This is a genomic window from Halocynthiibacter styelae (assembly GCF_016123485.1).
GTDB classification, from domain to species: Bacteria; Pseudomonadota; Alphaproteobacteria; order Rhodobacterales; family Rhodobacteraceae; genus Halocynthiibacter; species Halocynthiibacter styelae.
The window spans coordinates 225,474-339,665 of sequence record NZ_JADCKQ010000002.1 but is presented as its reverse complement, the minus strand read 5'-3'; the positions used below and the strand labels follow the sequence as shown (position 1 = coordinate 339,665).

The following is a 114,192-nucleotide window of genomic DNA, read 5'->3' as shown; positions in this document are numbered from 1 at the left end:
TTGGCATTGATGGTGAAATCCTCAAAGGCTGCGCCGATGATAACTGTCCGGCGGAAAATATTGTTGAACTGGCCAATGGCTGTATCTGCTGCACCGTTGCGGATGACTTCATTCCAACCATCGAAGGTCTGATGGCGCTGGAAACACCCCCGGATCACATTCTGATCGAAACCTCTGGTCTGGCCCTGCCAAAGCCACTTTTGCTGGCGTTCAACTGGCCTGCAATCAAATCCAAAATCACCGTGGATGGTGTGATTGCCGTGGCAGATGCCGAAGCTGTTGCCGACGGCCGCTTTGCCCCGGATGTGGCAGCCGTCGATGCACAGCGTGAAGCTGATGAGGGCCTCGATCACGAAACGCCACTGTCTGAAGTCTTTGAAGATCAGATCGCCTGTGCTGACCTGGTTCTGCTGTCAAAGGCCGATCTGGCCACAGCCGAGCAGATGGAAAAAGCGAAAGAGATCATTGCGGCAGAAACCCCGCGCAAGATCCCGATGCTGCCTGTGACAGATGGAAAGATCGATCCGAAAGTGATCCTGGGTCTTGAAGCCGGTGCCGAAGATGATCTGGAAGCACGTCCGTCCCATCACGATGGTCACCATGATCACGAACATGATGATTTTGAATCTATCATCATCGATATCCCGGAAATTGAATCCCCGGAAGCCATCACAGCCCAGATCGAAACCCTGGCACGTGAACAGAATATCCTGCGGGTCAAAGGCTATGCTGCAGTCAAAGGCAAGCCAATGCGTCTGCTGGTGCAGGCCGTATCCGCCCGTGTTCGCACGCAATTTGACCAGCCCTGGGGTGTGAATCCACGCGAAGGGCAGATGGTTGTGATTGCTGAGCATGATGACATCAATGAGGCCGCGATCCGCGCGGTATTTGGCGCGTAAAACCCGCCGGAGGGTCTGCATATGCACGTCGTATTTCGCGACAGCCAGGGTTTAGAAGATGACACACCGCAGGATCTGAAACAGGATCCTGCGGAACTTGTTGTGCTGTCTTTTTCTGACAGTGACCTTGGTGCATTCAAAGCGGGCTGGCAGCAGGCAAAAGCACAGGGCGCGGAACTGCCTTCGCTGCGACTTGCCAACCTTGTTGCGCTGAAGCATCCGCTGTCGGTTGATACCTATGTGGAACAGACCCTGAGCGGTGCAAAAGCGGTGCTCGTGCGTCTGATCGGCGGGCAGCAATACTGGGCTTACGGCATGGCGCAGCTGCAGGATCTGGCGCGCCGTCAGGGGATTGCCCTGGCCGTGCTTCCCGCGGATGGGCGTGAAGATACACAGCTTGATGCGCTGTCCACCCTGCCTGTCGCAACCCTGCGCCGGCTTGGGCGTCTTTGCGATGAAGGTGGTGCAGTTGCCGCACGCGCAGCACTTGCACAACTGGCCCTTTCTGCGGGGTTGTATGCCGCTCCGGTTCCGGGACGTAAAACCATGCCGCGTTTCGGGGTCTATGATCCTGATCAGGGTGTGATAGAGGCCCCTGAAGCGTCTGAAAAACCACTGGTCTGGGTCAGCTTTTATCGCAGCTACCTGACCTCAGCAGACACGGCCCCCGTGGATGATCTGATCCGATTCTTCCAGGATAAAGGCTTTGCGGCTTACGGGGTGTTCGCACCATCTCTGAAACATCCGGCAGCGACTGAAAACCTGCCTACACTCCTGCAAAGTCACCCGCCTGCGCTGATCGTCAATGCAACGGCCTTCTCGGCCCGTCAACAGGATGGCAGTGCCTCGGTTCTGGATGCACCAGGCGTGCCTGTGTTCCAGGTGTCTCTTTCTACGGCCCGCCGTCGCGACTGGCTTGAGGCCGAACGCGGGTTGTCCCCGGCTGACCTTGCCATGCATGTGGTTCTGCCCGAAGTGGATGGGCGGCTGCTTGCGGGCGTGATCAGCTTTAAAGCACCTGAAGGGCGTGATCCCGATTTGCAATACAGTCGCTTTGTACATACGACGGATGCCGATCTGCTAGAAGCAGCCGTTGCAAAAATCCTCGGGCATTATCGTCTGAAAACCGCTGCGAATACGGATAAGAACCTGGCGATTATCCTGTCGACTTATCCAGGAAAGTCCTGGCAGATGGCCCATGCGGTTGGGCTGGATGCGCTGGCCTCGACAAAGGGCATTTTGCAGGCCTTAGCGGATGAAGGATACGGTGTTGAGACCGATTTCGCGTCTGATGATCTGCTGGAAGGCGCTTTGTCTTTCACGCTCAGCGATTATCAGACCGCCTTGCAATCGCTGCCCCTGATCCTTCAGGAGAAACTGCAGGAAGCCTGGGGGGATCCCGCAGATGATCCTGCTGTGCGTGAGGGCGCATTCCATTTCCAGGCGTTGCAGCTTGGCCAGGCAACCGTAGCCCTGCAACCAGAACGGGGTGAACGCGCGGCGCGGGAAGATGATTACCACGATTTGTCCCGTGTGCCGCGCCATGGCTATGTGGCGTTTTACCTTTGGCTTCAGACCCGTCAGACCGATGCAATCGTGCATATGGGCGCCCACGGCACACTGGAATGGCTGCCTGGAAAATCCGTGGCCCTGTCTGGCGAATGCTGGCCGGATGCACTGGCCGGGAATACCCCGGTTTTCTATCCCTTCATCGTCAATGACCCCGGCGAAGCTGCCCAGGCCAAACGCCGTATTGGCGGCGTGACTCTTGGCCATATGCCCCCGCCCATGGCGCAATCGGAAACGCCGCAAAGCCTGATCCGCCTGGAACAGCTTCTGGATGAATATTCCACCGCCGAAGGGCTGGACCCCGCCCGGCGGACTCGTCTGATTGGTACCATCGTGGATGAAGCGCATACCTCTGGCGTGGCGTCTGATCTTGGCCTTGCTGCCGATGCTTCTGCCGCCGAGGCAATGACACGGATTGACCGTTTTGTCTGTGATATCAAAGAAAGCCAATATGGCGATGGGCTGCATATTTACGGGGCCGGGGATCATGGCGCTGATGAAATAGCCGGCCTGATCAAAGGGCTTGCTGGCCAGCGTATTGATGCGGGCCCCTCTGGTTCGCCTTATCGTGGCCGCCAGGACATTCGTCCGACCGGGCGTAACCTGTTTACCACTGATCCGCGTTCTGTGCCCACCCGTGCGGGCCATGCGCAGGGCGTGAAAATGGCGGAAGAGTTGGTACGTCGTCACTTGCAGGAAGAGGGCGATTATCCCCGTGGACTGGTCGTGGATCTCTGGGGGTCCGCTACCATGCGTACCGCCGGGGAAGAGTTTGCCATGGCGCTGCATCTTGCCGGGATCTCGCCGGAATGGGATGACGGATCTGAACGTGTATCGGGTTTCGTCGTTGAACCACTTGCCATGCTGGGCCGTCCGCGCATTGATGTGACACTGCGGGTTTCTGGCCTGTTTCGCGATATTTTCCCGGGGCTTGCCGGAATGTTCGAACAAGCGGTGAAAGCCCTTGCTGCGCGTGATGAAGCAGCAGATTTCAACCCCTACCTGGCGCTTGAGGGGGAAACTGCGCCCCGGGTTTTTGGTCCGAAGCCCGGATCCTATGGCCTGGAGTTGGAGCAGTATCTGGATGATTACACGGATGAAGCGCGTCAGATGGCGGGTGAGGCCTGGCTGAAAGCGTCGGAATGGGCGATCGGTCAGGATGGATCGGTGACCCAGAACCGCGCTGCGCTTGAAGCGCAGCTGAACAATGTGGATGCTTTCGTGCATGTGCAGGATCTGGCGGAAACCGATGTTCTTCTGGCCCCTGATTACGTCGGCCATGAAGCCGGTGTTTATGCAGCGCTGAAATCCTTGGGAAAAGACGCCCCGGCGCTTTATCATCTGGACAGCACGCGGGTGGACGATCCACGCGCCCGCACCCTCACCGAAGAAATCGCCCGCGTTGTCCGTGCCCGCGCTGCCAATCCCGCCTGGGCGGATGGCATGATGCGGCATGGTTTCCGGGGCGGGGCGGAAATTGCCGCAACACTGGATCAGATGGCGGCGTTTCAGCATTTGTCAGACACGGTGCCGGGCCATCTGTTTGACCAGTATTTTGAGGCGACTCTGGGTCGGGAAGAGGTTCTGAACTTCCTTGAGGCAGAAAATCCCGAAGCCCTGCAGGCGATGAAGGACCGTTTCAATGCGCTGCTTGAGGTGGGCCTGTGGAAATCGCGCCGCAATTCCATTTATGCAGATCTGGAGGCCCTGTCATGAGTGCCCCTGATCCCATCATTCAGGGCTGGTGCCCCGGGGCTTTGCGCCCGATGATGTCCGGTGACGGGCTGGTGGTGCGTGTGCGGGCGGTCTGCGGGCAGCTTGATGACGCGCAGATGGCCGCGATTGCCGATCTGTCGGATCGCTTTGGCAATGGTATTCTGGATGTGACACAACGCGCGAACCTGCAGATCCGGGGAGTGACCGCAGAAGATCACCCCGCCCTGATTGATGGGCTGCGCGGCCTTGGCGTGATTGACGCGGATGTATCGGTTGAAACCAAACGCAACATCGCGATCACACCTTTTGGCGGCGATGCTCCCCGTGATCTGGCGCGTGATCTGACTGCGGCGCTGTCGGATTTTCCGGATCTGCCCGGCAAGTTTGGCTTTGCGATTGATACCGGTCCGGAGGCGGTTCTAGGCGATGTGTCAGCCGATATTCGTGTTGAACTGAACGAAGCTGGCCAGATGATCCTGCGGGCGGATCACTGTTTCACAGGAGCTATTACCTCCTGTGAAACAGTGATCAAAGATATGATCGTGCTCGCGGAATGGTTTGCAGCGCATGGCGTGGAAAATGGCCGGGGCCGGATGCATAAGCTGCTGGCGCGTCAGCCGGACATTTTACCGAAGCCATTCAGAGGCAATGAAATGCCGCGCCCACAGCAGGTGATACCCGCTGCTGGCACAATTGAGGGCGGCACTTTGATCGCTTGTGCTTACGGTCAGATTACATCCGGTGATCTGCGTGTGCTATCCGCGCTGGTACCTGGTGTGATTATGACGCCCTGGCGTGCTTTCTTTGCGCCCGGCCAAGCGGTGACATTGCCAGCCGCAAGTGACGGGCTGATTACCGACCCGAATGATGCCCGTCTGCGCATTGCGGCCTGTCCGGGTGCTCCGAAATGTCCGCAGGCGCTGGGTAAAACCCGTCTGCTGGCGGATCAGATTGCGCCTGCATTGCCGGGGAATAAATCCCTGCATATCACGGGTTGTGCCAAAGGGTGCGCGGCTTCGGGGCGTTATGACGTTACACTGACAGCCACCACTGCAGGTTTTGATCTGCACCATGACATCAACACCAGCCCGCTTGCGCAGCTGACATCTGCACAGATTGCGGCTGACCCGAAGTTTATCTTTCAAGGACCCTCAAAATGACCGAGTTCCATACATATGAAACCAATGGCCAGGCAATCTATGACGAAAGCTTTGCCACCATCCGCCGAGAAGCCAATCTTGGCCGTTTTACCAAAGATGAAGAAGTGGTCGCGGTCCGCATGATCCACGCCGCTGGCATGGTTGGTCTTGAGGAACATGTTGTTTTCTCAGACGGGATGGCGAAAGCTGCCCGTGCGGCACTTGCGGCTGGCGCGCCGATCCTTTGTGACGCATATATGGTGTCAGAGGGCATCACCCGCCCGCGTCTGGCCGCGAATAATGAAGTGATCTGCACCCTGCGTGATGAACGTGTGCCAGGCATGGCGAAAGAGATGGGGAATACCCGTTCGGCTGCCGCGCTGGAACTATGGCGTGATAAGCTGGAAGGTTCCGTGGTGGCGATCGGCAATGCGCCGACAGCGTTGTTTCACCTGCTGAACATGCTGAAAGACCCATCTTGCCCACGCCCCGCGGCGATCATTGGCTGCCCGGTTGGCTTTGTCGGGGCGATGGAAAGCAAAGACGCGTTGATGGAAGATCTGCCGGTGCCATCCATGATCGTGAAGGGCCGCCTGGGTGGCTCTGCTATCACGGTTGCTGCTGTGAATGCGCTTGCAAGCTGGAAAGAATAATCATGGGTAAACTGATTTGTGCGGGCCTTGGCCCAGGTGATCCCGACCTGATGAGTGTGAAAGCCCATCGTGCTGTCACCTCGTCAAAGCACATCGCTTTCTTCCGCAAGAAAAACCGTCACGGTATGGCGCGCCGGATTGTCGACGGGCTGCTGCGTGAAGACGCGGTGGAATATGCGATGGAATATCCTGTGACGACGGAAATCCCCTTGTCTGATCCTGGTTACAACGCCAGCCTTGCCCCGTTTTATGATGACTGGGCCGCGCGTCTTCTGAAGCTGTCTCAGGATGAACCGGGTGAGGATATTGTCGTTCTCTGCGAGGGCGATCCGTTCTTCTATGGGTCCTTCATGCACCTCTACACGCGCTTGCGGGATAAGATGGAAATTGATGTGATTCCGGCCATCACCGGCATGTCCGGCTGCTGGACCCAGACGGGTGAGCCGATCACCTGGGGCGATGATGTGATGACGGTTCTGATGGGGACGCTGTCAGAAGATGATCTTGCTCAGCGTATCTCAGATTCTGATGCGATCGTCGTGATGAAGACCGGTCAGAACATTCCGAAAATCCGCAAGGCCCTGCAACGTGCGGGTAAATATGAAGACGCCTGGATTGTGAAACGCGGCACCATGCCGGATCAGGAAATGTCGAAACTCAGCGAATTGGATTGTGACGAAAACCCATATTTCGCAATCATCCTCGTACACGGGCAGGGGCGCAGACCATGACTGGCACATTGACCATCGTCGGGCTTGGTCCGGGGAATGAGGCTTTCATCACCCCCGAAGCCCAGGGTGCAATTGACCGGGCCACGGATATCGTCGGCTACATCCCCTATGTGAAACGCATCGCTCCGCGTGATGGGCTGACCCTGCATGCCTCAGACAACCGGGTGGAAATTGATCGTTCCATTCATGCGCTTGAAATGGCGACGGAAGGCAAGCAGGTGGTCGTGGTGTCTTCCGGCGATCCGGGTGTCTTTGCCATGGCATCAGCCGTATTTGAAGCGCTGGAAGACGGCATTCGGGATCACCCGGAATGGGCCGCGCTGGATATTCAGGTGGTGCCTGGGATTACGGCTATGCTGGCAGCTTCTGCGGCTTGCGGTGCACCGCTTGGTCATGATTTTTGCGCGATCAACCTCTCTGACAATCTGAAACCGTTTGCCCTTGTAGAACACCGCCTGCGTCATGCAGCGCGGGGCGATTTTGCCATGGGGTTCTATAACCCCCGTTCAAAATCCCGCCCGACACAATTTGGGCAGGTGTTGGATATTCTGCGCGAAGAACTGACACCGGATCACATGATTATCTTTGCCCGTGCGGTGTCCACGGATGAACAGGCGATCAACATCCAGCGACTGGGGGATGCGACGCCGGACATGGCGGATATGCGTACGGTGGTTCTGGTTGGAAACTCAGGCACGCATGTGATTGAAGGCACGGTTATTGTGAATACTCCGCGGTCTCAGATGGATTGGGTGCCGTCCTGATGCAGCCAATCCATAACCTCTTGCTGCGATTGCAGAATGCGACGTCCGGGCAGGGCGGGACGGTCCATAATGATGACCGGCACGCCCAGTTCCCGTGCCGCGTCCAGTTTTGCACGCGCGCCAATGCCACCGGCATTTTTGGTGACGATCACGTCGATGGCGTGGTGTTGCAAAAGTGCGCGATCCCTGGCCAGGTCAAAGGGACCGGCAGCGATTTCAAGCGCGTGGTCGGGCAGGGGAATGGCGGCTTCGGGTTGATCCACAAGGCGCAGCAGATAGTGATGCTGGGACGCGCTGGCAAAGAGGTCAATATTCTGTTTGCCAATCGCCAGAAAGACGCGGCGGGGCGCATCGCCAAGCGCACCCAGAACACCGGAATAATCCACGACATGTTGCCATGTATCGCCCGTGTCCGCCTGCCAGGGCGCGCGTTCAAAACTGACCAGCGGCGTGCTGGTTCGCGCGGCAGCTGCCAGAGCATTGCGCGACATCTGCGCGGCGAATGGGTGGGTGGTATCAATGATATGTGTGATGTTTTCCGCGCGAATGTAATCGACCAGACCATCAACACCGCCAAAGCCGCCAACACGGGTTGGCAGGGGTTGGCGGCGCGGGCTATTGGTGCGCCCGGCATAGGAAAATATGGCATTTGCGCCGCAATCGGCCAGATGACGCGCAAGGTGCGAGGCCTCGGTTGTGCCGCCCAGAAGAAGGATTTTCTGCATGTCTGACACTGGAAAAACCACTCCCTGGCTGACGATTATCGGTTGCGGCGAAGATGGCCCCGCCGGGCTGACAGATGCAAGCCGAAAAGCGATTGCTGAGGCAAAACATATTGTCGGTGCCCCCCGGCACCTGGAGGTTCTTGGCCTGACGGGTGAAACCTTCCCCGTGCCGTTTTCACTGATGCCTGTGCTGGAAAAACGCGGCGAGGCGACGGTCATGCTGACCTCTGGTGATCCTTTCTGGTTTGGTGCAGGTGGCTCTATCGCAGCGCAATTGTCGCCTGAGGAATATACATGTCATTCCGCCCCTTCGGTCTTTTCCATGATTGCAGCACGCATGGGCTGGCGGCTTGAGGAAACTCTGTGCATGGGGCTGCATGCGCGTTCACTGTCACGCCTGCTGCCGGTGTCTTCCGATGGTGTACAGATCATTGTGACTTTGCGCGATGGTGCTGCGATCCCGGCGCTTGGGGAATATCTGACAGTGAATGGATTTGCTGACAGCCATGTCACCTGTTTTCAGGCGCTGGGTGGTGAAGTAGAACGTCGCGAAGACGCCCTGGCCCGCGACCTGGACACGGTTGATATGACCCATCCGGTCGCTGTTGCTATTGCCTGTAAAGGGCGCGGGATCAGCCGGGCTTCAGGCCTTGCGGATGAGTTGTTTGCAACGGACGGTCAGATCACCAAACGCCCTGTGCGCGCGCTGACGCTTTCTGCCCTGGCCCCATGTCCGAATGAAGTGTTCTGGGATATTGGTGCCGGGTCTGGATCCATTTCCGTTGAAATGCTGCTGGCCGCCCCTGGCAGCCGGGCATATTCGCTTGAAACCCGAGCCGACCGGATCGCCAATATTCGCAAGAACGCGGATCATTTTGGCATCGGTCACCGGATTGAGGTTGTGAACGCTCATGCGCCGGAAGGGCTGGATGGCCTGCCCACACCGGATGTGATATTCATCGGTGGTGGGCTGAATGCGGATCTGTTTGATGCGCTTTGGGCGAAACTGCCCGAAGGGGGGCGTCTGGTGGCAAATACGGTGACGCTGGAAAGCGAAGCGCTGATCACGCAGCTTGCTGGCAAACTGGGGGGTGATTTGATGCGCTTTGATTTCGCACAGGCGGCGCCTCTGGGCCGGATGCGGGGCTGGCAGGCTGCGCGCCCTGTTGTGCAGTGGAGGGTCGTGAAATGAGCGATCAGACCGTGATCCTTGGCATGGGGTTTAAGTCCGATGCCCCTTTGTTCGCGCTTGAAAATGCCGCACGGGCCGCGTGTGACACGACGGGGCTGGTGCCGGATGTGATCGCGACATTAACTTCAAAGGTCGGGCATCCGCCGTTCATTGCGCTGGCGGAAAAGCTGAACGCCCGGATCATTGCCCTTGCCCCCGATGACATCCGGGGTGTTCCAACGCCAACGGCGTCACAGCGCATCCAGGCGCTGTTTGGCACGGGATCTGTTGCGGAAGCTGTCGCAATTGCTGCAATTCCCGGCGCAACTCTTCAGGAAAGCCGCAAGGTTTCAACCGATAACACCACGACGGCCACAGCAACCGCTGCCCTGGCCCTGGCCCCACGAAAGACAGACAAATGACCGTTCACTTTATTGGCGCAGGCCCCGGTGCCGCTGACCTTCTGACTCTGAGGGGGCGTGATCTCCTGGCGTCCTGCCAGACCTGCCTTTATGCGGGTTCCCTGATCCCGGAAGAAATCCTCAGCCATTGTCCGGAAGGTGTGGAGCTGATCAACACGGCACCGATTGATCTGGATAAGATCATGGATCACATCAAAGAAGCCCATGCCAAAGGCCATGATATTGCCCGCCTGCATTCTGGTGATCTGTCTGTCTGGTCCGCGATGGGCGAACAGCTGCGTCGTCTGAAAGCCGAAGGCATCCCGTTTTCTGTGACGCCAGGCGTGCCGTCTTTCACCGCCGCCGCCGCCGCGCTGGGGGCTGAGTTGACTTTGCCGGAGCTGGTGCAATCCGTGGTTCTGACGCGCACATCAGGCCGCGCAACATCCATGCCGGAAACAGAAACACTTGAAAACTTCGGTCGCACGGGGGCCACGCTTTGTATCCACCTGTCGATCCATGTGCTGGATCAGGTCGTGCGTGAACTGACACCGCATTACGGCGCAGATTGTCCGGTCGCAGTGGTCTGGCGTGCAAGCTGGCCGGATCAGAAGATCATTCAGGGCACCCTGGGCACGATTGAAGCCATGATGCCTGAAGAAATCACGCGCACCGCCCTGATTATGGTCGGGCGTTCTCTTGGCGCAGATGACTTCACTGAAAGCCGGCTTTATGCTGATGACTATGATCGTCGCTTCCGTCCCCGTGGGGCGGAGCCGCGTTTCCCTGAGACAAAGGACTGAACCATGCTGCCTAAAGGCCTTCTGATCTCTGCCCCTGCGTCGGGCACTGGTAAAACCACTCTGACCTTGGGTCTGCTTTATGCGTTGCGCCAGCAGGGTGTGAAAGTGCAACCCTATAAATGCGGCCCTGATTATATCGACCCGGCGTTTCATACCGCCGCAACCGGCCTGCCCAGCTTCAACCTTGACAGCTGGTCGATGCCGGATGCGATGCTGAATCATCATGTGACGCGTGGTGAAGGTGCCGATCTGATGATCGCCGAGGGGTCTATGGGGCTTTACGATGGTGTGGCCACGGATGGGGCCGCAGGCAACGGGGCCAGCGCAGATATTGCTGCACGCAATGGCTGGCCTGTTGTGCTGGTGATCAATGTTTCCGGCCAGGCGCAATCTGCGGCAGCTACGGCGATGGGCTTCCGCGCCATGCGTCCGGATATGCCCTTTGCCGGAGTGATCCTGAACCAGGTTGCAAGCCCGCGCCATGAACGCCTGATCCGGGTTGGTATGGATGCTGTTGGCATCAAAGTGTTCGGCGCGCTGCCGCGCAAAGGCGCTGTGGAGCTGCCCGAACGCCACCTTGGTCTTGTCCAGGCGGAAGAGCAGGAAACACTGCATAAGATACTTGAAGACCTGGCTGTCTTTATCCGTGAACATATTGATCTTGAGGCCCTGCAGGCCGCTGCCGGGGAAACAACCCTGCCTGCAGGTGGTACCCATGTGATTAAGCCCCCGGCGCAACACATCGCGCTTGCTCGGGATGAGGCGTTTTCCTTCGTCTACCCCCACCTTCTGGATGGCTGGCGTCAGCAGGGCGCGCAGGTTTCTCTGTTCTCACCCCTGAAAGACGAAGGCCCTGCGATGGATGCTGATATTGCCTGGCTGCCTGGCGGGTATCCTGAATTACACGCCGGAAAACTGGCGGCGGCTTCGAATTTCAAAGCGCAGATGCGGACCTTTGCAGAGAAGAAACCCGTACACGGCGAATGTGGGGGCTATATGGCGATGGGTGCGCAGCTTGTGGATAAAGAAGGTACAGCCCATGAAATGCTGGGGCTGCTTGGCCTTGTGACCTCTTACGAGAAACGTAAGATGCACCTCGGCTATCGCCGCGCGACGCTTAATCTGCCAACCGGTGCGTTTGATGCCGGACGTGAACTGGCTGGGCATGAATTCCACTATTCCACCATTCTGGATCAGCCTGATGCACCACTGGCGCGGGTTGTGGACGCCACGGGGGCTGAGGTGCCGGAAACCGGATCAAAACGTGGGCTGGCCACCGGCACATTCTTCCACCTGATTTCGGAGGCTATGTAATGGGATTTGTAAGTTTTGTGTCCTCTGGTCCCGGTGACCCTGAGCTGCTGACACTGAAAGCGGTGAAGCGTCTTCAGGATGCGGATGTTGTTCTGTATGATGATCTGTCTTCCGGCCCGATCCTTGAACATGTGAACCCGGATGCAGACCTGATTTCGGTCGGGAAACGTGCGGGCCGGGCCTCGCCGCGTCAGGATCATATCAGCCGCCTTCTGGTGGATTACGTAAAATCCGGCCAGAAAGTTGTACGCCTGAAATCAGGTGACAGCGGCATGTTTGGTCGTCTGGAAGAAGAGATCGTCGCCCTGACTGCCGAAGGGTTTGATTATGAAGTTGTGCCGGGTGTGACGTCTGCCATGGCCGCTGCGGCAGCAGCGAAAATCCCGATGACCCGGCGTGAGAAATCCCGTCGCGTTCAATTCGTGACGGGGCATGCCCTGACGGGTGAGTTGCCGGAAGACATCAACCTGCCAGCGCTTGCGGATCCGGATGCGACCACGGCGATCTTCATGGGCAAACGCACCTTCCCGGGCCTTGCAGCCAAGTTGATGACGGCAGGAATGCCGGGTGATACACCAGCGATGCTGGCGGAAAATGTATCGCATCCGAACCAGAACATTATTCGCTCCACCGTTGCAGAACTCGCCAAAAGCCTGGCCGAGGCAAAGGTCGACGGCCCTGCGATGATCCTTGTTGGTCCGCTTTACGGAGCAGATCTGTGATTACGCTGCAACTGATCGGCATAGGCACGGGCAACCCGGATCACCTGACGCTGCAGGCTGTTAAAGCACTGAATGCAGCTGATCTGATCCTGATCCCACATAAGGGCGACGAAAAGGCCGATCTGGCGCAACTGCGTCAGGATATCTGTGCCGATGTCCTGACCCGTGATGTTGAAATCGCCGAATTTACCCTGCCTGTCCGTGACCCAGTGATCACTGACTACATTGACCGCGTGAACCACTGGCATGATGCGATCGCGGATTGCTGGATGACTGAAATCAATGCCCGCCCCGGGGTGCAGAATGTGGCGCTTTTGGTCTGGGGGGATCCGTCGCTTTATGACAGCACCCTGCGCATTGCAGAACGTGTGTCAAAACGGGTCGATCTGCAACTGAACGTCGTGCCGGGGATCACCTCGATGCAGGGGCTGACAGCCGCGCATCAGATCCCGCTGAACGCGCTGGGCGGGGCGTTTCAGGTGACAACCGGACGGCAACTGCGCGATCACGGCTGGCCTGCGGATGCGGACCGCCTGGTGATCATGCTGGACGGGCATTGCGCCTTTCAGACGCTGGAACCTGAAGGCATTCACATCTGGTGGGGCGGCTTTGTTGGCATGCCCAATGAAATCACGATTTCCGGTCCACTGACCGAAGTTGCACAGAAGATCACCGAAACACGGCAACGCGCCAAAGACGACCACGGCTGGATCATGGATATTTATATCCTTGAGCGTGGATGAGGGAGAGAAACATGCTGGAAGTATCTGCAGAATTCGCGGCTGAAATTCAGACTGCAATTGATATGAAAACCAAACCGCCCGGCTCACTTGGCCGGATCGAAGAACTGGCGGCACAGATCGCGGGCCTGAAAGGCAGCGTAAAACCGCAGCTTGAGACATGCCATCACGTGATTTTCGCAGCCGACCACGGCATCGCGAGTGAAGGTGTGTCTGCCTTCCCGCAGGCCGTGACACAACAGATGGTCCTGAACTTCCTGAACAATGGCGCGGCTGCAAATGTCTTTGCCAACCGTCTGGATGTGCCGGTGACTGTGGTGGATGCGGGCGTTGCCGGTGATCCGATTGTAGCACCAGGCCTTGTTTCAAAACGTATGGGCGCAGGCACCGACAGTTATCTGTCAGGTCCGGCCATGTCTGCTGAAACGCTTGCAGCGACGCTTGCAGCCGGGGCAGAGATCGCGGCTGCTTCTGATGCTGACGCCATGAGCTTTGGTGAAATGGGCATCGGCAATACCGCCACCGCCACCATGCTGATCCACAAGCTGACTGGCGTTGATCTGGCGACCCTGACGGGGCGTGGGACCGGGCTTGATGATGAAGGCGTTGCGCGTAAACTGGCGATCCTTGAAAAGGCCGCTGCGCGCACATCTGACCTGTCTGTGGATGAAATCCTTGCCGAATACGGTGGGTTCGAAATTCTGATGATGGCGGGCGCGATGATCAAAGCCGCCGAAATGCGCAAGGTGGTTCTGGTGGATGGGTTCATTGCAACCTCTGCCGCACTGGTTGCCCTGACCAAAGCGCCACATATCCGCCCGGCGATGATCTTTGCGCATCTTTCTGAAGAAGCTGGCCATATCGCGACTCTGAACCATCTGGATGCAAAACCCGTATTAAACCTTGGCCTGCGCCTGGGGGAAGGCACTGGGGCGCTTCTTGTCTGGCCTCTGGTGCGCGCGGCTGCGGATATGCTGAACAATATGGCGACCTTCGCAGATGCGGGTATCAGCGGAAAAGACGACTGATATGACCCCGCGGGACGAGATCGAAACCCTGCGCCTTGCGGTGCAGTTTATGACGCGCCTGCCTGTGCCCGCAGGTGCGCCCTATGATCCCTCCCGCATGGCCGGTTCCATTCGCTACTACCCGTTGACCGGCCTGCTGGTGGGCGGGATGGCAGCGCTGGTTCTTCTGATCGCTTCTTGTCTGTGGGCCATGCCAGTTGCTATTGTGCTTGGGATGCTTACCGCGACCCTGATGACCGGCGCGCTGCATGAAGATGGTTTCGCCGATATGGTTGATGGATTCTGGGGCGGCCACACGGTGGAACGCCGCCTTGAGATCATGCGCGACAGCCGGCTTGGCAGCTACGGGGCGCTGGGATTGATCCTGCTTGTGGTGCTGAACATAGCTGCGCTGATGTCTTTCACATCCGGGCAGGCCGCTGTGGCCCTGCTGACAGCGCATATGTTGTCGCGACTGGGCGTTGTTGTTGTGATGGATCGCGGCACCTATGTGCGCCGTACAGGGGCAGGGCAGGACGTGCAGAAAGGCCCGGGCGGCGAAGGTTGGCTGGTGATCGCCTGCACGCTTGTTCCAGGCCTGATCGCTGCGCTTATGTGTTTTGGTCTTTTGCTGACGGCCCTGTCGATGACCCTTGCCGTGGTGATCAGCCTTGCCTTTCTGAAATTCTCGGAACGTAAAATCGGCGGTTACACCGGCGACGTTCTGGGCGCGGTGCAGCAACTGACCTGTCTGATTGTGATCCTGACACTGTCCTTGTAACGCATCTGTCAGCGCAGAGGTCTTGCAATGCGTGGGGCAGGGCTTAGAACTAAGATCCAGACATTATTCAGGGACCTGCCATGCTCGCCGTTCTTTCCCCCGCCAAAAGCCTCGATTTCAATCCCGCACCTGAGGGCACGGCATACAGCATGCCGGACTTTCAGACCGACGCAAACCGCCTTGTGCAGATCGCAAAAAGGCTGACAGTAGAAGATCTGCGTAAGCTGATGAAGATCAGCGAAGATCTGGCACAGCTGAATGTGAACCGTTTCAAAACCTTCGCGAAAGCTTCAACAGCAGAGAATGCCAAACAGGCAGCTCTGGCCTTTACAGGGGATACCTATCAGGGCTTTCAGGCCTGGGATCTGGATGCGGATCAGCTGGCTTACGCCCAGGATCACGTGCGCATTATGTCTGGCCTGTATGGTGTGCTGCGCCCGCTTGATCTGATGCAGCCTTACCGCCTGGAAATGGGCAGCCGGCTTGAGAATAAGGAAGGCAAGAACCTGTACGCCTACTGGGGCACCCGCCTTGGCAAAGCTCTGGATCAGGCGTCTGGTGGGGATGCGGTGATCAACCTGGCGTCCAATGAATATTTCAAAGCAGCCAGTGCCAAAACCATGAAGTCCCGTGTCATCACGCCGGAATTCAAGGAAGAAAAAGGCAATGAACTGAAGATGGTCGGCTTCTATGCCAAACGTGCCCGCGGGGCGATGGCACGTTATATGGTCGAAAACCGGGTGGATCATGTCGAAGGTCTGAAGGATTTCAACACCGACGGCTATGGCTTCCGTGCGGACCTGTCTTCAGATGACAAATGGGTCTTTTCCCGCGTGCAGGCGGCCTGAACGGAAAGGGCCGGAGAATTTCCCGGCCCTTTGCTTTATGCAGTTTCTTTTGTGTCTGGCGTGCCGCCATTCACTTCTGAAATGATATCATCCAGCATCTCCGGGCTCAGGCCCAGATCGATCATCAGAAGCCCGATGAATTTCTGTTCATCCGCGCCGAATTTGCCATCAGACATTGCGACGAGATAAATCGCTTTCAGATGCGGGTTTGCTCAACAAAGTGAAGCTTATCCTGACTTCCTTAAAGGATCAGACCACGGGCCTCTGCGTTGGTTGTGGAGAAGAGCTGCAGCACTGCAGTAAGGGAAATTGCGAGAATAAGACGCATATCGATCACCTGTAACTGTGTAACAAAACCGGGTGTGCCCCGGACAGGTCTTCGTTGGCGTAGAAATGAAATCGGGGGAAGGTCAGGAATTCCTTCCCCCGAAGTGTTTTATGCGTGGATTGCACCATCGCCACAGGCCAGGGCCGCTTCGCGTACGGCTTCTGAACAAGTTGGATGCGCGTGGCAGGTCAGGGCGATGTCTTCGGCAGATGCACCGAATTCCATCGCAACGCAGATCTCGTGGATCATCTCGCCAGCTTGTGGACCAAGGATATGACCGCCAAGGATGCGGTCTGTTTCCGCATCCACCAGCAGTTTCACGAAACCGTCGCCCGCGAACATGGCTTTGGCACGACCATTGCCCATGAAGGAAAACTTGCCAATTTTATAGGCGCGGCCTTCTTCTTTCAGCTGTTCTTCGGTCTTACCAACGGTTGCAACCTCAGGTGCGGTGTAAACCACACCGGGGATAACCCCGTAATTTACGTGGCCTTTTTTGCCTGCGATGACTTCGGCGACTGCCATGCCTTCGTCTTCTGCTTTGTGGGCCAGCATCGGACCCTCAATCGCGTCACCAATGGCGTAGATGCCCGGCACATTGGTCGCCCAGTGATCATTTGTTGCGACCTGACCGCGTGGGGTCAGAGCAACACCAAGCGCATCCAGACCCAGACCATCAGTGAAAGGTTTACGGCCGGTGGCGACCAGAACGACGTCGGCTTCCAGCATGTCTTCCTTGTCGTTTTTCTTCAGCTTGTAGTGCACTTTTGCTTTGGTTTTGTTGGTCTCAACGGATTGAACCGCAGCGCCCATTACAAACTTAAGCCCTTGTTTTTTCAGGGTGCGTGCGAAGGTCTTGGAGACGTCCAGATCCATGCCGGGGCAGACGTTGTCCATGAATTCAACTACGGTCACCTCAGCGCCCAGGCGGGCGTAAACGGAACCCATTTCCAGGCCGATAACGCCTGCGCCGATGACAACCATTTTCTTCGGGATCTTGCCAAGCTCCAGCGCACCGGTAGAGGTCACGACGATCTTTTCGTCAATCTCAATCCCCGGCAGGGATGCGGCTTCAGAGCCCGTCGCAATGACGATATTCTTTGCGTCATGGACTTCATCGCCGACTTTGACTTTGCCGGCTTCAGGGATAGAACCCCAGCCTTTCAACCAGTCTACCTTGTTCTTTTTGAACAGAAATTCGATGCCTTTGGTGTTCTGACCGATGACGTCATCCTTATAGGACAGCATCTGTTTCCAGTCGATGGACGGGGATTTGCCCATCAGGCCCATCTTGGTGAAGTTATGGGTGGCTTCGTGGTAGGAATGGGAGGCATGCAGCAGCGCCTTGGACGGGATGCAGCCCACGTTCAGGCAGGTGCCGCCAAGGGTTTCGCGGCCTTCAACACAAGCGGTCTTCAGACCAAGCTGTGCGCAGCGGATTGCGGAAACATAGCCGCCAGGGCCGCCGCCGATAATGATTACGTCATATGATGCCATTGGTACTCTCCTGAGGGCGGAAATGGGGATGCACATAGTATGCACAAGTTATGCATATACTATGCATATGGTGGGTGTATTGGGGGAAGGGGGCGCTGCCCCCGTCGCCTGCGGCGACTCCCCCGGGATATTTATGCTGAAAAGAAATCATAAGAGAGCTGCGATCAGCATGATGAGGGTTGCCAGGAATCCGACACCCCAGATGATAGAGCGGGCGGGTGTCAGGCCCAGGACATAAGCGGGCACATAGAGGATGCGCGCGCCGAGGTACAGGCCAGCGCAGGCCTGGGTGACCGGGTTTGAGGCGAAGCTAAGATGTACGACCAGGGCGGCGATGGTGAAGAAGATCAGCCCTTCGAAGTGGTTGTTGAGCGCGCGTTTGTGGCGGCCCAGAAGTTGGCTTGGTCTGGCTTCCTCGTCGCGGTTGCCCATGGTGTAGGATTTGCCAAGCTCTTTGTTGGCAGTCCATGCGTAAGCGCCGAACTGGCACATCTGCAAGATGGCGGCGAGGGTAAGGGCGGTGAGTTCAGTGGTCATTGGATGTATCCAGAACTTTGATTTCTTCGAAACGGGCCAGGGCCAATATTGGGAGAAGGATAAAGAAGAAGCAGATGATCAGGAAACCTGCGAAGTTGGGTTCACTGTTTGCCCGCCCGGCAATTGTATGGCTAAGCCCGTTTACATTTGACAGGAGGGCAGAGCCCAAAAAAGCTCCTCCGAAAAATACGGGGACGTGTTGTGTGAAAAAGCGTCGATTTCGGCCTTTCCCAGTCAGATAGAGTAAGCCGCCACAGCCATTGCACTGATGCGCGTCATATTTGTTCCAGCCCCTGTGAGGGTTCGTTTTTGACATACGGCCCATGGGTTGTTGCGCGTCGCATTCAGGGCAGCGCAAATTTGCGACCTTTGAGAATGGCGTCAGAGAAATATCTATTCTCAAACGGCTTATGACAGGTGGGTTCTGGAGTTTAGTTCTCATCAGGCGATACGTTCAGTTGTCATTTGGGTTGCGCTTTTCGAAATGCTCTGATTGCGGCGATGGCCAGTAACGATGGAAACAAAACTGACAGCAGGGGACTAAGATATGACAAATGCGAGACTGCAAACTCGATAAAACCTTTGAACAGGCGTTCTTTTGCTGTGAGGAGTGAGAGAGCTAAATCGGCAAGATACAGAGCCATTGCACATCTGAAAATCCATTGCAGCCAGGAGGTTTTGGAGTTTTTCGCAGATGATGCAAATTCCTTCAGAAGTACCGCCCCGACAATCAGTGGAGTGATGTAAAAGAAGACTGCGGGAAATCCGGTTAAAAACCAGGCTGAACAAACCGCGACAACACTGCAAAAAAGCGCGATCCAAACGGCGGTCATTGGCGCAATTGAGTTGGTACTCATAGTGATCTCCAGCCTGGTGGTACACCGGGCAGCGCCTGACCCTCCCCACGGGAGGGAGCTTTCGCACCCACCCAGGGTCAGGCGCTGCCCTATGTTGTTTACAGATCCATCAGCAGGCGACGTGGGTCTTCGAGCGCTTCTTTCACGCGCACGAGGAAGGTCACAGCGCCTTTGCCGTCAACGATACGGTGGTCATATGACAGGGCCAGATACATCATCGGGCGGATCACCACTTGGCCGTTGATGGCCATTGGACGGTCCTGGATTTTATGCATGCCCAGGATGCCGGATTGTGGTGGGTTCAGGATCGGGGAGGACATCAGGGAACCATACACACCGCCGTTTGAGATGGTGAAGCTGCCGCCCTGCATTTCGTCCATGGACAATTTGCCGTCACGTGCGCGCGCGCCTTTTTCAGCGATCGCTTTTTCAATGCCCGCGAAAGACATGGTGTCGGCGTCCCGGATCACTGGCACAACAAGGCCGGTTGGCGTGCCCGCCGCGATGCCCATGTGGACGTAGTTTTTGTAAACCACATCGGTGCCGTCGATTTCGGCGTTCACTTCGGGCACTTCTTTCAGCGCGTGCACACAGGCTTTGGTGAAGAAGGACATAAAGCCCAGCTTCACGCCGTGTTTCTTCAGGAACAGGTCTTTGTATTCATTGCGCAGGGCCATCACCTCGGTCATGTCGACCTCATTATAGGTGGTGAGCATAGCAGCGGTGTTCTGGCTGTCCTTCAGGCGGCGCGCGATGGTCTGGCGCAGACGGGTCATTTTTACGCGTTCTTCGCGTGGGGCGTCATCGGCGGCGGATGCCGGGCGGGCGGTGGCGACTGGGGCGGGGGCGGCTGCCGGGGCAGTTGCGCCTGCGGAGATCGCGTTTTGCACGTCGGATTTCATCACGCGGCCATCTTTGCCGGTGCCTGCAACGGAACCCGGTGCAAGACCTGCTTCTGCCATGGCTTTGTTGGCGGAAGGGGCGTTTTCAACGTCTTTGCCTGTGGATGCAACCGGGGCCGCAGCCGCAGGTGCTGCCGTCGGAGCAGAAGCGCCTGCGCCGGAGGTCATGACCGCAAGCTTGCCGCCTGCTTCCACGGTTGCGCCTTCAGCGGCCAGGATTTCGGTGATCACGCCAGCGGCGGGTGCGGGCACTTCGACGGACACTTTGTCTGTTTCCAGCTCACACAGCATTTCGTCCTGTGCAACGGTGTCGCCCACAGCTTTGAACCAGCTGGCAACGGTTGCCTCAGACACGCTTTCGCCCAGGGTTGGGACCATCACGTCAACGGACCCACCAGTTGCAGCCGGGGCCGCAGCGGGTGCGGCTGCCGGGGCAGGGGCTGCGCCTTCGCCAGCGGCGATGGTGGCCAGAAGGGCGTCTACGCCAACGGTGTCGCCTTCTTGCGCGATGATTTCACCCATTACGCCAGCGGCGGGGGCGGGGACCTCAACCGTGACTTTGTCTGTTTCCAGTTCACACAGCATTTCATCCTGTGCCACCGCGTCGCCTGGCTTTTTGAACCAGGTTGCGATGGTGGCTTCGGATACACTTTCGCCCAGGGTTGGGACACGTACTTCGGTTGTCATAATGATTATCCTTTGATCGTCAGCGCATCATCAACGAGTGCGGCTTGTTCTGCTTTATGTTTTGAAGCGAGGCCTGTTGCCGGAGAGGCAGAGGCCGCGCGGCCAGCGTATGTGGCGCGGGCGGATGTGTGATCTTTGATGCGGGACAGCACCCATTCGATGTTTGGTTCCATAAAGGACCAGCCACCCTGGTTTTTCGGTTCTTCCTGACACCAGACCATTTCCGCGTTTTTAAAGCGGGACAGTTCCTGGACCATGGATTGCGCCGGGAACGGGTAGAACTGTTCCACACGCATCAGGTAAACGTCATCAAGGCCACGGGCGTCGCGTTCTTCCAGCAGGTCAAAGTAGACCTTACCTGAACACATCACCACGCGTTTGATTTTGTCATCGGCTTTCAGGTTTGTGTCGGAATTGCCTTTTTGCGCGTCATCCCACAGCACCCGGTGGAAGGAACTGTCGCCTGTGAAATCCTCAATCCCAGACACGGCCAGCTTGTGGCGCAGCAGGGATTTTGGTGTCATCAGGATCAGCGGCTTGCGGTAATCGCGGTGCATCTGACGACGCAGAATGTGGAAGTAGTTTGCAGGCGTCGTACAGTTGGCAACGATCCAGTTGTCACCGCCACACATTTGCAAGAAACGTTCCAGGCGGGCAGAGGAATGTTCCGGGCCCTGGCCTTCAAAGCCATGCGGCAGAAGAACAACCAGACCAGACATGCGCAGCCATTTGCTTTCACCGGAACTGATGAACTGGTCGAACATGATCTGCGCGCCGTTGGCGAAATCGCCGAACTGGGCTTCCCACATCACCAGGGCATTTGGTTCGGCAAGGGAATAGCCATATTCAAAGCCCAAGACCGCATATTCAGACAGCATAGAGTCGATGACTTCATACTGTGCTTGGCCTTCGCGGATGTTGTTCAGCGGATAGTAACGTTCTTCCGTGTCCTGGTTCACGATGCCGGAATGACGGTGCGAGAATGTCCCGCGTGTCGCATCCTGACCGGCCAGACGCACAGGGTAACCTTCGGTGAGAAGAGACCCAAACGCCAGGGCTTCGCCGGTGGCCCAGTCAATGCCTTTGCCAGCCTCAAGCGCTTTGCCTTTGGTTTCCAGCATCCGCGTGACGGTTTTATGGGTTGGGTAGCCTTCAGGCACGGTGGACAATGCGCCGCCGACTTCCTTAAAGGTGTCGTCCTTAATCGCTGTTGTGCCACGCTGGTAGTTGTCATCTTTGGTATCAAGATGGGACCAGCGGCCATCCAGCCAGTCGGCTTTGTTTGGCTTATAAACTTTACCGGCTTCGAATTCCTCATTCAGGTGTGCCTGGAAAGAGGCTTTCATATCCTCGATCTCACCCTCTGGGATCAGGCCGTCTTTGACCAGACGTTCTGTGTACAGCTGAAGCGTGGTCTTATGGCCTTTGATGTTCTTATACATCAGAGGGTTGGTGAACATCGGTTCATCCCCCTCGTTGTGGCCAAAACGACGGTAGCAGAAGATATCCAGCACAACGTCTTTGTGGAATTTCTGACGGAATTCAGTTGCGACGCGGGCGGCATGCACCACTGCCTCAGGATCATCGCCGTTGACGTGGAAGATCGGTGCTTCGACCATCATCGCGATGTCGGTTGGGTAGGGGCTGGACCGGCTGAAATGCGGCGCTGTGGTGAACCCGATTTGGTTGTTCACAACGATATGCATGGTGCCGCCGGTTTTATGACCCACAAGACCGGACAGGCCGAAACATTCAGCGATCACGCCCTGGCCCGCAAAGGCCGCATCGCCATGCAGCAGGATTGGCATGACTTTGGTGCGATCGGTGTCGTTCAGTTGGTCCTGCTTTGCGCGAACTTTGCCGATGACAACGGGGTTTACGGCTTCGAGGTGGGACGGGTTCGCTGTCAGGGACAGGTGCACGGAATTGCCATTGAAATCACGGTCAGATGACGCGCCAAGGTGATATTTCACATCGCCAGAACCATCCACATCCTCGGGCTTAAAGCTGCCGCCCTGGAATTCGTTAAAGATCGCTTTGTACGGCTTTTGCATCACGTTCGCGAGAACAGACAGACGCCCGCGGTGCGGCATACCGATGATGATATCCTGAACACCCAAAGCACCACCGCGTTTGATGATTTGTTCCATCGCCGGGATCAGGCTTTCGCCGCCATCAAGGCCAAAACGTTTGGTGCCCATGTATTTCACATGCAGGAATTTTTCAAAACCTTCGGCCTCAACCATTTTGTTCAGGATCGCCTTGCGGCCTTCCTTGGTGAACTGGATCTCTTTGCCATAGCCTTCGATACGTTCTTTCAGCCAGGACGCCTCTTCCGGGTTGGAAATGTGCATGTATTGCAGGGCGAACGTCCCGCAATAGGTGCGTTTCACGATGTCCACGATCTGACGCATGGATGCGATTTGCAGGCCCAGCACGTTATCAAGGAAAATCGGGCGATCCATATCCTGGGCGGTGAAACCATAAGTCGCCGGATCAAGTTCCGGGCGGATGGTTTCGTCGCGCATTTTCAGGGGGTCAAGGTTCGCGGCCAGATGGCCACGGATCCGGTAAGCGCGGATCAGCATCAGGGCGCGGATTGAATCCAGCACCGCGCGTTTGATGGCCTCATCAGACACCTCAACGCCTTTTTCCTGCGCCTTGGCTTTGATCTTGTCACCCGCGCCTTTGGCTTCGGGTTCCGCGGGCCATTCACCCGTCAGGGCGGCGGTGACATCATCCGCTGGCACAGGCGGCCAGTCCATACGGCCCCAGGACGGGCCTGCTGCCTCTTGTGTGACTTCATGTGCACCATCACCAAGCGACTGGAAAAATTCAGCCCATGATGCATCAACGGCCGATGGGTCGTTGGCGTAGCGGGCATACATTTGCTCCAGATACTCGGCATTATGCCCCTGCATAAAGCTGGTGGCATGAAACTGGTCATTGGGGGACTGGTCGTTCATTGGATGACCTCACTGGGGTTGGGACCGTATTTATTTGTTGTGGGTTCGGATGGCGTTGCAAGCCAATGGATGTTCAAAATGAGCACGATGATGAAAGCCACGATCATTGCCCCGGCAAGATAACCGGAAACCGGTACCTGGACGTGACCCTGTTGGGCATACTCAGAGAAGAAACCTGATACGCCGGTATGGGCGAGCAGGATCAGAAACATGATGAGCCACCAGCCAAGAAGCGGCAGATAAGGCAGATACCCGGGTTTGCCCATATCGTGCATTCTGCGCCAGCCGGCGGTGATCCAGGGCAGGGCACAGATTAAAAGGAAGATAGTGCCAAAGATGCCGCCAGAGTATTGCTTTCTGATGGCGATAGGGTCGCCAATTGGATTACCAAGGCTGTCGACATTGTAGGAGACAGTGATCGTCGGACCGAAAATGGCCGAGTTCAGGATGATCAGCGCAATGCTTCCGAGCAGAATGAACAGAATGAACTTCCAGAATTCACTGCGGGTAGCGCGACCCGAAAACGTGAATCCTTTGCGGAAACAGATTTTTGCAGCCTCAAGCATAGTCATAGGGTTTCTCCCCGTGGATGCGCGCCCCATTGGTTTTCACCGGGTTCAGATCTGCGTAGCAGGGTGGGGGTGATCAGGGCAAATGACAAGCCCGCGATCATAACGAGCGGCAGGATCGCCACATAGAAAATCAGCGCGCCCAGGATGTTGTGGGCGGCAGTGCCCAGGGCGACACCTGGGCTGAGATAGGCGTAAAGCGCGTTTTCGCGGGGGCCAGCCCCATCCATAGCCATATCAGCGTGGACAGCGGCCAAGTGGACATCAACACGCAGAGAAGGCAGGGACAGCCAGGCGGCAAGACCCAGGCACAGGAAGCAGAGCAGAAACAGTATCGCGCCGGATTTTGCGGATTTCCCCGCATCATGGAAACGACGGATTGCGGCGGTGAACGTCAGAGGCAGGGTGATCATGGAAATGATCAGCCCAAGGGTGAAGGCCCGCAGGCCTGTCAGCGGGCTTTCTGCGAGGGCCAGCATCCCTAAGCCAAAAGCAGGCGCGCCCATATGCACAGCCCATAAAGACCAGAACTCCCCCCGTGTGGCACGGGAAGAGAGTGACAGGCCATTGGTCAGGCAGCGTGATATGGAAGCAGTGATGCTCATGGCAGAACCTCCGCCCGGCGGTGGCGCCGGGCAGCGTCCGACCCTCCCCACGGGAGGGCGCTTACGCACCCACCCTGGGCCGGGCGCTGGGAACAATCCAGCCCTGACCATATGTGGAGAGAGGTTGTCATTGTTTTAACCGATCGCTTTCAGCACAGCTTCGCCAAGGGTGGCGGGGCTGTCTGCGACAACGATACCAGCGGATTTCATCGCTTCGATCTTGTCTTCAGCGCCACCTTTACCACCAGCAACAATCGCGCCAGCGTGGCCCATGCGACGGCCGGGAGGGGCTGTGCGGCCAGCGATAAAGCCAGCGGTTGGTTTCCAACGGCCTTTTTTCTTCTGCTCGGCGAGGAATTCAGCGGCTTCTTCTTCTGCGGAACCACCGATTTCACCGATCATGATGATGGATTGGGTTTCATCATCATCGAGGAACATATCAAGCACGTCGATGTGTTCGGTGCCCTTAATAGGGTCGCCGCCAATGCCAACAGCTGTAGACTGGCCAAGACCAATGTCAGATGTCTGCTTAACCGCTTCATATGTCAGGGTGCCGGAACGGGACACAACACCAACAGAACCACGCTTGTGGATGTGGCCTGGCATAATGCCGATTTTGCAGGCGTCAGGGGTGATCACGCCCGGGCAGTTTGGCCCGATCAGGCGGGAGGCAGAGCCTTCCAGCGCGCGCTGAACACGCATCATGTCAAGCACGGGAATGCCTTCGGTGATGCAAACGATCAGTTCCATTTGCGCGTCAATCGCTTCCAGGATGGAATCCGCTGCGAAGGGCGGAGGCACGTAGATCACAGAAGCATTGGCTTCGGTCGCGTGTTTCGCTTCGTGCACGGAGTCGAAAACCGGCAGGCCAAGGTGGGACATGCCGCCTTTGCCCGGGGTTACGCCGCCGACCATTTTTGTGCCATATGCAATGGCTTGTTCAGAGTGGAATGTGCCCTGAGAGCCGGTAAGGCCCTGACAGATCACTTTGGTGTTTTCGTCGATGAGGACTGCCATTTGGAGTCTCCTGTTTGCTGGAATACGCTAGCAGCAGGCTGCTTCGTAGTGTTTCGTTGAGCTGGTGAAATCAGTAGGAAAATAAGGCTGGATACGGATTCAATGATTGCGATTAGGCTGAAGAAGCCAGTAGCAAAGATTAGATTCCGCATGTTCGCGTCGAATGCGGTTAAACCTCGACGGCCAATATTCTCGGGGCCTTCGGTGTTCAATATTTGCATTTCATTCAAGAGGTACAGAATGAATGCGGCTATACACAGTCGTAATATAGACCACAGAATGAATCCCAGTTTCTTTCGGCCATACTTCGCGAATGCTCTCATGGCGACGATGTCCCCAGTTGCCAACATAAATATGACCAAAAGAAATACCATTAACCCTTAACCGCTTTCACGATCTTCTCGGCGCCGTCGGACAGGTCGTCAGCTGCGATCACATCAACGTCGGAGTTGTTGATGATGTCTTTGCCGGCTTCCACATTGGTACCTTCAAGGCGCACTACCAGCGGAACCTGCAGACCAACTTCTTTCACCGCGGCAACAACGCCCTCAGCGATCACATCACAGCGCATGATGCCACCGAAGATGTTCACGAGGATGCCTTTGACGTTTGGATCAGAGGTGATGATTTTGAACGCTTCGGTCACTTTCTCTTTGGTGGCGCCGCCGCCAACATCAAGGAAGTTCGCAGGTTCAGCACCGTACAGCTTGATGATGTCCATGGTCGCCATCGCCAGACCCGCACCGTTCACCATGCAGCCGATTTCACCGTCAAGGGTGATGTAGTTCAGGTCGTATTTAGAAGCCTCGAGTTCCTTCGGGTCTTCTTCGGTCATGTCGCGCAGTTCAGCCACGTCAGGGTGACGATAGATGGCGTTGCCGTCGAAGCTGACTTTCGCGTCAAGCACTTTCAGATCACCGGAATCGGACACGATCAGCGGGTTGATTTCCAGCATTTCCATGTCTTTTTCGATAAATGCTGTGTACAATTGGCCCATCAGCTTAACGCATTGCTTGACCTGCGCGCCCTTGAGGCCCAGGGAAAACGCGATGCGACGGCCGTGGAACGCCTGGTAACCGGTTGCCGGATCAACAGAGAAAGACAGGATCTTTTCAGGTGTTTCTGCTGCAACTTCTTCGATGTCCATGCCGCCTTCGGTGGAACACACGAAAGACACGCGGGATGTCTGACGGTCCACGAGAAGTGCCAGGTACAGTTCGGTTTCAATGCCAGAACCTGCTTCGATATAGATGCGGTTCACTTGCTTGCCAGCAGGTCCAGTTTGGTGCGTGACCAAAGTGCGGCCCAGCATTTTCTTAGCTTCTTCAGCGGCTTCTTCGACGGATTTGCAAAGACGTACGCCGCCTTTTTCGCCTGCGTCAGCTTCTTTGAATGTGCCTTTGCCGCGTCCACCTGCGTGGATCTGCGCCTTAACAACCCAAAGCGGGCCATCAAGTTCGCCAGCGGCGTTTTTTGCGTCTTCAGCTTTGGTGACCGGGCGGCCCTCAGAAACGGGTGCGCCGTAAGAACGCAAAAGCGCCTTGGCCTGGTATTCATGAATGTTCATGTCATCTTCCGGTTTGTTGCTGCGGTTTCTGGCAGTCAATACGACCTGATCCTGTAAATAAATCGTTTTTATTCCACAAATGCGTGATCGGCGGATATTTGTTGCATTTGTGATCACAGGTTTTGTGGCTGTGATCACAAAATTGCAGGATCGTAACTCTGATGGGATTCGTATGGCAGACGTCTGGCGGAAAGATCCGAAAGCGACCCTTCGTGTTTTCCGGGAGACCCGCGCGGTGACTTCTGCCACCGCGCGTAATTTATCAGTTCAGCATAAAGACGAACAGCCCGCTTTGTCGTTGTACCATGCGTTCAAAGCGGATCCAGTTGTCGCCGGTCATGACTTCGCCCTGACGGGCGTAAGGCAGTGTGGCCGTGCCCTGGGCCCAGCCGATAACATTCAGGGGGGCGGGGTTTTGAACCCAGGCGTTAATATCAATGCCGTGGCCAGGGGCGTACCGCCAGAAGGGGACCAGAAGTTCGCCCTTCAGCATTTTTTCCATATCCGTCAGGACGGCCAGCCAGGCTTCATCAATATTCTGGGGCATCTCGATCCCCAGGGCGGCCTGTTGCGATCCATTGGGGATCCATTCGCGATCATTGTCGGTTTCTGCAATTACCAGCCGCCAGAAATTGCGGTTGTGGTCAACCATATCCAGAAGGTGTTGCTGCGCTTTCGCAACCCGGGCTTGATCCGGCTGGTGGCGCAAGGTTTCAATGACAACCGCTGCCATGTCGACGAAATGGGCGCTTTCTGACATCCAGTTCCGCTCGCCCACAAGGATCTCGCCCAGGGCATTTCTATCGTCAACACTGAGTTGCTCGTAGAGCTTCTGGTATTCTGCGATCTCTTCTTCTGTAGGGATCTCAATGGACAAGGAAAATTCGACAATCTTCTGCAAACCAGGGAATTGCGCGGCCATAGCGAGGCGCTGATCGTAAATTGCCCGGCGCAGATCCAGCGCCTTCTGAATTTCAGGCTGCGGGTCGAAGGCCAGGATCAATTCGCTGACGCCAGAAATCACATTGGTATAGGCGCGTAGCCAGTGCGCGTCTGCTTCATCAAATCGAATGGTGGCCTGAAGGGGATTGGGCAGCTCTGGGTTGTCTTCAAACTGGCGTTCAAATTCCCGGATCTGCCAGCGGGACAGAACGTTCTGCAGGGCAGTTTTGCCAAAGTCTTCTTCTGCGTCTCGAGTGCCGTTCATATTGATATCAAACCAGATATCCGGCAGGGAGAGTTCGAACGCCGCATTGGATCCTTCGGGGATTTCAGCCAAAAGCGCATCGGTTTTCGCCATATCCGCAAGGAAGACCTCGAACAAGGCGTTCAGCGTGTCACCCTCGATCATTTCCGGTTCCGGGTTCACGGGCAGCTCATTGGAAAACAGCGGCAGGGGCAGGTCATCCGTCACATAACCCACCTGCCAGCGGGTCTGATAGGCTTTCTCAATCGCCCGCAGGAAAGTGATGCCGCTGAGTGCCAGACGATCATCGGGCGTCAGTTCTGGCTGGCTTTCCAGGCTTTCGATCGCGCCAGCAAGGCCGACATCACGGATCAGATCAGAAGGTGCAGCCTGTGCGGACATTGCAAAACAACAGGCAGCGGCGGACATAAGAAGGGTTCGCATGGAACATCCTCATCATAAAGTAAAAGCGCGCCATAAAGATGTAGCGCGTTTTCATGATTTTACCAGGGCAGGAATTCCTGACCTTGAACAGAGTAAAACATCTGTAAAAGGCGCACTGACTTTTAGCCAAACAGGCGGAAAAGCAGAAAGCGGATGCGGGCAGATGCGGATTGCAGCAGATAGCCACGCGATTTTTTTCTGGCAATCTCGTCTTTTTTAACGGTGGCGGAATCATCACCAATGTGACGCACATCACCGTCTTTGAGGTGGGCCAGGCGAAAGCCGGACAGTTTGTGTTGAAGGCAGATTTCCCGTTCCGGGCCGATATTGGCAAAAGGTGCGCAGGCCAGATAGTCGCTGGTTCGGCGCAATCCGGGGTTGAACGAAAAACTGCCGTAGCGACGATGCGCTTTGGGATCGAATTCCCAGTATTCGATACCGCTCTCGACTTTGTCCCAAAGTTTGTAATGTGACAGTGGGGTTTCTTCCGGCGCGCGGACCATAACAGCATGAATATTTGAATGTTTATCAAGGATCACGCGAGACCGCGCAATGAAAAGAGTGCTGGGGAAAACCCAATCGTCTTCGCAGTGATAGATATAGTCGGTGTCGACTTCAGCGTAGGCCCGGTCAACTGAATAGATCTGCCCCATATTCTGTTCATTTTGTAAGAACAGATAGGGCACATCGCGAAGGCACCGCGAAACGATGCCTTCGATCTCTTGATTTTCTGAGTCCTCGACCACGATTATGCGTTTTACATTCCCGAGATCGCAGGAAGCGATTGAGGTCAGCGTTTTCTCCAGATCATCGGGGCGATTACAACTGGTCAGGACCAGTGTGACATCTTTTACTTGATTTTCCAGCACGCAGCCTCTCCTTGCTTCAGATCAGCCCAGAGAGCTGTCGATTGCCTTACAGGCGTCAACCAGACCCTTAACCGCAGCAACGGAGGTGTCGAACATTTCCTGCTCTTCTGCGTTCAGTTTGATGTTGACGATTTTCTCAACACCACCGGCGCCGATCACGGTTGGAACACCAACATACATGTCAGATACGCCCAGATCGCCGTCACAGTATGCCGCACATGGCAGAACGCGTTTCTGATCTTTCAGGTAAGCTTCGGCCATTTCGATCGCGGAAGTTGCAGGCGCGTAGAATGCAGAGCCGGTTTTCAGCAGGCCAACGATTTCAGCACCACCGTCACGGGTGCGCTGAACGATGCTGTCCATTTTTTCCTGTGTGGTCCAGCCCATTTCGATCAGGTCCGGCAGAGGGATACCTGCAACGGTGGAATAACGTACGGAAGGCACCATTGTGTCGCCGTGGCCGCCCAGAACGAAGGCAGTTACGTCACGCATGGATACTTTGAATTCTTCCGCGAGGAAGTGACGGAAACGTGCAGAGTCAAGAACACCCGCCATGCCGCAGACTTTGTTGTGTGGCAGGCCAGAGAATTCGCGCAGGGCCCAAACCATGGCATCCAGCGGGTTGGTGATGCAGATCACGAATGCGTCTGGTGCGTGTTTCGCGATGCCTTCGCCAACGGATTTCATCACTTTCAGGTTGATGCCCAGCAGGTCATCACGGCTCATGCCTGGTTTACGTGCAACACCTGCGGTCACGATGCAGACATCTGCGCCTGCGATATCAGCGTAATCGCTGGAACCGGACATAGCTGCGTCAAAACCTTCGGACGGGCCGGATTCAGCAATATCCAGCGCCTTACCCTGTGGCAGACCATCGGCAATATCAAACAGAACTACGTCGCCGAGTTCTTTAACAGCTGCGAGGTGGGCAAGGGTGCCACCGATGTTACCGGCACCGATAAGGGCAATTTTAGGACGAGCCATGGGGAGTCTCCATACATTGGACATCTGTGAAATTCTGTCGTCATGCCTAATCCGATTGTCGCATTCGTGCAAGGCGCTGCAACGCGGCAAATCGTGCAACTTGTGGTGATCAACGGGATGCGTTAGCGCTGACAGGGTCGAAACCTGCTGGAAACACGCGCCTGATGCCTGACGTATTTGACGGAACTTTTTTCGCTTTTGCCATTGCTGCGGTGTTGTTTGCGGGGGTTTCCAAGGGTGGTTTTGGGTCTGGTGCGGCTTTTGCGGCGACGCCATTGCTGGCGCTGATTCTGGAACCCGGGGCTGCGATTGGCCTGATGTTGCCGCTGTTGATGCTGATGGACATCACCGCGCTGCGCCCCTATTGGCGACGCTGGGATACGGCATCTGCCTTCGCTTTGATCATTGGCGCGCTGCCTGGCGTGTTGCTGGCCGCACTTCTTTATAAAATCGCCAACCCGGATTTCTTTCGCCTGTTGATTGGTCTGATTGCGTTGGGCTTTGTGGGGTTTCAGCTGGCCCGCGCCCGGGGCCTGATCCCGCCTGCAAAACAGCCGATGGGGCAGGGGGCAGGTGGTTTCTGGGGGCTGATTGCCGGGTTCACCAGTTTCATTTCGCACGCCGGCGGTCCGCCCGCCGCAGTTTTTCTGCTGTCCCGTGATCTGGATAAGCTGCGTTTTCAGGCGACCACAGTTCTGGTGTTCTGGGCGATCAACCTGATGAAATTCATCCCCTATGCAGGCCTTGGTATCTTCACCAAACAAAGCCTGCTGGCGGATCTTTATCTTGCGCCTTTTGCCGTCATTGGCATCTGGCTGGGGGTAAAACTGCACCGGATTGTGCCGGAACAGCTATTCTTTGCGCTCACCTATGTTTTCCTGGTGATCACTGGGGGAAAACTGGTGCTGGATGCGTTGATTTAAATCTGTTCCCCGGGCGCAACGGCTGCAACTTCTTCGTCGATCGCTTCCCAGGCCTGACCAGAGGCCACAACACATGTCATGCCGTTTGGCATCGTGACGGTGATCGTCCAGGTGCCGGTTTCGGTTGAAGCGAAAGTTTCCACCACCGCATTATTCGCCCCCAGCGCCACGGATTGCCGGCTTTCGCCAAACCCTTCGGCCAGACGATCCACAACCATTTCGCGCGGGGCGCAACGGCTGCCCTGGGCATGTGCATTCTGAACCGCAATCAGTGTTGCCCCAACGGCCAGAGACAGGGCCAAAAGCGGGGCCAGTATATTCTTCTGCATCGGTTTTCCTTTCAGAGCGGGTGCATTTTGCCACCCGTTTCGATCTGATCAGAGGCTTGCCTGCGCGGCCCTGTCTGCCGTCATCTCTTACGTCGCGCCGAAGTTCGTTGCCCCGGAATGCCTGTGCGCCCTTTTGGACGCCTGATCCTGTGATGCGTTAACTTTGCCGGATAAGGCACAAAGAAGTGGTTAAGCCGTCGTTCGATGCAATTTCTGCATTGCAGCAAATTTATACTTGCTAAATCATGCGAATGGGGTGATTTTTGCGCAACTTTATTACAAGGCGGAATCAAATGACCCTCTCACGTCCCCTGCGCTCTGTGCTTTACATCCCGGCCTCTAAAGAACGTGCGCTTGAAAAAGCCCGTGGTCTGCCCTGCGACGCGATTATCTTTGATCTGGAAGATGCGGTTGCGGTGGACGAGAAAGAAAATGCCCGTGTTTTGTTGGGTGAAACCCTGAAAACCGGCGTTTACGGCAAGCGTATGAAGATCGTGCGCATCAATGGTTTTGATAGTGCCTGGGGCAAAGAGGATGCCGCCGCTGTTGCCTCCATGGATGCCGACGCGGTGCTTTTGCCAAAGGTCGAAAGCGTTGCGCAGCTGGATGCACTGGCGGCGATCACCGGTGACATGCCGATCTGGGCGATGATGGAAACCCCGCGTGGGATGATGAATGCAGCGGACATCGCCGCACATCCAAAGATGCAGGGTTTTGTTATGGGCACCAATGACCTTGCGAAAGAACTGAACACACGTTTCCGCGCGGATCGCTTGCCGATGATGGCAGGGCTTGGCCTGTGTTTGCTGGCGGCACGTGCTGAAGGGATTGCCGCGATTGACGGCGTGTATAACGCGTTTAAGGACGAAGACGGTCTGCGCGCAGAATGCGAACAGGGGCGTGACATGGGCTTTGATGGCAAAACCCTGATCCACCCGGCGCAATTGGATGTGGCGAATGAATGTTTCGCACCGTCTGAGGCCGAAGCAGATCTGGCCCGCCGTCAGATCGAAGCTTTCAACGCAGCCGAAGCCGCCGGTGAGGGTGTGGCTGTGGTCGATGGCAAGATCGTCGAAAATCTCCATATTGTGACTGCGAAACGTATCCTTGCCCAGGTCGAAGCCATTGCCGAAATGGCGTGATGCTGTAGGTGTAGCGCAAACTTACATCTCGGAGACTTCGCCATGATCCTTCTTCTCGCCGGTCTTGCCCTTTGGTCGGGCGCCCATCTTTTGAAACGCCTTGCGCCTGATGCGCACACCAATTTGGGGGCCAGAAGCAAGAGTATCATCGCGATCGCGATCTTTTGGTCCGTGGTTTTGATGGTCATCGGCTATCGCACCTGGGACAGTTTTGACCTGTTCATCGTGCCCACAGGGCTGCGCCACCTGAACAACCTCATGGTGCTGATCGCGATCTATCTGATGAGCCCGGCTGCCAAACGTGGTGTGCTGCTGAATGGTGTGCGTCATCCAATGTTGATTGGTTTCAAGCTTTGGGCGCTTGCGCATCTGATGGTGAACCCGGATCCGGCATCTATTGTGCTGTTCGGGGGCCTGCTGGCCTGGGCTGTAGTGGAAGTGATCGTGATCAATCGCGCAGATCGCGGCTGGTCCCCACGTCCCCGTGGCAAACTGGCGATGGATGCAATGTTCTTTGTGGCTTCCGTCATCCTGATGGGCGTGATTGGCACGATCCACAGCTATCTCGGCCCAACACCATTCGGAGGGTAACCTGATGAAACTATACCGTTTATTGACTGAAGAAGACACAGCCGCCTTCTGCCACAAAGTATCCGAAGCCATATCCAAAGGCTGGGAACTTTACGGCGATCCGACCTATGCGTTTGATGCGGCCAATGGCGTCATGCGCTGTGGGCAGGCCGTCACGAAAGAGGTCGACGCAGACTATCACCCCGACATGAAACTGGGAGCACAGTAATGAAAACCAACACGGGCCGATTTTTTGAGGATTACAAACTGGGCGAAGTCATTCCCCACGCTGTGCCGCGCACCCTGTCTGGCGGCGAACGTGCCGCTTATACGTCGCTGTATCCGACACGGTTTGCGCTGACGTCTTCCGATGAATTTGCCCGTGTGTCTGGCCTGCCTGCCGCACCTCTGGATGAACTGATTGCCTTCCACACTGTGTTTGGCAAAACCGTGCCGGATATTTCCCTGAATGCGGTGGCAAACCTTGGCTATGCCGAAGGGCGCTGGCATCTGCCGGTCTATCCAGAGGACACGCTGCGTTCTGAAAGTGAAGTCATTGGCCTGAAGCAGAACTCCAATGGTAAAAGCGGCGTGGTCTGGGTGCGCACCCGTGGTCTGAACCAGCGCGATGAGCTGGTGATGGATTACGTGCGCTGGGTCATGGTGCGTAAGGGCAACCTGGATGCAGATGCGCCCGAGACCGTGATCCCGGAACTGGCCAAAACCGTATCCGCCGATGATCTGGTGGTCCCGGCTGGCCTTGATTTCACCAATTACGATTTCACTCTTGCAGGTGAGGCCCACCGCTGGGGTGAATATGAAGTCGGTGAGGTGATTGATCACGTCGATGGTGTCACCGTGGAAGAGGCCGAACACATGATGGCGACGCGACTGTGGCAGAACACCGCCAAAGTGCATTTCGACGCCACCAACCGTGCCGACGGCAAGCGCCTGATCTATGGTGGTCACGTGATCTCTATGGCCCGTGCCCTGTCTTTCAACGGCCTAGCCAACGCACAAATGATCGTTGCCCTGAACGGTGGCGCACATGCGAACCCCTGTTTCTCAGGTGACACAATCCGCGCCTGGACCGAGGTTCTGGACAAAGCCGAAACATCAGCCCCCGGCGTCGGCGCCATCCGCCTGCGCCTGGTTGCCACCAAAGGGCAGGCGGGTGATCTGCGCGGTGAAGACGGGAAATACCTGCCAGAGGTTCTTCTGGATCTTGACTACTGGGCGCTGATGCCTCTGTGATGCTGAAAAAATGTTTTTAGAGAGCAGGCAATCGTGTTCACATATGCAGATCGTGTTCGTCAGCGGCTAAACCGCGCCAAAGCTGAACGCCTGTTTGAACAGGCTCTGAAAGATCAAAACGCGGGGACTTTGAGGCGGGGAGAGATGTATTTTCTGCCTGCCAAAGTGCTATCAATTCTAATTTTGTCTGTTCCTTTGGTGTGTTTCTGTGCCGGGCTGGCTTCTCTTATCGCTGCATATTATGAGTGGGGCATGTTGTTTCCGGCAGCGTTTTTTCTGATGGCTGCCCGAGTGATGGCTCCAAGACGACCATCTTTTGCCAATGACGCTCAACCCATTTCGAACTTTCCACTCCTTGCATCAAGACTGAAGGAAATCGCAGATGCTGTTGGATGTGAGGCTCCCGACCTTATCGTTTTCGATGGTGAGATTAATGCATCAATGCTGACTATTGGAAGGCGGGGACAGCTTACGATTGGTTTCATTCTCTGGGATGGATGCACTGCGAAAGAGAGAACCGCATTGCTGGCGCATGAATTGGCACATCTTGCCAACAACAACCCAGCACGTGGGCGTTTGTTCGGTGCTGCGCTTGATTCCCTGGCGGCGTGGCATATGCTGCTGACTCCGGATGTAGGCTATAATTTTGATGGATCTCGGGCTTATGGTGGTCTGGGGATGCAGTTGTCGGAATTGATCCTCTGGATGTTGAGATTGCCGGTGTCAGCTGTATACCGACTGCTGTTGGGGCTTTTGTATGTGCAGTCACAGAGGGCTGAGTATTTTGCCGATGCAATTTCAGTCCGTGTTGCGGGCGTGTCAGCGGCACGTAGTCTGTTGAGCAAAATTGTTTTGGCCCCTCTCAGTTTGCAGGAACGCAATTTTCTGTTCAGGGCGAAGGCCGTCCGATTGGCAGAAGCTTTGCCTGCCCCCCTGATTAGTCCTGATCCTGTGAAGGCTGCGGCACTGATGGCAGAAATGCAGGAAGAAGAGTCATCGGTCGATACTACGCATCCCCCAACGGTTTTCAGATTAAGGTTTATTTCAGCGTTGTACGCTTATGCTGGTGAATTGCCTTCTGTCAGCTATGAGAAAATTGATGATGAGCTTTCACAGGTACGTTTGCGCAGCTATCAAAAATTGGCTTCTCAAATAGAAAGTGAGCAGGAAATGGGTGTGCGCTACGGTTAGCGGTATCAGTTGCTCATATTTGTGATCACGAAAAATAATCATGTGATCACAAAATGGTAAAAATACCGCGATCAGGGGCAATACCGCTGCGAAAGTTGCAAAAAACAACATCGAAAGGTGTGACATTCGGGAAATATTGAGTATTGATGGGTGAAATCCGGCGCAGGCGGCATTTTCCCGTCTGATTCCGACATGTCCTGCCGGCAGGCCTGCAGGGCCAACATAAGGCAGACCAACCGCAAGGGGGCACCCACATGGCTGACGTAAACCGGGGTAACCGGCCGCTATCGCCGCATCTGACGATTTACCGTCCACAGTTCACTTCTGTGACTTCTATTTTAACCCGTATCACTGGCAATGCTTTGATCGTTGGCACGCTGCTGACCGTCTGGTGGCTGATTGCCCTGGCATCTGGTCCGGAATACTTTGAATGCGCGAATGCGGTCATGACCTCCTGGTTTGGCAAGCTTGTGATGCTGGGATCTCTCTGGGCGCTTTCCTATCACTATATGGCGGGTCTGCGTCACCTCTGGTGGGATTCAGGTCGCGGGTTTGAGCTGGACAAAGCCAAGACCCTGGCCATCGTTGTTGTTGCAGGGTCGTTCGTTCTGACGATCCTTGCCCTGCTGATTATATAAGGGAGCGCAAAGCATGTCTTTTCTGACTGACCGTAAACGCGCCAACGGCCTTGGGTCTTCCAAATCCGGCACGGCACACCACTGGCAGATGATGATTGGATCCACCGCGCTGATCCTGCTGGTTCCGCTGTTTGTCTATGTCTTTGGGTCCGCAATTGGCCTTGGTTATGACGATGCGATTGCGCATTTTGCCAAACCGTTCAACGCTATCATCACTGGCCTGACCATCACCGTTGGCATGATCCACTTTCGCCACGGCGTTCAGATCATGCTGGAAGACTATGTGCATGGTCACACCCGGACCTATCTGATCGCGGGCGCCGCCTGCCTGAGCTATGGCCTCATTGCCGTTGCTCTCTTCGCTCTCGCACGTATCGCCCTCTGATTGATGGCTGTAAGGAATTAGAACAATGGCAGCATATGAATATGAAACCCACGAATTCGACGTCGTGGTTGTCGGTGCCGGTGGCGCAGGTCTGCGCGCAACCCTTGGCATGGCAGAACAGGGTCTGAAGACCGCCTGTATTTCCAAAGTTTTCCCAACCCGTTCCCATACGGTTGCGGCGCAGGGCGGCATTGCCGCGTCTTTGTCCAACATGGGCCCGGACCACTGGCAGTGGCACATGTTTGACACTGTAAAAGGGTCTGACTGGCTGGGTGACACAGATGCGATGGAATATCTCGCCCGTGAAGCGCCGAAAGCGGTGTATGAACTGGAACATTACGGTGTGCCGTTCTCACGTACCGAAGAAGGCAAGATCTATCAGCGTCCGTTTGGTGGCCACACCACTGAATTCGGTGACGGCCCGCCCGTACAACGGACCTGTGCCGCAGCCGACCGGACTGGTCACGCGATCCTGCACACGCTTTATGGTCAGTCCCTGAAACATAACGCTGAATTCTACATCGAATATTTCGCCATTGATCTGATCATGTCGGAAGACGGTCAGTGTCAGGGTGTTGTCTGCTGGAAACTCGATGACGGCACGATCCACGTGTTTAACGCCAAGATGGTTGTTCTGGCGACCGGCGGCTATGGCCGTGCTTATTTCTCTGCAACCTCTGCCCATACCTGTACGGGTGACGGTGGCGGCATGGTGGCCCGTGCGGGTCTGCCTTTGCAGGATATGGAATTCGTGCAGTTCCACCCAACCGGCATCTATGGGTCTGGCTGTCTGATCACAGAAGGTGCGCGCGGTGAAGGTGGCTATCTGACCAACTCTGAGGGTGAACGTTTCATGGAACGTTACGCACCCCAGTATAAAGACCTGGCCCCACGCGATTATGTGTCCCGTTGTATGACCATGGAAATCCGCGAAGGCCGTGGTGTTGGTAAAGAAGGCGATCACATCCATCTGCACCTGAACCACCTGCCACCAGAAACCCTGGCCGAACGTCTGCCGGGTATTTCTGAAAGCGCACGGATCTTTGCCGGTGTTGACCTGACCAAAGAACCGATCCCGGTTCTGCCGACAGTGCACTACAACATGGGCGGTATTCCGACTAACTATTATGGCGAAGCCCTGAACCCGACTGCAGAAGATCCAAATGCTGTTGTGCCTGGCCTGATGGCCGTGGGCGAAGCGGGCTGTGCTTCTGTGCATGGTGCGAACCGTCTTGGCTCTAACTCGCTGATTGACCTCGTGGTCTTTGGTCGTGCGGCTGCGATCCGTGCTGGTAAAGTTGTGGATGCGGATGCGCCAAACCCGGTTCTGAACCAGGCGTCTGTCGACAAAGCCCTGGATCGTTTCGACGGTCTGCGTCACGCCAAAGGCGGCACACCAACTGCGGAACTGCGCCTTGAGATGCAGAAAACCATGCAGGCGGATGCGGCTGTCTTCCGTGAAGCCAGCACCCTGTCTGAAGGCGTTGAGAAGATGACTGGCGTTGCAGCCAAGCTGGACGATCTGGCTGTCTCTGACCGCACCATGATCTGGAACACAGATCTGATGGAAACGCTGGAACTGACCAACCTGATGCCAAATGCTCTGGCGACGATTGTTGGTGCTGAGGCCCGTAAAGAAAGCCGTGGCGCACACGCCCATGAAGATCACCCGACACGGGATGATGAAAACTGGCGCGTGCACACCATCAGCCGTGTGGAAGGCAACAAAGTTGAACTGTCCCATCGTCCGGTTGTAACTGATCCGCTGACCACAGAAGCAGAAGGCGGCATCGAGCTGAAGAAAATCGCACCAAAGGCGCGGACTTTCTGATGCGCTGTATGGCTTCATATATTGCACTGGCTGCGGTGGCATTTGCCGCTGCGGGTTGCACCTTGCAGGAACAGGTCGACAACACCACACGCGCAGCAGCCCTGCGCACCGTGGTGTCCGTGTCCGAGGATAAATTCCCCGGCGTGAACGTCGAACCTGTTGCCGCCTGCATTATCAACCAGGCCAGCAGCAATGAAATATTCACACTTGCCGGTGCAGCTGTCACGGGCATTAATGATTCAACCGTTGAGACCGTGGTTAACATCGCCGCGCGCCCGGATGCTGTGAAATGCATCGCCCGGGAAAGTCTCAGCGGCATTCAGCTATAGGAGAAGACTGATGGCAGAATTCAGACTCCCCAAGAACTCCCGCATGGTGACAGGCAAAACCTGGCCCAAGCCGGAAGGCGCAACCAACGTCCGTAAATTCCAGATCTATCGCTGGAATGAAGAAGACGGCAAGAACCCGCAGGTCGACACCTATTTTGTGGATCTCGACACTTGTGGGCCGATGGTTCTTGATGCGCTGATCAAGATCAAAACCGATATCGACCCGACACTGGCCTTCCGCCGGTCCTGCCGCGAAGGCATCTGTGGATCCTGTGCGATGAACATCGACGGCATCAATACGCTGGCCTGTATCTATGGCATGGATGAAATCAAGGGTGACGTAAAAATCTACCCGCTGCCGCATATGCCGGTGGTGCGCGACCTGATCCCGGATCTGACGCATTTCTATGCGCAGCACGCCTCCATCATGCCATGGCTTGAAACCAAGACGAACCGCCCTGCGAAAGAGTGGAAGCAGTCTATTGCAGACCGTAAGAAACTTGATGGTCTGTATGAATGTGTGATGTGTGCGTCTTGTTCCACCTCCTGCCCAAGCTATTGGTGGAATGGCGACAAATACCTCGGCCCAGCAGCACTGCTGCATGCGTATCGCTGGATCATTGATTCACGTGATGAAGCAACCGGCGAGCGTCTGGACGAGCTGGACGATCCGTTCAAACTGTATCGCTGCCACACCATCATGAACTGCGCCAAGACCTGCCCGAAAGGCCTGAACCCGGCCAAGGCAATCGCTGAGATCAAGCAACTGCTTGTTGAACGCGCAGCCTGAGCCAGCAGAACACTGAAAATCAGAACGCCCGCCTTTGCCGCGGGCGTTTTTTGTTGCTCTGTTGTCTGAAATAACCAGGATAGAGGCGTGTAATGAGTGAGGGGCAGAATGCCTGTTTTAGTTTTATTGGTTCTGCTTCTGGCAGGGTATTTCATCTTCCGCAGATCACAGGCCGGTGTGTCTGGAAAGCCCTGTCGCTGGCACGAAGACCGTTTCCGTCCGCGTGGCAGATCACAATGCTGGAAATGTGCGGAATGTCATGTGGAAGCTTTCACCTATGACGGTCAGCCGCCGAAAGAATGCAAACGATCGCTGCGCAGTGGTGGCCTCTGATCCCCTCAGACCGATCCGCCCTGCCATTTCAGAAAGGCCGTGAAAAGCTGCTGCTGGGTGCTGACCCCCAGTTTGCTGTAGGCATTCCTGCGGTGGGATTTCACTGTGGGCAGAGCAATGCCCAAAGCCATGCTGACCGACAGGCTGGAATGGCCTTTCAGGATCATATGGATGATCTCAGATTCTCTCGTGGTCAGGACGTCTTGCGCAAATTCATCCAGGGCCGGGGCAGGTTTGGGTGTCGGGGTTGCGTCCTGCCCGGACCAGATCCGTCGGAACGCAACAGCGATCAGGGGCAGGAAGGGGCGCAGCATATCCAATATGCATGGGGTAAACCCACCATCTGCCGCAGGACGGGCGAAACTGATTTCCCCCATATCGCCTTGCCCCAGGTCCACAAGCAGGGAAAGCTCCTGAAGGCCACGGGGCCAGCCTTCTGTACGATAGCCAATCTCTTCATCTTGTGCTGGCAAGACGTGATCTGAAGCAAGCTCAGCGGCCCAGTTATCCGGCGCAAGATCCGCCATAGGATACAACCCTTCGGGCAACCCGTTCAGGATGGCATTGTAAACTGGATTGAGAAGATAAGTGCTGCGTACATATAGCTGCACGGCTTTGCGGGCTGCGCCATCTGGGTAATTGTCCGCCAGGTACACTGGTGCGCCTGAAGGCCGGTTTACCACACAAAATGCAGCAGAGAAGGGAAGAACATGTTCTGTCGCCGCGATCAGATTATCCGCAGTCCCGCCGTCTTCGATGACATCCGCAAGCCTGGCCGCAAAAGCCGACACATCCGTTTCGTAATTTTGCATCTCTTCCGGGCTCTTCAGACAGTTTCGGCATGGCATCATCCTTTGGGATGATATGGTTTTGCCCGGCTTTCGTACAGGATCGCTGCAAAGAAGGAAAATCAGATATGAACACGCCCCCGCTGGTCCTGGATGCAGAAGCCGTTGAAAAGATCCTGCCGCAGATTGATATTTTAACCGAAATGCGTTCTCTGTTCATCGCTTTGGGCGAAGGCAAAGCCGTGCAACCGCCACAAACCCTGACGCTTCTGCCTGGTGAGAAGGGCGATTTCATCACCTATCTTGGCGCAGAAATTGCCAGTGGCGTCTTTGGCGCGAAATTGTCCCCTTATCTGGTCAAACCGGGCAAACCTGTGATCACCGCCTGGACCACGCTTATGTCATCCGAAACCGGGAAGCCCCTTCTGTTGTGTGATTCAGGTCGCCTGACAACGGAACGCACGGCGGCGACAACGGCGCTGGCGGTGGATTTCCTCGCGCAGCCGTCATCCCGCAAGCTGGCGATCATCGGTACAGGCGCGGTTGCGCTGGCGCATTGGCAGTATGTCCAGGATCTGCGGAACTGGGATGAGGTTTGCATCTTTTCCCCCGGCCTGGCGGAAAATGAGACCCGGCAACAGGCTTGGCAAAACGCATGCCTTGGGGTGCAGCTTTCCGCTACGGCAGAAGATGCGGCAAAAGATGCGGATGTGATTATGCTTTGCACATCTTCCGGCACGCCGGTCCTGGACATGTCTGCTGTAGGCGAGGACACCCTCGTTACGTCGATCAGCACCAATGTTGCAAAGGCCCATGAAATTGCGCCCGCGTTCCTGAACACAGCCCAGGTTTACTGCGACTATCGCGCAACAACCCCGGGCGCGGCCGGTGAAATGCAACTGGCGGCACGGGATCATGGCTGGCAGGCTGAGGCGGTGAAAGGCGATCTGGCGGAACTTGCCACCGGCACATGCGCCACACCGGAAAAGGGAAGCCCTGTGTTCTTCCGTTCCATCGGCCTTGGACTTGAAGACATCGCCGTCGCCCATGCTGTTTACCGCGCCGCGACGGCCTGAAGAAAGGAAACCCTATGCATATTGAACCTTTTGGCGTCGAAATCTGGATGAACGAATGGGAAACCAGATGCGAATGGAACCTGGCTGAAACCTGTGTTGAAAGCCTGACAATCGCGGAACTTCTGCAACTGGCCGGGCGCAATGACGACAGCCTGTCTGATCTTCTGCCGATGAAAATGACCTACGGCGCGATTGAAGGGTCGGATCGTCTGCGGCAGGCAATCTCTGCATTGTATCAGAACCAAAAACCGGAGAATACAATTGTCACCCATGGCACGATTGGCGCGAATATGCTGGTGCATAAAACGCTTGTCTCGCGTGGTGACCGGGTGGTGGCTGTGGTCCCGACCTATCAGCAGCACTATTCCATTCCGGCCAGCATTGATGCCGATGTGCATCCGCTGCAACTGCGTGAAGAAGATGGATTTCTGCCGGATCTGGAACAGCTGCGCGCACTGGTCACGCCAGACACCCGCTTGATTGCGATCAACAATCCGAACAACCCCACCGGCGCGTTGATGGGGCGTGAGATGCTGGAAGAGATTGCAGAAATCGCACGCTCCGCCGGGGCCTGGGTTCTGTGTGACGAGGTCTATCGGGGCACGGACCAGACCGGAAATGGCATGACAGATTCCATCGCGGATATCTATGAGAAAGGCATCAGCACCGCGGGCATGTCTAAGGCGTATTCTCTTGCTGGTCTGCGTCTGGGATGGATTGCCGGGCCTGTGGGTCTGATCGAAGAGGTCACCATTCACCGCGATTATGACACGATTTCCGTTGGGATGATTGATGATCATTTTGCGGCCCTTGCGCTTGAAAACAAAGATCAGGTTCTGGCCCGCAGTCAGGCGATCACCCGGGGCAATCTGGCCATTCTTGACGCCTGGATCGCGAGCGAGCCAAAGATCAGCTGGGTGAAACCTGCTTCCGGCACAACGGCGCTTCTGAAATATGATCTGCCCCTGAATTCACGCGATTTCTGTGTTGCACTTTTGCAGGAAACCGGGGTGATGTTCACGCCGGGTTCGGCCCTGGGCATGGAAGGCTATGTGCGGATTGGATACGCCAATAGCCCTGAGATCCTGGGAAAAGGTCTGGCGCTTGTATCGGATTTCCTGGCGCGCCATTAACCTTGTATTTATCAGCCGCCCCGGGATGGATTGATCCGGGGCGGTAAAATATCATATAGTTTCCCCGCTGGCCGGAGTCCTTGCCCTTCTGTCCGCCAGCCTCTGGACGTTCTACGTCACACCGAACGGGTCTTCGTAAACAGAGGACCTGTGTGATGACACCAAACCCAGACCGTGAAATTCTGATTCAAAACGCCCGCTGCATCCTGACAATGGATGATGAGCGGCGTGAATTGCAGCACGCCGATATCCTGATCCGTGGAAACCGGGTTGCTGCTGTCGGGCAGGGGCTGACAGCCGCTGCCGGGGCAGAGGTGATTAACGCTGAAAACTGCCTTGTGACCCCAGGCCTTGTGAACACCCACCACCATCTGTATCAAAGCCTGACCCGTGCAGTGCCCGGCGCGCAGGATGCGTTGCTTTTTGGCTGGCTGCAAAGGCTTTACCCGATCTGGTCCGGCTTCGGTCCGGAAGAAATGCGGGTATCCGCGCTGACGGGCCTGGCCGAACTGGCCTTATCCGGCTGCACCATGACATCGGATCATCTCTACCTGTATCCCAACGGATCAAGGCTTGAGGATACGATAGAGGCCGCCCAGGAAATTGGCCTGCGCTTCCATCCCACACGCGGGGCGATGTCGATTGGCGAAAGCGATGGTGGTCTGCCACCCGATGCGCTGGTGGAACGGGAAGAAGATATTCTCAACGATATGATCCGCCTGGTGGATCGCTGGCATGACCCGGCTGAAGGATCCATGCTGCGTATCGGTCTGGCCCCCTGTTCGCCCTTTTCCGTCAGCCGGGAGTTGATGCGCGATACGGCCTTACTTGCACGGGATAAGGGCGTGATGCTGCACACACATCTGGCTGAGAATGACGAAGACGTGGCCTACAGCCTTGAAAAATTCGGCTGCCGGCCTGGCCAATATGCAGAAGATCTGGGCTGGACAGGGGATGATGTCTGGCACGCACATTGTGTGAAACTTGATGGGCAGGAAATTGACCTGTTCGCACGCACCGGCACCGGTGTGGCCCATTGCCCCTGTTCGAACTGTCGTCTTGGGTCGGGTATCGCGCCCATCCGGGGGATGCGGGATACGGGCGTAAAGGTTGGTCTTGGCGTCGATGGTTCGGCCTCAAATGATATGGCGAATATGGCGGCCGAGGCCCGTCAGGCGATGCTGTTGCAGCGGGTGAATCTTGGTGCAGACGCCATGAGCGCCCGGGAAGCGTTGGAAATTGCCACGCGGGGTGGGGCGGATGTGCTGGGGCGTCCGGATTGCGGGCGTATTGCGGTGAATGCCTGCGCTGATATCGCGATCTGGGATCTCGGTCAGGTTGAATCTGCCGGAAGCCACGACCCCGCAGGGTTGCTCTTGACAGGGCCCACAAAAGTGAGGGATCTTCTGGTGAACGGGCGAAAAATTGTGACATCCGGCCACATTGTGACCATAGATCTCTACCAGACTATCTCCCATCAAAATACATTGGCACGGGCTCTGGTGATCTGATTCTTCCAGGGGCTCTGCCTTGAGGGAGAATACGATGTTTCGTTCTTTGGTTGTGTTGGTCATGGTGCTGTTGTTGCCGGCTTGTGTGGTTGAACATCGTGCGTCCTATACACATGTGGTGCCTGCGGATCAGGCGATTACCCGGGCCGCCGGACAGATCCGGCGTCAGAACGCGCCCTCCGGCAGTATTGCTGATAAAGTAGGTCTGCGCCTGAACGCGGAACGTCGTGCCCGGGGGCTTGCACCGGTCAGCTATAATCGCAGTCTCAGCCGGGTGGCACAGGGGCATGCCAATTGGCTCGCGCAGCCCGGTATTGCCTTGTCACACACCAACGGGCAGGGCAAAAACGCCATCACCCGTGTACGCGACAGTGGCTATGGGGCCTGTCGTGTCGCTGAAAACCTGGGGCAGGGGCAGGAAACCGTTGACGTGATTATGCGTGATTGGCTTGGCTCATCAGGGCATCGCGACAATATCTTTTTGCCAAACCTGCAGGAATTTGGCCTTGCCCTGCATCCGGAACGCAATCACTGGGTCTTGCTCCTGGCCGCGCCAGGTTGTTAAATCAGGCTATATTTGCCCGGAGATTACCATGAGACTTACAAAATCTATTGTCGCGCTGGCCCTTGGGTCAGCAATATTGGCGGGATGCAACAATACAGGCAGCGCGCCAGGCCCTGAAGAGGTCAGAGCCTCTGTCAGCGTTGCCCCGCGTGCAGAACTGGTGGCGGCCGCAATTGTGAATGCACAACGCAAACGCATGGGACTGGCGGAACTTGAATACGCCCCGCAGGTGTCCGGGATTGCCCGCCTGTTTGCATCCGAAGTCAGCAATCAGACCAGCCTGTCCCATCAAAGCGCAAGTGGCGCTGGCCCAGGTGATCGTCTTGCGGCAGGCGGTGTGCAGGCCTGCACCTTTGCTGAAAACATTGCCCGCGGGCAGACCAGCCCGGAAGATGTCGTGCAATCCTGGATGGCTTCCCCGCCACATCGTGCGAATATCCTGAACTCCCGCGCAACTCAATACGGTCTTGGTTATGATCCCGAAGGTCAGGCCTGGGTTCTTCTGCTGGTCAAACCTTGTTGATTTCCTCTTCCCGTAGGAAACCGCTCCTGCGGGAAGAATCTTTTCTCCGGATTTTAACAGCCTGATTTGGCTTTGCACCGCTATGGCAAGGCTGCATTTTGGGTGATGGTCCGCTATTCAGTCTCTGAAGTGATCCGTCTGGCGAGGATGCAGAGCAGGGACACGGATATGATCAGAAACACGGCGCCCAACATCCAGGCCGTAGGGGTGGAATAGATTTCGGCGACTGCACCCGCCAGTATCAGGCCCAAAGCTGCCCCGAGTTGCTGCATCAGAGACTTCAAAGACAACATTGTGGATCTCTGGCTATCTTCAACGCATCTGTGCAGAATATTACTGGCTGGCGTTTCAGAAATGCCAAGGAACACAGAATAGAGAATGAAGACCGTCACAAAGCCGATCACACTGCCCTGCAAAGCCAGCGTGATCTGAATCGTGGCCAGACATGCAAAAGACACTGCAAGTGTCGTTGCATGCCTCCGTCTGAAAATGTGGCTGATGAACGGGGACAGTGATGCGCCGACTGCGATTGAGAAGAAATAGGCAGCGGTCAGAACACCAATGATCGTGTTGGCATAGCCTTCATCCAGCATTGGTTTTGCATGGGTTGGCCAGATCACCTCAATGGGGTTGGTGGCCATCAGGGAAAACACCAGAGCTGCCAGAAGCAACGACAACGCCGGATGTCTCAGGGCAAGAAGTCCTGCCTCTCTGATCACCAGGGGCACCGATGTAAACCCCTGTTTCAGAGCATGAGGATTTAGCGGGCGTGGTTCTTCTGCGATGGCAAATAAGGTGTAGATGAACACGCCAGACATCACCGCAAAGCTTGCCGCATAAGAAACGTCATAGGCACCGAAGCCCTGTCTTTCTGCCATCGGGCCCAAAAGATCAGGCAGAAGCCCTCCTGAAACAGCGCCCATCGCCAGGCCCATGGCATTGGCCCATTGCGCTTTTGCAAGTGCGGGCTGAATATCCACATTCGGGGCATAGGTTCTGAATGTTTCAACGAACCAGGCATCAAGTGTGCCCGACCGGAGTGCACGCCCAAAGCCGATGAAAGCGAATGAAAGCGCGAGGACACAAAAATCGCGTGTCGACAGGAAAAGCGCAAGAGAGATCATGCTGGCAATGACAGCGGCCAGAAAGACCGGTTTGCGCCCAATGTTGTCGGCCAACCCACCAAACGGAAGTTCCATCGTCATTGTTGTAAATGAGTAAATCCCGAAAAGCAGAGAGATCTGGAAAAGATCCATGCCCCGGTTGGTCAGCGCCAGCGCAACCACGGCAACCGTCAGCCCCATCGCAAAACGATCAAGAAACTGGTGCAGCTGAAACACCCGGATGTGCCGTCTTGCCGGGACACTCAGCGCCGCGGTGAAAAATGCATTTTCGGTTGTCATGCCTGCACCTTCGTCTTTGCAGGCAAGTTGTGCAAGGCTCAGGCAGAACTGATGTCAGTCCGGTGTACCCCTAGAGCTGGATGACCAGACTTTACCGCTCGCCGTTAATCCAGCAATCTACCACAGCCCGGTCATCCCCCATCATGATCGTTGGGAAGAGGGCCTCCCAGATATCATTGGCCCTTACATGGCGCTGGGCAATCGCCGGGGTTGAAGCCAGGTCAAGCACGGTCAGGTCCGCCTCCATCCCTTCCACAATATTGCCAATCTTACCTTCCATCTGCAGCGCGCGCGCGGATCCCTGTGTCGCCAGCCACAACAGTTGCGCCGGATGCAGCGGCGTGCCGCGCAGTTGCCCCACTTCATAAGCTGCCGCCATGGTGCGCAGCATGGAAAAGCTCGATCCGCCGCCGGTATCTGTCGCCAGCCCCACGCGTTGCCCTTCCGCCATCAACCCGGCCATATCAAACAGGCCGGAACCAATGAACGTATTCGACGTTGGGCAATGCACAAGGCTTGCATCCATTTCTTTCAGGCGTGCGCGTTCGCGGTCTGTCAGATGGATCGCGTGGCCAAACAGTGCCCCGGGGCGCAACAGCCCGTGTTCTTCATAAGTGTCCAGATAATCGCGGGAATTCGGGTAAAGTTCCTTCACCCATTCAATCTCATCCAGCTGTTCTGACAGATGGGTCTGCATCAGAACTTCAGGATATTCCGCCCACAAAGCCCCCATCGCCGCCAGCTGTTCCGGCGTCGAGGTCGGTGAAAACCGCGGTGTGATCGCATAGCTCGCCCGCCCGCGACCGTGCCATTTTTCCAGCAGGGTTTTGCTGTCGTCATAAGCGCTTTGTGCCGTGTCGCGCAGCCTATCGGGTGCGTTGCGATCCATACAGGTTTTGCCAGCCACAATGCGTTGTCCGCGTGCCTCTGCTGCATCAAACAGCGCATCAACACTTTCCGGGTGGATCGTACAAAAACTGGTTACAGTGGTCGTGCCATTGACCCGGGTCAGATCCAGATAACGATCCGCTGTTTCCCGGGCAAAACCCGCATCCGTAAAACGCATTTCTTCCGGGAACGTATAGGTGTTCAGCCAGTCTATCAGCCGCTTACCCCAGCTCGCGATAATCGCGGTCTGCGGATAATGCACATGGGCATCAACAAACCCCGCGCAGATCAGGTGATCGCCATAGCGCGTCACCACAGCTCGCGGATAATCCGCCAGCAGATCTGCCGCACGCCCGACCTTCGCAATACGCCCGCCTTCCACCAGAACCGCGCCATCTGTGATCACACGCGCGCTTTCTTCCGCCGGGCCCTCAAACGGATTGGCAAGAAACTGCAGCACCTGGCCTGTCAGAATTTTCTGCATTATCAAAGCGTCCTTCATACATTCCCCGGACATCTAACATAGCCTGTCGTATTTTGCGGGTAAATCGCCCGGTTATCCCTGTTTTCCCGAAAGACTTTTGGTTATGTTCGCATAAAGGCGGGCCAATCGCCGCATCGGTTATTTCCAGGTATGAGGGCAAAACATGGCAGATACACTCTTTGACCAGGACGACCAGGAAGAAGATTTTGCCCTGGACCGGTCGCTGGTTGATGAGGTCCGCCTGGCCCTGGCAACCGCCGACAAAGCCCGCCTGGAAGAAATCTTTGAACCACTACACGCCGCCGACCTTGCGGATATGCTGGAACAGGTGGATCAACGCGAACGCCGGGAAATCCTTCTGCTGGCCCGCGATGTGTTTGATGGGGAAATCCTGTCAGAACTTGATGAAAGCCTGCGCGAAGAGGCGATTGAATTCCTGCCGGATGACGTGGTGTCTGAGGCGGTTCGAGAACTTGAAACCGATGACGTTGTCGATCTGGTTGAGGATCTGGACGAACCCCAACAGGAAGCCATTCTTGACGCTCTGGAAGATGCAGACCGGGTTGCGGTGGAACAGGCGCTGGCCTGGCCCGAAGAGTCCGCCGGTCGCCTTATGCAGCGTGAAATCGTTGCCGCGCCCGAACACTGGAATGTCGGCCAGACAATCGATTTTTTGCGCAACCAGGATGAATTGCCGGAACAGTTTTATCATGTGATCATGGTTGATCCGCGCCTGAAACCCACGGGCTATGTGACTCTGGGCAAATTGCTGGGCGCGGCGCGTGAAATCCCCCTGACAGAGCTGTGCGAAGACACCTTCCGTCCGATCCGCGTGACCCAGCCGGAAGAAGATGTTGCTTATGCATTCAACCAGTACCACCTGATTTCCGCCCCCGTTGTGGATGAAGATGACCGTCTGGTTGGCGTCATTACCATTGATGATGCGATGGTGGTTCTGGATGAAGAACACGAAGAAGACATCCTGCGACTTGCGGGTGTGGGCGAAGCCACCAGCCTGTCTGACCGTGTGATTGAAACCACCAAAACCCGTTTCCCCTGGCTGTTTGTGAACCTGATCACCGCGATCCTGGCCTCATTAGTGATCGCCCAGTTTGAAGCCACGATCGCGCAATTTGTCGCCCTGGCGGTTCTGATGCCCATTGTGGCGTCTATGGGCGGGAACGCCGGCACTCAGGCGCTCACAGTAGCTGTGCGGGCGCTGGCGACAAAAGACCTTACCAGTTCCAACCTCTGGCGGGTGATCAAACGCGAAACCCTTGTGGGGCTGGCGAATGGCCTGGCCTTTGCGTTGATCATGGGCGTGGTCGGCTGGATCTGGTTCGGGCAACCTATGCTGGGCGCGGTGCTGGCGATTGCCATGGTGGTGAACCTGGTGATCGCAGGGCTTGCGGGCATTCTTGTGCCGGTCTCGCTGGAAAAACTGGGGGTCGATCCGGCGCTGGCGTCGGGGGCCTTTGTGACAACTGTGACCGATGTGGTGGGCTTCTTCGCCTTCCTGGGTCTTGCGGGATGGATGCTATTATGACCGATCTGACGGCTCTGAAATCTGCGGCACGCGAAGCCGCCTTTGAACGGCGGGGTGCAACGCACCGCGCCGATGATGCGCCTCTTCGCAATGCTTCGGCGAATGAAAAACTGATGGAAGTTTTGGCCGCGCATAAGGGCAAAGTAATCGGGGCCTATATGCCCATGCGCAGCGAGATTGATCCGCTGCCTGCCATGACAGAACTTGCCGCCTCATCGCAAATCGCCGTCCCGGTGATTGAGGCCAACGGTCAGCCCCTGAAATTCGCGCTCTGGACCCCGGACACCACCATGACCATGGGCACCTTCGGTGCGCGCATCCCGGCGGATTGCCAATGGGTGGAACCCGAAGTGCTGATCGCCCCGCTTGTGGCCTTTGATCGCGCGGGCGGGCGTTTGGGCTATGGTGGCGGGTTCTATGACCGCACGCTTGAAGGCCTGCGTGCGAAACGTCCGACCCTTGCCCTGGGTTTCGCCTGGGCCGCGCAGGAAGCTACGGATCTGCCATTGGAAGACACCGATCAGCCACTTGATTACATCGTGACAGAGCGCGAAGTGATCACCTTCTGATCCTTAACCAGGTCTGAAAGCGCCGTGCGCCTGATATGCATAAGTTGTGCATAGACTGTGCATGGTTTGTGTATGCGATATTTACCCGTTTTGGCGGGGTAAAGCGGCCCTTTGCAGGGCCGCTCTTTTTATTCTGCTGCGGTTGGCCGCGCCCCCTGGAACCAGCCCAGGCGCCGGAAAATCAGCCAGTCCAATACCAGGGCAAAGATCAGGGAAAGTCCCATCAGTGGCAGCAGGATCATTAGCGCAATCACGGTGACAATCATGCCTGCACTGAGGTTTGCCTCTGGTGCGGCGGGCACCCCGAGAGAGCCTGCGGGACGGCGTTTCCACCAGACAATAAAGCCGGATACAGACAGGAACACACCCAGCAAAGCCGCGATGGTGTTCAGCGCCAGATTAAGCGGGCCAAACAGTTCCCCCTGGTGCAGAGAAATGCCCAGAGACACAGTTTTTGCGACCACCGGGTTTTCCGCGAAATCAACCCGTGCCAGTTGTTCCCCACTATAGCGATCCACAACGATTTCCGTCTGATCATAACGGTTTACACTGGCGGATCGCAACCAGAATGCATCGTTCTCACGACGTGGCGGGCGCATCTCATACGGCGTAACAATGCCCTGATCGCGTGCGATTTCGATCACCTGTGCATAAGCAATGGTATCGCCTTCTGAGGCAGATGATTTCGGCGCAGCCCCGCCAAATCGCAGGGACAAGGATTTCTGCCCGGTCTGTGTCTGCACATAAGACAGACCACCACCCCAGACATCCGTCCAGGGCAGGCCGGTGATCAGAATTGGCATGATCAGCACAAAGGCAAACATGCCCGAGAACAGATGTGCCTCGCGCCACCATTTACGACCGGTGCCCTGCGGCAGACGGGTCGCATCGCGCAGGTTTCGCTTGCCACGCGGCCACCAGAGAATGATCCCCGTGACCATCATAACAATCGCCCAATGTGCTGAAAGTTCAACAAATTTCGTGCCGAAACTGCCCAGTAATAGCTCGCCGTGAAACTTCTTCAACATCCGCATCAACGTGGCATCACGCGGCGTGCTGGCAAGCACTTCCGCCGTATACGGATTGATCCAGGCATGGCTGCGGACACGATCCGTATCGTTGAATTCCACGCGCGTTGTGCGGGCCGGATCATCATAGACCATGATCCCGCGCAAACGCGTCACACCGGAATACTCTTCAAGGGCTGCTATCTGATCTTCAAGCGGCAGGGCCTCGCCCGTGACCGCAACAGTCAGACGATCCGCATAGAGCCAGGATTCGATCTGAGGTTTGTAAAGGTAAATCCCGCCGGTGACAGAAAGGATCAGCATAAAAGGCAGTACATAAAGTGAGGCCAGAAAATGCCATTTCCAGACGAGACGATAAAAGGCACCGCCGCGCACGGAGGTGTCTGCGGCCGTGGCCGCATTTACTGTGTTCATTGTATTTTCCTGAGTTTGTTTAAGTTTGGGTGTTAAACAAACAAAGCAGGTGGTCCCCGGCCCGGTGGGCGCAGAAGGATCAGCTGATCGGCATCAGTGAACTGCGCAAATAGGGCTGTGTCGCGGGTGAAACGCAGATGCAGGCGTTGCCAGAACACCTCTGGCGCTTCAGACATCACGGCCCCATCACCCATCAGACAAACAGATTCAGCAAGCAATTCTTCAGAGACCGGCGCACCCGAAGGATCCAAAATGATCGTACGCATTTCCGTGCCGGTACAGATCACAATCATCCGGAAACTATCGGGGAAAAATGCCACAATAGCCGCATTCACCCGTGGTGCCATCACGGCAACACAGAGCAAAACACAAGCAATGGTCTGCAGAATTCCCCTCATTTCTTTCCGCTATCAGCAGAAAACGCCACGTTCCAGTGTTTTCTGAGCTTGCGCGACACCATGGCCGTGATAATGCAGAGGCATGCGTATTCTATTTCTTGGCGATGTCGTTGGCCGCGCCGGCCGCAATGCAATCTCAGAACGCCTTCCCGGCCTGCGGGAGGACTGGAAGCTCGATTTTATCGTGGTGAACGGTGAAAATGCGACCTCTGGTATGGGGCTGAATGCCAGTCATGCAAAAGCGATCCTTGCGGCAGGGGCCGATGTGATCACCCTGGGTGATCACGCGTTTGATCAACGGGATATGTATGGCTATATCGCCCAGGAACCCCGCATCATCCGCCCGCTGAACTTTGCCAAAGATGCGCCCGGACGTGGTGCCGGTATCTTTGAGGCCACCCGCGGACGTAAGGTTCTGGTGACACAGGCGCTGGGCCAGGTTTTCATGAAACGCCCTTTCTCTGATCCGTTTTCCGCGATTGAGGCCGAGCTGAAGAAGGCCCCGCTGATGGGACGCGTTCAGGCAAGCCTTGTGGACATTCACTGCGAAGCCACCAGCGAGAAAATGGGCATGGGACATTGGTGTGACGGACGCGCAAGCGTTGTTGTCGGCACCCACACCCATATCCCGACCGGTGACGCGCAGATCCTGCCAAAAGGCACAGCATTTCAGGCAGATGCGGGCATGTGTGGCGACTATAATTCCGTCATTGGCATGGAAAAAGAAGAACCCATGCGCCGCTTTATTACCGGCATGGGCAAGGGGCGGTTTACGCCCGCGCTTGAGGAAGCAACGCTTTCGGGCCTCTTTGTTGAAACCGATGACATGACCGGCAAGGCAAAGCGCGTGGCGATGATCCGCAATGGCGGGCGCCTGCAACCTTCCAGCCCCGACAGCGCCTGGCCACCCGCGTGATTGCGCGGGTAAAACAGGGCAATGGGCCCTTGTTTTTCGTGCTTCTGGGCTGTGGCCTGGTTTGGGGGCTGTCGTTCCCGCTGAACAAAATCGCTGTGTCCGAAGGCTATCGCGATTTCGGGATCATCTTTTGGAACCAGTTCATCTGCGCCGCTCTTCTGTCCCTGATCTGCTGGCAACGCGGTGTCTGGCCCGGGTTCAAACGTGACCAGATCCGGCTGTATCTGGCGGTGATGCTATGCGGAACATTGCTGCCGAACTGGGCGTCTTATACGGCGTCGGTTTACCTGCCTGCGGGCGTCGTGGCGCTGCTGATTTCACTGGTGCCGATGTTCGCCTTTCCCATCGCGCTGGCGCTTGGGTCTGAGAAATTCAACTGGCGTCGTTTCGCCGGGCTGTTGACCGGCATGCTGGCGGTGATCCTGATTGCAGGGCCAGAGGCCAGCCTGCCAGACCGCGCCATGGTGGTCTTTATTCCACTGGCGTTGATCGCGCCGTTTCTATACGGGCTGGAAAGCAACCTTGTGGCGAAATGGGGTGACACGGGCGAAGGTCCGGTGCGTGTTCTTCTGGGCGCAAGCATTCTGGGCAGTGTCGCAAGTCTGCCTATCGCCCTGATGACCGGCACGTTTATCACTCCGCCCACCACCTGGGCCGCCCCCGATTTCGCCATTGTCATGGCTTCCCTGATCAACGTGATCGCCTATACAGGCTACGTCTGGCTGGTGGGCCGTGCTGGTGCGGTGTTCTCAGCCCAGGTCGCCTATATCGTCACCGCGTCCGGCCTGCTCTGGTCCATGCTTCTGTTGTCCGAGAGCTATTCCAGCTATATCTGGATTGCCCTTGTTCTGATGATGGCAGGGCTGTTTCTGGTGCAGCCGAGGGGGAAAGAAAGTCAAACATGACCTATAAGCTGAAACTCATGTTTGAATGGGGTGGAGGGTGTCTCTGGTGTGATGACGATAACGCCAGGAATGAATTTGATGTTGGTCCCATCGAAGATAAGCTTCCGATCTCTCAAAGCACCAAAGAAAAACTATCAGACCTGAACATCTGACATGACCAGGCTCTTGATTGGAATGATCCCGATAGTCCTGGCCCGTGGTCCAACGCCGACTATTCACAACTTGAAGACCAGGCACTAATCCTTTTGATCTCTTTACAAAGTGAGTTAGGGCAAGCCTTTGCAATACGCTATGTTCCCCTGGGTTCTTTCAAAGAATGAACACCGCACTTGCGCCCATCCCCATAAACCGCGACACTCAGTGCGGTTTAACGAATATGGGCTCAGATGATTTTAGCTGAAATTCTATCCCCTACGGGACAGGCCATCGTCGCACTTTGCGTCGTGGCTGCGATGTTTGTGCTGTTTCTGCGCGAAAGTTATCCAACCGAAGTTGTGGCAATTGCCGGCGTGGCCCTGATGCTGGCCACGGGCATCCTGCCCTATGAAAAAGCACTGCCGGTGCTGGCAAACCCGGCACCCTGGACGATTGCGGCGATGTTCATCATCATGGGGGCGCTGGTGCGCACGGGATCGCTTGACTGGTTCACGCAATTTGCCGACCGCAAGGCCAAGACCCAGCCGGTTCTCGCTGTGGCAATGTTGATGGGGTTTGTCATTCTCAGCTCTGCGATTGTGTCGAACACCCCGGTCGTTGTTGTGATGATCCCGGTGTTTGTACAACTGGCCCGTACCCTTGATCTGCCGGCTTCGAAAATGCTGATCCCCCTGTCTTATGCTGCGATCCTTGGTGGTACGCTGACTCTGATCGGCACATCCACCAACCTGCTTGTTGATGGTGTTGCGCGCGCAAATGGGATGGAAGCTTTTTCGATCTTTGAAGTCACGCCTCTGGGCATTATCCTTGTAATCTGGGGCATGATTTATCTGCGCTTTATCGGGCCGAAATTGCTGCCGGATCGTGGGTCTATGGCGGATATGCTGGGCAAGATTTCGAAGAAGAAATTCTTCACCGAGGCCGCGATCCCCCCGGAAAGCAACCTGATCGGCCGTGAGGTTAAAACCGTTCAGCTGTTTAAGCGCGAAGGCGTGCGCCTGGTGGATGTGTTGCGCGGCGATCAGTCCCTGCGCCGGAACCTTGATGTGGTGACATTGCAGGTCGGCGACCGGGTGGTTCTGCGTACCGAAATGACCGAACTTTTGTCCCTGCAACGGAACAAAAGTCTGAAACGCGTGGATCAGTTGTCTGCTGTGGAAACCACCACGGTTGAAGTGCTGATTTCACCTGACACAAAGATGGTTGGCCGGTCGCTTGGGTCCCTGCGTCTGCGCCGCCGTTATGGTGTTTACCCGCTGGCGGTGCACCGGAAAAACCAGAACATCGGGCGTCAGCTGGACGATCTGATTGTGCGGGTTGGGGATACGCTTTTGCTGGAAGGCGCGCCGGAAGATATCGCACGCCTGGCCCAGGATATGGGGCTTGTCGATGTGTCAAAACCCTCTGGCCGGGCCTACCGCCGCAGCCATGCGCCAGTGGCGATCGCAGCCCTTCTGGGGGTCGTGATCCTGGCGGCGTTTAACGTTGCACCGATCTTCCTGCTGTCGATAATTTCTGTCGCGCTGATCTTTCTGTCGCGCTGTATTGACGCCGAAGAAGCGTTTTCCTTCATTGATGGTCGCCTGCTTGCGCTGATCTTCTCGATGCTTGCGATCGGGGCGGCGCTGGAAGCTTCAGGGGCCGTCAAACTGATCGTGGACGCCATCGCGCCGGGCCTTGGCCTGTTGCCGCCTTTCCTGATCGTCTGGGCGATTTATCTGTTGACCTCGGTGCTGACAGAGCTTGTGTCCAACAATGCGGTTGCGGTGGTTGTGACACCGATTGCGATTGGCCTGGCCGATGCGCTTGGCGTTGATGCCCGCCCGCTGGTCGTGGCTGTGATGGTGGCCGCAAGCGCAAGTTTCGCCACACCAATTGGGTATCAGACCAACATGCTGGTCTATGGCCCCGGCGGATATAAATTCACCGACTTCATGAAAATCGGGATCCCGCTGAACCTGACAATCGGTCTGCTGGCTTCCGTCCTGATCCCGGTCTTCTGGCCGTTGTGATGATCCCGGAACTGTTCGCACAGGGCTGTCATGTGGCTGCATTGTCTGCGGCCAACACCGATAACGCCGGGGAGAGTGTCGCATGGGCGCTTTCAATGCTGGAAGCAGGGTGCGATGAAATGGATGTCATCATTCTGGCCGGTGAGATGCCACCCCACCATTGGACTGAACTGCAGCCTCTGGTGCGTGCGGCTGCGCAATCCGTAGGCATTCAGTTTCCTGAGACGGGCCAGGAAATAGAAAGATACGCCGCACTGCCGCTTGTTCTGAACCTGGCCGGGAGTTCGCAGGAAATTTCTGCAATGACATTGTTTCAGCTTGAACAATTGTGCATCGCGTTTGGGTCGTTTGGGTCGTTTGGGTCGTTTGGGGAAACCAGTGGTTTTCGTATGCTTTGGGATAAGTATTATTGCCTGCTTGAACAGGAAGATCTGTACTATCGGGACAAGCAGGCGCTGAGGGCTGCGCATCAGACCGTGCGTCAGGAAGCCATATCGTGGATTTCTGAACACTTCCCACAGCATCATTGCGCGTTATTGCACGGTTGACCGATCAGGCATGTCAGGGGCATCCTCTTGTCAGGAGGAACCCCAATGACATCCGGCACATCATTTGATCGCGACAAGCTTGCGAAAATTCATGACCATCTGCATTCCCACCTGCCACCGGAACCTGCCCTTCGGGTGAAGGCGCTGGAAAGCCTGCTTGTGGAACGGGGCCTGGTGGCCACAGAAACGCTCGATGCCTGGGTGGAAGCCTATTCAGAAGACATCGGCCCCAAACGCGGTGCGCAGGTTGTGGCACGCGCCTGGCTGGATGCGGATTTTAAAGCGCGTCTGATGGAAGATGCGGCGCAGGCGATCACCGAATTTGGATTTGAAGGCAAAGCAACCGGCGATCTGAAAGCGGTGGAAAACACCGATGACCAGCACAATGTCGTCGTCTGCACCCTGTGTTCCTGTTATCCGTTTTCCCTGCTGGGCCTGTCGCCTGCCTGGTACAAAGCATCAGCCTATCGCGCGCGTGTGGTGCGCGAGCCACGTAAAGTGTTGGAAGAATTTGGCGTCTCGCTTGGCGATGACGTTGCCGTGCGCGTCTGGGACAGTACTGCGGAATTGCGTTACCTGGTGGTGCCGCAACGCCCGGCCGGAACCGAAGGCTGGAGCCAGGAACAACTGGCTGCCCTCGTGACACGCAATTCCATGATTGGCACTGATCGCGATCTGGAGGTGAAGTGATGGATACGATCCATGATCTGGGCGGTAAGCAGGGGTTTGGGCCGGTTGATGTGAATGAACCTGAGGCCCCCTGGCACTATGACTGGGAAGGGCGCATGTGGGCGATGGCGCAGTCTTCACGCAACACCAGCGTCACCATCGACTGGTGGCGTCACGTGGTCGAACAACTGCCCCCACACGCCTATATGACCATTCCATATTTTGAGAAATGGTGCATGACGGATCTGGCTCTGGGCGTGGATTGCGGGACCTTCACCATGGAAGACGCCCTGAATATCGTGGGGAAGAATGCTTTGCGTGCGGAAGGTGCATCCAGGCCCGAAGTTCTGAATAAGGAACAGATCCTTGAAAAGAACCGCACCTCTGTCAAAACATTTGAGGAAGAGGTCGATTTCGCGCCTGCCTTTGCGGTTGGGGATCCGGTGAAAACCCTGTCACATTCGGTCCCTACACACACCCGGCTGCCCGCCTATGCCCGTGGCCGGTCTGGAAAAATCCTTGCGCAGCGCGGCGCACATCCGCTGCCAGATAAATCCGCACAGGGACAGGAGGTGCCCGAACATCTTTACACGGTGGTTTTCACCGCACAGGAACTTTGGGGCAAGGATGCCGATCCGCGTGATACCGTGACCCTCGATCTGTGGGAGAGCTACCTTGAGCAATTGTAATATCCCCCGCGAATTTGGCCCTGAAGACGCACTTGCCCCGGATGCACCGAAATTTGGCGAGGCCTGGCATGCGCAGGTTCTGGCGATTGCGGATACGCTGGTCACATCCGGCCAGATCAGCGCCACCGCCTGGGCTGAAACGCTTGGCGCAGAACGCGACGCAGATGAAAGCGCCGGGCGGGCGGATACCGAAGAAACGTATTATGAGGCTGCTTTGCGGGCGCTTGAAAGGCTGCTTGACGGTGCTGAAATTGTCGCGTCCGGTGATCTTAAAACCCGGCGTGACACCTGGGAACGCGCCTATCTGGCGACGCCACATGGCGCACCGGTGGAACTGACCGCGGGAGAAAAATGAAACGTATCTTTCTGTTCCTGGCGCTGGCAGGCTGCACCATGCAGGATGCCCCGCCTGTGGTCACCCCTGCTGCCGCTGTGCTTTACCGCGACACGGTCACGGTGCAGACATCTGATGGTGCGCTCTGTACCGGCCCGCGCAACAGATCTGGCAACACATGGTCCGGCACATTGGGCGGCTGCCCCCATGCCTGGCCCTATCAGGTGATCCGGAATACGACCCGCCCGCGCCTGCCTCTGGCAGCGGGCAGTAATGGTACGTCCGGTGTAACCCTTGAGACGCCAATGGGCCCGCAGGAATTCTCTGGCTGACCTTTTCATCTTGCCAGAAATACTCCAGGGGGTACGGGGGACTGGTCCCCCGTTTACAGAGGCCAGAACACCAGAATTGACGGGATAGAAACCGCCACGATCAAAATCTCAAGCGGCAGGCCCATCCGCCAGTAATCGCCAAAACCATAGCCGCCCGGACCCAGGATCAACGTGTTGTTTTTATGACCAATTGGCGTGAGGAAGGCACAGCTTGCGGCCACGGCGACGGCCATCAGGAAGGGATCCGGGTTGACGCCCATGCTTTGGGCCATCTGGATGCCCACGGGGGCGGCAACAATGGTGGTGGCGGTGTTATTCAGCACATCTGACAGGGTCATGGTCACGATCATCAGAACCGTCAGCACGGCCCAGGCCGGCAGACCTGCCGTCAGGCTGGTCAGGCTGTTTGCAATCAGTTCCGTGCCGCCGGAGCTTTCCAGGGCCGCCCCCAGCGGGATCATCGATCCCAGCAACACCACCACGGGCCACTCAATATGATCGTAAAGTTCCTGCACGGACAGAATATTGGTCAGCACATAAGCGACCACCACCACACCAAGGGCAACTGGCAGGTAGATCAGACCAAGGCTTGCCGCAAGAACCGCGCCGCCGAAAATGCCAATTGCCATCCAGGTCTTGGTGTTTTCTGTCACCTGCAATCCACGATCTGCAAGCGGCAGACAACCCAACCATTCCGTCACGTCAGACGCATGACCATCAGGGGTGAGTAACAGAAGAATATCGCCTGGGCGGATTTCGGTTTTGCGCAATTGATGGGTGATCTTTTTACCTTCGCGGGAAATCCCCAGAAGGACCGTGCGCTGTCGCCAGCCAAGACCAATGGAAAGTGCGGTTTTGCCATCTATCCGGGCGCCTGCAGGGACGACGACTTCAATCGTGGTCAGGCCGGCCCCATCAGCGCGCAGCGCCTCCTGGCGCCTGGTTTCGGCGAAATCAAGCTTCAACGCAGCCCGAAATTCGTCCAGGGCATCTGGCGCGGCTTCCAGCACCAGGGCGTCCCCAGCCGCCAGTTTTGTGTTGCGCTGGGTGCCATAGCGTCGTTCGCCCTTTCGTACGAGGCCAAGGATTGCGACATCGGTTTTGTCGGCTTCCGCATATAGATCAGACAAGCGTTGTCCGATCAGCTTTGATCCTTCGGGCACGGTCAGTTCCGCAATATATTGTGCAAGACCATCCATGGGGTCGCCCGCCGCGCCTTTGTCTTCCCCCTGTGGGATCATCCGCCAGCCAATCAGGGCCACAAACGCCAGCCCCGCAATGGCCGCGATGCCACCCACGGGAGCAAAATCGAACATTTTAAACGGTTCGCCCAGGCTTTCGCCGCGAATGGATGCGATAATAATGTTCGGCGGCGTGCCGATCATTGTGACCATACCGCCCAGGATTGTTGCGAAGGACAGGGGCATCAGTGACAAACCCGGCCCACGTCCGGCCTTGCGTGCGGTTTGGATATCAACCGGCATCAACAGGGCAAGGGCGGCCACATTATTCATGAAAGCCGAGAGAACCCCACCAATGGCCCCCATCAAGGTGATATGCGCACCAAGGCTGCGCGTGCTGTCGACAAGGGTGCGGGTGATCAGGAAGACTGCGCCAGAACGTACAAGTCCGGCGGACACCACCAGAACCAGCGCCACAACAATTGTTGCAGGGTGCCCGAAACCATCAAATGCATGTTTTGTGTCAACGACGCCAAGGACGACGCCAGCCATAAGGGCAGCAAAGGCGACAAGGTCATAGCGGAACCGTCCCCAGAGCAGACCGGCAAAAACAAGGGCAAACAGGGAAAACAGAATAATCTGGTCAGTGGTCATGGAAACATCCGTTTTCTTTTAAAAGACCGGATCACGGGCATGATTGCAATCACTTGAGGCTTTCGCCCCCATGTTTTATAGAAGGCCAAAGCGAAATTCCGCCAAAGGGAGTTACCATGGCCGGCCATTCAAAATGGGCAAACATCCAACACCGTAAAGGTCGTCAGGATAAGCTGCGTTCAAAGATGTTCTCTAAGTTCTCAAAAGAGATCACCGTTGCTGCGAAAATGGGCGACCCGGATCCAGAGAAAAACCCGCGCCTTCGTCTGGCTGTGAAAGAAGCCAAGTCGAATTCTATGCCAAAGGACAACATCGATCGCGCGATTAAAAAGGCGATTGGTGGTGACGCCGAAATCTATGACGAGATCCGTTATGAAGGCTACGGGCCCAATGGTGTAGCGATCATCGTTGAAACCATGACCGACAACAAAAACCGCACTGCATCTACCGTGCGCTCCACGTTTTCTAAGAACGGTGGCAATCTGGGCGAAACCGGATCTGTTGGGTTCATGTTCGACCGTAAAGGCGAAATCACTTACGGTGCAGAAGCTGGTGATGCGGACACTGTGATGATGGCCGCGATCGAAGCGGGTGCTGAGGATTGTGAAAGCTCTGAAGATGGTCACACCATCATTTGTGGCGACACCGATCTGAACGAAGTGTCCACCGCACTTGAAGCTGAGCTGGGCGAATCCAATTCCACCAAGCTGATCTGGAAGCCGAACATGTCCACTGAGCTGGACCTTGAAGGTATGCAGAAGCTGATGAAGCTGATTGATGCGCTGGAAGATGATGATGATATTCAGCGAGTGACCGCGAATTTTGACGCCTCTGACGAGGTTCTGTCGCAGCTCTGATCTTTCTGATCTGATTGAATGAAAAACGGTCTCAGCAGTGGGGCCGTTTTTTTGTTTGTGAACGCTGAAAGGGTGAATACCGGTTTTCTAGTTTTCTAGTTTTCTAGTTTTCTAGTTTTCTAGTTTTCTAGTTTTCTAGTTTTCCGGTATTCTGGTTTTGCACCAGGCTTTCGCGCGCCAGTTTCACTACCGCCCGGGTCAGGGGGCGCAAAGGCCCGGCAACAATGCGGCTGACCTGCCAGTAAAGCGGTGTGTCATATTCCGGACGCCATCCAAGGGCCACAAGCGATCCGTCTTTGATTTTGTCGCGCACCAGGTTTTCCGGGTTCATGCCCCAGCCAAGCCCGGCTTCTGCAGCGCTGACAAACCCCTTTGTCGAAGGCAGCATGTGCTGACGTCGCAGCACCAAAGGCCGCCCGCATTCGCGTTGTACCCACAGATTTTGCAATCTGTCCTGACGATCAAACACAAGGGCAGGGGCGTTCTGCAGGCTTTCCGCAGTCACACCTTCCGGAAACCAGTGCTGTGCAAATTCAGGGCTGCAGGTTGCGACATATCGCAAGGCCCCCAAATGCGTGACATCACACCCTGCAACCGGTTGGTTTTCTGCTGTAATTGCGGCTTGAACCTTACCTGCACGCAGGCGGGACAACGTGTGATCCTGATCAACCGACGTCACATCAAACAGCAGATCGCTGTCCTCCTGTGCCCGTGCCATCGCCGGAATGAACCATGTGTCGAGACTGTCTGCATTTACGGCAATCCGGGCGCGCCGTGGACGATCCGTTCCGGTATCCGGGCGGAAGTGCTGGCTCAGATCCTGTTCCAGAAGGGCGATGGTTTCAGCATGTTGATACAATATCTGCCCGGCCTCTGTGGCTTCCACCGGTTGTGAACGGATCAGCAGGGTTCCACCTGCAACTTCTTCCAGGGCACGGATGCGCTGTGACACAGCCGAGGGCGTGATGTTCAGCCGTGCGGCAGCCGCATCAAAACTACCCTCGTTCAGAACCGCTGCAAGGGCGCGCAGATGTGCCTGATCAAACATTAGCATTCCTTAAGTTTGGTTAGAGTATTTAATTTGAATGATCTCGGTGCAAGTATTATTCCCGTCTGAACCACCTTTATGCGGAGAATAAAGATGCAGACAGCGCTTGCCGGATTTGCCCTTGGACTGACCCTGATCGTTGCAATCGGTGCCCAGAATGCATTTGTGCTTCGCCAGGGTTTACGACAGCAATATGTTTTTGCCATCTGCCTGACCTGTGCTCTGTCGGATGCCATCCTGATCATTGCAGGGGTTGCCGGATTTGGCTGGATGGTGGAACAGGCGCCCTGGATCAAACCCGCTTTCACCTGGGGTGGCGCGGCGTTTCTGATCTTTTACGGGCTGATGAACGCGCGGGCGGCCTGGAAAGGCGGCGAGAGCCTGGAGGCTGCTGAAAACACCCGCCAAAGCCTGGGTAAGACCCTTGCGATTTGTATGGCGCTGACCTGGCTGAACCCGCATGTCTACCTTGATACTGTGGTGTTGCTGGGGTCCGTGTCCACGGATTATGACAACCGCATTGCTTTTGCCGCCGGGGCGGTCACGGCGTCTTTTAGCTTTTTCTTCGCGCTGGGTTATGGTGCGCGTCTGCTGGCCCCACTATTTGCGCGCCCCATGGCCTGGCGTGTGCTTGATGGGCTGGTGGCACTAACCATGTGGGCGATTGCCGTAAAACTACTGTTCGCAGGCGAATGAGCTTGCAACCCGGGTCTGATCCGGGTCATCTGACCCAATGGATCAGAACGCGCAACAAGCTGACAGGCCCCTCGCCGGGGTCTTCTGGATGATCGTGACGGGCCTGTGCTTTGTCGCCGTCACCGCCACCGTGAAATATATGGATGGGTCTTTGCCCGCCGCGCAATTTGCCTTCCTGCGCTATTTCCTGGGGCTGGTGTTCGTCATCCCGATGATCCGCCCAATGCTGAATGCACCGATGACGCGCCAGATGCTAACGCTGTTTTCGATCCGTGGGGCATTGCAGACGGGGGGGGTGATCTGCTGGTTTTACGCTATGTCCCAGATCACCATCGCGGAAGTCACGGCGATGAATTATCTCTCACCGGTTTATATCACCATCGGCGCGGCGCTGTTTCTGGGCGAGAAATTCGCCGCGCGTCGTCTGATCGCGGTACTTGCAGCACTTGTCGGTGCCTTGATCATTCTGCGTCCCGGCGTGCGAGAGTTGTCATCCGGTCATTTCGCGATGATCTTCACAGCGATTTTCTTTGCGGCAGGCTATCTGATTGCCAAGCGTTTGTCCGGGCAGGTTTCCGCCGCTGTTGTGATCGGGATGCTGTCGATCACAGTGACGATCGGTCTTGCGCCTTTTGCCTGGATGGTCTGGCAGCCGGTGTCTTTTGAACAGGCAGCCTGGATGTTGCTGGTGGCAGCTTTTGCGACGGGCGGGCATTACGCGATGACGCTGGCGTTTCAGGCGGCACCTGTATCTGTGACCCAGCCGGTGACGTTCCTGCAACTGGTCTGGGCAACCCTTCTTGGGGCTGTGTTCTTTGCCGAACCCGTCGATCAATGGGTGGTGCTCGGCGGTTCCCTGATCATTGCGGCGATCAGCTATATTTCCTGGCGCGAGGCGCGGCTCAAGCGCCAGAAAAGTAATCCTGTAAAAACGAAGTCCTCGTAACAAAACAAACGGGTATGGGGGGCACGGCCCCCCACTGCTGCTCAGCTGCGAGGATCAAGAAGTTTGCTGAGCACCCGATCCTTTGTGATTTGGCCGATAATTGTGTCGCCGTCTTTCACGCCAACTGCATCTGTGCTGTCGCCGATCAGCTCCATCACCGCGCGGATGTCCATATCCGGGGCAACCGTGTGGTCTGGTGTTCCGGTAACAGGCACCATCACATCGCGCGCACAGAGAACGCCAAGCGGGTTCATATGGGCCACGAAATCCGCGACATATTCGTTGGCGGGGTTTGAGAAAATTTCCTGGGGTGTGCCGCATTGCACAATGCGCCCGCCTTCCATGATCGCGATGCGGTCACCTAGTTTAAAGGCTTCATCCAGATCGTGGCTGACGAAGATGATGGTGCGTTTCAGATCGCGTTGCAGATCCAGAAGTTCATCCTGCAACTTTGTTCGGATCAGCGGATCAAGCGCCGAGAAAGGTTCATCCATCAACAGGATAGGGGCTTCGGTCGCGAAAGCACGGGCCAGACCCACACGTTGTTGCATGCCGCCAGACAGTTCACCCACCTTACGATCTGCCCAGTCAGACAGACCGACAAGCGCCAGCTGTTGATCAACTTTCGCGTTGCGTTTCGCTTTATCCATGCCGGCAAGCTCAAGACCCAGTCCGGCGTTTTCACGCACGGAACGCCAGGGAAGAAGGCCGAATTGCTGAAACACCATGGACACGTGATGTTGGCGCACGTCGCGCAGTGTTGCGGCAGAGCAGGATGTCACATCAACCATTTCCTGGCCGTTGTTCACCCGCACAGCGCCACGCACAACCGGGTTCAGCCCGTTGACTGCCCGTAAGAGCGTGGATTTCCCGGACCCGGACAGGCCCATCAGAACAAGGATTTCCCCTTCGCCCACATCGATCGAACAGTCATGCACGCCCAGCACCTGGCCGGTTTCTTTCTGCACGTCAGATCGGGTTTTCATATCGTCCATCAGGGGCAGGGCGGTTTCCGGCTTGTCGCCAAAAACGATGGATACATTGTCGAATTCTACAGCATTGGTCATTATTTCGTCTCCACCCGCAGCATCCGGTCAAGGGCGATGGCCACCGCCACAATGACAAAGCCGCTTTCAAAACCTTTGGCGGCGTTCACAGTGTTCAGCGCACGGATCACCGGGATGCCAAGGCCGTCAGCGCCAACAAGGCCAGCGATCACAACCATGGACAGGGACAGCATAATTGTCTGGTTCAGGCCTGCCATGATTTGTGGAAAGGCATAGGGCAGTTCAACCTTGAACAGGGTTTCGCGTGGTGTCGCACCAAAGGCGCGCGCGGCTTCTTTCAGGGCAATCGGCACCTGGGAAACGCCGAGCTGTGTCAGGCGGATTGGGGCGGCGACCACAAAAATGAATGTCGCCACAAGACCCGGCACCATGCCAATGCCAAACAGCACGATCATTGGGATCAGATAAACAAAGGTCGGGATGGTCTGCATCATGTCCAGCACCGGTTCCACCGCTTTATATGCGCGGGGATTATGGGCGAAATAGATGCCAAGCGGCACGCCAAACGCCATGCAGAAAAAGCCGGCGTAAAGGATCAGGGTCAGGCTTTCGGCGGTTTCTTCCCAATAGCCCTGGTTGATCACATAGAGGAAGCAGAGCGTGACAATCACAACTCGTTTCCAGTCTTTCTGGATCAGCCAGGTGATACCGGCAAAAAGGGCGACCATCAGCAGGGCAGGCGGGTATTGCAGCAGGTCAACCGTTCCGTCGATAACCCAGGACAGCAGCGTTTCAAGGCCGTCAAAAAACCAGGAAAGATTGTCTTTCAGCCATTCGAACACGGCCTTCATCCATTTCCCGACAGGTATCTTTTCCTCTGTCAGCCATTCCATTGAACGCACCCTCCCCGGTGGTGATCTTTACGTCATGTGAAAGGCCCCGACCTGTGCCGGGGCCTTTCGTGTTCATCAAAGTTTAATTACATGCCAAAGGCGTGCTTCAGGGTGGCGTATGCGTCTTCGCCATCCTTGGATGTCACGCCAGCCAGCCATGGTTCAACCGCTTCGATGTTAGCGGTGATCCAGGTGCGCGCTGCATCGTCAGCTTCTTCGCCGCCGTCCAGGATCGCGCCCATGATTTCGTTTTCCATGCCAAGGCTGAATTCGAGGTTTTCCAGCATCTTGCCAACGTTCGGGCATTCAGCAACGTAACCTGCGCGGGTGTTTGTATAAACGTCACCTTCCGCGCCGAACCATTCTTCGCCACCAGTCAGATAGGTGACTTCGAAGTTGGAGTTCATCGGGTGCGGAGCCCAGCCAAGGAACACAACAGGTTCGCCCTTGCTGTCAGCGCGTTCAACCTGCGCCAGCATACCCTGTTCAGAGCTTTCAACAACTTCCAGCGCGGACATGCCGAATGTGTCAGCTTCGATCAGGTCCATAACGATGCGGTTGCCGTCGTTGCCTGGCTCGATGCCGTAAATGGTGCCGTCCAGCGCGTCAGCATGTGTCGCGAGATCTTTGAAATCTGCGATGCCAAGGGCTGCGCCAGCTGCGTTGGTTGCCAGTGTATAGGCGGTGCCATTCAGGTTTGCGCGGACAGTGTCAACGGTGCCAGCTTCGCGGTAAGCAGCGATATCGCCTTCCATTGTTGGCATCCAGTTGCCAAGGAATACGTCGATGTCGCCTTCGGCCAGAGACACGTAAGTCACTGGTACGGAGAGAACTTTGATGTCGGTTTCATAACCGATGGCTTCGAGAATTGTGGTGGTCACTGCAGTGGTTGCGGTGATGTCGGTCCAGCCCACATCGGAGAATGTGACAGTGCCACAGTCAGCAAGTGCCGGGCCTGCGAATGCGATCAGCGCGAGGGCGGATGCGGTCGTCTTGAGTTTCATTTGAGGCTCCCTGGTTTTTTCTTGATTGACGAGTCAATTAAAATCATTGAAAGCTATATGGCAAGCCTTTTGGAGAAAAAACATGCCTAAGCTCGGGATGGAGCCTATCAGGCGCGATGCCCTGGTAAAAGCGACGATTACGGAAATTGGCCGTGCCGGTTCCCTTGACGTTACGGTGTCGCAGATCGCGAAACGTGCCGGCATGTCGTCAGCCCTTGCGCATCACTACTTTGGCGGAAAAGAACAGATTTTTCTGGCCGCTATGCGTCATACGCTGTCTTTATACGGGGCATCTGTGCGCGGTGCTTTGTCCACGGTTAAAACCCCGCGTGAACGGGTGGAAGCTGTGATCGTTGCCAGCTTTGAACCCGGTAACTTCCGTCCCGAAGTTGTGGCGGCTTGGCTGAATTTCTATGTGCTTGCACAGACCTCTGATGAAGCACGCCGTCTGCTGCGAATCTATCAGAAACGGCTGAATTCGAATCTTCTTACCGGCCTGCGACCCCTGATGGGCGATGCCGCACAACACGCGGCGGCAGGCATTGGTGCGATGATTGATGGTCACTATATTCGTCGTGCCCTGCATGAAGTCGAAGAAGACGCCGAAGGCGCCGCTGACATCGTTCTGGAATATCTTCATGCCCTGCTGGAAGGGCGTAGATCCGTCCCGCAATAACACCCGGACCGCTGGTTCGTCTCTCTCTTACCCACTCTCTTTACGGAGGTTGCCACATGACACATCCCGCCCAACCCAAAGCCAGCCATTATATCAATGGCGAGTATGTAGAAGATACATCCGGTGCAGAAATCCCGGTGATTTACCCTGCCACCGGCGAAGTGATCGCAACCCTGCATGCCGCGACCCCGGCGATTGTCGATCAGGCGCTGGATGCTGCGAAGAACGCACAGAAAGAATGGGCTGCGATGTCTGGTACCGAACGCGGTCGTGTGCTGCGTCGTGCGGCCGATATTATGCGCGAACGCAACCACGATCTGTCCGTGCTGGAAACCTATGACACCGGTAAGCCGTATCAGGAAACATCGGAAGTTGACGCGACATCCGGCGCAGATGCACTGGAATATTTCGGTGGTCTTGCGGGTTCCCTGACCGGGGAACATATCCCGCTGGCCGGTGGCGATTTTGCCTATACCATCCGCGAGGCGCTGGGTGTTTGCGTGGGTATTGGTGCCTGGAACTATCCAACCCAGATCGCGTGCTGGAAGGGTGCGCCTGCGCTGGCATGCGGCAACACGATGGTGTTCAAACCGTCTGAATCCACCCCGCTTTGCGCACTGAAAGTCGCAGAAATCATGGTGGAAGCCGGTGCGCCAAAAGGTGTTTACAATGTTGTGCAAGGCTACGGCGAAGTAGGTGCAAAGCTTGTCACTGATCCGCGTGTTGCGAAAGTTTCCCTTACGGGTTCTGTGCCGACCGGTAAGAAAGTTTATGCGGCTGCCGCTGCGGAAATGAAGCACGTCACCATGGAACTTGGCGGCAAATCCCCGCTGATCATCTTTGATGATGCGGATCTGGAAAATGCAGTGTCCGGTGCGATCCTGGCGAACTTCTATTCCACCGGTCAGGTCTGTTCCAACGGCACGCGCGTCTTTGTGCAGAAGGGTATCAAAGAAGCCTTTCTTGCGCGTCTGAAAGAGCGTCTGGATGCGGGCATCAAGATGGGCGATCCAATGGATCCCGAGGTGAACTTCGGCCCGATGGTGAATGAAAATCAGCTGAACATCGTGAAGAAATACGTGGCGCTGGGTCAGGAAGAGGGCGCGCGTCTTGTGACGGGCGGCGGCTATCCTGAGAAGGACGGCTTTTGGGTTGAACCCGTGGTTTTCGCGGATGTTCAGGATGATATGACCATCGCCCGCGAAGAAATCTTCGGCCCGGTGATGTCTGTGCTGGATTTCGATACAGAAGAAGAAGTGCTGGCGCGTGCCAATGCCACTGAATTTGGTCTGGCCGCTGGCGTGTTTACGGCAGACCTGACCCGTGGTCACCGTATCGCGGCCGGATTTGAGGCAGGCACCTGCTACATCAACACCTATAATCTGGCCCCGGTTGAGGCACCTTTCGGTGGTTCCAAGGCTTCTGGTGTTGGTCGTGAAAACTCCAAGCTGGCGATCAACCATTATTCAGAAATGAAGATGGTCTACGTGAGCATGAATGACGTTGAGGCGCCTTTTTAAGGCGCACTCCCCTCCCTTGCGGGCGGGGCTCGCAAGGGCCCGCCCATAGACTGAGTGAAGAACATGGAAGCAGATTTTGTAATTGTCGGCGCAGGCTCTGCGGGTTGTGCGATGGCGTACCGTTTGTCCGAGGCGGGCGCATCCGTCATCGTGGTAGAATTTGGTGGCACGGACGCAGGGCCGTTCATCCAGATGCCGGCGGCCTTGTCTTATCCGATGAATATGCCGCTGTATGACTGGGGATTTCAGTCAGAACCGGAACCGAAGCTGGACAACCGCAAACTGGCGACGCCGCGCGGTAAGGTGATTGGCGGATCAAGTTCGATCAACGGAATGGTCTATGTGCGTGGGCATGCTCATGACTACGACACATGGGCTGATCTGGGGGCATCTGGCTGGGGCTATGCCGATGTGTTGCCCTATTTTAAGCGTATGGAAACCTGGCATGAAAGTGGCCAGGGTGGTGATGCCGAATGGCGCGGGAAAGATGGGCCTTTGCATGTGTCCCGTGGTCCCCGTGATAACCCGCTGCATGCGGCTTTCGTGAAGGCAGGCGCGCAGGCGGGTTATGAAACCACCGATGATTACAACGGTCAGAAACAGGAAGGCTTCGGCCCGATGGAACAGACCGTCTGGAATGGACGGCGCTGGTCTGCAGCGAATGCCTATCTGCGTCCGGCCCAGGCAACCGGGAAGGTCGAGATTGTCAAAGGTCTGGCTGAGAAAGTTGTCATTGAGGACGGTCGCGCAACCGGCGTGCAGCTGTCCCGTGGCGGCAAATCCGAGGTGATCCGGGCAAAGCGCGAAGTGATCCTTGCGGCAAGTTCTATCAATTCACCGAAACTTCTGATGCTCTCCGGCATTGGTCCGGCGGATCATCTGAAAGAACACGGGATTGAGGTGATCGCAGATCGCCCCGGCGTGGGTAAAAACCTGCAGGACCATCTGGAAGTGTACTTCCAGTTTGCTGCAAAGAAGAAGATCACGCTTTATCGGTATTGGAACCTGTTCTGGAAAGGTCTGATCGGCGCGAAATGGCTGTTCTTCAAGAAGGGCCTTGGGGCGTCAAACCAGTTTGAATCTGCGGCTTTCATCCGGTCCCGCAAGGGTCTGACCTACCCGGACATTCAGTACCACTTCCTGCCGATTGCTGTTCGCTATGATGGCCAGGCAGCGGCAGAAGGTCACGGTTTTCAGGCCCATGTCGGCCCGATGCGCAGCCCCTCACGCGGGGAAATCACGCTGAAATCTGCGGACCCGAAAGAAGCGCCGCGCATCTTCTTTAACTATATGTCCACCGATCAGGACTGGGTTGATTTCCGCCAGTGTCTGCGTCTGACCCGTGAAGTGTTCGAACAGGACGCGATGCAGGAACATGTGAAACATGAAATCCAGCCGGGCGCTGATATGGTTACGGATGAACAGCTGGATGATTTCATCCGGGAACATGCAGAAAGCGCTTATCACCCCTGCGGCACCTGTAAGATGGGCGCGGCAGATGATCCTATGGCGGTCGTTGATCCGGAATGCCGGGTGATTGGCGTGGAAGGTTTGCGTGTTGCGGACAGTTCCATCTTCCCGCAAATCACCAATGGCAACCTGAACGGGCCATCCATCATGGTGGGCGAAAAAGCGTCGGATCATATTCTCGGCAAGGCGATGTTGCCGCCGTCCAATGATGAACCCTGGGTGCATCCGGACTGGCAAAACAGCCAGCGCTAACAGCAAAAACTGCGACGGATCAGCGGGCCTTCGGGCCTGCTTTTCTTTTGTGGGGAAGGGGTGCGACAATCGTGTTTGATCCTGGTCAAAGCTGTCGTCGGATGTGTGGCCTAGTCTCAGAATCAACTGAGGATGAGAGGAGAGCGAACATGTCTCATACACCACACGAGCTGGCAGAAGAGTTTCCGGATTATGCGGAAAAGATGAGTGAGTTGAAGCAGTCCGACGCACATTTTGCGAAGCTTGCGGATGAATACCACGAAATCAACCGCGCGATTCACCGTGCTGAAACAGATGTTGAACCAACTGATGATCTGAACATGGCGACAATGCGCAAGCAGCGTATGGCCCTGAAAGATCAGATCTGGGGGCTGATCAGCGCCTGACACGAAATACGCGGGCCTTTCACCTGCCCGCGTACAATGGAAGGTCGTTGCGGAAGTCTCCCCGGATGTGTGCAATGACCTGCCTCCCTACACCGGTGCCTGGCGAGGCGCCGGTGTTTAAGTTTTTGAACCGATATTTGCCGAATTGACAGACCTCAGACGGAGAGCGTTGTTCTCAATCCTCTGTCGCAGACGTGACCGCGCCAGAAAGAAACTGTTCCAGACCCGCAACGGGGTTCGTTTGCCAGGTGTTGTCATGTCCGCCCCCCGGAACTTCGATGAATTGTTTGTTCGGGCTTGCTGCCGCCTGAAACACGGCCCGCCCCATGCGGAAGGGAATAACCCGGTCGTCCGTTCCGTGCAGGACCAGAAGTGGGGTGGTGATATTGCGGATCCGATCTTCGGTCGGAAAACGGTTTTTGAGGGCAAACAGAAGATGTCGAAACTGGGGGAATTCCTGCCGGATCATATCGGGGATTGATGTGAAGGGGGCTTCAAGGATCAGACCGGCGAGTCTTGGGTTGTCCTGAAGTCCCACAGCAAGACCCGTGCCAACGGCTCCTCCGATGCTTTCCCCATAGATCACGACAGGGCTGTCGTGGCTGCCGGTAAGCTGGCTGATCTGATCCCAGACTTCGCGGGCATCTGACAGGATTTTACGTTCAACAGCCGTGCCTGCGCTGCCAGATGATCCCCGATAGGACATGGCGACCAGGCCATAGCCGTGATCAATGAACCACTGATAGCGCCAGGCCCTGTTGGCGAAATTTCCGCCATTGCCATGAAAGTAAAGGATTGTCGCCTTACCCGCAGCGGGCGGTGCAGTCCAGGTGATGACCTCTGTCCGGTCACGCATGACCATCCGGTGTTCCTGCGCGGTGACGCCGGCGTGTTCCGGGCTGACGTAGTTGGGATCAAGGGGCCAGATCATACCGCGTTCAAACCGGCCGAGGCCGAAGAAAGCGATGAAGCCAATTGCTGCAATGTTCAGAAGGCTTTTCATTTAGCGCACCACTTTATACGGCAGAACGCCCCGCCGGTCCGGATCAACGGAAAGCTGGCGTTCAAGCGGGGGAACGGACCGCTGGTGGCAGCGTTCGCGTTCACAGATCCGGCAGGAAATGCCGATAGGTTCAAACGGTCCCTGACCCAGATCCATATCATCAGCGTAGACCAGGGCATCAGCGTGTTTCACTTCGCAGCCAAGGCCAATCGCATAGCGGCGCACCGGGGCTGCAAAGCTGCCACCGCTTTTGGACACATCCCGCGCGAGACACAGATAACGCACCCCATCCGGGGTTTCGGCAAGCTGGCGCAAAAAACGACCGGGCGTTTCAAACGCCTGATGCACATTCCACAGCGGACAGGCCCCGCCGTAACGCGCGAACTGCAGTAAGGTTGCGGAATGGCGTTTGGTAATAGTGCCGGCCTGATCTACGCGCACGAAGAAAAACGGCACGCCCTTGTCGCCCTTGCGTTGAAGTGTCGAAAGGCGATGTGCCACCTGCTCAATCGAGGCGTTGAAAAGATCTGCAAGGCGTTCCAGATCGTGCCGGGTTTCCAGCGTGGCCTGACGGAAGGCCCGGTAGGGCATCAGGGCTGCCCCGGCAAAATAGTTTGCCAGACCCATTTTCGCGATGGATCGCGAGGCCTCGGACTGAAAACGGGCGAAATCAAGCGTGGCTTCCAGCAGTTCATCCTGTGTCAGCAGGGCGATTTGCAAAAGGGCCTGAAACCGCCGGGTTTCAGGCGCGGCGCGGCGTGAAAGTGTCAGGCGGGAGTTTTCTGTGTCGAAGTGTCGAAGTGGCGCGTCATCAGAAAGAACCAGCTCAATGCCCAACGTCGAAAGTGTTCTGGCGATCAGGGCATCTGCATTCAGTTCACGCCCGCCGGGCATCGAAAAATGCTCTGCGGCGCGGTCAATTGCGTCGACGTAATTGTCACAATAGTGGAAGAAGTCCCGCACTTCTTCCCAGGGGCTGGTGGTGGCTGCCGTGCCATGGCCGCCCAGGGCTTCGTTCATCGCGGCCAGACGTTCCTGACTCTGGCGGTACGCGCCATGCAGGTTCAGAAACGCCCGGGCAAGCGCTGGCGCGTTCGATGCCGCAAGGCGCAGGTCTGCCAGCGGTACACCGGCGTCAACCAGCGATTCATTGCCGTCGGTGAAAACGGGATCTGCAAGGGCTTCGCGCATATCGCTGACCATACGTTCGCCGTCCCCTGTGGACAGTTCTGTGACGTCATAGCCAAACTCGCGCGCAAGCGCGAGAACCACGCCGGTTGATACGGGCCGGTTGTTGTTTTCCATCTGGTTGAGATAGGGCAGGGAGACTGACAGTTTTTCGGCAAACATCTTTTGCGTCAGGCCCAGGCCCGACCGGATTTCGCGCAGTTTTGCCCCAGCGTAGAGTTTCTGGACAGCCATTGACGGGTCTCGCTTTGCAGATTTGCTAATCGTCAGTATGGCATTTGCAAAATCTGCGCGGCAAGTCTTATTCGGCTTCCAGCCTTGCTTCGCGCACAGAAACAAGCCAGATCACCCCGCCCGCGGCGGCTGTGACCAGGAACATCATCCACAGCAAAGGTGTGGCACCTGTCTCATGGTTCAGAAGAGTGCCCGCCAAAGCAGACAGAGCCGCCCCACCAGCAAGCATGATGGCGCCAGACAGTCCGGATGCAGAACCGGCCAGATGGGGCCGTACTGACAAGGCACCTGCGGTTGCATTTGGGATAACCATGCCATTGCCCAGGCCGACAAAAATCATAAAGCCGAAGAACGTGTATTCACTGCCATAACCTGTAAGAAATATCAGCAGGGAAAGCCCCGTTCCGAAAGCCCCGAAGATTGTGCCTGTGGCGATCATGCGATTGATGCCCATGCGCACGGAATAGCGGCCTGAAATAAAGTTACCAATCATATAGCCAATTGCAGGCGCGCCAAAAAAGAAGCCCAGTTTCACTTTGCCCATGCCGAAGATTTCCTCTCCGACAAAAGTCGCGCCACCAAGATAAGAGAAAAACGCACCCGCCGTCAGCGCCGAGCTGATCGCATACCCCCAGAAACGCGGAGACATGAGAAGTTCGGGCATGTCCCGTATCTGACGTTGAAATCCGCCTTCACGACGTACCGCAGTTTCGCCCTGATCCTTCCAGCAGATCCCGAACAACAGAATGCCGGTCAGGAACATCACCCAGAAACTTGCCTGCCAGCCCCAGATGCTGTCCAGAACCCCGCCGATCCCCGGTGCAATCATCGGGATAACTGCCATCCCCATGGTGACATAGCCCATCATGGAGGCCGCTTCCTCTGCCGGGACCATATCGCGGATGATGGCGCGGGACAGAACCATTGCGGTCACGATCACGGCCTGGGCCATGCGAAACATCAGGAAAACTGCGGCGTTGGGGGCAAAGATGCAGCCGAGTGTCATCAGTATGAACAAGATGATTGCCACCAGGACCACCGGGCGGCGTCCGAAACGATCCGAGATCGGGCCGACGATCAGCTGCATGACTGCATTCATCCCAAGATAAAGCGCAACAGACAGCTGCATGACCCGGTATTCGACATCAAAATATTCGGCCATCCCCTGCAAGGACGGCAGGAAAATATTCATCGACAGTGTCGATACCCCGACCATCAGGATGAGGGTGGAAATATGTGGCGGTGTTGTGTTGTCGAAGTAACGGGATTTTGGCTTTATTGACATTGTCAATTAATGCAGTGCTTTGAATACGGAAGTCCAGAGAATTATCCGTTTATCCTCCACAATTGCACTGCCTTATTTGCTCTTCATGTGTTCGCTTTCGGTGTCGAAACAGTTGTCGAAAACTTCGCAGGAATAAGGGCGGCATTTGTCTGGCAGCAACTTGCTATTCTCTAAAGCTTTGCCTGAATTTCAGCCAATACGTTTACGTCAACTGGGTTTGTCTCTGGCTGGCGGTCAATCAATGCCTGGCCATACAGCGCAGCAATCCGGTATGCACCGTCCTTAGCTGCTTTATCTCGCACAAATTTCAGCAGTTTCAAGGAGTGAACCAAACGGATGTGGTGTGCAAACCACTGTTCTGTTTCACTAATGTTAACTTTAGTAGCCAAAGTCCGGACCAGTTTGTGATCTGCATGTTTCTGAATCGAATGAATAGCAGAAAGAAATTCTTTCTCACCGATTTGCGGTTGCTCCTCTTCCGTGAGACGCTCCAGGTAAGGTTGGGCATAGTCTGCACCGAACAGAGTTTCGTTCTGTGTCAGTTCCAGAAAATACTGTCGATAGGGTTCAATGGCCTCCATCCCTGCTCTGAAAATACGGCCAGACGGCAAATATTCGCTGCGATCCGTTGGAAATATATTGGCGTAGTTTCGCACGTTTAATGAAACTTCATCCCCATAGCTCAAAGTATTGCCGGGCCGGGAATGCAGGAACCTGTTCAGCTTTTGACGCAAAGCGATCGCCTTGCCGTAATCCTTCTTGTTGGCGACACCACCTGAAATATCATCTGTTTCCGGCAAGCCAACGATATGACGGAAATCATGGACAAGAGATCCGCCGACAAGTTTATCATCGAGACATCGACAAATCAGGTTTTCGGGACCGAACACATCAGTCAGCATTTCGATTTTCTCTTTTGCAGCAGCCAGAGGTCTGAAGCTGTTCGAGATCAGGAAACTATCATCAGCTGAGTTATACCGCAAAGATGCCTGATGAACACGGCTCAGCCACCAGGCGATCGGATTACGCAGATAAAGCACCACTTTGGGCGACAGAGACAGGCGTTTTGCATATTCAAAAGCATTCACAGCTGCAATCCGGCTGACAGGTGGTTCGTGATCCGAAAGCCCGTCCCGGAACAACCCTTCTGAAGAAATAACAATATTGCAACCTTGTGCGACAGCGTCTGTTATCTCTTTATGATAGGCCGCCCGTTGCGTGTCATACTGCGCCTGGTTCAGGGCAATTTCTTTGTTTGCATAAAACCGCTGTGGCCAACGGATATTTTTATGGTGCTCAAAGTCAAGAAACAGTGCAGATGCGACACCCTGATGCTTATTCCGAAAGTCTGTCGGATAGTAGACGCCCAGTTCCTGATGTTCTTGACGCCCTTCTGTCATATGCGACTGAATTGCCGTCGATCCGGTTTTCGGGGGGCCGATATGAAAGAATATTTTCTGATCTTGCGGCATATGACGGATCCGGAAATTGGTTAACTTAACAGACTATCGCGGCCGCATTCACCAGGTTCAACCCCGAATTTCCGATGTCGAAGCCAGGATTGGCATGGATCGCGCCCATGAGTGCCAGGCCAGAGTCCGGAAGTATGGCGGGTGGTTAACCGTGGAAAAAGCTGGAGCCCACCACTTTGTATGAATACTTGAGCAACTGGTAGCTTTTCATCAAAGGGTGCCAACATGACACTACATCATTGACTGAATTGATCGGCGAATATTCCGCATTCGAAAGTGTTAAGTCTATGGCACCAGCGCGCCGGTCTTGGTGCGAAGAATTTCTTCACGACCATCACAAGAAGGCTGCATTCTTAAGTTTACCCAACCGGCTATTTCAGGAGGCGCAAGATGCCATGAAGGCCTATGAGACAGGGTCTTGCCATCAGAAGAGGGCTGCCATAGCGCTTGGTCTTGCGGCCTGTGCTTCGGCGATTTGGACATCCCTGCCTCTGCGTATCTCGACGCTTTTGAACTTGAGTTACGGTGGTCCCGAAGCGGATGTGCAAATACACGGCGCTAGGCGTGGACTGCTTCTTACGACCCCGCCGGACATCGTAAAAAATGGGTACAGCCATCGCTACATTACCCTAACCCCAAAGCAGGGAGGGGATCCTCGCAAGATCGTAGAGTGGTTTGTGCAAACGGTCCGGCCTCATCTGCTCGAGAGGCATATAACTCCTCATCAACGCCGTGATGACCTGTTGTTTGGAGGGGTTTCCTATGCACGTCTGAGCAGTATCTGGCGTCAAGTAACGCTTGAAGCTGGCGTTCCAATGACACCGCATCAAGTCCGTCACGCTCTGGCAACCTTAATGGCCAACCAGAAGGAGGTAGATTATTCGATTATCGCAGCATTGCTGGGAGATACTGAAGCAACGGTGCGCAAAAATTACGTATTCGTCGATCAAGCGAGATTGCACACGGAGGGCCAAAAAATGTTGGCCCAAATCCAAGGTCACCTTCTGATGAAAGGCGCGGCTTGATGCAAGAACGCAAGTCGCTGCCTCTTGATCAGTTTCCACGCGAAATTCAGCGTGCCATCATGCGTTTCAAAACCCCTCGACGTGGGCGCAAAGGTTACTCTGAAGCCGCTATCCAGAACACGGTGTATGGCATTGGCCATTACCTCGCAGTGGTCCAAAATGTGGGGCTGCCCCTGGAAATTTCTCACGAAGGGCTAAGTGTCTTTATCGATAGCCTTGACAGCCGTGCGCTGCGTAGCAGCACACGTTTGACGTACCTTTCGGCGGTTCAGACAGTCGCGAAGGAGGTGAACTATCCTGCGGAAAAACGCCGTCTTATCCTTGAAGATTGCGAGATCTACCGGAGCGCAATGAAGAAAGAGGTTCCTACGAAGGTGAGAAAACTGGCGGCCAAGCCGATCACACTTCGTGATATCGCGAAGGCAGCGGTGGAATGGCGGAAGAAGGCTCAGCAAACCACCAATAACAGGCGCCAGACGTACTTTCAGCGGTCGGCATTTCTGGCTCTACTGAGCCTGACGCCGCTCCGCCTTCGGGATGTCAATGCACTCGAGGTCGGCGTACACGTCATTCGCCAGAATGAAGCGTGGGTGCTGCGGGTTGAATCCAGCAAGACCAATTTCCGGCACAGCGGCCCTCTGCATTACAGTTTGACGCCCTATCTTGATGATCTCTTGCTCTATGGCGAAAAAGGCCTTTGCCTCACGCGTTATGCGGAGCGTGTGGGAACTCGCCTATTCGCAAACCATATTGATGAACCGTTGTCCCTGAGGACGCTCGCAGCAGGTTTTAAAGTTGCCACGGGCCATTCTCCGCATATCGTCAGAACCCTGGTTCACGATGCAATGGCCGTGCATGGGGCGCATGGAAGCGATATTGCTCGAGTTTTGTGTGGTCAGACAAGCGTTCAGATCGCAAAAGTTTATGAGATTCATGCCGAAAGGTTCCGAGCAGAGAAAGCGCAGGAAGTATTGGCTGAAATCCAGCGACGAATGCCAATTTAGGAGGGGAGGTAAACCGAATGTTTATGCAAAGGCGGCATCGTACAATGTGGACACAAACGGGCTTGCCTCACCGTTCGGTGCCCCAGTTCCACTATTGACATAGTCGGGCCCGACGTTATTATCTGTAGCTACATTATGACCGGTGCTCCCTGACTTGGCCTCAGTCGCCTTGTTACAGCCCGGTCTTCTAACTTCTGGACATTGCCGCATCAACATTGAAGTATCTCAAGCAGTACAAATCGATCGATGCATGCATCGATATTATGTTGATAAGAGGTATGGCGATCCCTGATAGGAATCATGCCGCACGCTCCCTGCATCGCATCGGATACTATCGCCTCAGTGCGTTTGGGTATCCGTACCGTGACTTCTGCCCAATTCCGACTCCAGGGGGCGAGGCTGATGGGAGGGTTCGATGTGATAAATTCAAAGAAGGCACGACGTTTGATTATGTGATCGACTTCTACCTCTTCGACAAGGCCCTCCGCATGGAGTTACTGGACGCGATTGAGCGCATCGAAGTCGCTGTCAGAACCGCGATGATAGAAGTGCTTGGGGAACTCGGGCCACATGCACATCGTGATAGACGCTCGTACAAAGACCGTTTCAGCGAAAAAGATGCCAATGGCGATACGCCTCTCGGCCTCTTCATCGAGGGCTTGGATCAGCACTTCAAGCGCTCAAAAGAAGACTTTGCGAAGCATTTCAAGCTGAAATACTTCGGTCCTCCGCCGATCTGGATAGAAGCTGGGACATGGACCTGGGGCAACTTGACCCATATCATCGCCCACCTGTCCGACAAAAATAAAATGGCAATTGCGGAGCGCATCCACCCCGATCTTCCCATGAAGACATTCGCTTCATGGATCACAGCGCTTAACGATGTCCGCAACAGCTGCGCGCATCATGCGCGGACGTGGAATAAGCCCCTAGTTAACAGTCCTGGCGTTCCATCGAAAACGACATTTGGACAGCTCGACCACCTCCGCAAGTCTAGGATGGGGGATGATGCGCCCACGAAAAAGATCTATAGTGCGATCGTCGTCATGATCTTCATGCTGCGGCAGTTCTATCCAGGCACGGAATGGCACGTCCGGCTGCGCGAGATGATATTGACCCAGTACTTCCCTCGCGAGATCCACCCCCAGACCGCTGGGTTCCCGGAGGGCTGGGAACATGAGGCCATTTGGAGTTAAACTGGTCTACTCTGCAATGTTTGGACAGGATTTGGTGTAATTTTAGCTACTCTTTTCTTTTGCCGATCGGCTTCTATTTCTTCTCTCTTCAACCAGTAAAGCGCGGTGCAGGAAAGATTTAGTCGCTGGTGTCGAACGATACCTACGGCCGTCATCAATTATCATTCGCCTGAACGATCGCTGTGATGTCTCTAAACCAGCCGACAACATCGCCGTCTACATCTCTCTCGGCAAGCAATGCTGCTGTCATCCCTGCCGCCACCTGAATGTTCAATTTCTTTTTGACTGCAGATTGCCCCATATCTGGCACGAGTTGAGTTAACTTGCTCGCATCGGATACAGCTAACGGCACGTTCGTTTGGTCATCCACAACAATATCTATCGCTAACTCGTTCAGAATAGCGTCACCGTGCAAATAGTTTTCAGTTTCTCTTTTGCTCGTCAGCCTCGCAGTATTTTCGTTTTCCGCAGAGTTCACTTCATCAACATAAGTTTGGTATTTAGCCGCATCTTCTGGGCCGCAATCCCGGTCATATATATGATATTCCTTGCAGCCAAAGCCTCGTAGGTACTGCCGCGTGACCCAATGCTGAAGAACGGCTCCGCCCATCGGGACAATGGCGACGTGTGGGGAAGATGAAATATCAAGAACCGCTGGGTCGATGCCAGAAACTGCAGAGAAAATATTTTCAAAAAAGTTAACATCATTCGGTCCCTCTACCATCACCAACACCCTTACCCGGCTATCTGGAAGAACACCCAATTCATTCGCAATTTTCAAAAGAAGCTCAGCTTCTCCGTCACCTTCATCGCTAACTTCTTCGATTGTTGGGCACGCTGCTTGTAAATCCTTTGTGACGAGCCTGAGAGACACCGCTGGCAGGTTCTTCGCGACAAATGGTGAATGGGTTGTAAGTAGTACCTGAGCACTGTTGCTTTCCGCCAAGCGTTTAAAACTATCCAATAGGAGTCTTTGGTTTTGTGGGTGCTGCGAGCTTTCAGGTTCTTCGAAAGCGTAAATAACCCCACGCCCGTCTTCTTCGGAACGGCGTTCAGCCTCCGCCCTAAAAAAATTCAACAACACAAGGCGCTTTGTGCCCGAGCCCCGCTTATTGAAGGGAATATTTCCCTCGGTCTTTAGGGCAGTCTTGAAGCTGTCCCACTTAGGCTGGCCAGTGACGTCGGGCGACAACCCAACAGCTAATTCTGGTGCCATCTCCTGCAGCTTTAGCAATGTGCGAGCAACTAGTTCGTTTGCTCTTGTCTGAACTTCTTCGACGATCGCTGTAATCTCAGCTTCGCATTCCGCAATTGCGATTTTAGCGGCCATGGCCAAGGGATCGCGTGCTTCACCATCTTGATCAGAACTTGCACGGTCCACTTTAAACAAGCAGAAATACGGAATGTGAGGCCTAATTTGGTCCCAGATTTTCTTGGCATCATCTTTAGTAATTGGAACTTTTACGGTCCCATGAGGGGCATCCGCAAAGTGCTGAAATATAGCATTGCGCCAAGGCGGGTTCTTTCCTCGATCCGCAGTTGGAAGACCTTCCTCTAGTCCTAATTCACGGCCAAGTTTTCGCAAGTCGGCTTGCTTGAGCAAGATTGGATGTCCTTGCTCAAGAAGCGGAGCTGTCGCGTCAACAAATACTTCTGCGGCTTTCCCTGCCTTATATTCTTTTACGATCCTCAATACATGCTGACCATCGGGCTTTTCGAAAAGAAGATGTTCTGAATTGAGGTCTGTTGCCGCTGCAGCATCTAAAACTAGCTCTGTCGGGAAATCTGAAAATTCTGCGGTCAGAACCACTGTGTTTAAGTTTGGGTCTACACATAAATCTTCTTTGTCGAGCTTTTTGGAGTCATCAAAAAACAAGTCAAGCGCATCCATCAATGAAGACTTGCCAGCATCATTTTTCCCTACAAAGGTAGTAAGGTTTTGCAGAGATACCTTGCGAAGTTCGCGGTAACCTCGAAAACCCATAATCTCGAATGTAACTAGTTGCATAGACGCTCCCCAAAATTGGTATCGTATTGCGCGATCAAGTGAAGTGTATGCCCTTATGAGCTGAATGCTCGAAAGTGGCAAATATTGAATTTTGTTAGTCAAAATCTGGCCATGCATTAAGGTCTGCTTTGGGAAGTAGCAGCGCGGAATCACGACCCTCGGCCAATGTCCGGAATGGGCCGTTCGCTACAACGTTACCCAACGGCGGCAATCTGTCATTCGCTGCGTTCTTCATCAAGGTCAGCAATGGGCATATTCTGTTGAAAAACTCACGCATTCAAAAAACGAGATCAAAATCCAGAACATCATTCTTAGATATGCCGCATCTGAAAATCTACATTTTTAAGAAGCGTGGTTTGCGGGAGGATATTCTGCAATTTTGGCATTTCGGATAAAACATCGAGTTTTTCAACAGAATAGGCAGTTAGTGTACTTTGCAAAGTCACGTGTTCGGCTTGAAGATGCCTTTCGAAGTTGGCCCGGGCCGCTAGGATGCGGCTTTCTGTAAGCGGACACTGAACAGCCGACTATTGCGCCGTCAGCGCCGGTCTGTACGCTAAACAAAAAAACCGCAAAGAACATTAGACAACCTTCCAATTTTTTGGTGAGGGGCAACCGGGCCGCAGCGGTCCTGATCAAATGCTCTGGAACAGCTAAATTCTGGAAGTCACATACTCTTCAAAATTTGCTCGAGCACTGCTGACGGTTCGCCCCGCGCGGAGCCACAATCTTGTTCAGTAAATACACCAACCAAAGACACTTGCCCAAGTGCCAGTTTCGCGCTGTCCAACATAGGCCCACCTGACAGACCTCGTGGGATCGGCGCGGTTTGAACCATTTCACTGGCGGTGGATTTTACCTTGCTTCGTCGATACTGAAGACCAATCAAACCGTCGGTCGTTTTTTCGGACGCCCCCGTAAATGTATAGGGCATAGGTTTCAAAGTTTCGCCAGTACGTTTGAAGTCTCTGGCTAGGTAGCCGCCAACGGTGATTGGAGAGGAAGACGCGGTGCTAAAATTGCCTGTCCCCAGGCAAGGTCGACCCACCAATTGATCTGCATAGAAACATGCGATGTCACGATCTTTCGCAAAGAAAACCTCACTATCGACGTCGCCGACATAGACCCAATTCTCGCCAGCACGAAATGCCTTCTCACCAGCGCGATCCTTTCCATCATGCCCAAAGATGGTATGTTTCGCGGTGACCAACACCGGGCGCGAATTATAGCTGAGTATGAACCCAGTACCTATTTGGTCAGGTCGAGTGGCATTTTGCGCGTTCGATTCATAGATCGGCACGAGTGTCGGCAGTATAGTGTTGGCGAAGTTCTCTTCAACAAGTTGTATGTATTGCTCAATCATATTGTAACCGCTTTAGCTGTGTTCAGTGGGTGCTACCAAGTCTAGAATCTCAGCCCGCCAAAGATACGGCCCTTTGCCGCTGTTCACAACAATCTGAAATGCTGCGGTGCAGTCCACCGAAGAGGACATTGCTGCGTTGGTGCAGCATTATTCGAACACTAAAGCCTGCAATCTAGACCCAGAATGAAAAACAACCTCAGGCATTGTGTTTTCCGCATGTGGTTGCGCATAGTTGATCTTCTAGGGCTGCTGAATCGCTGCCCTTAGAAACCAGTATTTGAAAAGGCCGCATTTGGCTCAAGCATTCCAATGGGATAAGAGAATATTATGTCTGAACAGGCCATTGATACAGCAGAACAATTTGAAAAAGCACTAAACAGCCCCAAACAAACATGGTTGCTATGCGCGGGCATCAGCTACCCCGCCAACATCCCACTGATGATCCCATTAACAAAGCGGGTGCTTGACCTAGCCCGAATTGAAAAGTTCCTTGGGAACGATGAAGTTTTAACAGTCATCGACGCGATTGAAGGCGATATCGACGAGGATGCCCATATAGAAATTTTTCTGACCCATCTTGCCGATCTCATTTCAATGAGTGTCCGCGCTCGAGATAACAATGCTCAAGTCGCAGCAAATAAGGTTTCCTATGATACACTAAGAACACTACATAATGGCCTTCTCGAGTTGATATCCACCACCATACGATGGGGTTACCGCGCGGCTTGGAAAGACGATCCAGAGTTAGTAGGAACACCAGAAGAGCCGATTGTGAAAATTGATGAACATCTAAATTTTGTTGATGCTATTTTTCAGAAAAACCAAGCCGGATTAGAAAATATTCGCGGCACAATTGAATTTTTCACAACCAATTACGACACGCTGATAGAAGATGCGTTGGCACTAAAACAAGTCCCATATGATGATGGGTTTATTGGCGGTGGTGTTGGGTTTTGGGCTGGTTACGACGTTGCAGAACATCGTTCAACCAAAGCGAGGGTTGTAAAATTACATGGCTCAATCGACTGGGTTGCCCCTGAGCACGACGCATCTCAACTTTTTCGCACACGATTTAACGACAAGTACCCAAAGGCGGAAAATGCTGTGGTTATCTATCCTCAATCAACGAAATACATAAATACTCAACTCGATCCCTTCTCAGCACTTTTCAATAGGTTCCGCCAAAACCTATCTGACGGAGCCGAGCGTATTCTTCTTATCTGTGGGTACTCATTCGGTGATGAACATATCAATGAAGATATAATATATGCGATGTCGAAAAAAGACAGCCGCCTTACAATGGTTGCCTTTGCCCAAGAAAATGGCGGCCTGCCGGAACAACTTGAAACTTGGCGTAAACTTTCATGGGGAGAGCGCATCTACATTGCCTCAGACAAAGGACTATACCGTGGAAGTGCTGGTCCATTCTGGGAGGTTGATGGTGGCCGATCATGGTGGACCTTTGCTGGCGTGACTGACTTACTTTCTAACGGCTTACCTCAAGACATAGAGGAAGCATTGAAATGAGTACCGCAAGCGCATTTTTGATTAGCGATGATCTGCAAATCGGCACCGTATTCGAAGTTTCAGGCAGTTCGATAAAGATTGCTTTGGACAAAAATATCACCGAATTAACACGCGGCTACAAAGGGCGTGTGTATTCTGTCGGGCAGCTGGGCAGCATTATCAAGCTGCACATGGGCCGAAGGCTTATTTTCGCTACTGTTAGCTTGCTGCGGTTGCAGTCAGACGAGGAAGCAGCAGCTATTGCTGCGACCACGGGCATCGCTTCGTCAACAATGGATAAAAGGGTGATTGAAGCCGATTTATTAGGGGAGGCGTGGTGGCAAGCCCAATCGGAAACCTTAGATTTTCGACGTGGGATAAGCACTTACCCACTTCCCCTACAATCGGTATATCTAATGACTAAGGCCGAAACGCAGATGCTCTATGAGAGCGTGGAGAGCACTAGAGGCGACGGGATTAACTGCCATGTACCTATTGGGAGTTACATCGGTGCTTCGCGCGTCCCCTGTCGTGCAAATATGGACAAACTGTTTGGACAGCATTGCGCAATTCTCGGATCAACTGGGTCAGGTAAATCAGGAACTGTCGCCTCGATTTTGCATTCAGTCATTGCGCATAAAGCTGTTGGCGAGCAAGACACGAGATCTCGAATCGTCGTGATCGACCCTCATGGCGAATACAGAAAGGCGTTTCGGGGCGTTTCGACCGCATTCAAAGCCTACGATTCACCGCATGACGAAGAAGAAGGCACTATAAAGTTAAAACTCCCATTTTGGCTAATGTCGAGTGATGAATTTCGCTCACTTGCAGTTGGAAAGGCGGAAGTGGAAGCAACGTCTCAAGCAAATGCCGTCTACAAAGCTCTAACTCATGCACGAATGGCCCAAGCGGGATTGATACTAAAAGCGGAAGAAATAGACATTGCCACTCTTGGAGAGCACAATTCACCGCAAGTACCTATAGCCCGAACCGAAGGCACGCCAGAAGAACAACAAAAACGCATGGACGCCATTTCGAGTTTTGACAGGGATAAGCCGAGACCGTTTCAGCTTGATGAGTTTCTAGCACATATAACAAAGCTACAGTCCCAACGATGGCATCAAGCAAGATGGCAAGATAAGACACCATCAGAATTGGAAAAAATGTCGTCCATTCTCGACAAAATCAGAGTTCTAAAAACGGACAGCCGCATACAATTTCTGATGAACGATTATCTGGGCGATGGCCTAGCCATAGCCGACGTTCTGAAGCAATTCATTTCCATACAAGGTGACAATGAAACCAAAATTCGAATTATCGATATATCCGGCCTTCCAAACGAAGTTGCTGGCCCATTGGCTGGGGCTATTGCTCGCCTCTTATTTCAATACAAGCTCAACCAATCACGACCAGAAAGGGAGAGAGACCCGATTTTGCTCGTGTGCGAAGAAGCGCATCGATACGTTCCAAACCGTGGTGATGCACAGTACGCAGTCGCTCAAGATGCAATTAGGCGTATTGCGCGTGAAGGGCGTAAATATGGCCTTGGTTTGATGCTTGTGTCACAACGCCCCGCCGACGTAGAAGGCACGGTCATTTCTCAATGTAATTCATGGATTGTATTGAGATTATCAAACAGTCAAGATCAACAACATGTGTCACGCTTTTTGCCTGACAGCCTATCCAATATGACTTCTGCACTGTCGTCGCTTCCTAGGCAGGAAGCTTTGTTTGTAGGCGAAGCTGCCGCGCTACCGGCCCGAATTAAAATCAGTTCTCTGCGTGAAGAAAAATTACCCGATTCTAATGACATTTCGTTCGCAAAAGCCTGGTCAGAAGACGCCCCTGATAACGCCTTCCTGGACCAAATTTGCAAAAACATGCAATCATGAAAACGAGGGACCGAAATAAAGCCACAGAATACAGCTGACCGATGTCTGCTTTTATGAAATGCAGTAATCCAATTGCACCTGCAGCGAATGTCAGGAAACCCGCCCGAGGCGTCAAATCCCAATTTCCGGTTTGGGCTGGCAGCAGTCATGGGTCGCTTTGGGCAGTTAGTGACCTTTGCAAAGTCGAGCGGTGGCCCAAAGGAGACATTGACCCGCGATCTTGCAAGCCGCGGTACGCTCCCTCAAACCGGACTTTCGCTGCAGCAGCACCGATTGCTGTTATTGATACTGGCGCATTCGAAGAAATGACCTTGAATGCGAGGCGTTTTCCGTCGACAAGGGCCAAAGTTTTTGCGAGAGTGAAGGTAAGAATTTGCAAAGGTGCCCAATTTACGCCTTTGAAAAACAGGTTGTGAACGACTTAGAGCATTTGGAAAGGGGGGCGCATGTCTAACACAAAGCAAATCCTCGCGATGCTTGAAAGCCGAGCCGATGGTGACGATGAGCAATTCTATGCCATCGCTCTCCAAGTTGCAGCATCTGAAGCACGATCAGGACACCGCTCGACTGCCGAGCAACTGCGATCTGCAGTTGAAAAAGCCCGTGAGCTAGCCGGCAAAGGTGCATCGGTCGCCGTGCCGTTTGCATCGCCTCGGGGGGACCTTGCGGACTTAATCGAGCTGCGTAACCCAGAGCATAATCTGGACAATGTCATGCTCAATCCGATGTTGAGGACGCGTATAGATGACGTCGTTCTACAACAGAATAAGCGTCATTGGTTGCGCGAACATGGAAAAACGCCAAACAGGCGCGTGTTGTTCGTTGGCCCGCCGGGATCTGGAAAAACGATGACGGCTGAAGCACTTGCAGGGGCTCTGCGTTTGCCTTTGTTTGTTATCCGCCTCGATAGTTTGATTACACGATATATGGGTGAAACGGCTGCGAAGCTACGATTGGCTTTTGATGAAACCGCGCGGCACAGAGGGGTATACCTCTTTGACGAATTTGACGCATTGGGCGCTCATCGCGGTGCCAAAAACGATGTGGCCGAGATGCGCAGGGTGCTCAACTCCTTTCTGCAGTTTATGGAAGAACCGAACGGTACGGACAGTTTGATCGTTGGTGCTACGAACTATCCCGACCTTTTGGATCCAGCATTGCTGCGCAGATTTGATTTGGTCTTAGAATTTCAGTCACCATCTGATGACGAGATCAAAGCGATTATCAAAGCGAATTTGCGGCCGATGAAGTACCCCAATTTGGCTTGGAAGAAAATCGTTGGGTCTGCTCAGGGATTCAGCCAATCTGAAATAGCGCGCGCAATTGAGGAAGCGGTAAAAACCGCTATTCTGAGTGAGCACGATAAGGTGACAACCGACGATATTTTACACCGCCTCGATGACCGCAAGGCGATGCGTAACGCATTTGGAGCGGTGAAAATAAACTCTTAAGAGCAGCAAATGGTTTCAAAATATAATTTAAAGCATATCGACATTATTAGTCGTAGATCACGGAACGATTACAAAGCATCCAATGATCGCTTTCCCGGACAGCAGCAGCCGCGTGATCGAACAGTCCATGGCGGCAAGCTGCGTGGAGATTTAGCATCTGCTCTTAAGGGGTTTGACGAAAGCCGACCGAATGATCCACGCACCGATCCGGTCAAGGGCGCATTTCTCGAAGTGGAACTGAAACGCGGTGGGGTTGCGGATAAACTCGAGCGTAAAAAATCTGGTGTAAAGCCACTGGCTGCCCGGCTGGACGCGGCTGAGAACAAGGTTGTCGGCCTATTCGTTCCCGACGAAGCGCGTGCGGTCTTGGCCCATGTTTTGGAGGAGTACCACACCGGTCCCTTAACTGAAGATACAAATAATCCACCTCAGAAGAGTTTTGTCGATCCGATTGAGAGTTTTCGCCAAGCACGTCTCGAAACTTTTTGGACCGACGACCCTGCCGCGCTCCCAGATGATCCAACACATTGGATGTGGTGGGAGGTTTGGTGCGTCAAAAGCGCAGAGGCCGACCTCGAGGAACTTGCTGAACAGTTAGATGCGCGCTGTGCCGCTGTAGATCAGCGCCTGCAATTTCCGGAACATGTCGTAATTCCTGTTTATGCCAACCGCACGATGATTGAGATCATGCTGTTTGGTCGTTTTGCGATTATGGAGCTGCGACGGGCGACTGATAATCCGACTTTCTTTCTTGATACGCTCGACGACGATGATCAGATTGCGTGGACCGACGATCTCGCAAATCGGGTGCAGTGGCCTGTCTCAGACGCTCCGAGTGTATGTCTGCTTGATAGCGGTGTGAACCGGGGCCACCATCTCATTGAGCCGGCTCTAGCGACAAATGAACAGGATGCTGTTGTAAAATCTTGGGGCGTGGACGACAGCGGCCCTTTCCCAGGGCACGGCACACAGATGGCTGGACTGGCGCTGCACGGTGATCTCACATTCCGCCTTGGGTCATCTCTTCCCTATGAACTTCGTCATCGATTAGAATCCGTCAAGATTTTGCCACCACCGGGTGCAAAAGCTACCGAAGAGCGGTTTTATGGGTCTGTAACTAAATCGGCAGTGAGTATTGCTGAAACTAACCACCCTGATCGGCGAAGAGTATTCTGCATGGCGGTGACGAATGACGGTGTTTCGGGCATCCAGCCAACGACGTGGAGTGCTGCAATCGACCAAGAGGCCGCAGGTGTAACTATTGGCGGAGAACAGGCTCCAAGAAGACTTTTCGTCATTTCAGCGGGAAACGCGCCGAATCCTATTATGATGCGGGACGTCCAGCCTGTTGACACACTCGCCATCGAGGATCCGGCCCAGGCTTGGAACGCGCTGGTTGTGGGGGGGTATACAGATAAGATTGACATTCAAGAGCCCGAGCTTGCTGATTACAAACCTATGTCCGATGCGGGTGAACTCAGCCCTTTCACAAGGTCTTCGACTCTTTGGACGAAAGGCCGTAGCCCATATAAGCCTGACATAGTCATGGAAGCTGGTAACCGTGCTGTTGATCCGACGGAGCAGACAGTCGTCGACACAAATTCTTTGTCAGTTCTGACCTCGGGGCCTGATGTCAGCCGAAAACCTCTGACAGCCTTTCGCGCGACCAGTGCCGCGACGGCAGAAGCCTCGCGGCTTGCGGCCCGGCTGATGGAGCGCCATCCGGATTATTGGCCTGAAACTATTCGTGGGTTGATGGTCCATGGTGCTGAGTGGACCGATAAAATGCGCCGTGTTCTTGACCCACTTGGGAAGACAGATGCTGCCGCTTTGTTGCGCCACTTCGGCTATGGTGTCCCATCGTTTGAGCGCGCTGTCGCATCGGCTGAGAACCACCTCGCATTGGTCGCACAGAGTGAAATCCAGCCCTATACGTCTTCAGGGGGGCGGAGCTTTAAGGATTGTCATTACTATGATCTGCCTTGGCCTGCTGCAGCGCTTGAGCTTTTGGGTGACAGAGAAGTTAAGCTGAAGATTACTTTGTCATATTTCGTGGAACCTAATCCTGGCGCGCTCTCAACATTAGATGCGTACAGGTATCAGTCTTTCGGTCTACGTTTTGATCTCAAAAGGCGGAATGAAACTCTTACCAATTTCAAAAAACGGGTGAACGTCACTGAACGTGCCGACCGTTTCGACAAGCCGCCCTCAGGGAGCGATGACGGTAAATGGCGGTTCGGACCAGACTCGATTTCGTGTGGATCTTTGCACAGTGATGAATGGTCGGGTCCGGCCGCACACTTGCTGACACGGGATGTGCTTTGCATTAAGCCGGTTGGTGGTTGGTGGCGCGGTCGAGCTGATGCGAAAGTGTGCAACAAGAAGTCGCGTTATGCCCTGATCGTATCGATCAAAACCCCAGATCAGAGTGTGACGCTCCATACCGATATCTCAGCGATAATAACGCAATCTGTCGCTGTGGGCACCGACATAGAAATCGATTTTTAGGACTGAGTGATGCCCTGAGCCTCCTTTTTTGGCGAAGCCCCCGTGCAGCGGTTCTGGGTCCTTGCCAGGTATTCAGACCTCGGATTAATCGCAGTTTCTTTGTGCTCCATCCATAATCAAATGTTTTCTTTTGGACGGTGCTTTCAAAGAAATACGCCTGTAGCGAAGGTCTGCAATTCGCCCGACGTGTCGAAAGGCAAGGACTGCTAAGGGCTGGGAGCCGTCATTAGACCCAAATTACACCCGGCCTGCTTAGGGCCGTTCGCGTTAAACGGCCCCAGGGCTTATATTTCAATGGCCTCAACCAACTACGATCTGCTGCAGTGACCACTTGCACGTTAGCTTGCGCCTTGCCGCCATTGATGCAGGGTTTAGCATTGCTTCGGCACTATCGTCTGCACCGCTAGCTGAGACCACGCAGCAATTCTAACGAGGGTTCGCCAGTTACGGGCAACCCGCGGCTGGACTGATAAGCACTGATGGCCGCACGGCTGTTGGGGCCAATCACGCCGTCAGCACCATCAGTGTCAAAACCAGCGGTAGTCAGGCGTTGCTGCAATGCTATCCGATCGTCCTTAGTTAGCCCGTTTGAATCGGGTGGAAAGGGCGTCCTCAATGGGCCTGCCCCCCTGATACGGTCCGCGAGATGGCCCACTCCGATCGCATATGCATCTGAATTGTTATATCGTTTGATCGCCCGGAAATTGCCTGTTACGGCAAAGCGCGGCCCGCCAGCTTGGGGCTGGATAACGTTGCTTGAAGACGCTCCGGCGTCAACTTCATCACCCCATCTGATCCCTCGTGTCCAGCCATTGCGTGCAAGGTAGGCCGCGGTAGAGGCCAGCGCATCGCTCGGGTCCTCAGACCAGATGTCGCGCCTCCCGTCGCCCGTGAAGTCGACCGCAAACGACTCGTAGGATGTTGGAATGAACTGCGTGTGGCCCATTGCACCCGCCCAACTGCCCGTCATCCGGTCCGCTGTGATATCGCCGTTCTGTATGATCTTTAGAGCGGCCACGAGCTGTTGTTCAAAGAACGCACCGCGCCGTCCATCAAAGGCGAGAGTGGATGTGGCCGATACTACAGGCACATCGCCCCGACGTTCGCCATAGAAGCTTTCCAGCCCCCAAATTGCGGCGATGATCTGGGCATCCACACCGTATCTGTCTTCCAGTGCTGCGAGGGTGGACCGGTGAAGGGAAAATGCGGCGCGGCCCTTTGTGATCCGTTCATCGGATGCGGCGATAGCAAGATAATCCTCTAAGCTGCGCTTGAATTCGGTTTGGTTGCGATCACGCCTGACAACGCCGGGAAGATAACCAGTATTGCGAAACCCGGCTGAGACTGTCGCGTCCGAAATGCCGTAACTTCCCGCACGACTGCGAAATGCCGCGACCCAGGCTGCATAAGCTGGGTTTGGAACGGGCCGAAGATCAGATGGCAGTCCAACGGCAACAGTGGAAGTTTGGGCATGGCGACTTGATAGGGTGATCTGACTGCACGCAGTCAAGCCGAAAGCCGCAATGCCAATCCCGAAACGACGTCTTGTGGTTTTCATTTGTTACCTGTGACTGTTTGTTGTGACGGCGACGGTAGTGGAACTGGTTCGGAACGTAAACTGAAAGAACGATTTATGAAAACCGGGCATTGGCGCAAATGGCCGAACATCGGCATTTCAATCGGCAAAATGCTGCGTCGAGCACGAATGTCTGCTTCGGTGGACCAACCACAACATATTGACTGGGTGTCGAAGGTCCAGTTTGGGCCGAAATTACCAATCTTGTGTTTGTCGTATTGGCGCGTAGCGCCAATATAGACCTCTAAGTCCATCTGAGATAGATCCGAACCTAGGGGTCAGTTGCAACGCTTACGGTGGGACGGCGACGGGGAGGAATAAACTATATCAAGGCGAGTTCGCTGTTTTCATTCATCACAGAGGTGCCTGAAAGCGTGTTCACCAAATGGTGTTGATCAGCCCCCCAAAAAAACTCATCCAATTTTGTGTCATGTCTGCCTTATTGTTCTCCCTTACCCTACCTTAGGCGACCGAGGGTTAGAGTTTTTGTCCTTTTGAGGCGGCAGCCGACTATTTTTGTAGATGCTGTCTCCTAGGAAATCGACGGCATCATCGGTTCGTTTGGAATAACAGATAGTTATGCAAATTTGCTTTACATTCTCAAATTTGTTTTCTTAGCACTAAGGCCTTGAATATTTTTTGTTTCATCATACATCGACTACTGACACGGAGTAGTGCTCCTCGGGCCCGACAGCTACGGCAAATTAGATCGGCAACCTTAAACGGTCATCGTGAATAAAAACGCGGGTCCATTGTTGCTATTAGGCAGCCGGCGCGGGCCATTAGTTGATGACCTCAGCTTCGATGAAATGTGTCACTCTGCTTTCTTTCGTTGCTTTGTCATCACCATTCTGCAGCAATGGTCCGAGGATAAAAATATGAAAGCAAAACACCTGCTATGGGAGCGACGGCCTGTAGGGATTGTGCCTGTGTTACCGCATGTCAGTGCTGATACCGGAATGAGGTACCTCTCTGAACCCGACAGTTTTCTGGAGGGCGGTGATTTCAATGATGCATGACGAATTGACATTGATCACCGGTGATCAGCTAGCAAAATTACATGGATACAGTTCCGTCACATCCAGCTGCCGCACATGGTGGAAATCTATTGGTATCCAAAGTCTGCCCGGACGAAATAATATCTACGATCCGCGACAGGTCAGAGAACGCATGGACCTTGTGGCTGGGCTGCAGAGAACAGCCCCTGTGAATAAGGAAGGGAAGCCATCTCTGACGGAACAAAGGAGGGCACGAAAAAATGCCGAAGGATAGTCTTCCTCCAGAGGTTCATCGCGTAAAGGCAAGACTGGCTGATGGCTCATGCATGTACTATTTCAGCTTGCGTGGCCGGAAAGGGACCGGATTTTACAAGTCACGGCACAGGTTGCCAGGGGAACGAGAGTTTCACACTGCTTACGTGTCTGCCTTAGATGCAGCAGCGCCGAAAAAATCAGGTTTTTCGACTTCTGATTTGGTCGATGACTACCTGTCTTCGCCACGATACCATCGACTGAAACCACGTACAAAAGAGGACTACAGTATGTGGTTGAGCCGATTCACCTCTGAATTCGGTGATGATCCCGCTGTGATGTTTGAAGAATGGGAGTCGAAAGTCGAGGTTAACGAATGGCGCGATGCCTGGAAGAGTAGTCCTAAACAGTTTGATTACGCAGGCGCCGTGGTGACCATGCTGTTGAATTGGGGCGCGGGAAAAGGACGAATTCGAAATCATTACTGCAGTTTCGAGAAAATTTACAAAGCTGATCGGGCACATATCACCTGGACTCAGGAATTCATTGATAGGTTCCTGAAAGTTGCTCCAGAAAGTGTCGGGCGGGTTTTGATTGCTGCGACTGAGACGGGTCTCCGTCCGGCTGATTTGGTCAAACTTCGGATGTCCGATGTTCAGTACCTAAATTCCGGAAACCGCCGTTTGAGGATCGCAACCAACAAGCGGGGTGTCTTTGCACATATCCCTATTACGCCGAAGATGGCGCAACTCATTGATACAGTACCAGAAGGGCAGGACTATTTACTGGTAAATGCGTCGGGAAATCCGTGGACGGCACGATACGCGTCTCAGAGAATTAGTCACTGGAAGAACAAGGCTGGGCTTACGGAAGCGGCACTTGGCTATAGCCTCCACATGCACGATTGCCGCGGAACAGCCACCACACGGCTGCTGGAAGCGGCTGCCGACGCAGTGCAACTGGCAACCGTGTTCGGGTGGAATTTGAGGTATGCAACTCAGATGGTGGAAGTCTATGCAGTGGTCGGAGGGGACAAAACCGACAAGATTTTGGAGCTGGTTGCTAAAGCTGAAAAGAACACCAGCGGAACGTAATTGTAAAATGCCTTGTAAAATGGGCATCTGTAAATCAATGAAATTTCGGATAAGTATTTGATTTTAAATGGAGGCGAGTACGAGAATCGAACTCGTGTACACGGATTTGCAATCCGCTGCGTCACCACTCCGCCAACTCGCCTGCCTGCTTGTGGTAGGGGGCTTTTACGGTTTTGGTGGAGGATGTGCAAGCGCTGTTTTGAGGTGATCTCCGGGAAATTGTGTATGACCAGTTTCCCATCATGATCACCTGAATTTCACAGCCCCGGTGCGCGGAGTTGTTCTGAAATCGTCCGGATGCATTGCAGCAGGTGGGGGGCGTATTGCGCTTTGTCAGTGTGCAGACGGAACAGGGGAACAGTTACACTGATTGCGGACTGAGAAATGTTGTTCTGATCGATAATTGCAGCGCCAAAGCAGGCGATGCCTTCTTCATTTTCCTGACTGTCGAAGATGTACCCGGTTTTTCTGCTCTCGCTGGTCTGCCGGGTCAATGCCTCAGGGTCGTTCGTGAAAACCGGCGGGCGTTTTGCGTCGTCCCATCTGGTCACTTACCTGACGCAGCACCATCAGATCCGCATCGCGGGTGGTTTCGGTGCCAATAAAGAAGAGGTCTTCCGCGTCGCCCATATGGGCGATCACGCCAGCATTCCGGCGTTGCGCCCGGTAGTTTCCGGCATTGCGCAGTTCCTGCAGCAACTGAGTTAACCCAAAACAAAAGGCCCGGCGCTATGTGCTGCCGGGCCTTTCCGATGTCTCTGGCGAGTCTTCAGTCCAGGCGCGTCAGCGCATATCCGTCCTGCGCCAGCAGGTACAGAACGCCGTTTTCGCCAAACAGATGCGCGGCCCCGACAGCCACCATAAAGCGGCCCTCCTGCGCGTCCCGCCGCAGCATTTCAATCCAGGCCGCGTTCCGGTTGGTCAGCAGATCCGTCTCAAAATCCGCAATCAGATCTTCCAGGTCATCCGGTGCATTGGGATGCGCGCGCGCCTGGGCCATGGACCATGTCCAGATCAGCCCGTGCTGCCCGCGAAAATAAGCTTCGCGCAAAGTGCCAAACTGCGCATCGCTGTCCTGATCCATCACCAGAGCCAGCTCCAGGTTTTCCAGCTGTTCTTCCATCGGGGCTTTGGTGAAAATCCCGATGGTCTCTTCCGCATCCTCCAGACTATGTGTCGGCAGGTTCACGCGCGCGGCGGCTTCCATCAACTGATGATCCAGGCCATTGCGCGCCGCGTCCGGGTCACTTTGCATCAGGGCGGTGGTGCAGGGGGACATAGACAGGGTGATACCCGCAAACCAGGGCTGCATCTTTGCCACCATGAATCCAGGAACATTGCGTTCTGCCATGGCGGCCGTCAGGGTTTCCCAGACCCCAGGGTCAAGCTGTTCCAGCAGGCTCGGCCCTTCGGTTATGAACATATAAGAGGTATCCGTCGCCATCCGTGCCTCAAGCGCCGCGCTGTCCTCAAGGTTCGCTTCCACATAAAGCGCATCCAGATCCGGCAACATGGGCGTCAGCACCTGCATCAGATATTCATGACGCGGATCAAACATATGAAACGTGCCGACCACGATGATCTCACTGCCGGGCTTTGACGCCTGCCACAGGTTGCCTTCCGCATAAGGGATCTGCGCCACCTGTTCATAAAGTGCGGCGCGTTCTTCCGCAGGCATCTGCGCAATCAGATCGACCCTTTCACAGGCGGCAAAACCGGGCAGGGCAGAGAGGCTGCCGAATGTAATCGCGAAGGCAGAGGCCAGAAATGAACGCATGGAAAATCCCTTTGTTGTTGAGGGGAATATGGCGCTTCAGGTGGCGTTAGACAATGGGTGGTGGGACGTGGTTTCGCAGAAATAATCAATTGCCGGGTTTGCGCATCACACCTATAGATTGTGCATGTGTGATTTTCTTAAAGAAATATTTCAAGCCGCCCAACAACGCATCCGCAGCCCTTTCATCGGCTCGGTGATTTTTGCCTTCATCGCTGTGAACTGGCAGGCGCTGTATTTTCTGTTCTTTGCAGATGTATCCGTGCTCGCTCGCATCACGTACTTCAATGTAAAGACCTCATATGGATCTCTTTACGGCTGGCCACTGCTGATCGGCGGGATCATGGCATTGGTCCTGCCGTTCATTCGAGTAGGATTTGTTTGGTGCGTTCGGTTTGCCAACAGGTGGTTGCACCAGCTTCAGGCTGGAGAGGCGATACTGCGGGAAATTAACGAGCTTGAACTTGCTGTTAAGAAAACCAAAGCCGAAGCCGATCTTGCCGTTGCTCGGGCAGAAGGGCAGGCACGGGTGCAGGAAGTTGAAGAATTAAGTCGGATTGAAGCTGCAAAGCGCGATGTTGAAGCAAAGGTGGAAATTAAAGACCAACAAGTAGCAGAGCGACTACAAGAGGAAATACAAGAAGTTAGGGATAGACCCGCTGGAATTGTCACGCAGCAAGGGCGAATAGGCCCAGGCACCGATGCAAGCATATCTCCAACAGCGAATTCGCGTGAAGATCAGCTTGCTGAAAGCCTAGATGCGCTCAGCACGCTCATCGTATTTGCATTGGGGAGGGTTAGCCACGCCAATGTGAATATCGAGGCACTCCCAAACAGCAATGTATTCAAGAGTATCCTTCGCAACAATGGCTATTTGGCAGAAGGGGTTCGCTTGATGCAGGAATACTTACATTCAATGGAAGAGCTTGAACGCAAGGAGGTTCTGGAGTTGGAATTGGTCGATACCAGGCAGATGCATGGGAAGCGACACTATACTGCGGCAAAGCTCACTGTGTTGGGTTATAAAGTATTTGATAAAATTTCCCCCAAACTGATACCACCTGATCAGGTGTCAGACGCCGACAATAGCGAATAACCATTTCCTTCACCTTTTCTCCCGCATCGCCTTGACTCACCCTCATCACACTCCTATCTCTTTCGCGTTATCACTCCCCATGGGTGAGTGCTAACATGGGAGAAGGCCCGGATTTCACCGGACCGAAACGTAACATGAGCCAGGAGTTATCCAACATGGCATTGAAACCACTGCACGACCGCGTGCTTGTCCGCCGTACTGAAAGCGACGAAAAAACCGCTGGCGGCCTGATCATTCCTGACAGCGCAAAAGAAAAGCCAGCTGAGGGCACTGTTGTGTCTTGCGGCGAAGGCATGCGCAAAGACAGCGGCGAACTGATCGCTATGGCTGTTTCTGCAGGCGACAAAGTTCTGTTCGGCAAATGGTCCGGCACAGAAGTTTCTGTCGACGGCGAAGAACTGCTGATGATGAAAGAAAGCGACATCATGGGGATCATTTCCTAATTCGGGAATGAACCACGTGCCCACGCACTTTCTATCTGACACTTAAATTCTAAGGAATATATCATGGCGAAAGACGTCAAATTTGATACCGATGCCCGCAATCGTATGCTGGCTGGCGTTAACGTGCTTGCAGATGCCGTTAAAGTAACTCTGGGTCCAAAAGGCCGTAACGTTGTCATCGACAAATCTTTTGGTGCGCCACGCATCACCAAAGACGGTGTATCTGTTGCCAAAGAGATCGAGCTTGAAGACAAGTTCGAAAACATGGGCGCACAGATGGTTAAGGAAGTTGCTTCCCGCACCAACGACGAAGCAGGCGACGGCACAACAACCGCGACTGTTCTGGCACAAGCCATCGTTAAAGAAGGCCTCAAGCAGGTTGCTGCTGGTCTGAACCCAATGGATCTGAAGCGCGGCATCGATCTGGCAACTGCAAACGTTGTTGAGGCCCTCAAAGGCGCAGCACGTGAAGTTAAAGACACTGACGAAGTTGCTCAGGTTGGCACCATCTCTGCAAACGGCGAAGCTGAAATCGGTCGTCAGATCGCAGACGCAATGCAGCGCGTTGGCAACGAAGGTGTGATCACCGTTGAAGAAAACAAAGGTCTCGAAACTGAGACTGACGTTGTGGAAGGCATGCAGTTCGACCGCGGCTACCTGTCCCCATACTTCGCGACCAACATGGACAAAATGGTTGCAGACATGGAAGACTGCATGATCCTGCTGCACGAGAAGAAGCTTTCTTCCCTGCAGTCCATGGTTCCGCTGCTGGAATCTGTGATCCAGTCTCAGAAGCCTCTGCTGATCATCGCGGAAGATGTTGAAGGCGAAGCCCTGGCAACTCTCGTTGTGAACAAACTGCGTGGCGGCCTGAAAATCGCTGCTGTGAAAGCACCTGGTTTCGGCGACCGTCGTAAAGCCATGCTGCAGGACATCGCAATTCTGACCGGTGGTCAGGTGATTTCCGAAGATCTCGGCATGAAGCTTGAGAACGTCACAATGGACATGCTGGGCACTGCGAAGAAAGTGCACATCACCAAAGACGAAACCACAATCGTGGACGGCAACGGTGAGAAAGCAGAGATCGAAGCACGTGTTGCGCAGATCCGTGGCCAGATCGAAGAAACTTCTTCCGATTATGACCGTGAAAAACTGCAGGAACGTGTTGCGAAACTGGCGGGCGGCGTTGCTGTTATCCGCGTTGGCGGCATGACCGAAGTTGAAGTAAAAGAGCGCAAAGATCGTGTTGACGATGCTCTGAACGCAACCCGCGCTGCTGTACAAGAAGGCGTCATCGTTGGTGGTGGTGTTGCTCTGGTTCAGGCTGGCAAAGGTCTGGCTTCTCTCTCGGGTGCGAACGCTGATCAGGACGCTGGTATCACCATCGTGCGTAAAGCAATCGAAGCGCCTCTGCGTCAGATTTCTGAAAACGCTGGTGTTGACGGTGCCGTTGTTGCGGGCAAGATCCGTGAATCTGACGACGTTGCATTTGGTTTCAACGCACAGACTGAAGAATATGGCGACATGTTCTCCTTCGGCGTGATCGACCCTGTGAAAGTCACACGTACTGCTCTGGAAGATGCAGCCTCCATCGCGGGTCTGCTGATCACCACAGAAGCTATGATCGCTGACAAGCCTGCACCTGCTGGCGCAGCTGGTGGCGGCATGCCGGACATGGGCGGCATGGGCGGCATGGGCGGCATGATGTAAGACGAATTTCCGTAAGGAAATTCTGTCTGGACGCGTCAGGCGATTGGCCCCCAGGGCCAATCTACCGAAAGCCCCCACGCACAGAAAATAAGAAAGGCCTCGCAATCGCGAGGCCTTTTTTGTGGATACATTGAGCTTTTTAGTGTTCTATGAGTTCGCCCTGCAATGCAAGTTTGATCGCTTCTGGCAACACGCCGGCCGAGTGTCGCGGTGAAATTAGATCAATTTAAGCACTGATAGGTTTTTGAAACTGTCGTTTCCAAGCATGTCCCGTATACATCAGAGCGTTCACATTGAGTTCTGATGCCCTCAAATGGATCCGCTGACCGATAGCCCCAGGCTTGACATCTGCGTGTTGCTGATACGCTTGCCGCAGCCCAGTCCACTGTGGGTACTTCGATCCAGGAGTGCTGATAACCAAGCACCACAGATCCGTCTGCTCGGCTGCCCCCAATTGGAAGCGGTGTCTTTTCTACAGGTGTAGCGCAGCTGACAAGTGTGAGGCCAATCAATGATAGCAGACTTGCTTTAGTAATGTACTTCATAGGTTTTCCTAATTGTGATAGCGCGTTATACTCGCGTTAGATCAGTCACCAACTTATTTTACAATCACTGATTGTGCTGCCGAAATTGAATATTCACGCTGCTGGGGTGATCCTATTCAGTTAAGTTATATCATTGGGAAATGCCCCCCCTTCCTTTCCCCCACATCCCTGCTAAGTTACGCCTAAGACCAATCTCAGGCGCCACGCGTAACCACGAAAGGCCGCAGCGATGAAACAAGTCCCCAAGCCCACCACAGATGATGCTCTCATTCAGGAATTCCTGAACAAAGGCGGCACTGTTAAACAGGGTAAAACCAAACCTTTACCAGCCGATCTTGGCATCAGCAAGAACACCTGGGGTGTGAAGCTGTCGAAGGAAGAAAAAGCCTCGCGGGACGCCAAATAAGCATCCGCCCATAAGGAAGACCCAATGATCGTTTACGGTATCTCAACCTGTGCCCTCACCAAACGTGCCATCCGGACCCTGGAAGAGGCCGGGCGGAATGTGGATTTTCGCGATGTGCGCGCTGATCCTATGTCCGACGATGAATGGGCGGAACTGATCGCAGAATTTGGTGATCGTCTGGTTGATCGGAAATCCCCGGACTGGCGTGGTCTCAGCGACTGGCTGAAGAACTCTGAGGCTGAGGCCCAGCTTGCCGCAAAACCCAAGCTCATGACCCGCCCGGTGATCCGGGATGGGGATGCGTTTCATCTGGGCTGGGATGAGGCCGTGCAGGCGGCAATCACTACGGCATAAATACCGTAGATTGGCATGTATAATCTGTACATTCCGGCCTTTGCCACCTGTACAGACTTTAAACTTTCCCCTAGTGGCGCGCCTTAACCGCGGCCAATGAAGGGCATGTTGGTGGCCATCACCGTCATGTTCTGAACATTCGCACCTTCCGGCAATTCCGCCATATACAGAAAGGCCCTGGCGATGTCAGGAACTTCCATCGCGGGTTCGCCTTTTATGCTGCCATCGGCCTGCAACACACCCGCGCGGATCTGATCCACCATCTCAGTTGCGGCATTGCCAATATCAATCTGACCGCATGCAATATTAAATGCCCGCCCATCCAGAGAAATCGTTTTGGTCAGCCCGGAAATCGCATGTTTTGTTGCCGCATAAGGCGCAGTGCCGGGGCGTGGCACATAGGAAGACACCGAACCATTGTTGATGATACGGCCACCCTGCGGAGTCTGATGGCGCATCAGGCCAAAGGCTTTGCGGGCACAGATAAACGCCCCGTTCAGGTTCACATCCACCATCGCCCGCCAATCATTCACAGCGATTTCATCCAGCGGTTTGCCCGGCATCAGCATGCCTGCGTTGTTAAACAACAGATCCAGCCGTCCCCAGATTTTATGTGCTTTATCAAAGGCTTTTCCCACGGATGCTTCATCCGTCACGTCACAGGGCAGGGGCAGGGCGGTGCCGTATCCTTCAGCCGTTTCAAGTAATGCCTCTTCCCGCCGCCCGATCAGCCCAACCTGCCAGCCCTTATCCAGCAGGATCTGCGCGCAGGCCCGGCCAATACCGCTGCCTGCGCCTGTGATGATGGCGGTTTTCTGTGACATCTGATGACCTTCAGCTCTCTTTGTTCAGATCCTCAAAAGAGCGGCCATTTTCCACAAGGTCAACCAGCAATTGGGCGGGTTTCCAGAAATATGCATCCTCAGCTTCAAACGCCCGCAGATCCGCCAGCAGGTTTTCCAGCCCATACATATCCGCATATTTCATCGGGCCACCGCGATAACGCGGGAAGCCGTAGCCATACAGCGCCACAACATCGATGTCAGACGGGCGCAGGGCGACATTTTCTTGCAGCACTTTCGCGCCCTCATTCACCATCGCCGCCATATAGCGGCGCATGATTTCTTCGGCGGTGAAGTCGCGCGGGGTGATGCCCAGGCGGGCCTGTTCCTCAGCAATCACCTTCAGAACATCAGGGTTTGGCTCCCCCTTACGTGCTCCTTCCGGATAGACATACATGCCACGCCCGGTCTTCTGGCCGAAGTGCCCGGCCTCGCAGATTTTGTCCTGCACGGCGCTATAGCGCTCAAGCGGGTTGCGCGTGGCCGCAAGGCGTTTGCGGTTCGCCCAGGAAATATCCATCCCCGCCAGATCATGGACCTGGAAAATCCCAATCGGGTAACCGAAGTCATAAATCGCTTTGTCGATTTCATAGGGGCTTGCGCCATCTTCCATCATATAGGTCGCGCAAAGCCCGTAAGCTTTGTAGATCCGGTTGCCGATAAACCCGTCCGCATTGGCGGCGCGTACAGGGGTTTTCTTCAACGTCTTCGCCAAAGCAAAACCAGTTGCCACAGCATCATCCGCCGGGTTGGCGGGGACAACAATTTCCAAAAGCTTCATGATATTAGCGGGCGAAAAGAAGTGCAGGCCGATCACATCCTGCGGGCGTTTGGTGACATTGGCGATCGCATCCACATCCAGATAAGATGTGTTTGTTGCCAGCACCGCACCGGGCTTTGCGACCTGATCCAACTGGCGAAAGACATCCTGTTTGACCTCAAGGTTCTCAAACACGGCCTCGATGATCAGATCCACATCTGACAGGGCTGCGTAATCGGTGGCAGATGCAAACAGCGCCATGCGTTTTGCTTTGCCTGCTTCGTCCAGGCGGCCCTTTTTGACCATGCCGTCATAGACCTTTTCTACATTGGCCTGGCCGCGTGCGATGCTTTCCGCGTCCCGTTCCACCATCACAACCGGCAGGCCTGCGTTCAGGGCCGCAACGGTGATGCCCGCGCCCATGGTGCCGCCGCCGATGACCGCGATCTGGTTCAGAGGGCGGGGTTCGGCACGTGAGGCTTCCGGCACTTTGGTGCAGGTGCGTTCCGCAAAGAACGCATGGATCAGGCCCTGGCGTTGTGGGGTTTCCATGCATTTCAGGAATTGTTCGCGCTCAAACGCCAGACCTTCATTGATGGGCAGTGTCAGGGCAGCTTCGACACATTCGACAATGCGGAAAGGCGCAAACTGGCCGCGGGCGCGTTTGGCCAGCGTGGTTTTTGTGTCCTCAATCGCTGCCAGATTTGCCGCTTCATCCGCAAGACCTTCGCGGCGCTCACCAGAAGGACGCGAAGCGGTGCCGGTTGCAATCAGCTCATTGGCATAGGCCAGTGCAGCCTCTTTCAGGTCGCCTTCTGCAATCCGGTCAATGATCCCCAGCGCATGGGCATTATCTGCGCCAATTGGCTTGCCGCCGGTCGCCAGATCCAGTGTGGCTTTTGCACCGGCAATGCGGGTTGTGCGCTGCGTGCCGCCTGCACCCGGCAGGATGCCAAGGTTTACCTCGGGCAGGCCAATCCGACCCGCTTTGTCGGCAATGCGGTAATGCGCGCCAAGCGCAACCTCAAGCCCGCCGCCAAGGGCCGTGCCGTGAAGGGCCGCGACAACGGGTTTGTTGCAGGCTTCGATCCGCAACACGACTTCGGGCAGATAAGGATCAACAGGCGGTTTGCCAAATTCGCGGATATCGGCCCCGGCCGGGAAGGTACGGCCTTCACCGATGATCAGAACCGCTTTGACAGCCGCATCCGCTTCGGCTTTTTCAATACCGGCAACCAGGCCCTGGCGCACCGCAAGCCCCAGTGCATTCACCGGAGGATTACTGATAGTCAGAACCGCAATGGCTCCGTTAAGGTCGTAGCTGACAGCCTGGCTCACGGTGTTTACTCCGGCAATAAGTGTTACGGTTTTCTGTTGGGTACGAAAATTTTGTTACGTTCGCAATGAATTTCCCGACCGTACGGTAGGTTTTGAAAAACATTGACAGGCGTGGGAATATAAATATCGTTAGTGTGCAAACATAATGGACCCCTCATGCGCTATGTGACCGCAACGACTGAACAAGAGGCTTTGACTGTCCTGAAGGGCGGGGATGTCCGCGTGGTTGCAGGTGGCACAGATCTTTTCCCGGCAATGAATGATCAGGCTGTTCTTCCGCCTGCGCTGGATATTTCGGCGCTTGCAGCATTTCATGGTATCACCCGGACAGAGTCCGGCTGGCGCATTGGGGCGGCAACACCCTGGCGCGATATCATACGCGCGGATCTGCCGGCAATGTTTCATGGCTTGCAGGCTGCGGCTCGCGAAGTTGGTTCTGTGCAAATTCAGACCCGTGGGACGATTGGTGGCAATATATGCAATGCGTCACCGGCTGCGGATGGTGTTCCGCCACTTCTGACACTGGACGCAAAAGTGGACCTTATTTCAGAGAACGGCTGTCGCCGGGTGCCGTTAAGTGATTTCCTTCTTGGTGTGCGTCAAACAGATTTGCGTCCGGGTGAGCTGTTGCGATCCATAGTGATTCCAGACCTGCCGGACCATTGTTTGTCCGATTTTGAAAAACTGGGTGCGCGGCGTTATCTAGTGATTTCTATTGCAATGGTTTCTGCTCTGGTTGTGCCGGATGGCTCTGGGGGATTTTCTGATGCCAGGATCGCTGTAGGGGCATGTTCTGCTGTGGCAAGACGCCTCACCCGTCTCGAGGAACTGGTTGTATCTGCGCAACGTGCTGAATTTTTAGAGGAAATTTACTCTGGTCATTTCACCGCACTCTCGCCTATAGGGGATGTGCGCGCATCTGGTGCTTATCGGATGCGTGTATCAGAAACCTTGGTCCGTCGCATGTTGACCGGGTTTTTGAAGGAGGGTGCCTGTGGATGACCTGGCAGAAGTCCCGGTGCTCTCCTTCTCTCTGAACGGACAGCATGTCACTGGCAAGGTGCCGCAATCGGGCCGCTTGTCAGATATGTTGCGCGAAGAATTTTCGCAAAAAGACGTAAAGACCGGCTGCAATGCCGGCGACTGTGGTGCCTGCACGGTTCTGTTGGATGGCGTGCCGGTTTGCGCCTGTGTCACACCAGCATTTCAGGCTGAAGGACGTGGGGTGGAAACACAGGCGGGCCTTTTTGCAGATGATCCTCTGGGTGCACAGCTGGCGGATAGCTTTCTTGCCCATGGCGCGGCTCAATGCGGAATCTGCACGCCGGGTATGATGGTTGCGGCCGTTGCCTTGCTGCGCGAAACCCCACATCCTTCAGAATGTGAAACCCGGGATGCGCTGGGTGGCGTGTTGTGCCGTTGCACCGGGTATCGCAAAATTATTGATGCGGTGATGCAGGTGCATGATCTTCCTGAGACGCAAGGCACCGGGGCCGTGGGGCAAAGCCCGCTGCGGCTGGATGGAACGCCAAAAGTCGGCGGTTCTGAGATCTTCGGAGATGACGGCGCGCCGCAAGATGCATTGACATTGCGAGTGGTGCGCAGCCCATACGCAAGGGCCGGCTTCGAAATTGGAGACATCGCAAAATTTGTCAATGATCACCCGGGGGTGCATTTCGTACAGACTGTGGCGGATGTGCCGGGGGAAAAGCTTTTTGGTGTGATCCCGGGGTTTATTGACCAACCGGTGTTTGCGGTGCATGAAGCGCGTTTCCGTGGCGAAGCCATTGCGGCAGTTGTCGGAGAAAAGGATACCATAAACGCCCTGAACCTGCCGGATGATTTCCCGGTCACCTGGTGTGAACGCCCCGCCGCGATGACATCTGACCAGGGGATTGCAGCCGATGCGCCGCAACTGCATGAAAACCGGCCCGGTAACATCATGTGCGAAGGTCGGGTACGTCATGGTGATGCAGGCGGTGCATTGCAGCGGGCGGATGTTGTTGCTGAAGGCCAGTTCCGCACTGGCTTTGTTGAACACGCTTATATCGAACCAGAGGCTGGCTTTGCCCGCCGTGTCGGGGATCGGGTGGAAATTCACGCCTGTACTCAGGCACCTGTTATGGATCAGGAAGGTGTTGCCTCAATCCTTGGCCTGTCTCTGGATCAGGTACGTATCGTGCCAACTGCAACGGGGGGCGGTTTCGGGGCCAAGCTTGATATGTCCGTGCAGCCATATCTCGCGCTGGCCGCGATGCAGACAGATCGTCCCGTACGCATGGCCTATTCACGCCGGGAATCCATGCAAAGCACCACCAAGCGACACCCTTCTGATATCGCCGTGAAAATCGGTGCCACAAAGGATGGGTTTCTCAGTGGTATGACCTTTGACGGCACGTTTAACACCGGGGCCTATGCGTCCTGGGGGCCGACGGTGGCCAACCGTGTGCCAATCCACGCCTCTGGCCCCTACCGCATCCCGGATTTTCTGGCCGAAACCCGCGCGGTTAATACGCATACCATGCCAGCAGGGGCGTTCCGGGGCTTTGGCGTGCCGCAATCCGCTATTGCACAAGAGGTGCTTTTTGATGATCTCGCCCTTCAGCTGGATATAGATCCGCTGCAATTTCGCCTGAAGAATGCTTTGCGCAATGGGGACCGCACTACCTGCAATCAACTGCTGGAAAGCGGTGTTGGCATTGCCGCCTGTTTTGAAGCCCTGAAACCCCATTGGGACAAAGCCCGCTCAGGGGTTGCAGAGTTCAACAAAACCGCCACCACCACCCGACGCGGTGTCGGGATTGCTGCGGGCTGGTATGGCTGCGGCAACACATCCCTGCCAAATCCATCCACCATCCGTTCCGGCCTGCGTCCGGATGGGCAGATTATCCTGCATCAGGGGGCGGCCGACATCGGGCAGGGGGCCAATACGGTGATTGCCCAGATCTTTGCCGAGGCGCTGGGCGTGCCTCTTTCAGCTCTGCAACTGGTCGGCGGGGACACTGATATCACACCGGATGCGGGCAAAACCTCTGCCTCGCGCCAGACGGTGGTATCCGGAAATGCGGCGCGGCTTTCGGGCCTTGCGCTGCGGGCGGCGATCCTGAAGCTATGTAATGCAGGCGACGGGGCCTTGATCCATCCGATGCCAGGCGGGATTGAGGTGCATGAGGGCGGGCAGGTGCACAATCTGCCACTGGGATCGCTGCCTTCGAACGCCAGCGGTTATGTGCTGGAAGCTGTGGAAACCTGGGATCCGCCCACCGCACCGCTGGATGAAGATGGCCAGGGCGTGCCCTATGCCGTCTACGGCTATGCCGCCCATATTGCCGAAGTTGAGGTCGACACAGACCTTGGTACCACCCGCGTCATCCGCTTCATTGCGGCTCATGATGTGGGTCGTGTGATCAATCCGCTGCTGGCAGAAGGGCAAATTGAAGGCGGGATCGCCCAGGGCCTGGGACTTGCCCTGATGGAAGAATATATCCCACATGTCACTGAAAACCTGCATGACTATCTGATCCCGACTGTCGGGGATATGCCGCCGGTCACGTCTCTGCTGATAGAAGAACCCGACCCGCATGGCCCATTTGGGGCCAAAGGCCTTGGTGAACATGTGCTGATCCCGACCGCGCCCGCAATCCTGAATGCGATCCGCCACGCCACAGGCGCACGCATGACCCAGGTGCCCGCCACGCCGGACCGGGTTCTTGCCGCCATGGGGAAATTGTCATGAGTGGAACCCCCGTTAAACCCCGCCGTGAACAGCCTGCCAAAATCCGCTGTGATGCCTGCCCTGTGCTTTGCTTCATTGCCGAAGGTCGTTCTGGCGCCTGTGATCGCTACGCCAATCACGACGGGGAACTGGTGCGTCTTGATCCCCTGGTGATTGTGGAACGCACTCAAAGCCACAGCGGCAGGCTTGTGCCTTTCCTGGAAGGCGAAGCAGACTGGGATGGCGACCTTCTGCAAAACACCCGCCAGTTTGTCACCGCCGTCGGCGCGGGCACGACCTATCCCGATTACAAACCGGCCCCATTCATCGTCAGCCAACCTCTGGAAGACGCCGATATGGTGACGGTTGTGACCGAGGGGATCTATTCCTATTGTGGTGTGAAGGTGAAGATCGACACAGATCGCCACATTGGCGACGAAGCCGCAACCGTGCGGGTCGATGGCGAGGCGATTGGCCATGTGATGACCGGTGAATATGGGTCGCGCATGTTGTCGCTTGGTGGCGTTGATCACCTGACGGGCGGCAGCAAGAAAGAAGGCCGTGTCACCTGTGCCGCCTTACTTGCGCTTTGCAACCGCGAAGCCGTGACCATGACGGTTGAAAGTGGTGCTGAATTAACTCTTCAGGCCGGCCATGCACCCATTATTAACGGTCATCAGGAAGAACTGATGCGGGTTGGCTGTGGTTCCGCCGCCATTGGCATGTTCGCCCGGCAATGGGCCCCGATTGTTGATGAAGTCGTGGTCGTGGACGATCATATCACCGGGGTTCTGTCGGAACATCAGGCGGGTAAAATGCTGGATGTGAAACCAACGGGGATTAAGATCAAAGGTCGTCGCTCGACCCCGGGGCGTTATTTTCAGGTGGCTGACCCCGGCACGGGTTGGGGCGGCACCAATATCGAAGATCCTCTGACCATTCTGGATGCGTTTAAGCCGGATCAGGCCTGGGAAGGCCTGCGCCTTCTGATGGTCTCTACCACCGGCGAACAATGGGGCTATTTCGAACTGGACGCCGAACTTACACCGCAACCGGCTGATGCCTCCAAGGCCTTGCGCGCAGCCGTCGAACGGGTCGCGGAAAACTGTGAACCTGCGATGACCTCGGTTCTGTTTATGGGCGGCGCAGGCGGTTCCCTGCGTGCGGGTGTCACTGAGAACCCGGTGCGCCTGACTCGTTCCGTCAAAGACGCGCTGACCTATGTGTCCTGCGGCGGTGCGCCCGCCTATATCTGGCCGGGCGGCGGGATTACCGTCATGGTGGATGTTCTGAATATGCCAGAAAATTCATTTGGCTACGTGCCAACGCCTGCCCTTGTTGCACCCATCGAATTCACCATGCGCCTGACTGACTATGAAATTCTCGGCGGTCACATGGATGAGGTGCAACAGCTTCAGGATGTTGTTGGTGCAGCAGCAGGTCAAAACCGCCAGGGGCAACATGAAAGCTACCCCTGGCCCATGGATGAACGGCACTTCTCCTGGGAAAAGATCCGGGGGCGGTCTGTGCCAGAGGGTAAAAAATGACGGGCCCCCAGATCACATATCTGCCCGATGGGCGTCTGCATCTGAACCATGGCCCGATTGATCTGGTGATCATGGCCGAAGGTCCGGGTGCGCGGATAGGTTTTGATCTTGCCACGCGCCGTTTTCAGACTGCGCTTGAAGAACTGGTGGCGGAACTCCCGGCGTTGCGTCAGGCAACAGGAACAGTCCGGCTTGCAGGTCAGATTGCGCGCAGAATGCAGGTCGCAACGCAACCGCATTTGCCACAATTTATCACACCAATGGCCGCTGTAGCAGGTTCTGTGGCGGATGAGGTTCTGGAAGCGATCAAGCAGGCACCAGGGCTGACCCGTGCGGCGGTGAACAATGGCGGGGATATCGCGCTTTATCTCACCGATACAGAACAGATGAACATTGCTATCTCATCTGACACGGGCGAGATCTGGGGCAAAATTAACCTTTCAGGCCAGGATCCGATCAAAGGGATCGCGACCTCTGGGCGCGGTGGGCGCAGTCTGTCTATGGGGATTGCGGATAGTGTTACGGTCCTGGCAGACACGGCCGCCAGCGCTGACGCTGCGGCAACGCTGATCGCCAACAGCTGTGATCTTCCCGGTCACCCGGCGATCACCCGTGAACGCGCACGAGATCTGCAGCCGGACAGTGATCTTGGCACCCGTCTGGTTGTCACAGGGTGCCAGACATTGACCGCAGTTGACAAAAGCCGTGCGCTGGATCGAGCGCAGACTGTGGCACAAACCATGGTGGATACAGGGCTGATCGCCGGGGGCTGCATTTTCCTTCAGGGGCGTGCCCGGGTCTGTGGCACCGCAGATATGAAACCAACACAGGACAAAGGATATCTCTATGCCTGATGTCATCATTCGCAAGCAAAGCATTGTGGTTGAGGAAATCTTTCACGAAGGCGGCCCCGCACGTGCGGAACCGCTGAAACGCGCAGCCGCGCTGGCTGTGATCAAAAACCCCTACGCCGGGCGTTATGAAGACAATATCACCGGGTTTATGGAAGATCTGAAACCACTTGGACTTTCCATGGCGCAACGCCTGATCAATGCGCTTGGCGGGGACGCCAGGGCCGTTGAAGGCTACGGCAAAGGTGCGATCGCGGGTGCGGCTGGGGAGATCGAACATGCGGCGCTCTGGCATGTGCCAGGGGGCTATGCCATGCGCGAGGCCCTGGGGGATGCGCTGGCAATTGTGCCCTCAACCAAGAAAGTCGGCGGTACCGGGGCGCGGCTTGATGTGCCAATCACCCATGTTGATGCCTCTTACGTGCGCAGCCATTTTGACGCGATGGAAGTTGGTATGAACGACAGTCCGCGCGCCGATGAATTGCTGTTGGTGCTGGTGATGACAACAGGGGCGCGGGTGCATGCCCGTGTCGGCGGGCTGGCGCAGGAAGATATTTCACAAAGGGATGGTCTGCGATGAAATCTGAGATCCGTAAAATTGCGGTTTCCGTCGAGGAAACCCATCTGGAAGCCGGGCGGAAAATTTCACCTGCAACACGCAAGGCCGTTGCGATTGCCGTGATCAAAAACCCATTTGCCGGGGGATATACCGAAGATTTGACCCTGTTGACGGAGATCGGTGCAGAGCTTGGCGGTCTGCTTGGTGACAAATGTGTGCAGGCCCTGGGCATCACTCCGGATCAGGCTGAAAGCTACGGCAAAGCCGCGATGGTCGGCGAAGGGGGGGAACTGGAACATGCCGCCGCGATCCTGCATCCACAACTGGGCGCACCGCTGCGTAAAGCCGTGGAAAAGGGCGCGGCCCTTGTGCCAAGTTCGAAGAAAATGGGGGGACCTGGCCAGGCGCTGGATGTGCCTTTGGGCCATAAGGACGCTGCTTATGTGCGCAGCCATTTTGACGGGATCGAAGCGCGCCTCAATGACTCCCCGCGTGCAGGGGAAATCATGGTCGCCGTGGCCGTAACGGACAGCGGCAGGCCTTTGCCACGGGTGGGCGGGCTGTCGCATGACGAAGCGGAAGGCAAAGACGGATTACGCTAATCCACGCTTATGCGTCGTTTGACAGGGTTTTCCGCTGGGAATTGTTGGTGTAATAACATCAGATCAATTCCTGGAGCAGCTATGAGTCAGCCAGAAAGCAATACCGAAGCCTATGATCTTGATGAACAGATCGGCTATATCCTGCGTCTTGTGACACAGCGCCATACTGCTATTTTTCAGGAACATGCACAAAAGCTGCTGCCCGGTGGCCTGACCCCAACGCAGTTTTCTGCCCTTTTGCGGATCCATTCCGTCGGCACCTGTTCGCAAAACCGGCTGGGCCGGATGGCGGCGATGGATGTGGCAACTATTAAAGGTGTGGTTGACCGGCTGAAGCGCAAAGGTCTTGTGGAACTTGCGCCAGATCCGGATGACCGCCGCCGTACGAAAATTACTCTTTCAGAGAGTGGTGAAACTCTGATCCCGAAGCTGAAAGAAGCCGGGGCGGTGATCACAGCAGATACGGTACAAGGATTGTCCGGCGAGGAAGCCTCACAACTGAAATCTCTGTTAAAGAAGCTACTGTGAAGAGCCTCAAATTTCTTTCAAAGAAATTTAACCGGCGTTTTTGAAAAACGCCGTCACCCGCTGATCACTTCGGGTAAACGTCCTGCAGGCGGTGTGTTGCGCGAGCGTCCCGACGTGACCCGCCCATCAATAATCGTCATGCCAACACCCGGCAGATTGCCCAGTTGCACGGATTCCAGGATGTTCTTTCCGGGGGCGTGTTGCGCCTGATCCATCAGGACAAAATCGGCACATTTTCCGACCTCGAGAATGCCGGTATCCAGCTCGCGCTGCCGCGATGTATTCCCATTCGCAAAGCAGAAAGCGATCTCGGCGGGAACGTTGCCAAGGGCAGACAGCATCGCCACCATCCGCATGATCCCAAGCGGTTGCACGCCTGATCCCGCAGGCCCGTCGGTGCCCAGAATGATCCGGTCCATCTGCTTCAATTCGCGCGCGGTATTCAGGGTCAGAAGGGCGGCGCGTTCATTGCCGTTGTGCACAATTTCAAGTCCGGCAGTACAGCTTTCACAAAGACACATAATCTGATCATCCGGCAGGGCGGAATGCCCACCGTTGATATGGCCGATCACATCGGTGCCAGTTTCAAGAACCATATCTGCATCAATCAGGCCCGATCCGGGGATCGAAGGCCCGCCCGTGTGGATCGTGGACTGAATGCCGTATTTACGGGCCCAATCCACCATTTGTTTCGCGGTTTTTCCGTCCTTCACCGTGCCAAGCCCAACTTCGCCCAAAAGCTTCACTCCGGCATCTGCCATCTCTTTGAAGTCCTCCTCAACCATCCCATGTTCGATCACCGGCGCACCGGCGTGGACTTTCATGCCGGAGGGGCGGAAATTTTCGTACCAACGCTGCGCTGCAATCGCCATGGCCTTCAGGCCAACAATGTCTTTGGGCCGTCCCGGCATATGGACTTCACCGGCGGAAATCAGAGTGGTCACACCACCATGCAGCGTCGAATCAATCCAGTGCATTTGTTGCTGGCGGGGGGTGTAATCGCCGACAACCGGATGGATGTGACTATCGATCAGGCCGGGGGCCAGTGTCACACCATGGGCATCAACAATCGTATCAGCCCCTTCGCAATCAAGGTCTTTGGCGTACCCCCATTCGGCAATTTTTCCGTCCACTGCGATCAGGCAATCCGCTTCATAAATCGGGGCTTCCATCTTGCCAGACAGCATCAGGCCGATGTTTTTAATGACAAGTTTTCCCTGTGGGCCCTCGGACGTGGACGGTGCAGCCATGATCGTTCTCCCTGATTTTCATTTGTAAGCTAACATATATTTTGAGTCGCGCAAGAATGACCTTCTGCTTGTCAGGCAGGGATCTGTGCGGGCAGAATAGGGCGGGGAGAGAAAATTCATGCGCCAATTCAGATTTCCGGCCCTCGCGGGGCTGCTGGCTTTGTGCCCGACAGTGGCGCTGGCACATGTGTCAGAAGGCGCGCTGGTTTTGCTGTTGCCAACCGGGTTCTACACAGCGGCCGGGATTGGTGCGGTGATTGTATCCGTGGTGATTGCGGCGCTGATGACGCAACGCGGGGCGGGGATGTTGTTTGCCTCTGCCGATATGGGGGGGCGATCCTTTCCTAGGTTGCATATGTGTGCCTCTTTCTTTGGGTTTTCGTTGTTTATCAGCGTGCTGCTGGCAGGTGTCCTTGGTGAACAACACCCGTTGAAGAACTTCATGCCACTTTATGTCTGGACGCTGCTCTGGCTGATACTGCCTGCAGTGCAGGTGTTGATCGGGAATATCTGGTCCTGGTTAAACCCCTGGGCTTTTGCCGGATTGTTTCTCAGCAAAAACGGTCAGGGCGCACATAAACCCTGCTGGCCCGCGCTGATCTGCTTTCTTGCGATCTATTTGTTTGC

At 55.1% G+C, this 114,192-nt stretch carries 111 protein-coding genes and 1 tRNA gene (2 of these 112 running past the window's edge); 71 read left to right on the top strand and 41 right to left on the bottom strand.

Features of this window, described 5'->3' with window-relative positions; genetic code table 11:
* The 6 genes in view from cobW to cobJ are tightly spaced (at most 21 nt apart) and all read left to right on the top strand, a layout consistent with a single transcriptional unit that may run on beyond the window.
* Positions 1 to 899 carry the 3' portion of a cobalamin biosynthesis protein CobW gene (cobW, locus tag H1D41_RS03880; RefSeq protein ID WP_228847674.1) on the top strand. 136 nt of this gene lie to the left of the window's left edge, so the window shows 899 of its 1,035 coding nt (coding positions 137-1,035); its start codon lies off the left edge, out of view; its stop codon occupies positions 897 to 899.
* Between the two features lie 21 nt (positions 900 to 920).
* A complete protein-coding gene (gene cobN, locus H1D41_RS03875) occupies positions 921 to 4,184 on the top strand; it encodes a cobaltochelatase subunit CobN (RefSeq protein ID WP_228847673.1) in 3,264 nt (1,087 codons plus the stop codon).
* Positions 4,181 to 5,344, top strand: a complete 1,164-nt coding sequence (cobG, locus tag H1D41_RS03870; RefSeq protein ID WP_228847672.1) for a precorrin-3B synthase — start codon at positions 4,181 to 4,183, stop codon at positions 5,342 to 5,344. The genes cobN and cobG overlap by 4 nt, the downstream gene beginning before the upstream one ends.
* Complete coding sequence (locus H1D41_RS03865; protein WP_228847671.1) at positions 5,341 to 5,976, top strand: precorrin-8X methylmutase; 636 nt, start codon at positions 5,341 to 5,343, stop codon at positions 5,974 to 5,976. Before cobG ends, H1D41_RS03865 begins: the two co-directional genes overlap by 4 nt.
* Positions 5,977 to 5,978: 2 nt before the next feature.
* Positions 5,979 to 6,707 carry a precorrin-2 C(20)-methyltransferase gene (gene cobI / locus H1D41_RS03860; protein WP_228847670.1) on the top strand — a complete coding sequence of 243 codons (729 nt, stop codon included), beginning with the start codon at positions 5,979 to 5,981 and terminating at the stop codon, positions 6,705 to 6,707.
* A complete protein-coding gene (gene cobJ / locus H1D41_RS03855; protein WP_228847669.1) occupies positions 6,704 to 7,471 on the top strand; it encodes a precorrin-3B C(17)-methyltransferase in 768 nt (255 codons plus the stop codon). The genes cobI and cobJ overlap by 4 nt, the downstream gene beginning before the upstream one ends.
* Here cobJ and H1D41_RS03850 read toward each other — a convergent pair.
* Positions 7,447 to 8,196 (bottom strand): cobalt-precorrin-6A reductase, encoded by a 750-nt coding sequence (locus H1D41_RS03850; protein WP_228847668.1) that lies wholly within the window; start codon positions 8,194 to 8,196, stop codon positions 7,447 to 7,449. The genes cobJ and H1D41_RS03850 overlap by 25 nt on opposite strands.
* On the opposite strand from H1D41_RS03850, the gene cbiT reads away from it, so the two are divergent.
* From cbiT to yaaA, 9 genes are all read left to right on the top strand, one after another.
* A complete protein-coding gene (cbiT, locus tag H1D41_RS03845; RefSeq protein WP_228847667.1) occupies positions 8,195 to 9,388 on the top strand; it encodes a precorrin-6Y C5,15-methyltransferase (decarboxylating) subunit CbiT in 1,194 nt (397 codons plus the stop codon). The genes H1D41_RS03850 and cbiT overlap by 2 nt on opposite strands.
* Positions 9,385 to 9,789, top strand: coding sequence for a cobalamin biosynthesis protein (locus H1D41_RS03840; protein WP_228847666.1), 405 nt, complete (start codon positions 9,385 to 9,387; stop codon positions 9,787 to 9,789). Before cbiT ends, H1D41_RS03840 begins: the two co-directional genes overlap by 4 nt.
* Positions 9,786 to 10,571 carry a precorrin-4 C(11)-methyltransferase gene (cobM, locus tag H1D41_RS03835; RefSeq protein WP_228847665.1) on the top strand — a complete coding sequence of 262 codons (786 nt, stop codon included), beginning with the start codon at positions 9,786 to 9,788 and terminating at the stop codon, positions 10,569 to 10,571. The genes H1D41_RS03840 and cobM overlap by 4 nt, the downstream gene beginning before the upstream one ends.
* A 3-nt stretch (positions 10,572 to 10,574) precedes the next feature.
* On the top strand, positions 10,575 to 11,885 hold the full coding sequence (locus tag H1D41_RS03830; RefSeq protein WP_228847664.1) for a cobyrinate a,c-diamide synthase: 1,311 nt from the start codon (positions 10,575 to 10,577) through the stop codon (positions 11,883 to 11,885).
* Entirely contained in the window at positions 11,885 to 12,607 is a 723-nt protein-coding gene (gene cobA / locus H1D41_RS03825; protein ID WP_228847663.1) for a uroporphyrinogen-III C-methyltransferase, read from the top strand. The genes H1D41_RS03830 and cobA overlap by 1 nt, the downstream gene beginning before the upstream one ends.
* Positions 12,604 to 13,350 carry a precorrin-6A synthase (deacetylating) gene (gene cobF, locus H1D41_RS03820; RefSeq protein ID WP_228847662.1) on the top strand — a complete coding sequence of 249 codons (747 nt, stop codon included), beginning with the start codon at positions 12,604 to 12,606 and terminating at the stop codon, positions 13,348 to 13,350. The genes cobA and cobF overlap by 4 nt, the downstream gene beginning before the upstream one ends.
* Before the next feature lie 11 nt (positions 13,351 to 13,361).
* On the top strand, positions 13,362 to 14,375 hold the full coding sequence (gene cobT / locus H1D41_RS03815) for a nicotinate-nucleotide--dimethylbenzimidazole phosphoribosyltransferase (protein ID WP_228847661.1): 1,014 nt from the start codon (positions 13,362 to 13,364) through the stop codon (positions 14,373 to 14,375).
* Position 14,376: 1 nt separating this feature from the next.
* Positions 14,377 to 15,135 carry an adenosylcobinamide-GDP ribazoletransferase gene (gene cobS / locus H1D41_RS03810; protein ID WP_228847660.1) on the top strand — a complete coding sequence of 253 codons (759 nt, stop codon included), beginning with the start codon at positions 14,377 to 14,379 and terminating at the stop codon, positions 15,133 to 15,135.
* 80 nt (positions 15,136 to 15,215) lie between these two features.
* The gene (gene yaaA, locus H1D41_RS03805; RefSeq protein WP_228847659.1) at positions 15,216 to 15,983 is read left to right on the top strand and encodes a peroxide stress protein YaaA; all 768 of its coding nucleotides are present in this window, start codon (positions 15,216 to 15,218) and stop codon (positions 15,981 to 15,983) included.
* Positions 15,984 to 16,018: 35 nt separating this feature from the next.
* Here yaaA and H1D41_RS03800 read toward each other — a convergent pair whose 3' ends face one another.
* The 14 genes from H1D41_RS03800 to mdh all read right to left on the bottom strand — a co-directional run bounded on the left by H1D41_RS03800 (position 16,019) and on the right by mdh (position 30,998).
* Positions 16,019 to 16,159: a hypothetical protein gene (locus H1D41_RS03800; RefSeq protein ID WP_228847658.1), complete on the bottom strand. Its 141-nt coding sequence runs from the start codon at positions 16,157 to 16,159 to the stop codon at positions 16,019 to 16,021.
* A 260-nt stretch (positions 16,160 to 16,419) separates the two neighbouring features.
* Positions 16,420 to 17,808 carry a dihydrolipoyl dehydrogenase gene (gene lpdA, locus H1D41_RS03795; RefSeq protein WP_228847657.1) on the bottom strand — a complete coding sequence of 463 codons (1,389 nt, stop codon included), beginning with the start codon at positions 17,806 to 17,808 and terminating at the stop codon, positions 16,420 to 16,422.
* A 147-nt stretch (positions 17,809 to 17,955) separates the two neighbouring features.
* Positions 17,956 to 18,345 carry an MAPEG family protein gene (locus H1D41_RS03790; RefSeq protein ID WP_228847656.1) on the bottom strand — a complete coding sequence of 130 codons (390 nt, stop codon included), beginning with the start codon at positions 18,343 to 18,345 and terminating at the stop codon, positions 17,956 to 17,958.
* Complete coding sequence (locus tag H1D41_RS03785; protein WP_228847655.1) at positions 18,335 to 18,514, bottom strand: hypothetical protein; 180 nt, start codon at positions 18,512 to 18,514, stop codon at positions 18,335 to 18,337. The genes H1D41_RS03790 and H1D41_RS03785 overlap by 11 nt, the downstream gene beginning before the upstream one ends.
* Before the next feature lie 292 nt (positions 18,515 to 18,806).
* Positions 18,807 to 19,202 (bottom strand): hypothetical protein, encoded by a 396-nt coding sequence (locus H1D41_RS03780; protein ID WP_228847654.1) that lies wholly within the window; start codon positions 19,200 to 19,202, stop codon positions 18,807 to 18,809.
* Between the two features lie 98 nt (positions 19,203 to 19,300).
* Positions 19,301 to 20,791, bottom strand: coding sequence for a 2-oxoglutarate dehydrogenase complex dihydrolipoyllysine-residue succinyltransferase (gene odhB, locus H1D41_RS03775; protein WP_228847653.1), 1,491 nt, complete (start codon positions 20,789 to 20,791; stop codon positions 19,301 to 19,303).
* Positions 20,792 to 20,796: 5 nt separating this feature from the next.
* Complete coding sequence (locus tag H1D41_RS03770; protein WP_228847652.1) at positions 20,797 to 23,757, bottom strand: 2-oxoglutarate dehydrogenase E1 component; 2,961 nt, start codon at positions 23,755 to 23,757, stop codon at positions 20,797 to 20,799.
* On the bottom strand, positions 23,754 to 24,329 hold the full coding sequence (locus H1D41_RS03765; protein WP_228847651.1) for a DUF805 domain-containing protein: 576 nt from the start codon (positions 24,327 to 24,329) through the stop codon (positions 23,754 to 23,756). The genes H1D41_RS03770 and H1D41_RS03765 overlap by 4 nt, the downstream gene beginning before the upstream one ends.
* The gene (locus H1D41_RS03760) at positions 24,326 to 24,931 is read right to left on the bottom strand and encodes a DUF805 domain-containing protein (protein ID WP_228847650.1); all 606 of its coding nucleotides are present in this window, start codon (positions 24,929 to 24,931) and stop codon (positions 24,326 to 24,328) included. Before H1D41_RS03760 ends, H1D41_RS03765 begins: the two co-directional genes overlap by 4 nt.
* A gap of 135 nt (positions 24,932 to 25,066) precedes the next feature.
* On the bottom strand, positions 25,067 to 25,948 hold the full coding sequence (sucD, locus tag H1D41_RS03755) for a succinate--CoA ligase subunit alpha (protein ID WP_107495436.1): 882 nt from the start codon (positions 25,946 to 25,948) through the stop codon (positions 25,067 to 25,069).
* A gap of 373 nt (positions 25,949 to 26,321) precedes the next feature.
* Complete coding sequence (sucC, locus tag H1D41_RS03750) at positions 26,322 to 27,515, bottom strand: ADP-forming succinate--CoA ligase subunit beta (RefSeq protein ID WP_228847649.1); 1,194 nt, start codon at positions 27,513 to 27,515, stop codon at positions 26,322 to 26,324.
* A 262-nt stretch (positions 27,516 to 27,777) separates the two neighbouring features.
* The gene (locus tag H1D41_RS03745) at positions 27,778 to 29,145 is read right to left on the bottom strand and encodes a hypothetical protein (RefSeq protein WP_228847648.1); all 1,368 of its coding nucleotides are present in this window, start codon (positions 29,143 to 29,145) and stop codon (positions 27,778 to 27,780) included.
* A gap of 122 nt (positions 29,146 to 29,267) precedes the next feature.
* On the bottom strand, positions 29,268 to 30,014 hold the full coding sequence (locus H1D41_RS03740) for a glycosyltransferase family A protein (protein ID WP_228847647.1): 747 nt from the start codon (positions 30,012 to 30,014) through the stop codon (positions 29,268 to 29,270).
* 21 nt (positions 30,015 to 30,035) lie between these two features.
* Positions 30,036 to 30,998: a malate dehydrogenase gene (gene mdh, locus H1D41_RS03735; protein ID WP_228847646.1), complete on the bottom strand. Its 963-nt coding sequence runs from the start codon at positions 30,996 to 30,998 to the stop codon at positions 30,036 to 30,038.
* Positions 30,999 to 31,162: 164 nt separating this feature from the next.
* Here mdh and H1D41_RS03730 point away from each other — a divergent pair, with 164 nt between their 5' ends.
* The gene (locus tag H1D41_RS03730) at positions 31,163 to 31,921 is read left to right on the top strand and encodes a sulfite exporter TauE/SafE family protein (protein ID WP_228847645.1); all 759 of its coding nucleotides are present in this window, start codon (positions 31,163 to 31,165) and stop codon (positions 31,919 to 31,921) included.
* Here the strand turns inward: H1D41_RS03730 and H1D41_RS03725 are convergent.
* Positions 31,918 to 32,250 (bottom strand): hypothetical protein, encoded by a 333-nt coding sequence (locus H1D41_RS03725; protein ID WP_228847644.1) that lies wholly within the window; start codon positions 32,248 to 32,250, stop codon positions 31,918 to 31,920. The genes H1D41_RS03730 and H1D41_RS03725 overlap by 4 nt on opposite strands.
* Positions 32,251 to 32,543: 293 nt before the next feature.
* Between H1D41_RS03725 and H1D41_RS03720 the strand changes: the two genes are divergently transcribed.
* The 11 genes from H1D41_RS03720 (at position 32,544) to H1D41_RS03670 (ending at position 40,713) form a co-directional block, all read left to right on the top strand.
* Positions 32,544 to 33,392, top strand: coding sequence for an HpcH/HpaI aldolase/citrate lyase family protein (locus H1D41_RS03720; RefSeq protein WP_228847643.1), 849 nt, complete (start codon positions 32,544 to 32,546; stop codon positions 33,390 to 33,392).
* Between the two features lie 42 nt (positions 33,393 to 33,434).
* Positions 33,435 to 33,983 (top strand): NnrU family protein, encoded by a 549-nt coding sequence (locus H1D41_RS03715; protein WP_228847642.1) that lies wholly within the window; start codon positions 33,435 to 33,437, stop codon positions 33,981 to 33,983.
* A 4-nt stretch (positions 33,984 to 33,987) separates the two neighbouring features.
* Positions 33,988 to 34,191 carry a DUF1737 domain-containing protein gene (locus H1D41_RS03710; protein WP_107495445.1) on the top strand — a complete coding sequence of 68 codons (204 nt, stop codon included), beginning with the start codon at positions 33,988 to 33,990 and terminating at the stop codon, positions 34,189 to 34,191.
* Positions 34,191 to 35,216, top strand: coding sequence for a MaoC family dehydratase (locus tag H1D41_RS03705; RefSeq protein WP_228847641.1), 1,026 nt, complete (start codon positions 34,191 to 34,193; stop codon positions 35,214 to 35,216). The genes H1D41_RS03710 and H1D41_RS03705 overlap by 1 nt, the downstream gene beginning before the upstream one ends.
* 33 nt (positions 35,217 to 35,249) lie before the next feature.
* Complete coding sequence (locus H1D41_RS03700) at positions 35,250 to 36,407, top strand: M48 family metallopeptidase (protein WP_228847640.1); 1,158 nt, start codon at positions 35,250 to 35,252, stop codon at positions 36,405 to 36,407.
* Between the two features lie 254 nt (positions 36,408 to 36,661).
* Positions 36,662 to 37,045: a succinate dehydrogenase, cytochrome b556 subunit gene (gene sdhC / locus H1D41_RS03695; protein ID WP_228847639.1), complete on the top strand. Its 384-nt coding sequence runs from the start codon at positions 36,662 to 36,664 to the stop codon at positions 37,043 to 37,045.
* Between the two features lie 13 nt (positions 37,046 to 37,058).
* Positions 37,059 to 37,430 carry a succinate dehydrogenase, hydrophobic membrane anchor protein gene (sdhD, locus tag H1D41_RS03690; RefSeq protein WP_228847638.1) on the top strand — a complete coding sequence of 124 codons (372 nt, stop codon included), beginning with the start codon at positions 37,059 to 37,061 and terminating at the stop codon, positions 37,428 to 37,430.
* Positions 37,431 to 37,455: 25 nt separating this feature from the next.
* Complete coding sequence (sdhA, locus tag H1D41_RS03685) at positions 37,456 to 39,261, top strand: succinate dehydrogenase flavoprotein subunit (protein ID WP_107495450.1); 1,806 nt, start codon at positions 37,456 to 37,458, stop codon at positions 39,259 to 39,261.
* 8 nt (positions 39,262 to 39,269) lie between these two features.
* Complete coding sequence (locus H1D41_RS03680) at positions 39,270 to 39,590, top strand: succinate dehydrogenase (RefSeq protein ID WP_157946796.1); 321 nt, start codon at positions 39,270 to 39,272, stop codon at positions 39,588 to 39,590.
* Between the two features lie 10 nt (positions 39,591 to 39,600).
* Complete coding sequence (locus tag H1D41_RS03675) at positions 39,601 to 40,380, top strand: succinate dehydrogenase iron-sulfur subunit (RefSeq protein ID WP_107495452.1); 780 nt, start codon at positions 39,601 to 39,603, stop codon at positions 40,378 to 40,380.
* A gap of 108 nt (positions 40,381 to 40,488) precedes the next feature.
* On the top strand, positions 40,489 to 40,713 hold the full coding sequence (locus H1D41_RS03670) for a hypothetical protein (RefSeq protein ID WP_228847637.1): 225 nt from the start codon (positions 40,489 to 40,491) through the stop codon (positions 40,711 to 40,713).
* Between the two features lie 5 nt (positions 40,714 to 40,718).
* Here the strand turns inward: H1D41_RS03670 and H1D41_RS03665 are convergent, their stop codons facing one another.
* Entirely contained in the window at positions 40,719 to 41,525 is an 807-nt protein-coding gene (locus H1D41_RS03665; protein WP_228847636.1) for a helix-turn-helix transcriptional regulator, read from the bottom strand.
* Positions 41,526 to 41,629: 104 nt separating this feature from the next.
* On the opposite strand from H1D41_RS03665, the gene H1D41_RS03660 reads away from it, so the two are divergent.
* The 5 genes from H1D41_RS03660 (at position 41,630) to H1D41_RS03640 (ending at position 46,309) form a co-directional block, all read left to right on the top strand.
* Positions 41,630 to 42,577 (top strand): ornithine cyclodeaminase family protein, encoded by a 948-nt coding sequence (locus H1D41_RS03660; protein ID WP_228847635.1) that lies wholly within the window; start codon positions 41,630 to 41,632, stop codon positions 42,575 to 42,577.
* A gap of 14 nt (positions 42,578 to 42,591) precedes the next feature.
* Positions 42,592 to 43,710 (top strand): aminotransferase, encoded by a 1,119-nt coding sequence (locus H1D41_RS03655; RefSeq protein WP_228847634.1) that lies wholly within the window; start codon positions 42,592 to 42,594, stop codon positions 43,708 to 43,710.
* Positions 43,711 to 43,865: 155 nt separating this feature from the next.
* On the top strand, positions 43,866 to 45,221 hold the full coding sequence (locus tag H1D41_RS03650) for an 8-oxoguanine deaminase (protein WP_228847633.1): 1,356 nt from the start codon (positions 43,866 to 43,868) through the stop codon (positions 45,219 to 45,221).
* Positions 45,222 to 45,255: 34 nt separating this feature from the next.
* Positions 45,256 to 45,786: a CAP domain-containing protein gene (locus H1D41_RS03645; RefSeq protein ID WP_228847632.1), complete on the top strand. Its 531-nt coding sequence runs from the start codon at positions 45,256 to 45,258 to the stop codon at positions 45,784 to 45,786.
* Positions 45,787 to 45,814: 28 nt separating this feature from the next.
* Positions 45,815 to 46,309: a CAP domain-containing protein gene (locus tag H1D41_RS03640; protein ID WP_228847631.1), complete on the top strand. Its 495-nt coding sequence runs from the start codon at positions 45,815 to 45,817 to the stop codon at positions 46,307 to 46,309.
* Between the two features lie 113 nt (positions 46,310 to 46,422).
* On the opposite strand, the gene H1D41_RS03635 is transcribed toward H1D41_RS03640, so the two are convergent.
* Together H1D41_RS03635 and guaD are read right to left on the bottom strand one after the other, a co-directional pair.
* The gene (locus H1D41_RS03635) at positions 46,423 to 47,712 is read right to left on the bottom strand and encodes an MFS transporter (protein WP_228847630.1); all 1,290 of its coding nucleotides are present in this window, start codon (positions 47,710 to 47,712) and stop codon (positions 46,423 to 46,425) included.
* A gap of 91 nt (positions 47,713 to 47,803) precedes the next feature.
* Positions 47,804 to 49,084 carry a guanine deaminase gene (guaD, locus tag H1D41_RS03630; protein WP_228847629.1) on the bottom strand — a complete coding sequence of 427 codons (1,281 nt, stop codon included), beginning with the start codon at positions 49,082 to 49,084 and terminating at the stop codon, positions 47,804 to 47,806.
* A gap of 163 nt (positions 49,085 to 49,247) precedes the next feature.
* Between guaD and mgtE the strand changes: the two genes are divergently transcribed.
* The gene (gene mgtE, locus H1D41_RS03625) at positions 49,248 to 50,630 is read left to right on the top strand and encodes a magnesium transporter (protein WP_228847628.1); all 1,383 of its coding nucleotides are present in this window, start codon (positions 49,248 to 49,250) and stop codon (positions 50,628 to 50,630) included.
* Positions 50,627 to 51,199, top strand: a complete 573-nt coding sequence (locus H1D41_RS03620; protein ID WP_228847627.1) for a 5-formyltetrahydrofolate cyclo-ligase — start codon at positions 50,627 to 50,629, stop codon at positions 51,197 to 51,199. The genes mgtE and H1D41_RS03620 overlap by 4 nt, the downstream gene beginning before the upstream one ends.
* A gap of 128 nt (positions 51,200 to 51,327) precedes the next feature.
* Here the strand turns inward: H1D41_RS03620 and H1D41_RS03615 are convergent, their stop codons facing one another.
* Positions 51,328 to 52,641 (bottom strand): PepSY-associated TM helix domain-containing protein, encoded by a 1,314-nt coding sequence (locus H1D41_RS03615; RefSeq protein ID WP_228847626.1) that lies wholly within the window; start codon positions 52,639 to 52,641, stop codon positions 51,328 to 51,330.
* Between the two features lie 32 nt (positions 52,642 to 52,673).
* The gene (locus H1D41_RS03610; protein ID WP_228847625.1) at positions 52,674 to 53,039 is read right to left on the bottom strand and encodes a hypothetical protein; all 366 of its coding nucleotides are present in this window, start codon (positions 53,037 to 53,039) and stop codon (positions 52,674 to 52,676) included.
* An 82-nt stretch (positions 53,040 to 53,121) separates the two neighbouring features.
* Here H1D41_RS03610 and H1D41_RS03605 point away from each other — a divergent pair, with 82 nt between their 5' ends.
* The 9 genes from H1D41_RS03605 to H1D41_RS03565 all read left to right on the top strand — a co-directional run bounded on the left by H1D41_RS03605 (position 53,122) and on the right by H1D41_RS03565 (position 59,600).
* Positions 53,122 to 53,955, top strand: a complete 834-nt coding sequence (locus tag H1D41_RS03605; RefSeq protein ID WP_228847624.1) for a TIGR00282 family metallophosphoesterase — start codon at positions 53,122 to 53,124, stop codon at positions 53,953 to 53,955.
* Positions 53,956 to 53,993: 38 nt separating this feature from the next.
* Positions 53,994 to 54,860 carry a DMT family transporter gene (locus H1D41_RS03600; RefSeq protein WP_228847772.1) on the top strand — a complete coding sequence of 289 codons (867 nt, stop codon included), beginning with the start codon at positions 53,994 to 53,996 and terminating at the stop codon, positions 54,858 to 54,860.
* Positions 54,857 to 55,012, top strand: coding sequence for a hypothetical protein (locus H1D41_RS03595; protein ID WP_228847623.1), 156 nt, complete (start codon positions 54,857 to 54,859; stop codon positions 55,010 to 55,012). The genes H1D41_RS03600 and H1D41_RS03595 overlap by 4 nt, the downstream gene beginning before the upstream one ends.
* A gap of 234 nt (positions 55,013 to 55,246) precedes the next feature.
* Positions 55,247 to 57,028 (top strand): SLC13 family permease, encoded by a 1,782-nt coding sequence (locus H1D41_RS03590; protein WP_228847622.1) that lies wholly within the window; start codon positions 55,247 to 55,249, stop codon positions 57,026 to 57,028.
* On the top strand, positions 57,028 to 57,576 hold the full coding sequence (locus H1D41_RS03585) for a hypothetical protein (RefSeq protein ID WP_228847621.1): 549 nt from the start codon (positions 57,028 to 57,030) through the stop codon (positions 57,574 to 57,576). Before H1D41_RS03590 ends, H1D41_RS03585 begins: the two co-directional genes overlap by 1 nt.
* Before the next feature lie 45 nt (positions 57,577 to 57,621).
* Entirely contained in the window at positions 57,622 to 58,266 is a 645-nt protein-coding gene (gene nthA / locus H1D41_RS03580) for a nitrile hydratase subunit alpha (RefSeq protein WP_107495466.1), read from the top strand.
* Positions 58,266 to 58,934 (top strand): nitrile hydratase subunit beta, encoded by a 669-nt coding sequence (gene nthB / locus H1D41_RS03575; protein WP_228847620.1) that lies wholly within the window; start codon positions 58,266 to 58,268, stop codon positions 58,932 to 58,934. The genes nthA and nthB overlap by 1 nt, the downstream gene beginning before the upstream one ends.
* Complete coding sequence (locus H1D41_RS03570; protein ID WP_228847619.1) at positions 58,921 to 59,289, top strand: SH3-like domain-containing protein; 369 nt, start codon at positions 58,921 to 58,923, stop codon at positions 59,287 to 59,289. Before nthB ends, H1D41_RS03570 begins: the two co-directional genes overlap by 14 nt.
* A complete protein-coding gene (locus H1D41_RS03565; RefSeq protein ID WP_228847618.1) occupies positions 59,286 to 59,600 on the top strand; it encodes a hypothetical protein in 315 nt (104 codons plus the stop codon). Before H1D41_RS03570 ends, H1D41_RS03565 begins: the two co-directional genes overlap by 4 nt.
* A 53-nt stretch (positions 59,601 to 59,653) precedes the next feature.
* Here the strand turns inward: H1D41_RS03565 and H1D41_RS03560 are convergent, their stop codons facing one another.
* Complete coding sequence (locus tag H1D41_RS03560; RefSeq protein WP_228847617.1) at positions 59,654 to 61,435, bottom strand: SLC13 family permease; 1,782 nt, start codon at positions 61,433 to 61,435, stop codon at positions 59,654 to 59,656.
* A 116-nt stretch (positions 61,436 to 61,551) separates the two neighbouring features.
* Between H1D41_RS03560 and H1D41_RS03555 the strand changes: the two genes are divergently transcribed.
* Positions 61,552 to 62,292, top strand: a complete 741-nt coding sequence (locus H1D41_RS03555; RefSeq protein ID WP_107495471.1) for a YebC/PmpR family DNA-binding transcriptional regulator — start codon at positions 61,552 to 61,554, stop codon at positions 62,290 to 62,292.
* Between the two features lie 127 nt (positions 62,293 to 62,419).
* On the opposite strand, the gene H1D41_RS03550 is transcribed toward H1D41_RS03555, so the two are convergent.
* A complete protein-coding gene (locus H1D41_RS03550) occupies positions 62,420 to 63,340 on the bottom strand; it encodes a LysR family transcriptional regulator ArgP (protein ID WP_228847616.1) in 921 nt (306 codons plus the stop codon).
* Between the two features lie 93 nt (positions 63,341 to 63,433).
* Here H1D41_RS03550 and H1D41_RS03545 point away from each other — a divergent pair, with 93 nt between their 5' ends.
* Together H1D41_RS03545 and H1D41_RS03540 are read left to right on the top strand one after the other, a co-directional pair.
* A complete protein-coding gene (locus H1D41_RS03545; protein WP_228847615.1) occupies positions 63,434 to 64,036 on the top strand; it encodes a LysE/ArgO family amino acid transporter in 603 nt (200 codons plus the stop codon).
* Between the two features lie 37 nt (positions 64,037 to 64,073).
* Positions 64,074 to 64,982: a DMT family transporter gene (locus H1D41_RS03540; RefSeq protein ID WP_228847614.1), complete on the top strand. Its 909-nt coding sequence runs from the start codon at positions 64,074 to 64,076 to the stop codon at positions 64,980 to 64,982.
* 41 nt (positions 64,983 to 65,023) lie between these two features.
* On the opposite strand, the gene choV is transcribed toward H1D41_RS03540, so the two are convergent.
* The 3 genes from choV to choX form a co-directional block, all read right to left on the bottom strand.
* Positions 65,024 to 66,049 carry a choline ABC transporter ATP-binding protein gene (gene choV / locus H1D41_RS03535; protein WP_228847613.1) on the bottom strand — a complete coding sequence of 342 codons (1,026 nt, stop codon included), beginning with the start codon at positions 66,047 to 66,049 and terminating at the stop codon, positions 65,024 to 65,026.
* Entirely contained in the window at positions 66,049 to 66,882 is an 834-nt protein-coding gene (gene choW / locus H1D41_RS03530; protein WP_228847612.1) for a choline ABC transporter permease subunit, read from the bottom strand. Before choW ends, choV begins: the two co-directional genes overlap by 1 nt.
* Positions 66,883 to 66,968: 86 nt before the next feature.
* Complete coding sequence (gene choX / locus H1D41_RS03525) at positions 66,969 to 67,886, bottom strand: choline ABC transporter substrate-binding protein (RefSeq protein ID WP_228847611.1); 918 nt, start codon at positions 67,884 to 67,886, stop codon at positions 66,969 to 66,971.
* 82 nt (positions 67,887 to 67,968) lie between these two features.
* On the opposite strand from choX, the gene betI reads away from it, so the two are divergent.
* From betI to H1D41_RS03505, 4 genes are all read left to right on the top strand, one after another.
* Positions 67,969 to 68,562 (top strand): transcriptional regulator BetI, encoded by a 594-nt coding sequence (gene betI, locus H1D41_RS03520; protein ID WP_228847610.1) that lies wholly within the window; start codon positions 67,969 to 67,971, stop codon positions 68,560 to 68,562.
* A 56-nt stretch (positions 68,563 to 68,618) separates the two neighbouring features.
* Positions 68,619 to 70,082, top strand: a complete 1,464-nt coding sequence (betB, locus tag H1D41_RS03515) for a betaine-aldehyde dehydrogenase (protein ID WP_228847609.1) — start codon at positions 68,619 to 68,621, stop codon at positions 70,080 to 70,082.
* A 63-nt stretch (positions 70,083 to 70,145) separates the two neighbouring features.
* Entirely contained in the window at positions 70,146 to 71,804 is a 1,659-nt protein-coding gene (gene betA, locus H1D41_RS03510; RefSeq protein ID WP_228847608.1) for a choline dehydrogenase, read from the top strand.
* Between the two features lie 149 nt (positions 71,805 to 71,953).
* Positions 71,954 to 72,190, top strand: coding sequence for a YdcH family protein (locus H1D41_RS03505; RefSeq protein ID WP_228847607.1), 237 nt, complete (start codon positions 71,954 to 71,956; stop codon positions 72,188 to 72,190).
* Positions 72,191 to 72,365: 175 nt separating this feature from the next.
* On the opposite strand, the gene H1D41_RS03500 is transcribed toward H1D41_RS03505, so the two are convergent.
* The 4 genes from H1D41_RS03500 to H1D41_RS03485 all read right to left on the bottom strand — a co-directional run bounded on the left by H1D41_RS03500 (position 72,366) and on the right by H1D41_RS03485 (position 77,372).
* Entirely contained in the window at positions 72,366 to 73,193 is an 828-nt protein-coding gene (locus tag H1D41_RS03500) for an alpha/beta hydrolase (RefSeq protein ID WP_228847606.1), read from the bottom strand.
* Positions 73,194 to 74,615, bottom strand: coding sequence for a helix-turn-helix domain-containing protein (locus tag H1D41_RS03495; protein WP_228847605.1), 1,422 nt, complete (start codon positions 74,613 to 74,615; stop codon positions 73,194 to 73,196).
* Between the two features lie 67 nt (positions 74,616 to 74,682).
* Entirely contained in the window at positions 74,683 to 75,900 is a 1,218-nt protein-coding gene (locus tag H1D41_RS03490) for a multidrug effflux MFS transporter (RefSeq protein ID WP_228847604.1), read from the bottom strand.
* A 170-nt stretch (positions 75,901 to 76,070) separates the two neighbouring features.
* Positions 76,071 to 77,372, bottom strand: coding sequence for a hypothetical protein (locus H1D41_RS03485; protein ID WP_228847603.1), 1,302 nt, complete (start codon positions 77,370 to 77,372; stop codon positions 76,071 to 76,073).
* A 239-nt stretch (positions 77,373 to 77,611) separates the two neighbouring features.
* On the opposite strand from H1D41_RS03485, the gene H1D41_RS03480 reads away from it, so the two are divergent.
* The 3 genes from H1D41_RS03480 (at position 77,612) to H1D41_RS03470 (ending at position 80,597) form a co-directional block, all read left to right on the top strand.
* Positions 77,612 to 78,397: a site-specific integrase gene (locus tag H1D41_RS03480; protein WP_228847602.1), complete on the top strand. Its 786-nt coding sequence runs from the start codon at positions 77,612 to 77,614 to the stop codon at positions 78,395 to 78,397.
* Complete coding sequence (locus H1D41_RS03475; protein WP_228847601.1) at positions 78,397 to 79,401, top strand: hypothetical protein; 1,005 nt, start codon at positions 78,397 to 78,399, stop codon at positions 79,399 to 79,401. The genes H1D41_RS03480 and H1D41_RS03475 overlap by 1 nt, the downstream gene beginning before the upstream one ends.
* Positions 79,402 to 79,679: 278 nt before the next feature.
* Entirely contained in the window at positions 79,680 to 80,597 is a 918-nt protein-coding gene (locus H1D41_RS03470) for an Abi family protein (protein WP_228847600.1), read from the top strand.
* A gap of 154 nt (positions 80,598 to 80,751) precedes the next feature.
* Here the strand turns inward: H1D41_RS03470 and H1D41_RS03465 are convergent, their stop codons facing one another.
* Positions 80,752 to 82,605 carry an ATP-binding protein gene (locus tag H1D41_RS03465; RefSeq protein WP_228847599.1) on the bottom strand — a complete coding sequence of 618 codons (1,854 nt, stop codon included), beginning with the start codon at positions 82,603 to 82,605 and terminating at the stop codon, positions 80,752 to 80,754.
* 667 nt (positions 82,606 to 83,272) lie between these two features.
* Positions 83,273 to 83,968, bottom strand: a complete 696-nt coding sequence (locus H1D41_RS03460) for a hypothetical protein (RefSeq protein ID WP_228847598.1) — start codon at positions 83,966 to 83,968, stop codon at positions 83,273 to 83,275.
* Positions 83,969 to 84,295: 327 nt separating this feature from the next.
* Here H1D41_RS03460 and H1D41_RS03455 point away from each other — a divergent pair, with 327 nt between their 5' ends.
* From H1D41_RS03455 to H1D41_RS03440, 4 genes are all read left to right on the top strand, one after another.
* A complete protein-coding gene (locus tag H1D41_RS03455) occupies positions 84,296 to 85,495 on the top strand; it encodes an SIR2 family protein (RefSeq protein ID WP_228847597.1) in 1,200 nt (399 codons plus the stop codon).
* On the top strand, positions 85,492 to 87,366 hold the full coding sequence (locus tag H1D41_RS03450; RefSeq protein ID WP_228847596.1) for an ATP-binding protein: 1,875 nt from the start codon (positions 85,492 to 85,494) through the stop codon (positions 87,364 to 87,366). Before H1D41_RS03455 ends, H1D41_RS03450 begins: the two co-directional genes overlap by 4 nt.
* 446 nt (positions 87,367 to 87,812) lie before the next feature.
* Positions 87,813 to 88,817 (top strand): AAA family ATPase, encoded by a 1,005-nt coding sequence (locus tag H1D41_RS03445; protein ID WP_228847595.1) that lies wholly within the window; start codon positions 87,813 to 87,815, stop codon positions 88,815 to 88,817.
* A 9-nt stretch (positions 88,818 to 88,826) separates the two neighbouring features.
* Positions 88,827 to 91,325, top strand: coding sequence for a S8 family peptidase (locus H1D41_RS03440; protein ID WP_228847594.1), 2,499 nt, complete (start codon positions 88,827 to 88,829; stop codon positions 91,323 to 91,325).
* Between the two features lie 403 nt (positions 91,326 to 91,728).
* Here H1D41_RS03440 and H1D41_RS03435 read toward each other — a convergent pair whose 3' ends face one another.
* On the bottom strand, positions 91,729 to 92,883 hold the full coding sequence (locus tag H1D41_RS03435; protein WP_228847593.1) for a lytic murein transglycosylase: 1,155 nt from the start codon (positions 92,881 to 92,883) through the stop codon (positions 91,729 to 91,731).
* A gap of 1,276 nt (positions 92,884 to 94,159) precedes the next feature.
* On the opposite strand from H1D41_RS03435, the gene H1D41_RS03430 reads away from it, so the two are divergent.
* The gene (locus H1D41_RS03430; protein WP_228847592.1) at positions 94,160 to 95,245 is read left to right on the top strand and encodes a tyrosine-type recombinase/integrase; all 1,086 of its coding nucleotides are present in this window, start codon (positions 94,160 to 94,162) and stop codon (positions 95,243 to 95,245) included.
* Positions 95,246 to 95,313: 68 nt separating this feature from the next.
* On the opposite strand, the gene H1D41_RS03425 is transcribed toward H1D41_RS03430, so the two are convergent.
* From H1D41_RS03425 to H1D41_RS03415, 4 genes are all read right to left on the bottom strand, one after another.
* Positions 95,314 to 95,387: transfer RNA gene (locus H1D41_RS03425), tRNA-Cys, on the bottom strand.
* A 115-nt stretch (positions 95,388 to 95,502) separates the two neighbouring features.
* Entirely contained in the window at positions 95,503 to 95,796 is a 294-nt protein-coding gene (locus tag H1D41_RS18460) for an IclR family transcriptional regulator domain-containing protein (RefSeq protein WP_394355383.1), read from the bottom strand.
* Complete coding sequence (locus H1D41_RS18455) at positions 95,744 to 95,944, bottom strand: hypothetical protein (protein WP_394355382.1); 201 nt, start codon at positions 95,942 to 95,944, stop codon at positions 95,744 to 95,746. The genes H1D41_RS18460 and H1D41_RS18455 overlap by 53 nt, the downstream gene beginning before the upstream one ends.
* 70 nt (positions 95,945 to 96,014) lie before the next feature.
* Positions 96,015 to 97,022 (bottom strand): TraB/GumN family protein, encoded by a 1,008-nt coding sequence (locus H1D41_RS03415; protein WP_228847590.1) that lies wholly within the window; start codon positions 97,020 to 97,022, stop codon positions 96,015 to 96,017.
* 124 nt (positions 97,023 to 97,146) lie between these two features.
* Between H1D41_RS03415 and H1D41_RS03410 the strand changes: the two genes are divergently transcribed.
* The 3 genes from H1D41_RS03410 (at position 97,147) to groL (ending at position 100,268) form a co-directional block, all read left to right on the top strand.
* Positions 97,147 to 98,115: a hypothetical protein gene (locus tag H1D41_RS03410; RefSeq protein ID WP_228847589.1), complete on the top strand. Its 969-nt coding sequence runs from the start codon at positions 97,147 to 97,149 to the stop codon at positions 98,113 to 98,115.
* Between the two features lie 155 nt (positions 98,116 to 98,270).
* On the top strand, positions 98,271 to 98,558 hold the full coding sequence (locus H1D41_RS03405) for a co-chaperone GroES (RefSeq protein WP_107496528.1): 288 nt from the start codon (positions 98,271 to 98,273) through the stop codon (positions 98,556 to 98,558).
* 60 nt (positions 98,559 to 98,618) lie between these two features.
* Complete coding sequence (gene groL / locus H1D41_RS03400; protein WP_107496527.1) at positions 98,619 to 100,268, top strand: chaperonin GroEL; 1,650 nt, start codon at positions 98,619 to 98,621, stop codon at positions 100,266 to 100,268.
* Between the two features lie 221 nt (positions 100,269 to 100,489).
* Here the strand turns inward: groL and yecR are convergent, their stop codons facing one another.
* The gene (yecR, locus tag H1D41_RS18450; RefSeq protein ID WP_394355381.1) at positions 100,490 to 100,813 is read right to left on the bottom strand and encodes a YecR family lipoprotein; all 324 of its coding nucleotides are present in this window, start codon (positions 100,811 to 100,813) and stop codon (positions 100,490 to 100,492) included.
* Between the two features lie 229 nt (positions 100,814 to 101,042).
* On the opposite strand from yecR, the gene H1D41_RS03395 reads away from it, so the two are divergent.
* The gene (locus H1D41_RS03395) at positions 101,043 to 101,219 is read left to right on the top strand and encodes a hypothetical protein (RefSeq protein ID WP_198645424.1); all 177 of its coding nucleotides are present in this window, start codon (positions 101,043 to 101,045) and stop codon (positions 101,217 to 101,219) included.
* A 24-nt stretch (positions 101,220 to 101,243) separates the two neighbouring features.
* Entirely contained in the window at positions 101,244 to 101,573 is a 330-nt protein-coding gene (locus H1D41_RS03390; RefSeq protein WP_228847588.1) for an arsenate reductase family protein, read from the top strand.
* Between the two features lie 83 nt (positions 101,574 to 101,656).
* Here H1D41_RS03390 and H1D41_RS03385 read toward each other — a convergent pair whose 3' ends face one another.
* Together H1D41_RS03385 and H1D41_RS03380 are read right to left on the bottom strand one after the other, a co-directional pair.
* On the bottom strand, positions 101,657 to 102,397 hold the full coding sequence (locus H1D41_RS03385; RefSeq protein ID WP_228847587.1) for an SDR family oxidoreductase: 741 nt from the start codon (positions 102,395 to 102,397) through the stop codon (positions 101,657 to 101,659).
* Between the two features lie 10 nt (positions 102,398 to 102,407).
* On the bottom strand, positions 102,408 to 104,513 hold the full coding sequence (locus H1D41_RS03380; protein ID WP_228847586.1) for a 3-hydroxyacyl-CoA dehydrogenase NAD-binding domain-containing protein: 2,106 nt from the start codon (positions 104,511 to 104,513) through the stop codon (positions 102,408 to 102,410).
* A gap of 156 nt (positions 104,514 to 104,669) precedes the next feature.
* On the opposite strand from H1D41_RS03380, the gene H1D41_RS03375 reads away from it, so the two are divergent.
* From H1D41_RS03375 to H1D41_RS03345, 7 genes are all read left to right on the top strand, one after another.
* The gene (locus tag H1D41_RS03375; protein WP_228847585.1) at positions 104,670 to 105,515 is read left to right on the top strand and encodes an FAD binding domain-containing protein; all 846 of its coding nucleotides are present in this window, start codon (positions 104,670 to 104,672) and stop codon (positions 105,513 to 105,515) included.
* Positions 105,508 to 108,249: a molybdopterin-dependent oxidoreductase gene (locus tag H1D41_RS03370; RefSeq protein WP_228847584.1), complete on the top strand. Its 2,742-nt coding sequence runs from the start codon at positions 105,508 to 105,510 to the stop codon at positions 108,247 to 108,249. The genes H1D41_RS03375 and H1D41_RS03370 overlap by 8 nt, the downstream gene beginning before the upstream one ends.
* Positions 108,246 to 109,775: a 6-hydroxynicotinate reductase gene (locus H1D41_RS03365; RefSeq protein ID WP_228847583.1), complete on the top strand. Its 1,530-nt coding sequence runs from the start codon at positions 108,246 to 108,248 to the stop codon at positions 109,773 to 109,775. The genes H1D41_RS03370 and H1D41_RS03365 overlap by 4 nt, the downstream gene beginning before the upstream one ends.
* Entirely contained in the window at positions 109,772 to 110,629 is an 858-nt protein-coding gene (locus tag H1D41_RS03360) for a UPF0280 family protein (RefSeq protein WP_228847582.1), read from the top strand. Before H1D41_RS03365 ends, H1D41_RS03360 begins: the two co-directional genes overlap by 4 nt.
* Positions 110,622 to 111,206 carry an amino acid synthesis family protein gene (locus H1D41_RS03355; RefSeq protein WP_228847581.1) on the top strand — a complete coding sequence of 195 codons (585 nt, stop codon included), beginning with the start codon at positions 110,622 to 110,624 and terminating at the stop codon, positions 111,204 to 111,206. Before H1D41_RS03360 ends, H1D41_RS03355 begins: the two co-directional genes overlap by 8 nt.
* On the top strand, positions 111,203 to 111,787 hold the full coding sequence (locus tag H1D41_RS03350; RefSeq protein WP_228847580.1) for an amino acid synthesis family protein: 585 nt from the start codon (positions 111,203 to 111,205) through the stop codon (positions 111,785 to 111,787). The genes H1D41_RS03355 and H1D41_RS03350 overlap by 4 nt, the downstream gene beginning before the upstream one ends.
* A gap of 81 nt (positions 111,788 to 111,868) precedes the next feature.
* Positions 111,869 to 112,315 (top strand): MarR family winged helix-turn-helix transcriptional regulator, encoded by a 447-nt coding sequence (locus H1D41_RS03345; protein ID WP_228847579.1) that lies wholly within the window; start codon positions 111,869 to 111,871, stop codon positions 112,313 to 112,315.
* 53 nt (positions 112,316 to 112,368) lie between these two features.
* On the opposite strand, the gene H1D41_RS03340 is transcribed toward H1D41_RS03345, so the two are convergent.
* Positions 112,369 to 113,565: an amidohydrolase family protein gene (locus tag H1D41_RS03340; RefSeq protein ID WP_228847578.1), complete on the bottom strand. Its 1,197-nt coding sequence runs from the start codon at positions 113,563 to 113,565 to the stop codon at positions 112,369 to 112,371.
* Positions 113,566 to 113,683: 118 nt separating this feature from the next.
* Here H1D41_RS03340 and H1D41_RS03335 point away from each other — a divergent pair, with 118 nt between their 5' ends.
* Positions 113,684 to 114,192, top strand: the beginning of a protein-coding gene (locus H1D41_RS03335; protein WP_228847577.1) for a hypothetical protein. It continues 847 nt past the right edge of the window; only the first 509 of its 1,356 coding nucleotides appear in the window; the start codon lies at positions 113,684 to 113,686; its stop codon lies off the right edge, out of view.

Coding starts and splice junctions, on each gene's coding strand:
- cobN (WP_228847673.1), top strand. CDS start 921: ATGCACGTCGTATTTCGCGACAGCCAGGGTTTAGAAGATGACACACCG.
- cobG (WP_228847672.1), top strand. CDS start 4,181: ATGAGTGCCCCTGATCCCATCATTCAGGGCTGGTGCCCCGGGGCTTTG.
- H1D41_RS03865 (WP_228847671.1), top strand. CDS start 5,341: ATGACCGAGTTCCATACATATGAAACCAATGGCCAGGCAATCTATGAC.
- cobI (WP_228847670.1), top strand. CDS start 5,979: ATGGGTAAACTGATTTGTGCGGGCCTTGGCCCAGGTGATCCCGACCTG.
- cobJ (WP_228847669.1), top strand. CDS start 6,704: ATGACTGGCACATTGACCATCGTCGGGCTTGGTCCGGGGAATGAGGCT.
- cbiT (WP_228847667.1), top strand. CDS start 8,195: ATGTCTGACACTGGAAAAACCACTCCCTGGCTGACGATTATCGGTTGC.
- H1D41_RS03850 (WP_228847668.1), bottom strand. CDS start 8,196: ATGCAGAAAATCCTTCTTCTGGGCGGCACAACCGAGGCCTCGCACCTT.
- H1D41_RS03840 (WP_228847666.1), top strand. CDS start 9,385: ATGAGCGATCAGACCGTGATCCTTGGCATGGGGTTTAAGTCCGATGCC.
- cobM (WP_228847665.1), top strand. CDS start 9,786: ATGACCGTTCACTTTATTGGCGCAGGCCCCGGTGCCGCTGACCTTCTG.
- H1D41_RS03830 (WP_228847664.1), top strand. CDS start 10,575: ATGCTGCCTAAAGGCCTTCTGATCTCTGCCCCTGCGTCGGGCACTGGT.
- cobA (WP_228847663.1), top strand. CDS start 11,885: ATGGGATTTGTAAGTTTTGTGTCCTCTGGTCCCGGTGACCCTGAGCTG.
- cobT (WP_228847661.1), top strand. CDS start 13,362: ATGCTGGAAGTATCTGCAGAATTCGCGGCTGAAATTCAGACTGCAATT.
- cobS (WP_228847660.1), top strand. CDS start 14,377: ATGACCCCGCGGGACGAGATCGAAACCCTGCGCCTTGCGGTGCAGTTT.
- yaaA (WP_228847659.1), top strand. CDS start 15,216: ATGCTCGCCGTTCTTTCCCCCGCCAAAAGCCTCGATTTCAATCCCGCA.
- H1D41_RS03800 (WP_228847658.1), bottom strand. CDS start 16,159: ATGTCTGATGGCAAATTCGGCGCGGATGAACAGAAATTCATCGGGCTT.
- lpdA (WP_228847657.1), bottom strand. CDS start 17,808: ATGGCATCATATGACGTAATCATTATCGGCGGCGGCCCTGGCGGCTAT.
- H1D41_RS03790 (WP_228847656.1), bottom strand. CDS start 18,345: ATGACCACTGAACTCACCGCCCTTACCCTCGCCGCCATCTTGCAGATG.
- H1D41_RS03780 (WP_228847654.1), bottom strand. CDS start 19,202: ATGAGTACCAACTCAATTGCGCCAATGACCGCCGTTTGGATCGCGCTT.
- odhB (WP_228847653.1), bottom strand. CDS start 20,791: ATGACAACCGAAGTACGTGTCCCAACCCTGGGCGAAAGTGTATCCGAA.
- H1D41_RS03770 (WP_228847652.1), bottom strand. CDS start 23,757: ATGAACGACCAGTCCCCCAATGACCAGTTTCATGCCACCAGCTTTATG.
- H1D41_RS03765 (WP_228847651.1), bottom strand. CDS start 24,329: ATGACTATGCTTGAGGCTGCAAAAATCTGTTTCCGCAAAGGATTCACG.
- H1D41_RS03760 (WP_228847650.1), bottom strand. CDS start 24,931: ATGAGCATCACTGCTTCCATATCACGCTGCCTGACCAATGGCCTGTCA.
- sucD (WP_107495436.1), bottom strand. CDS start 25,948: ATGGCAGTCCTCATCGACGAAAACACCAAAGTGATCTGTCAGGGCCTT.
- sucC (WP_228847649.1), bottom strand. CDS start 27,515: ATGAACATTCATGAATACCAGGCCAAGGCGCTTTTGCGTTCTTACGGC.
- H1D41_RS03745 (WP_228847648.1), bottom strand. CDS start 29,145: ATGCGAACCCTTCTTATGTCCGCCGCTGCCTGTTGTTTTGCAATGTCC.
- mdh (WP_228847646.1), bottom strand. CDS start 30,998: ATGGCTCGTCCTAAAATTGCCCTTATCGGTGCCGGTAACATCGGTGGC.
- H1D41_RS03730 (WP_228847645.1), top strand. CDS start 31,163: ATGCCTGACGTATTTGACGGAACTTTTTTCGCTTTTGCCATTGCTGCG.
- H1D41_RS03725 (WP_228847644.1), bottom strand. CDS start 32,250: ATGCAGAAGAATATACTGGCCCCGCTTTTGGCCCTGTCTCTGGCCGTT.
- H1D41_RS03720 (WP_228847643.1), top strand. CDS start 32,544: ATGACCCTCTCACGTCCCCTGCGCTCTGTGCTTTACATCCCGGCCTCT.
- H1D41_RS03715 (WP_228847642.1), top strand. CDS start 33,435: ATGATCCTTCTTCTCGCCGGTCTTGCCCTTTGGTCGGGCGCCCATCTT.
- H1D41_RS03710 (WP_107495445.1), top strand. CDS start 33,988: ATGAAACTATACCGTTTATTGACTGAAGAAGACACAGCCGCCTTCTGC.
- H1D41_RS03705 (WP_228847641.1), top strand. CDS start 34,191: ATGAAAACCAACACGGGCCGATTTTTTGAGGATTACAAACTGGGCGAA.
- sdhC (WP_228847639.1), top strand. CDS start 36,662: ATGGCTGACGTAAACCGGGGTAACCGGCCGCTATCGCCGCATCTGACG.
- sdhD (WP_228847638.1), top strand. CDS start 37,059: ATGTCTTTTCTGACTGACCGTAAACGCGCCAACGGCCTTGGGTCTTCC.
- sdhA (WP_107495450.1), top strand. CDS start 37,456: ATGGCAGCATATGAATATGAAACCCACGAATTCGACGTCGTGGTTGTC.
- H1D41_RS03680 (WP_157946796.1), top strand. CDS start 39,270: ATGGCTTCATATATTGCACTGGCTGCGGTGGCATTTGCCGCTGCGGGT.
- H1D41_RS03675 (WP_107495452.1), top strand. CDS start 39,601: ATGGCAGAATTCAGACTCCCCAAGAACTCCCGCATGGTGACAGGCAAA.
- H1D41_RS03670 (WP_228847637.1), top strand. CDS start 40,489: ATGCCTGTTTTAGTTTTATTGGTTCTGCTTCTGGCAGGGTATTTCATC.
- H1D41_RS03665 (WP_228847636.1), bottom strand. CDS start 41,525: ATGCAAAATTACGAAACGGATGTGTCGGCTTTTGCGGCCAGGCTTGCG.
- H1D41_RS03660 (WP_228847635.1), top strand. CDS start 41,630: ATGAACACGCCCCCGCTGGTCCTGGATGCAGAAGCCGTTGAAAAGATC.
- H1D41_RS03655 (WP_228847634.1), top strand. CDS start 42,592: ATGCATATTGAACCTTTTGGCGTCGAAATCTGGATGAACGAATGGGAA.
- H1D41_RS03650 (WP_228847633.1), top strand. CDS start 43,866: ATGACACCAAACCCAGACCGTGAAATTCTGATTCAAAACGCCCGCTGC.
- H1D41_RS03645 (WP_228847632.1), top strand. CDS start 45,256: ATGTTTCGTTCTTTGGTTGTGTTGGTCATGGTGCTGTTGTTGCCGGCT.
- H1D41_RS03640 (WP_228847631.1), top strand. CDS start 45,815: ATGAGACTTACAAAATCTATTGTCGCGCTGGCCCTTGGGTCAGCAATA.
- H1D41_RS03635 (WP_228847630.1), bottom strand. CDS start 47,712: ATGACAACCGAAAATGCATTTTTCACCGCGGCGCTGAGTGTCCCGGCA.
- guaD (WP_228847629.1), bottom strand. CDS start 49,084: ATGCAGAAAATTCTGACAGGCCAGGTGCTGCAGTTTCTTGCCAATCCG.
- mgtE (WP_228847628.1), top strand. CDS start 49,248: ATGGCAGATACACTCTTTGACCAGGACGACCAGGAAGAAGATTTTGCC.
- H1D41_RS03620 (WP_228847627.1), top strand. CDS start 50,627: ATGACCGATCTGACGGCTCTGAAATCTGCGGCACGCGAAGCCGCCTTT.
- H1D41_RS03615 (WP_228847626.1), bottom strand. CDS start 52,641: ATGAACACAGTAAATGCGGCCACGGCCGCAGACACCTCCGTGCGCGGC.
- H1D41_RS03610 (WP_228847625.1), bottom strand. CDS start 53,039: ATGAGGGGAATTCTGCAGACCATTGCTTGTGTTTTGCTCTGTGTTGCC.
- H1D41_RS03605 (WP_228847624.1), top strand. CDS start 53,122: ATGCGTATTCTATTTCTTGGCGATGTCGTTGGCCGCGCCGGCCGCAAT.
- H1D41_RS03595 (WP_228847623.1), top strand. CDS start 54,857: ATGACCTATAAGCTGAAACTCATGTTTGAATGGGGTGGAGGGTGTCTC.
- H1D41_RS03590 (WP_228847622.1), top strand. CDS start 55,247: ATGATTTTAGCTGAAATTCTATCCCCTACGGGACAGGCCATCGTCGCA.
- H1D41_RS03585 (WP_228847621.1), top strand. CDS start 57,028: ATGATCCCGGAACTGTTCGCACAGGGCTGTCATGTGGCTGCATTGTCT.
- nthA (WP_107495466.1), top strand. CDS start 57,622: ATGACATCCGGCACATCATTTGATCGCGACAAGCTTGCGAAAATTCAT.
- nthB (WP_228847620.1), top strand. CDS start 58,266: ATGGATACGATCCATGATCTGGGCGGTAAGCAGGGGTTTGGGCCGGTT.
- H1D41_RS03565 (WP_228847618.1), top strand. CDS start 59,286: ATGAAACGTATCTTTCTGTTCCTGGCGCTGGCAGGCTGCACCATGCAG.
- H1D41_RS03560 (WP_228847617.1), bottom strand. CDS start 61,435: ATGACCACTGACCAGATTATTCTGTTTTCCCTGTTTGCCCTTGTTTTT.
- H1D41_RS03555 (WP_107495471.1), top strand. CDS start 61,552: ATGGCCGGCCATTCAAAATGGGCAAACATCCAACACCGTAAAGGTCGT.
- H1D41_RS03550 (WP_228847616.1), bottom strand. CDS start 63,340: ATGTTTGATCAGGCACATCTGCGCGCCCTTGCAGCGGTTCTGAACGAG.
- H1D41_RS03545 (WP_228847615.1), top strand. CDS start 63,434: ATGCAGACAGCGCTTGCCGGATTTGCCCTTGGACTGACCCTGATCGTT.
- H1D41_RS03540 (WP_228847614.1), top strand. CDS start 64,074: ATGGATCAGAACGCGCAACAAGCTGACAGGCCCCTCGCCGGGGTCTTC.
- choV (WP_228847613.1), bottom strand. CDS start 66,049: ATGACCAATGCTGTAGAATTCGACAATGTATCCATCGTTTTTGGCGAC.
- choW (WP_228847612.1), bottom strand. CDS start 66,882: ATGGAATGGCTGACAGAGGAAAAGATACCTGTCGGGAAATGGATGAAG.
- choX (WP_228847611.1), bottom strand. CDS start 67,886: ATGAAACTCAAGACGACCGCATCCGCCCTCGCGCTGATCGCATTCGCA.
- betI (WP_228847610.1), top strand. CDS start 67,969: ATGCCTAAGCTCGGGATGGAGCCTATCAGGCGCGATGCCCTGGTAAAA.
- betB (WP_228847609.1), top strand. CDS start 68,619: ATGACACATCCCGCCCAACCCAAAGCCAGCCATTATATCAATGGCGAG.
- betA (WP_228847608.1), top strand. CDS start 70,146: ATGGAAGCAGATTTTGTAATTGTCGGCGCAGGCTCTGCGGGTTGTGCG.
- H1D41_RS03505 (WP_228847607.1), top strand. CDS start 71,954: ATGTCTCATACACCACACGAGCTGGCAGAAGAGTTTCCGGATTATGCG.
- H1D41_RS03500 (WP_228847606.1), bottom strand. CDS start 73,193: ATGAAAAGCCTTCTGAACATTGCAGCAATTGGCTTCATCGCTTTCTTC.
- H1D41_RS03495 (WP_228847605.1), bottom strand. CDS start 74,615: ATGGCTGTCCAGAAACTCTACGCTGGGGCAAAACTGCGCGAAATCCGG.
- H1D41_RS03490 (WP_228847604.1), bottom strand. CDS start 75,900: ATGTCAATAAAGCCAAAATCCCGTTACTTCGACAACACAACACCGCCA.
- H1D41_RS03485 (WP_228847603.1), bottom strand. CDS start 77,372: ATGCCGCAAGATCAGAAAATATTCTTTCATATCGGCCCCCCGAAAACC.
- H1D41_RS03475 (WP_228847601.1), top strand. CDS start 78,397: ATGCAAGAACGCAAGTCGCTGCCTCTTGATCAGTTTCCACGCGAAATT.
- H1D41_RS03470 (WP_228847600.1), top strand. CDS start 79,680: ATGGCGATCCCTGATAGGAATCATGCCGCACGCTCCCTGCATCGCATC.
- H1D41_RS03465 (WP_228847599.1), bottom strand. CDS start 82,605: ATGCAACTAGTTACATTCGAGATTATGGGTTTTCGAGGTTACCGCGAA.
- H1D41_RS03460 (WP_228847598.1), bottom strand. CDS start 83,968: ATGATTGAGCAATACATACAACTTGTTGAAGAGAACTTCGCCAACACT.
- H1D41_RS03455 (WP_228847597.1), top strand. CDS start 84,296: ATGTCTGAACAGGCCATTGATACAGCAGAACAATTTGAAAAAGCACTA.
- H1D41_RS03450 (WP_228847596.1), top strand. CDS start 85,492: ATGAGTACCGCAAGCGCATTTTTGATTAGCGATGATCTGCAAATCGGC.
- H1D41_RS03445 (WP_228847595.1), top strand. CDS start 87,813: ATGTCTAACACAAAGCAAATCCTCGCGATGCTTGAAAGCCGAGCCGAT.
- H1D41_RS03440 (WP_228847594.1), top strand. CDS start 88,827: ATGGTTTCAAAATATAATTTAAAGCATATCGACATTATTAGTCGTAGA.
- H1D41_RS03435 (WP_228847593.1), bottom strand. CDS start 92,883: ATGAAAACCACAAGACGTCGTTTCGGGATTGGCATTGCGGCTTTCGGC.
- H1D41_RS03430 (WP_228847592.1), top strand. CDS start 94,160: ATGCCGAAGGATAGTCTTCCTCCAGAGGTTCATCGCGTAAAGGCAAGA.
- H1D41_RS03415 (WP_228847590.1), bottom strand. CDS start 97,022: ATGCGTTCATTTCTGGCCTCTGCCTTCGCGATTACATTCGGCAGCCTC.
- H1D41_RS03410 (WP_228847589.1), top strand. CDS start 97,147: ATGTGTGATTTTCTTAAAGAAATATTTCAAGCCGCCCAACAACGCATC.
- H1D41_RS03405 (WP_107496528.1), top strand. CDS start 98,271: ATGGCATTGAAACCACTGCACGACCGCGTGCTTGTCCGCCGTACTGAA.
- yecR (WP_394355381.1), bottom strand. CDS start 100,813: ATGAAGTACATTACTAAAGCAAGTCTGCTATCATTGATTGGCCTCACA.
- H1D41_RS03395 (WP_198645424.1), top strand. CDS start 101,043: ATGAAACAAGTCCCCAAGCCCACCACAGATGATGCTCTCATTCAGGAA.
- H1D41_RS03390 (WP_228847588.1), top strand. CDS start 101,244: ATGATCGTTTACGGTATCTCAACCTGTGCCCTCACCAAACGTGCCATC.
- H1D41_RS03385 (WP_228847587.1), bottom strand. CDS start 102,397: ATGTCACAGAAAACCGCCATCATCACAGGCGCAGGCAGCGGTATTGGC.
- H1D41_RS03375 (WP_228847585.1), top strand. CDS start 104,670: ATGCGCTATGTGACCGCAACGACTGAACAAGAGGCTTTGACTGTCCTG.
- H1D41_RS03365 (WP_228847583.1), top strand. CDS start 108,246: ATGAGTGGAACCCCCGTTAAACCCCGCCGTGAACAGCCTGCCAAAATC.
- H1D41_RS03360 (WP_228847582.1), top strand. CDS start 109,772: ATGACGGGCCCCCAGATCACATATCTGCCCGATGGGCGTCTGCATCTG.
- H1D41_RS03355 (WP_228847581.1), top strand. CDS start 110,622: ATGCCTGATGTCATCATTCGCAAGCAAAGCATTGTGGTTGAGGAAATC.
- H1D41_RS03350 (WP_228847580.1), top strand. CDS start 111,203: ATGAAATCTGAGATCCGTAAAATTGCGGTTTCCGTCGAGGAAACCCAT.
- H1D41_RS03345 (WP_228847579.1), top strand. CDS start 111,869: ATGAGTCAGCCAGAAAGCAATACCGAAGCCTATGATCTTGATGAACAG.
- H1D41_RS03340 (WP_228847578.1), bottom strand. CDS start 113,565: ATGGCTGCACCGTCCACGTCCGAGGGCCCACAGGGAAAACTTGTCATT.